The organism is Marinovum sp. 2_MG-2023 (genome assembly GCF_030548265.1).
In the GTDB taxonomy this organism is placed as follows: Bacteria; Pseudomonadota; Alphaproteobacteria; order Rhodobacterales; family Rhodobacteraceae; genus Marinovum.
The window spans coordinates 1-114,388 of the sequence record NZ_JAUOSD010000012.1; the positions used below are offsets into that span (position 1 = coordinate 1).

107 protein-coding genes are annotated in these 114,388 nt (G+C 59.3%); 40 read left to right on the plus strand and 67 right to left on the minus strand.

What is annotated here, in order from left to right; translation table 11 throughout:
- Positions 1-208 precede the first annotated feature (208 nt).
- Both Q4577_RS14145 and Q4577_RS14150 read right to left on the minus strand, forming a co-directional pair.
- A complete protein-coding gene (locus Q4577_RS14145) occupies positions 209-1,723 on the minus strand; it encodes a malonyl-CoA synthase (protein ID WP_303470311.1) in 1,515 nt (504 codons plus the stop codon).
- The gene (locus Q4577_RS14150) at positions 1,720-2,979 is read right to left on the minus strand and encodes a malonyl-CoA decarboxylase (protein ID WP_303470308.1); all 1,260 of its coding nucleotides are present in this window, start codon (positions 2,977-2,979) and stop codon (positions 1,720-1,722) included. Before Q4577_RS14150 ends, Q4577_RS14145 begins: the two co-directional genes overlap by 4 nt.
- Before the next feature lie 186 nt (positions 2,980-3,165).
- Between Q4577_RS14150 and Q4577_RS14155 the strand changes: the two genes are divergently transcribed.
- Positions 3,166-3,852, plus strand: a complete 687-nt coding sequence (locus Q4577_RS14155; protein WP_303470306.1) for a GntR family transcriptional regulator — start codon at positions 3,166-3,168, stop codon at positions 3,850-3,852.
- Positions 3,853-3,910: 58 nt separating this feature from the next.
- On the opposite strand, the gene Q4577_RS14160 is transcribed toward Q4577_RS14155, so the two are convergent.
- The 7 genes from Q4577_RS14160 to Q4577_RS14190 all read right to left on the minus strand — a co-directional run bounded on the left by Q4577_RS14160 (position 3,911) and on the right by Q4577_RS14190 (position 11,239).
- Positions 3,911-4,705: an SDR family oxidoreductase gene (locus tag Q4577_RS14160; RefSeq protein ID WP_303470304.1), complete on the minus strand. Its 795-nt coding sequence runs from the start codon at positions 4,703-4,705 to the stop codon at positions 3,911-3,913.
- Positions 4,706-5,986, minus strand: a complete 1,281-nt coding sequence (locus Q4577_RS14165; RefSeq protein ID WP_303470302.1) for an L-fuconate dehydratase — start codon at positions 5,984-5,986, stop codon at positions 4,706-4,708. It lies immediately after the preceding gene.
- Positions 5,983-6,843: a fumarylacetoacetate hydrolase family protein gene (locus Q4577_RS14170; RefSeq protein WP_303470299.1), complete on the minus strand. Its 861-nt coding sequence runs from the start codon at positions 6,841-6,843 to the stop codon at positions 5,983-5,985. The genes Q4577_RS14165 and Q4577_RS14170 overlap by 4 nt, the downstream gene beginning before the upstream one ends.
- Before the next feature lie 78 nt (positions 6,844-6,921).
- A complete protein-coding gene (locus Q4577_RS14175) occupies positions 6,922-7,869 on the minus strand; it encodes an ABC transporter substrate-binding protein (RefSeq protein ID WP_244691081.1) in 948 nt (315 codons plus the stop codon).
- Positions 7,870-7,937: 68 nt separating this feature from the next.
- Entirely contained in the window at positions 7,938-8,945 is a 1,008-nt protein-coding gene (locus Q4577_RS14180) for an ABC transporter permease (RefSeq protein WP_244691082.1), read from the minus strand.
- Positions 8,942-10,468, minus strand: a complete 1,527-nt coding sequence (locus Q4577_RS14185; RefSeq protein ID WP_303470292.1) for a sugar ABC transporter ATP-binding protein — start codon at positions 10,466-10,468, stop codon at positions 8,942-8,944. The genes Q4577_RS14180 and Q4577_RS14185 overlap by 4 nt, the downstream gene beginning before the upstream one ends.
- A 27-nt stretch (positions 10,469-10,495) precedes the next feature.
- The gene (locus tag Q4577_RS14190; RefSeq protein WP_303470290.1) at positions 10,496-11,239 is read right to left on the minus strand and encodes an SDR family oxidoreductase; all 744 of its coding nucleotides are present in this window, start codon (positions 11,237-11,239) and stop codon (positions 10,496-10,498) included.
- A gap of 132 nt (positions 11,240-11,371) precedes the next feature.
- Here Q4577_RS14190 and Q4577_RS14195 point away from each other — a divergent pair, with 132 nt between their 5' ends.
- On the plus strand, positions 11,372-12,142 hold the full coding sequence (locus Q4577_RS14195) for an IclR family transcriptional regulator (RefSeq protein ID WP_303470287.1): 771 nt from the start codon (positions 11,372-11,374) through the stop codon (positions 12,140-12,142).
- 18 nt (positions 12,143-12,160) lie between these two features.
- On the opposite strand, the gene Q4577_RS14200 is transcribed toward Q4577_RS14195, so the two are convergent.
- Entirely contained in the window at positions 12,161-13,540 is a 1,380-nt protein-coding gene (locus Q4577_RS14200) for an aspartate aminotransferase family protein (protein ID WP_303470284.1), read from the minus strand.
- 182 nt (positions 13,541-13,722) lie between these two features.
- On the opposite strand from Q4577_RS14200, the gene doeA reads away from it, so the two are divergent.
- Together doeA and doeB are read left to right on the plus strand one after the other, a co-directional pair.
- Entirely contained in the window at positions 13,723-14,907 is a 1,185-nt protein-coding gene (gene doeA / locus Q4577_RS14205; RefSeq protein WP_303470282.1) for an ectoine hydrolase DoeA, read from the plus strand.
- Complete coding sequence (gene doeB / locus Q4577_RS14210; RefSeq protein WP_303470280.1) at positions 14,904-15,893, plus strand: N(2)-acetyl-L-2,4-diaminobutanoate deacetylase DoeB; 990 nt, start codon at positions 14,904-14,906, stop codon at positions 15,891-15,893. The genes doeA and doeB overlap by 4 nt, the downstream gene beginning before the upstream one ends.
- Positions 15,894-15,931: 38 nt before the next feature.
- Here the strand turns inward: doeB and Q4577_RS14215 are convergent, their stop codons facing one another.
- The 4 genes from Q4577_RS14215 to ectA are packed head-to-tail and all read right to left on the minus strand — an operon-like array spanning position 15,932 to position 19,623.
- On the minus strand, positions 15,932-17,356 hold the full coding sequence (locus Q4577_RS14215; RefSeq protein ID WP_244691087.1) for an aspartate kinase: 1,425 nt from the start codon (positions 17,354-17,356) through the stop codon (positions 15,932-15,934).
- A 1-nt stretch (position 17,357) separates the two neighbouring features.
- A complete protein-coding gene (locus Q4577_RS14220) occupies positions 17,358-17,756 on the minus strand; it encodes an ectoine synthase (protein ID WP_244691088.1) in 399 nt (132 codons plus the stop codon).
- Positions 17,757-17,761: 5 nt separating this feature from the next.
- On the minus strand, positions 17,762-19,054 hold the full coding sequence (gene ectB / locus Q4577_RS14225) for a diaminobutyrate--2-oxoglutarate transaminase (RefSeq protein ID WP_303470277.1): 1,293 nt from the start codon (positions 19,052-19,054) through the stop codon (positions 17,762-17,764).
- 35 nt (positions 19,055-19,089) lie between these two features.
- Positions 19,090-19,623 (minus strand): diaminobutyrate acetyltransferase, encoded by a 534-nt coding sequence (gene ectA / locus Q4577_RS14230; RefSeq protein WP_303470274.1) that lies wholly within the window; start codon positions 19,621-19,623, stop codon positions 19,090-19,092.
- A gap of 238 nt (positions 19,624-19,861) precedes the next feature.
- On the opposite strand from ectA, the gene Q4577_RS14235 reads away from it, so the two are divergent.
- On the plus strand, positions 19,862-20,368 hold the full coding sequence (locus Q4577_RS14235; RefSeq protein ID WP_244691091.1) for a MarR family winged helix-turn-helix transcriptional regulator: 507 nt from the start codon (positions 19,862-19,864) through the stop codon (positions 20,366-20,368).
- On the opposite strand, the gene Q4577_RS14240 is transcribed toward Q4577_RS14235, so the two are convergent.
- Entirely contained in the window at positions 20,369-20,950 is a 582-nt protein-coding gene (locus Q4577_RS14240; RefSeq protein WP_244691092.1) for a DUF1190 domain-containing protein, read from the minus strand.
- A gap of 45 nt (positions 20,951-20,995) precedes the next feature.
- On the minus strand, positions 20,996-22,222 hold the full coding sequence (locus Q4577_RS14245; RefSeq protein WP_303470270.1) for a glutathionylspermidine synthase family protein: 1,227 nt from the start codon (positions 22,220-22,222) through the stop codon (positions 20,996-20,998).
- Positions 22,223-22,638: 416 nt separating this feature from the next.
- On the opposite strand from Q4577_RS14245, the gene Q4577_RS14250 reads away from it, so the two are divergent.
- The 3 genes from Q4577_RS14250 (at position 22,639) to Q4577_RS14260 (ending at position 26,190) form a co-directional block, all read left to right on the plus strand.
- Positions 22,639-23,856, plus strand: coding sequence for an AAA family ATPase (locus Q4577_RS14250; RefSeq protein ID WP_303470267.1), 1,218 nt, complete (start codon positions 22,639-22,641; stop codon positions 23,854-23,856).
- Positions 23,856-24,809: a plasmid partitioning protein RepB gene (gene repB / locus Q4577_RS14255; RefSeq protein WP_303470265.1), complete on the plus strand. Its 954-nt coding sequence runs from the start codon at positions 23,856-23,858 to the stop codon at positions 24,807-24,809. The genes Q4577_RS14250 and repB overlap by 1 nt, the downstream gene beginning before the upstream one ends.
- Before the next feature lie 241 nt (positions 24,810-25,050).
- A complete protein-coding gene (locus tag Q4577_RS14260; protein ID WP_303470263.1) occupies positions 25,051-26,190 on the plus strand; it encodes a helix-turn-helix domain-containing protein in 1,140 nt (379 codons plus the stop codon).
- Between the two features lie 437 nt (positions 26,191-26,627).
- On the opposite strand, the gene Q4577_RS14265 is transcribed toward Q4577_RS14260, so the two are convergent.
- From Q4577_RS14265 to Q4577_RS14280, 4 genes are all read right to left on the minus strand, one after another.
- Positions 26,628-27,368 (minus strand): sulfite exporter TauE/SafE family protein, encoded by a 741-nt coding sequence (locus Q4577_RS14265; RefSeq protein ID WP_303470262.1) that lies wholly within the window; start codon positions 27,366-27,368, stop codon positions 26,628-26,630.
- A gap of 152 nt (positions 27,369-27,520) precedes the next feature.
- Complete coding sequence (gene pcaF / locus Q4577_RS14270) at positions 27,521-28,714, minus strand: 3-oxoadipyl-CoA thiolase (protein ID WP_303470260.1); 1,194 nt, start codon at positions 28,712-28,714, stop codon at positions 27,521-27,523.
- Positions 28,711-29,400 carry a 3-oxoacid CoA-transferase subunit B gene (locus tag Q4577_RS14275; RefSeq protein ID WP_303470257.1) on the minus strand — a complete coding sequence of 230 codons (690 nt, stop codon included), beginning with the start codon at positions 29,398-29,400 and terminating at the stop codon, positions 28,711-28,713. Before Q4577_RS14275 ends, pcaF begins: the two co-directional genes overlap by 4 nt.
- Positions 29,397-30,104, minus strand: coding sequence for a 3-oxoacid CoA-transferase subunit A (locus Q4577_RS14280; RefSeq protein ID WP_303470254.1), 708 nt, complete (start codon positions 30,102-30,104; stop codon positions 29,397-29,399). Before Q4577_RS14280 ends, Q4577_RS14275 begins: the two co-directional genes overlap by 4 nt.
- 109 nt (positions 30,105-30,213) lie before the next feature.
- On the opposite strand from Q4577_RS14280, the gene Q4577_RS14285 reads away from it, so the two are divergent.
- The gene (locus tag Q4577_RS14285) at positions 30,214-30,981 is read left to right on the plus strand and encodes an IclR family transcriptional regulator C-terminal domain-containing protein (RefSeq protein ID WP_303470252.1); all 768 of its coding nucleotides are present in this window, start codon (positions 30,214-30,216) and stop codon (positions 30,979-30,981) included.
- A 100-nt stretch (positions 30,982-31,081) separates the two neighbouring features.
- On the opposite strand, the gene Q4577_RS14290 is transcribed toward Q4577_RS14285, so the two are convergent.
- A complete protein-coding gene (locus Q4577_RS14290) occupies positions 31,082-32,062 on the minus strand; it encodes a sugar-binding transcriptional regulator (RefSeq protein WP_244691102.1) in 981 nt (326 codons plus the stop codon).
- A gap of 217 nt (positions 32,063-32,279) precedes the next feature.
- On the opposite strand from Q4577_RS14290, the gene Q4577_RS14295 reads away from it, so the two are divergent.
- From Q4577_RS14295 to xylB, 8 genes are all read left to right on the plus strand, one after another.
- Positions 32,280-33,719: an extracellular solute-binding protein gene (locus Q4577_RS14295; RefSeq protein ID WP_303470247.1), complete on the plus strand. Its 1,440-nt coding sequence runs from the start codon at positions 32,280-32,282 to the stop codon at positions 33,717-33,719.
- Between the two features lie 130 nt (positions 33,720-33,849).
- Positions 33,850-34,725 (plus strand): carbohydrate ABC transporter permease, encoded by an 876-nt coding sequence (locus Q4577_RS14300; RefSeq protein ID WP_303470246.1) that lies wholly within the window; start codon positions 33,850-33,852, stop codon positions 34,723-34,725.
- Between the two features lie 4 nt (positions 34,726-34,729).
- The gene (locus tag Q4577_RS14305; protein ID WP_303470244.1) at positions 34,730-35,566 is read left to right on the plus strand and encodes a carbohydrate ABC transporter permease; all 837 of its coding nucleotides are present in this window, start codon (positions 34,730-34,732) and stop codon (positions 35,564-35,566) included.
- A 4-nt stretch (positions 35,567-35,570) separates the two neighbouring features.
- Positions 35,571-35,822 carry a DUF2160 family membrane protein gene (locus tag Q4577_RS14310; protein WP_303470242.1) on the plus strand — a complete coding sequence of 84 codons (252 nt, stop codon included), beginning with the start codon at positions 35,571-35,573 and terminating at the stop codon, positions 35,820-35,822.
- 3 nt (positions 35,823-35,825) lie between these two features.
- On the plus strand, positions 35,826-36,878 hold the full coding sequence (locus tag Q4577_RS14315; protein ID WP_303470240.1) for an NAD(P)-dependent alcohol dehydrogenase: 1,053 nt from the start codon (positions 35,826-35,828) through the stop codon (positions 36,876-36,878).
- A 12-nt stretch (positions 36,879-36,890) separates the two neighbouring features.
- Complete coding sequence (locus Q4577_RS14320; protein WP_303470238.1) at positions 36,891-37,952, plus strand: ABC transporter ATP-binding protein; 1,062 nt, start codon at positions 36,891-36,893, stop codon at positions 37,950-37,952.
- A 42-nt stretch (positions 37,953-37,994) separates the two neighbouring features.
- Positions 37,995-38,681 (plus strand): HAD family phosphatase, encoded by a 687-nt coding sequence (locus Q4577_RS14325; RefSeq protein ID WP_303470236.1) that lies wholly within the window; start codon positions 37,995-37,997, stop codon positions 38,679-38,681.
- A gap of 142 nt (positions 38,682-38,823) precedes the next feature.
- Entirely contained in the window at positions 38,824-40,275 is a 1,452-nt protein-coding gene (xylB, locus tag Q4577_RS14330) for a xylulokinase (RefSeq protein WP_303470234.1), read from the plus strand.
- Between the two features lie 23 nt (positions 40,276-40,298).
- On the opposite strand, the gene Q4577_RS14335 is transcribed toward xylB, so the two are convergent.
- Positions 40,299-41,318 (minus strand): GSU2403 family nucleotidyltransferase fold protein, encoded by a 1,020-nt coding sequence (locus Q4577_RS14335; RefSeq protein ID WP_303470232.1) that lies wholly within the window; start codon positions 41,316-41,318, stop codon positions 40,299-40,301.
- A gap of 195 nt (positions 41,319-41,513) precedes the next feature.
- Between Q4577_RS14335 and Q4577_RS14340 the strand changes: the two genes are divergently transcribed.
- The 6 genes from Q4577_RS14340 to Q4577_RS14365 all read left to right on the plus strand — a co-directional run bounded on the left by Q4577_RS14340 (position 41,514) and on the right by Q4577_RS14365 (position 47,674).
- Positions 41,514-42,473 (plus strand): TAXI family TRAP transporter solute-binding subunit, encoded by a 960-nt coding sequence (locus tag Q4577_RS14340; RefSeq protein ID WP_244691112.1) that lies wholly within the window; start codon positions 41,514-41,516, stop codon positions 42,471-42,473.
- Complete coding sequence (locus tag Q4577_RS14345) at positions 42,470-43,024, plus strand: DUF1850 domain-containing protein (RefSeq protein WP_303470229.1); 555 nt, start codon at positions 42,470-42,472, stop codon at positions 43,022-43,024. Before Q4577_RS14340 ends, Q4577_RS14345 begins: the two co-directional genes overlap by 4 nt.
- Positions 43,021-45,000, plus strand: coding sequence for a TRAP transporter permease (locus Q4577_RS14350; protein WP_303470227.1), 1,980 nt, complete (start codon positions 43,021-43,023; stop codon positions 44,998-45,000). Before Q4577_RS14345 ends, Q4577_RS14350 begins: the two co-directional genes overlap by 4 nt.
- Positions 45,001-45,110: 110 nt before the next feature.
- Positions 45,111-46,016 carry a DUF1403 family protein gene (locus Q4577_RS14355; protein ID WP_303470225.1) on the plus strand — a complete coding sequence of 302 codons (906 nt, stop codon included), beginning with the start codon at positions 45,111-45,113 and terminating at the stop codon, positions 46,014-46,016.
- 2 nt (positions 46,017-46,018) lie between these two features.
- Positions 46,019-46,609 carry an SMC-Scp complex subunit ScpB gene (locus Q4577_RS14360; RefSeq protein WP_303470223.1) on the plus strand — a complete coding sequence of 197 codons (591 nt, stop codon included), beginning with the start codon at positions 46,019-46,021 and terminating at the stop codon, positions 46,607-46,609.
- A 102-nt stretch (positions 46,610-46,711) separates the two neighbouring features.
- Complete coding sequence (locus Q4577_RS14365) at positions 46,712-47,674, plus strand: aldo/keto reductase (RefSeq protein WP_244691116.1); 963 nt, start codon at positions 46,712-46,714, stop codon at positions 47,672-47,674.
- 9 nt (positions 47,675-47,683) lie between these two features.
- On the opposite strand, the gene Q4577_RS14370 is transcribed toward Q4577_RS14365, so the two are convergent.
- The 3 genes from Q4577_RS14370 to Q4577_RS14380 all read right to left on the minus strand — a co-directional run bounded on the left by Q4577_RS14370 (position 47,684) and on the right by Q4577_RS14380 (position 49,888).
- Positions 47,684-48,124, minus strand: a complete 441-nt coding sequence (locus Q4577_RS14370) for a MarR family winged helix-turn-helix transcriptional regulator (protein ID WP_303470221.1) — start codon at positions 48,122-48,124, stop codon at positions 47,684-47,686.
- Between the two features lie 257 nt (positions 48,125-48,381).
- A complete protein-coding gene (locus Q4577_RS14375) occupies positions 48,382-48,804 on the minus strand; it encodes a helix-turn-helix domain-containing protein (protein ID WP_303470321.1) in 423 nt (140 codons plus the stop codon).
- A 97-nt stretch (positions 48,805-48,901) separates the two neighbouring features.
- The gene (locus Q4577_RS14380) at positions 48,902-49,888 is read right to left on the minus strand and encodes an acryloyl-CoA reductase (protein WP_303470220.1); all 987 of its coding nucleotides are present in this window, start codon (positions 49,886-49,888) and stop codon (positions 48,902-48,904) included.
- Between the two features lie 82 nt (positions 49,889-49,970).
- Here Q4577_RS14380 and Q4577_RS14385 point away from each other — a divergent pair, with 82 nt between their 5' ends.
- Positions 49,971-50,741 carry a FadR/GntR family transcriptional regulator gene (locus tag Q4577_RS14385; protein WP_303470218.1) on the plus strand — a complete coding sequence of 257 codons (771 nt, stop codon included), beginning with the start codon at positions 49,971-49,973 and terminating at the stop codon, positions 50,739-50,741.
- On the opposite strand, the gene Q4577_RS14390 is transcribed toward Q4577_RS14385, so the two are convergent.
- From Q4577_RS14390 to Q4577_RS14425, 8 genes are all read right to left on the minus strand, one after another.
- Positions 50,690-51,973, minus strand: coding sequence for a pectinesterase family protein (locus tag Q4577_RS14390; RefSeq protein WP_303470216.1), 1,284 nt, complete (start codon positions 51,971-51,973; stop codon positions 50,690-50,692). The two genes, Q4577_RS14385 and Q4577_RS14390, sit on opposite strands and share 52 nt — an antisense overlap.
- Positions 51,970-53,073, minus strand: coding sequence for a glycoside hydrolase family 105 protein (locus Q4577_RS14395; protein WP_303470214.1), 1,104 nt, complete (start codon positions 53,071-53,073; stop codon positions 51,970-51,972). Before Q4577_RS14395 ends, Q4577_RS14390 begins: the two co-directional genes overlap by 4 nt.
- Complete coding sequence (locus Q4577_RS14400) at positions 53,067-54,590, minus strand: glycoside hydrolase family 28 protein (RefSeq protein WP_303470212.1); 1,524 nt, start codon at positions 54,588-54,590, stop codon at positions 53,067-53,069. Before Q4577_RS14400 ends, Q4577_RS14395 begins: the two co-directional genes overlap by 7 nt.
- A gap of 68 nt (positions 54,591-54,658) precedes the next feature.
- Positions 54,659-55,921, minus strand: coding sequence for an ABC transporter substrate-binding protein (locus tag Q4577_RS14405; protein WP_303470210.1), 1,263 nt, complete (start codon positions 55,919-55,921; stop codon positions 54,659-54,661).
- Positions 55,922-55,941: 20 nt separating this feature from the next.
- Entirely contained in the window at positions 55,942-57,075 is a 1,134-nt protein-coding gene (locus Q4577_RS14410; RefSeq protein WP_303470208.1) for an ABC transporter ATP-binding protein, read from the minus strand.
- Entirely contained in the window at positions 57,075-57,977 is a 903-nt protein-coding gene (locus tag Q4577_RS14415; RefSeq protein WP_303470206.1) for a carbohydrate ABC transporter permease, read from the minus strand. Before Q4577_RS14415 ends, Q4577_RS14410 begins: the two co-directional genes overlap by 1 nt.
- Before the next feature lie 4 nt (positions 57,978-57,981).
- Positions 57,982-58,866 carry a carbohydrate ABC transporter permease gene (locus Q4577_RS14420; RefSeq protein ID WP_303470204.1) on the minus strand — a complete coding sequence of 295 codons (885 nt, stop codon included), beginning with the start codon at positions 58,864-58,866 and terminating at the stop codon, positions 57,982-57,984.
- Positions 58,866-60,266 (minus strand): alpha-galactosidase, encoded by a 1,401-nt coding sequence (locus Q4577_RS14425; RefSeq protein ID WP_303470202.1) that lies wholly within the window; start codon positions 60,264-60,266, stop codon positions 58,866-58,868. The genes Q4577_RS14420 and Q4577_RS14425 overlap by 1 nt, the downstream gene beginning before the upstream one ends.
- A 148-nt stretch (positions 60,267-60,414) precedes the next feature.
- Between Q4577_RS14425 and Q4577_RS14430 the strand changes: the two genes are divergently transcribed.
- The gene (locus Q4577_RS14430) at positions 60,415-61,302 is read left to right on the plus strand and encodes a helix-turn-helix domain-containing protein (RefSeq protein ID WP_303470200.1); all 888 of its coding nucleotides are present in this window, start codon (positions 60,415-60,417) and stop codon (positions 61,300-61,302) included.
- A 74-nt stretch (positions 61,303-61,376) separates the two neighbouring features.
- Here Q4577_RS14430 and Q4577_RS14435 read toward each other — a convergent pair whose 3' ends face one another.
- Positions 61,377-62,078 carry an ATP-binding protein gene (locus Q4577_RS14435; RefSeq protein ID WP_303470198.1) on the minus strand — a complete coding sequence of 234 codons (702 nt, stop codon included), beginning with the start codon at positions 62,076-62,078 and terminating at the stop codon, positions 61,377-61,379.
- On the minus strand, positions 62,068-63,507 hold the full coding sequence (locus Q4577_RS14440) for an extracellular solute-binding protein (protein ID WP_303470196.1): 1,440 nt from the start codon (positions 63,505-63,507) through the stop codon (positions 62,068-62,070). The genes Q4577_RS14435 and Q4577_RS14440 overlap by 11 nt, the downstream gene beginning before the upstream one ends.
- Positions 63,508-63,613: 106 nt before the next feature.
- Here Q4577_RS14440 and Q4577_RS14445 point away from each other — a divergent pair, with 106 nt between their 5' ends.
- Genes Q4577_RS14445 through Q4577_RS14455 form a run of 3 tightly spaced genes read left to right on the plus strand, consistent with a single transcriptional unit; the run spans position 63,614 to position 65,910 of the window.
- The gene (locus tag Q4577_RS14445) at positions 63,614-64,201 is read left to right on the plus strand and encodes a hypothetical protein (RefSeq protein ID WP_303470194.1); all 588 of its coding nucleotides are present in this window, start codon (positions 63,614-63,616) and stop codon (positions 64,199-64,201) included.
- A 3-nt stretch (positions 64,202-64,204) separates the two neighbouring features.
- A complete protein-coding gene (locus tag Q4577_RS14450; RefSeq protein WP_303470192.1) occupies positions 64,205-65,485 on the plus strand; it encodes an ATP-binding protein in 1,281 nt (426 codons plus the stop codon).
- On the plus strand, positions 65,482-65,910 hold the full coding sequence (locus Q4577_RS14455) for a response regulator (RefSeq protein WP_244691133.1): 429 nt from the start codon (positions 65,482-65,484) through the stop codon (positions 65,908-65,910). The genes Q4577_RS14450 and Q4577_RS14455 overlap by 4 nt, the downstream gene beginning before the upstream one ends.
- 141 nt (positions 65,911-66,051) lie before the next feature.
- On the opposite strand, the gene Q4577_RS14460 is transcribed toward Q4577_RS14455, so the two are convergent.
- From Q4577_RS14460 to Q4577_RS14475, 4 genes are all read right to left on the minus strand, one after another.
- On the minus strand, positions 66,052-66,729 hold the full coding sequence (locus Q4577_RS14460) for a response regulator (protein WP_303470189.1): 678 nt from the start codon (positions 66,727-66,729) through the stop codon (positions 66,052-66,054).
- Between the two features lie 143 nt (positions 66,730-66,872).
- Positions 66,873-68,120, minus strand: a complete 1,248-nt coding sequence (oiaX, locus tag Q4577_RS14465) for a 3-oxo-isoapionate-4-phosphate decarboxylase OiaX (protein ID WP_303470187.1) — start codon at positions 68,118-68,120, stop codon at positions 66,873-66,875.
- Positions 68,121-68,186: 66 nt separating this feature from the next.
- Positions 68,187-69,203, minus strand: a complete 1,017-nt coding sequence (locus Q4577_RS14470; protein WP_303470185.1) for a class 1 fructose-bisphosphatase — start codon at positions 69,201-69,203, stop codon at positions 68,187-68,189.
- Positions 69,204-69,287: 84 nt separating this feature from the next.
- The gene (locus tag Q4577_RS14475; protein ID WP_303470183.1) at positions 69,288-70,652 is read right to left on the minus strand and encodes a four-carbon acid sugar kinase family protein; all 1,365 of its coding nucleotides are present in this window, start codon (positions 70,650-70,652) and stop codon (positions 69,288-69,290) included.
- A 127-nt stretch (positions 70,653-70,779) separates the two neighbouring features.
- Between Q4577_RS14475 and Q4577_RS14480 the strand changes: the two genes are divergently transcribed.
- Positions 70,780-71,610: a phosphogluconate dehydrogenase C-terminal domain-containing protein gene (locus Q4577_RS14480; RefSeq protein WP_303470181.1), complete on the plus strand. Its 831-nt coding sequence runs from the start codon at positions 70,780-70,782 to the stop codon at positions 71,608-71,610.
- 80 nt (positions 71,611-71,690) lie between these two features.
- On the opposite strand, the gene Q4577_RS14485 is transcribed toward Q4577_RS14480, so the two are convergent.
- From Q4577_RS14485 to uxaC, 7 genes are all read right to left on the minus strand, one after another.
- Positions 71,691-72,971 carry a TRAP transporter large permease gene (locus tag Q4577_RS14485; protein WP_303470179.1) on the minus strand — a complete coding sequence of 427 codons (1,281 nt, stop codon included), beginning with the start codon at positions 72,969-72,971 and terminating at the stop codon, positions 71,691-71,693.
- 9 nt (positions 72,972-72,980) lie between these two features.
- Positions 72,981-73,499, minus strand: coding sequence for a TRAP transporter small permease (locus tag Q4577_RS14490; RefSeq protein WP_303470177.1), 519 nt, complete (start codon positions 73,497-73,499; stop codon positions 72,981-72,983).
- 65 nt (positions 73,500-73,564) lie between these two features.
- Positions 73,565-74,536, minus strand: coding sequence for a TRAP transporter substrate-binding protein (locus Q4577_RS14495; protein ID WP_303470319.1), 972 nt, complete (start codon positions 74,534-74,536; stop codon positions 73,565-73,567).
- 226 nt (positions 74,537-74,762) lie between these two features.
- The gene (locus Q4577_RS14500) at positions 74,763-76,226 is read right to left on the minus strand and encodes a mannitol dehydrogenase family protein (RefSeq protein ID WP_303470317.1); all 1,464 of its coding nucleotides are present in this window, start codon (positions 76,224-76,226) and stop codon (positions 74,763-74,765) included.
- Entirely contained in the window at positions 76,204-76,950 is a 747-nt protein-coding gene (kduD, locus tag Q4577_RS14505; RefSeq protein ID WP_303470175.1) for a 2-dehydro-3-deoxy-D-gluconate 5-dehydrogenase KduD, read from the minus strand. Before kduD ends, Q4577_RS14500 begins: the two co-directional genes overlap by 23 nt.
- Positions 76,947-77,771, minus strand: a complete 825-nt coding sequence (kduI, locus tag Q4577_RS14510) for a 5-dehydro-4-deoxy-D-glucuronate isomerase (RefSeq protein WP_303470173.1) — start codon at positions 77,769-77,771, stop codon at positions 76,947-76,949. Before kduI ends, kduD begins: the two co-directional genes overlap by 4 nt.
- Before the next feature lie 16 nt (positions 77,772-77,787).
- Positions 77,788-79,194, minus strand: coding sequence for a glucuronate isomerase (uxaC, locus tag Q4577_RS14515; protein ID WP_303470171.1), 1,407 nt, complete (start codon positions 79,192-79,194; stop codon positions 77,788-77,790).
- Between the two features lie 117 nt (positions 79,195-79,311).
- On the opposite strand from uxaC, the gene Q4577_RS14520 reads away from it, so the two are divergent.
- Positions 79,312-80,010, plus strand: a complete 699-nt coding sequence (locus tag Q4577_RS14520; protein WP_303470169.1) for a GntR family transcriptional regulator — start codon at positions 79,312-79,314, stop codon at positions 80,008-80,010.
- 52 nt (positions 80,011-80,062) lie between these two features.
- Here the strand turns inward: Q4577_RS14520 and Q4577_RS14525 are convergent, their stop codons facing one another.
- The 7 genes from Q4577_RS14525 to Q4577_RS14555 form a co-directional block, all read right to left on the minus strand.
- Complete coding sequence (locus Q4577_RS14525; RefSeq protein ID WP_303470167.1) at positions 80,063-81,472, minus strand: FGGY-family carbohydrate kinase; 1,410 nt, start codon at positions 81,470-81,472, stop codon at positions 80,063-80,065.
- Positions 81,469-81,783: an L-rhamnose mutarotase gene (gene rhaM, locus Q4577_RS14530; RefSeq protein ID WP_303470165.1), complete on the minus strand. Its 315-nt coding sequence runs from the start codon at positions 81,781-81,783 to the stop codon at positions 81,469-81,471. Before rhaM ends, Q4577_RS14525 begins: the two co-directional genes overlap by 4 nt.
- On the minus strand, positions 81,783-82,769 hold the full coding sequence (locus Q4577_RS14535) for an ABC transporter permease (protein WP_303470163.1): 987 nt from the start codon (positions 82,767-82,769) through the stop codon (positions 81,783-81,785). The genes rhaM and Q4577_RS14535 overlap by 1 nt, the downstream gene beginning before the upstream one ends.
- The gene (locus Q4577_RS14540) at positions 82,766-83,749 is read right to left on the minus strand and encodes an ABC transporter permease (protein ID WP_303470161.1); all 984 of its coding nucleotides are present in this window, start codon (positions 83,747-83,749) and stop codon (positions 82,766-82,768) included. Before Q4577_RS14540 ends, Q4577_RS14535 begins: the two co-directional genes overlap by 4 nt.
- A 9-nt stretch (positions 83,750-83,758) precedes the next feature.
- Positions 83,759-85,291, minus strand: coding sequence for a sugar ABC transporter ATP-binding protein (locus Q4577_RS14545; RefSeq protein WP_303470159.1), 1,533 nt, complete (start codon positions 85,289-85,291; stop codon positions 83,759-83,761).
- Positions 85,292-85,408: 117 nt separating this feature from the next.
- Positions 85,409-86,407, minus strand: coding sequence for a rhamnose ABC transporter substrate-binding protein (rhaS, locus tag Q4577_RS14550; protein ID WP_303470157.1), 999 nt, complete (start codon positions 86,405-86,407; stop codon positions 85,409-85,411).
- A 38-nt stretch (positions 86,408-86,445) separates the two neighbouring features.
- Positions 86,446-87,252 (minus strand): DeoR/GlpR family DNA-binding transcription regulator, encoded by an 807-nt coding sequence (locus Q4577_RS14555; protein WP_303470156.1) that lies wholly within the window; start codon positions 87,250-87,252, stop codon positions 86,446-86,448.
- A gap of 190 nt (positions 87,253-87,442) precedes the next feature.
- On the opposite strand from Q4577_RS14555, the gene Q4577_RS14560 reads away from it, so the two are divergent.
- The 9 genes from Q4577_RS14560 (at position 87,443) to Q4577_RS14600 (ending at position 98,349) form a co-directional block, all read left to right on the plus strand.
- A complete protein-coding gene (locus Q4577_RS14560) occupies positions 87,443-89,545 on the plus strand; it encodes a bifunctional rhamnulose-1-phosphate aldolase/short-chain dehydrogenase (RefSeq protein ID WP_303470154.1) in 2,103 nt (700 codons plus the stop codon).
- A 65-nt stretch (positions 89,546-89,610) separates the two neighbouring features.
- Complete coding sequence (locus Q4577_RS14565) at positions 89,611-90,855, plus strand: L-rhamnose isomerase (RefSeq protein ID WP_303470151.1); 1,245 nt, start codon at positions 89,611-89,613, stop codon at positions 90,853-90,855.
- A gap of 234 nt (positions 90,856-91,089) precedes the next feature.
- Positions 91,090-92,109 carry a tripartite tricarboxylate transporter substrate binding protein gene (locus Q4577_RS14570; protein ID WP_303470148.1) on the plus strand — a complete coding sequence of 340 codons (1,020 nt, stop codon included), beginning with the start codon at positions 91,090-91,092 and terminating at the stop codon, positions 92,107-92,109.
- Positions 92,110-92,196: 87 nt separating this feature from the next.
- The gene (locus Q4577_RS14575) at positions 92,197-92,664 is read left to right on the plus strand and encodes a tripartite tricarboxylate transporter TctB family protein (RefSeq protein ID WP_303470147.1); all 468 of its coding nucleotides are present in this window, start codon (positions 92,197-92,199) and stop codon (positions 92,662-92,664) included.
- The gene (locus Q4577_RS14580) at positions 92,661-94,184 is read left to right on the plus strand and encodes a tripartite tricarboxylate transporter permease (protein ID WP_303470145.1); all 1,524 of its coding nucleotides are present in this window, start codon (positions 92,661-92,663) and stop codon (positions 94,182-94,184) included. The genes Q4577_RS14575 and Q4577_RS14580 overlap by 4 nt, the downstream gene beginning before the upstream one ends.
- A 102-nt stretch (positions 94,185-94,286) precedes the next feature.
- Positions 94,287-94,940, plus strand: a complete 654-nt coding sequence (locus Q4577_RS14585; protein ID WP_244691030.1) for a TetR family transcriptional regulator — start codon at positions 94,287-94,289, stop codon at positions 94,938-94,940.
- A 267-nt stretch (positions 94,941-95,207) separates the two neighbouring features.
- On the plus strand, positions 95,208-96,359 hold the full coding sequence (locus Q4577_RS14590; RefSeq protein ID WP_303470142.1) for a Gfo/Idh/MocA family protein: 1,152 nt from the start codon (positions 95,208-95,210) through the stop codon (positions 96,357-96,359).
- Between the two features lie 14 nt (positions 96,360-96,373).
- A complete protein-coding gene (locus tag Q4577_RS14595) occupies positions 96,374-97,528 on the plus strand; it encodes a dihydrodipicolinate synthase family protein (protein WP_303470139.1) in 1,155 nt (384 codons plus the stop codon).
- On the plus strand, positions 97,525-98,349 hold the full coding sequence (locus Q4577_RS14600) for a sugar phosphate isomerase/epimerase (protein WP_303470136.1): 825 nt from the start codon (positions 97,525-97,527) through the stop codon (positions 98,347-98,349). The genes Q4577_RS14595 and Q4577_RS14600 overlap by 4 nt, the downstream gene beginning before the upstream one ends.
- Positions 98,350-98,490: 141 nt before the next feature.
- On the opposite strand, the gene Q4577_RS14605 is transcribed toward Q4577_RS14600, so the two are convergent.
- The 10 genes from Q4577_RS14605 to Q4577_RS14650 all read right to left on the minus strand — a co-directional run bounded on the left by Q4577_RS14605 (position 98,491) and on the right by Q4577_RS14650 (position 108,499).
- Complete coding sequence (locus tag Q4577_RS14605; RefSeq protein ID WP_303470134.1) at positions 98,491-99,057, minus strand: membrane integrity-associated transporter subunit PqiC; 567 nt, start codon at positions 99,055-99,057, stop codon at positions 98,491-98,493.
- Positions 99,058-99,062: 5 nt separating this feature from the next.
- A complete protein-coding gene (locus Q4577_RS14610; protein WP_303470132.1) occupies positions 99,063-101,156 on the minus strand; it encodes an intermembrane transport protein PqiB in 2,094 nt (697 codons plus the stop codon).
- Positions 101,153-101,818: a paraquat-inducible protein A gene (locus tag Q4577_RS14615; RefSeq protein ID WP_303470129.1), complete on the minus strand. Its 666-nt coding sequence runs from the start codon at positions 101,816-101,818 to the stop codon at positions 101,153-101,155. The genes Q4577_RS14610 and Q4577_RS14615 overlap by 4 nt, the downstream gene beginning before the upstream one ends.
- Entirely contained in the window at positions 101,815-102,435 is a 621-nt protein-coding gene (locus Q4577_RS14620; protein ID WP_303470127.1) for a paraquat-inducible protein A, read from the minus strand. Before Q4577_RS14620 ends, Q4577_RS14615 begins: the two co-directional genes overlap by 4 nt.
- A gap of 159 nt (positions 102,436-102,594) precedes the next feature.
- Positions 102,595-102,867 (minus strand): amphi-Trp domain-containing protein, encoded by a 273-nt coding sequence (locus tag Q4577_RS14625; RefSeq protein ID WP_244691039.1) that lies wholly within the window; start codon positions 102,865-102,867, stop codon positions 102,595-102,597.
- Positions 102,868-102,894: 27 nt separating this feature from the next.
- Positions 102,895-104,178, minus strand: coding sequence for a metallophosphoesterase family protein (locus tag Q4577_RS14630; protein ID WP_303470314.1), 1,284 nt, complete (start codon positions 104,176-104,178; stop codon positions 102,895-102,897).
- Between the two features lie 63 nt (positions 104,179-104,241).
- Complete coding sequence (locus tag Q4577_RS14635) at positions 104,242-104,928, minus strand: histidine phosphatase family protein (protein WP_303470123.1); 687 nt, start codon at positions 104,926-104,928, stop codon at positions 104,242-104,244.
- Positions 104,921-105,997, minus strand: coding sequence for an HprK-related kinase B (locus Q4577_RS14640; protein WP_303470122.1), 1,077 nt, complete (start codon positions 105,995-105,997; stop codon positions 104,921-104,923). The genes Q4577_RS14635 and Q4577_RS14640 overlap by 8 nt, the downstream gene beginning before the upstream one ends.
- Positions 105,994-106,875: a GAK system ATP-grasp enzyme gene (locus Q4577_RS14645; RefSeq protein ID WP_303470120.1), complete on the minus strand. Its 882-nt coding sequence runs from the start codon at positions 106,873-106,875 to the stop codon at positions 105,994-105,996. The genes Q4577_RS14640 and Q4577_RS14645 overlap by 4 nt, the downstream gene beginning before the upstream one ends.
- Positions 106,868-108,499 carry a phosphotransferase gene (locus Q4577_RS14650; protein ID WP_303470118.1) on the minus strand — a complete coding sequence of 544 codons (1,632 nt, stop codon included), beginning with the start codon at positions 108,497-108,499 and terminating at the stop codon, positions 106,868-106,870. Before Q4577_RS14650 ends, Q4577_RS14645 begins: the two co-directional genes overlap by 8 nt.
- 201 nt (positions 108,500-108,700) lie before the next feature.
- Here Q4577_RS14650 and Q4577_RS14655 point away from each other — a divergent pair, with 201 nt between their 5' ends.
- Positions 108,701-109,882, plus strand: a complete 1,182-nt coding sequence (locus Q4577_RS14655; protein WP_303470117.1) for a GAK system CofD-like protein — start codon at positions 108,701-108,703, stop codon at positions 109,880-109,882.
- 124 nt (positions 109,883-110,006) lie between these two features.
- Here the strand turns inward: Q4577_RS14655 and Q4577_RS14660 are convergent, their stop codons facing one another.
- From Q4577_RS14660 to Q4577_RS14675, 4 genes are all read right to left on the minus strand, one after another.
- Entirely contained in the window at positions 110,007-111,473 is a 1,467-nt protein-coding gene (locus Q4577_RS14660) for a mannitol dehydrogenase family protein (protein ID WP_303470115.1), read from the minus strand.
- Between the two features lie 172 nt (positions 111,474-111,645).
- Positions 111,646-112,650 carry an ABC transporter ATP-binding protein gene (locus tag Q4577_RS14665; protein ID WP_244691047.1) on the minus strand — a complete coding sequence of 335 codons (1,005 nt, stop codon included), beginning with the start codon at positions 112,648-112,650 and terminating at the stop codon, positions 111,646-111,648.
- A 12-nt stretch (positions 112,651-112,662) separates the two neighbouring features.
- The gene (locus Q4577_RS14670; protein WP_303470112.1) at positions 112,663-113,493 is read right to left on the minus strand and encodes a carbohydrate ABC transporter permease; all 831 of its coding nucleotides are present in this window, start codon (positions 113,491-113,493) and stop codon (positions 112,663-112,665) included.
- A gap of 13 nt (positions 113,494-113,506) precedes the next feature.
- A complete protein-coding gene (locus Q4577_RS14675; protein WP_244691049.1) occupies positions 113,507-114,373 on the minus strand; it encodes a carbohydrate ABC transporter permease in 867 nt (288 codons plus the stop codon).
- Positions 114,374-114,388 lie beyond the last annotated feature (15 nt).

Below are 114,388 nucleotides of genomic sequence, written 5' to 3' on the forward strand. Positions count from 1 at the left end.
GGCTTTGCTTCCAGGCCCCACGGTGACACTTCTGCTTTGCAAACCCGGTGACATTTCAACTTGGTTGCAACAGGGTGAAATCTGGAACACATTCCTTCACCGCTTTGAACAAGGGGGCGTCGCGCGGGCCATCGCCTGGGCGGAACCCAATCCACCACAGGCGATAAGCCCCGACACCCGTTTCACCCCGGCCTCAGGTCTGATCAGGTCAGCCCGCGATCTCACCGGTTCCAAAACGATCGCGAAGAATGTTCTTTTGCACCTTGCCCATCGTATTGCGCGGCAGCTCTGGACAGATCACCAGCTTGCGGGGGTGTTTGAACCGCGCGAGGCTTTGTTCACATGCGGTCTGGATTGCCGCCAGATCCGGCGTCTGCCCCGGTTCGGGCACGACAATGCCCACCACGCTTTCGCCAAAATCCGCATGTGGCACGCCGATCACTGCGCTTTCCAACACGCCGGGCTGGGCATCCAGCACCAATTCGATTTCCTTGGGGTAAATATTGTAGCCGCCGGCGATGATCAGATCCTTGTTGCGCCCGACAATGGTGACATAGCCATCCTGATCGACAATGCCCAAATCGCCGGTGATGAAAAACCCTGTGTCGCGCAGCTCTGCGGCGGTTTTCTCGGGCATTTGCCAATAGCCCTTGAACACATTTGGTCCACGCACCTCTATCTGGCCAACCTCGCCCCGCGGCAGGGCAACGCCGGTTTCGGGATCGGTGACCTGCAATTCAACCCCGGGCAAAGGCATGCCCACCGTCCCGGCCCGCCGGTCGCCGTCATAGGGGTTTGAGGTGTTCATATTGGTTTCGGTCATGCCGTACCGTTCCAGAATTCGGTGACCTGTGCGTGCCTCAAACCGTTGATGGGTTTCGGCCAGCAGGGGCGCGCTGCCGGAAATGAACAACCGCATATGCGCGCTGGCCGCCCCGGTGAAGCGCGGATCATCCAGCAACCGGGTATAGAAGGTCGGCACCCCCATCATCGTGGTGGCACGCGGCAATTCGGCCAGCATGACATCAAGATCAAATTTGGGCACAAAAATCATCTGCCCCCCGGCCAGTGCGGTGATGTTCGACGCCACAAAAAGCCCATGGGTGTGGAAAATTGGCAGGGCATGCAGCAACACATCATCCGCCGTGAACCGCCAGGCCGCGACCAGAGTTTGCGCATTGGACAGCAGATTGCCCTGCGTCAACATCGCGCCTTTGGACCGGCCGGTTGTGCCCGAAGTATAAAGCAGCCCGGCCAGATCATCTATATCACGGGCGACGGTGTCGAAATCACCGGGCTGGTCGGCGGCCGCGCTTGGCAGGCTGCCGCTGCCATCCCCATTCAGGGACAGGAATTGTGCACCGGTTTTCGCCGCCAATGGGGCTAGCCCCGCTTCGGCGGCACCATCGCCCACCACCAGCCGCGCGCCGGAATTTTCGATGAAATATCCCAGTTCGCTTTCGGTATAGGCGGTGTTGAGCGGCAGAAACACGATCCCCGCCTGCACACAGGCCGCATAAAGCGCCAGCGCCTCAGGGCTTTTCTGGACCTGGGCCGCAAGCCGATCGCCCGGCACAAGCCCGGCTTTTACCAGCGCATGGGCAAACCGTGCAGCGGTGATCAAAAAGCGGTCGTAGCTCCAACTCTCGCCGCCCGGCACCGTCAGAAATGGGGATGTCTTGCCTTTGTGGGCACCAAACAAGTGATCATATAGCGGGTTCAATGCAGAGCTTCCTTTTCAACTTTGGGCGTCGCCGCCGCTGCCAGAGTATGCACATCCGGCGTGGCGGCAATGGTGCGCGCGGTCGCAAAACTGTCGTGGTTCTGGGCCACACGCGTCAGATCGTAAAGATAATTGACCATCACCCCCGCCGATTGCCGCAGCCCCTTGTCCGAGGTATCCGCCGCCGCATGCAGCGCACAGATCTGCGCTCCATTGCCAAGATGGAACCGCGCGACCGGATCAATCGGCTGGCCGTCGGGGCGTTTTTCCAGGATCAGGTAACGCGCCGCCAATTGCCGCATCTGGAGATCATCATCCGGGTCATGCGGGATGTCCTGCGCCGCAAGCCAGTTTTGAAAGCCCGGCAAGGGCGACAGGGTGACAAAGGTCGCAAGCGTCGGAACCTCTGCTGAAAGGTCGGCGGCCACCTGTTTGATCAGGAAGTTGCCAAAGGAAATCCCCGCCAAGCCGGCCTGACAATTGGAAATCGAATAAAACACCGCCGTGTCGGCCTTGTCAGCCGCTAGAGCTTCGCCCTGGACCGCCAAAAGTGCCTGGATTGAATCGGGGGTGCCCTGGGTCAAGGCCACCTCGACAAAGATCAGCGGCTCATCCGGCATGGCCGGGTGGAAAAAGGCAAAACAGCGCCGGTCTGCCGGTTTCAATCGGCGGCGCAGGTCATCCCAACTGCCGATGGCGTGCACGGCCTCATAGGCAATGATTTTCTCCAGAACCGCCGCCGGACTTTGCCAATTGATCGAGCGCAGCACAAGGAACCCGCGGTTGAACCAACTGGCAAACAGATGGCGGAAATCCAGATCAAGCGCCATCAGGGCATCATCCCCGGCCCCAAGCCGCAACAGATCGGCCCGCATCTGCACCAAAACCCGCGTCGCCCCCGGCACCTGGTTCAAGCGGCGGATCAATTCCTGGCGCGGCGCTTCGGCCGAGGCAAGAAAACGCCGATAAGACGCTTTGCCCGGCTCGGCAACATAGCTGTCCAGCGCGGCCCTGACCGTTTCGGGGTGGATGTCCATATTGGCGGCCAGATGGTGAAAAAAGGCGCGCTTTTCCGCATCTGTCCATCGGCCATAGCGATCCAGCAGGGTATGCGCCATGGCCTGGCCAGACACCTCTCCGGTCGCCCCGATCAGATCTTTGGTCAAATCCTGCATGCTGCGGCCATCCGGCTCTAATGCACCCATGCGGTGGCGCCGTTCAAACAATGTGGAAAGCAGATCCACCAAAAGGGTCATGTCGCGCACTCCGTCCAAGGTTGGTCCGGGATTGGCCCCCTGCCGACCGCGCATCATTTGCGGAATCGGCGGCCCCACCGGGTTGGAATTGCCGGTAATCAAACATCAACGTTATTCAAAGTCAATCAGATTGTATGCAATCTGGTCGGGATTGCGTTCCACGCCAGCATATGCGACTTACAATCCATGGACCGAACCCGCCCCGATGTGATTGCTGCGGCGATCGAACAGCTGATATTTGACGGCACCTTTTGCGACGGTGACCGCATGGACGAGGTGCAATTGGCGGACCGGTTTCTGGTCTCGCGCACGCCGATCCGCGAGGCGTTGAACCGATTGGCGCATTCTGGATTGGTGGAACATGTGCCGCGCCGTGGGGTTTTCGTGCGCCAGCCGGGCCCGGTGGAACTGATGGAAATGTTCGAAGTCATGGCCGAGCTGGAGGCGATCTGCGCCCGCTATGCCGCAAGCCGAATGACTGACGCGGCGCTGGTAGATCTGCGCGAGGCCAATCAGCGCTGCACACAGGCGGCAGAGGCCAATGACCCAGACGCCTATTACAGCCACAATGAAGCATTTCATCAGTTGATTTATGCAGCGTCGTGCAATGGTTTTCTGGAGGGCGAGGCACGCAAGCTCCAGCGACGCTTGCAACCGTTTCGGCGGCTGCAATTGTCACTTCGTGGCCGTATGGCGCAATCTTTGTCTGAACATGATGCGGTGCTTGACGCCCTCAGCCGGGGCGACGCGGCAGAGGCAGGCCGCGCATTGCACAGCCATGTCGCGATCCAGGGTGAAAAATTTCACCATCTCAAAGCCATTCTGAGCGACAAGCGCCCGCCACGCTCCGGTACAGATCCACAGCGTGGCTGATCCCGGCGGATCTTAACCTCGGACAGCAAGTCCAGGGATCAAAAGACCCGCCGCTGGGTTATGTCCCATCCGGCGCACCATCCAGGGCCCGGTCCAGATGCGTGTAACCGCCATCGACAAACACCCATTGCCCGGTGGTGTGCCCCGCGCGGGGCGACAACAGGAACACAACCTGATCCGCCAATTCCGCCGGCAGGGTCATCCGATGGCCCAACGGAATCCGCCGGGTGATTTCCGCCAGCTGCGCCTGCGGCTCGTCAAAGGTTTTGATCCATCGCTCATATAGCGGCGTCATGCTTTCGGCCGGGATGACCGCGTTCACCCGAACGCCCTCTGCGGCCAGCGCCGCCGCCCATTCCCGCGTCAGGGCCAGCTGCGCGCCCTTGGCCGCGGCATAGGCCGAGGTATTGCCCTGCCCGGTGATCGCGGTCTTGGACGACACATTGACAATCGCGCCCTGCGTTTTGCGCAGATGCGGCACACAGAGATGCGCCATGGTGTAGTAATGCGTCAGGTTGTTGTCGATAGAGGCGCGAAACGCCTCTGGGCCCGCGTCCAGACCGATGCTGTCGTTGGCGCCGGCGTTGTTGACCAGACCGTCAATCCGGCCAAATTCTGCCAGAACCTGATCCACCGCCCGGCGGCATTGGGCATCCTCGGTCAATTCGGTCAGGATGATCATCGCCCTTGGGCTTTTGGCCCGGATCTCTGTGACAAAATCCGGGTCAGCGGGGCTGCGGCACAGGATGACCGGGATTGCCCCCTCCTGTGCCAGTGAGGTCGAAATCGCCGCACCAATGCCCGATGCCCCGCCGGTGACCAAAACCACCCTGCCCTGCAATCCCAGATCCATTCAAACGTTCCCTTTGAACGTATATTCCGCCAGCGACGCCGCCTTCATTTCGATCGAAAAGCCCGGCATTTCCGGCGGCATATAGGCCGCGTTCTGAATCCTGCAGGGGTCAAGGAAATGTTCGTGCAGATGGTCGACAAATTCGATCACCCGGCCCTCACGCGTGCCGGAAATGCAGAGATAGTCGATCATCGACATATGCTGCACATATTCACAAAGCCCGACGCCCCCGGCATGGGGACAGACCTTCAGATCGTATTTCGCCGCCATCAGCATGACCGCCAGAACCTCGTTCAGACCGCCCATGCGGCAGCTGTCGATCTGCACCACGTCAATGGCACCACGCATGATCAACTGTTTGAAAATAATGCGGTTCTGGCACATTTCGCCCGTGGCGACCTGTACCGGGGCTATGGCTTCGCGGATCTTGCGGTGGCCTTCGATATCATCCGGGCTGGTGGGTTCTTCGATGAACCACGGATTGACGAAAGACAATTTCTTGACCCAGTCAATGGCTTGATCGACTTCCCACACCTGATTGGCGTCGATCATCAGGTTGACGTCCGGCCCGCATTCATCACGCGCGATGGTCAGGCGGCGGATGTCATCTTCCAGATCGCGACCGACCTTCATTTTCACATGTTTGAACCCGGCATCCACCGCCTCGCGACAGAGACGGCGCAACTTGGCATCGTCATAGCCCAGCCACCCGGCAGAGGTGGTGTAACAGGGATATCCCTCGGCCTTGAGCGTGGCGATGCGATCGGCCTTGGTCGCGGCCTGTTTTGTCAGGAACTCCAACGCCCATTCCGGGGTGATGCAATCGGTCAGATAGCGGAAATCAATGCAGCGCACCAATTCCTCGGGCGTCATGTCCGCGACCAGTTGCCAAACCGGCTTGCCCGCCTCTTTGGCCCAGAGATCCCAGGCCGCATTGACCACCGCGCCGGTGGCAAGGTGGATCGCGCCCTTGTCCGGGCCGATCCAGCGCAGCTGGCTGTCAGAGGTCACATGCCGCCAAAACCGCCCCATATCGGCAGCGATCCAATCGGTCTCCAGCCCCACAACCAAGGGACGCAGCGCCGCAATCGCGGCGGTACAGATTTCGTTGCCGCGCCCAATGGTAAAGGTCAGCCCGTGACCTTCGTGGGCGCCGTCGGTTTCCAATACCACATAGGCGGCGGAATAATCCGGGTCGGGGTTCATCGCGTCAGAACCATCCAGCGATTCTGACGTAGGAAACCGCACGTCAATCGTGCGCAGACCGGTGATCGTGCTCATGACATCGCCCCGCGCACATTCTGTCGTTGCGTGCCCAGCTTTTCGATGCCCAGCTCCATCACTTCGCCGCCCTTCAGATACACAGGCGGTGTTTGCCCCATGCCAACGCCGGGCGGTGTGCCGGTCGAAATCACATCACCGGGCTGCAACGACATGAAGCGCGAGCAATAGGAAATCAGGAACGGCACCTTGTAGACCATCGTCGCGGTGGTGCCGTTTTGATAGCGCTTGCCATCGACATCGCACCACATGGCCAGATTGTCGAAATCGCCAACCTCGTCCGGGGTCACCAACCATGGCCCGGTCGGCCCAAAGGTGTCACAGCCCTTGCCCTTGTCCCAGGTGCCTTCGCGTTCGATCTGAAATTCGCGTTCGGACACATCGTTGACCACACAGAACCCGGCCACATGGCTCAGCGCGTCAGCCTCGTCGATATAGCTGCCGGCCTTGCCGATCACGACGCCCAGTTCGACCTCCCAATCGGTCTTGACCGATCCGCGCGGGATTTGCACATCGTCGTCCGGGCCGACAACCGCCGAGGTCCATTTGTTGAAAATCACCGGCTCTTTTGGAATGGCCAATCCGGTTTCGGCGGCATGGTCCGCGAAGTTCAGGCCAATGCAGATGAATTTTCCAATGCCCGCCACACAGGGCCCAAGCCGCAGATCCTGTTGCGGCACGCCGGTCACAACCGGCAAGGCCTGAATGTCCATCGCCGAAATCTCGGCCAGTTTTTCCGGCAACAGCGCCGCCCCGGCGAGATCGGGCAGAATGCCGCTCAGGTCGCGCACCGCACCGTCAGCGTCCAACAGGCCGGGTTTTTCTTGCCCTTTGGGGCCATAGCGTAAAAATTTCATCGGGCCTCGCGCTCCATCTGGGGGAAATCATAGAAAATGGGCGGCCACCGACCGGCCGCCGCCCTTGGTGTGTCTTGATCAATCGTAAAGGACGGCCGCGATTTCCGGGTCGTCGATGTTGCTGGCGTCGTAGTAATAGAAGCCAGTGTCGATGGTTGCCGGGACGGTTTCGCCCTTGGTCGCCATAAGCGCGGCCTTGACGGTTTCATACCCAATGCCAACCGGGTTCTGGGTGATCGCGCCCGCCATCAGACCAGAGCGGATTGCATCCTTTTGCGCCGCGCCGCTGTCGTAACCGATGATGGTGATGCCCTCGGCGCCGCTTTCGCGCACGCCATTGACCACGCCAATCGCCGAACCTTCGTTGGTGCCAAACATGCCTTTGAGATCGGGATTTGCGATCAGAATGGATTTGGCGATTTCGGTCGATTGAAGCTGATCCCCCGCGCCGTATTGAACGGTCACGATCTCGATATCAGGATAGGCTTCTTCGATCCGGTTGACGAACCCATCGCGACGGTCGATGCCGGTGCGGCTGGTCTGGTCATGGGCGATGACGGCAACCTTGCCCGCGCCGCCGATGAATTCGGCCATTTTGTCCGCCGCAAGTCCGGCCGCCGCAATGTTGTCGGTGGTGGCTGTGGCCACCGGAATGTCGCTGTCGACACCGCTGTCAAAGGCGACAATCGGAATGCCGGCGTTCTGGGCCTGACGCAACAGCGGGATTGCCGCCTGGCTGTCGAGCGCGGCAAAGCCGATGGCAGCCGGATTCTTGGCCAACGCGGCGGCCAGCATGTCGATCTGGCGATCAACCTGGGCTTCTGTATCCGGGCCTTCGAAGGTGACTTCGATGCCGAATTCCTCGGCTGCCTGATCGGCACCGGCCTTTACCGCCTGCCAGAATTGGTGCTGGAACCCTTTGGAAATCAGCGGGATATAGACCGTGTCCTGGGCCTGGGCCAGGCCCGTGGTCAGCACCAGCGCAGTGGCACTCAGCGTGCCCATCAATGTGCGTCTGTTCAGCATGTTGTTTCCTCCAATGAAATGTTGTCGTCTGTGTGATCGCAGGCGTTCATCGCCGTTCTTGTTTTTGATTATGCGGATTTGTTGCGTCGGACCTGATCGGCATAGACCGCCAGAATGATGATCGCGCCGGTCACCACGGTCTGCCATTCCTGTGCCACCGACAGAATGCGCAACCCGTTGGTCAACACCGCCATGATCAGCGCGCCGATCAGGGTGCCAAGGATGGTGCCGCGCCCGCCCGCCAGAGATGTGCCACCAATCACCACAGCGGCAATCGCCTCCAGCTCATAGCCAAGCCCCAGGGCCGGCTGGGCAGAATTCAACCGCGAGGCAATCAACAGGCCGCCTATGCCGACGATCGCGCCGGACAGGCTGTAGATCGCGATCTTCCACCAATCTGTGTTGACGCCCGAAAGCCGCACGGATTCCTCGTTGCTGCCAAGCGCAAAGCAATAGCGCCCCAGAACCGTCCTGCTCAGGACATAGGCCGCCGCCCCTGCCACCACGAACAGGATCAGCACGCCGTTGGGAATGGGCAAGCCGGGAAACACCGCGCCAATCAATGACCCGCGCGAGATCAGATCAAACCCCGGGGTGTCGTTGAAATAGATTGGCCGCGTGCCGGAAATCACCAGGCTCAACCCCTTGAGGATCAACATCATGCCAAGCGTGGCAATGAAGGGCGGGATTTTCATCTTGGCCACAAAGGTGCCCGAACAAAATCCACAGAAGGCCCCGGCGCCAATCGCCGTCACAACCCCAAGCGGCAGCGGCATTCCCAATTTGGTCAGCACCACCCCGGTCATCACTGCGGTAAAGGTCATCAATGTGCCAACCGACAGATCAATGCCGCCGGTGATGATCACCAATGTCGCCGCCACCGCCAACACGCCGTTGACCGAAGTCGCCTGCAAAATCGCAATGATATTCGCGGTTTGCATGAAGTTGGGTGAGGCCAGGCTGAACCCCAGAAGCAGGATCAGCAGGCTGGCAAAGGCCAGCAGTTTTTGATGCGCGCCGGATGCGGCAAGTTTGGCAAATGCGCCTTTTGGTGCGTCGGTATCGGTTGCGGTCATTGGACAGCCTCCCCTGTTGCGGATGGGTCTCGCATGGTTTGCGTCGCCAATTTCATGATGCTTTCCTGGGTCGCCTCGGACCGGTCGAGAATGCCGGTCAGCGTGCCTTCGCACATGACAGCAATCCGGTGGCTAAGGCGCAGAACCTCTGGAAGCTCGGATGAAATCACGATGATGGCGCGGCCCTGCGCCGCCAGATCCAGCAAAAGTTTGTAGATCTCCGCCTTGGCACCGACATCAATGCCACGCGTCGGTTCGTCAAAGATCAACACATCGCAATCGCGCAGCAGCCATTTGGCAATCACCACTTTTTGCTGATTGCCCCCTGACAACAGCCGCACTTCCTGACGATCGGACGGCGTGCGAATGCCCAATTGGGCGATGTAATCATTGGCGGTCGTGCGCATCGCCGCTTCGTCCAGCACCCCAACACCTGAGGTAAAGCGATCCAGACTGGCCATGGCCACATTGGCGCGCACATCCATGCCGGTCGCCAGACCAAAATGTTTCCGGTCCTCAGACAGATAGCCAATGCCGGCGGCAACGGCATCAGCCGGGCTTTTGATATCAACCCGATGGCCGTGCACCTTGATCGTGCCCGCAGCCCGGGGATCAGCACCAAAGATGACCCGCGCAACTTCCGTGCGGCCCGCGCCCATCAACCCGGCGAACCCCAGGATCTCGCCTTTGTGGACCTTGAACGAGACATCCTTGACCACCCGGCCACGGGTCAGGCCGGTGACCTCCAGCGCGATGTCGTTTTGATCGACCTGCGGAAGGTCAAGCGCGCCATCGCCCAGCTCACGCCCCACCATCATCGAAATGATCTCGGAAATCGGGGTTGTGGCGGCCTCGACCGTGCCAACCGTTTCGCCGTCGCGCATCACCGTCACCCGGTCGGCAATCTGCTTCAGCTCGTCCATCTTGTGGCTGATATAGATGATGCCCACGCCTTCGCTGCGCAGCTTGCGGATGATGGTGAACAGATCGGCAATCTCGGCATCGTTCAACGCGGCGGTCGGTTCATCCATCACCAGAATATGAGAGCGATAGCTCAGCGCCTTGGCGATCTCGACCATTTGCTGCATTGCAACGGTCATCTGATGGATCGGCGTGCGCGGATCGAGCGCGAGGTTAATTTGTGAAAATATTTCAGCGGCTTGTGCGTTCAACGCCGCCTCGTCCAGCCGCCCGAACCGCAAACGCGGCTCGCGACCGATAAAGATGTTTTGCGCTGCGGTCAGGTCGTTCATCAGGCTCAGTTCCTGATGAATGATCCCGACGCCCGCGTCCTGTGCCGCCCGTGGCCCATCGAATTCCACCAGCTTGCCGTCAACCTCGACCGTGCCGCCATTGCGGGAATAGACCCCGGACAGAATTTTCATCAGCGTTGATTTACCGGCGCCGTTTTCGCCCATCAACGCATGCACCTCGCCCGCGCGCAGATCGAAACGCACGTTTTTCAAGGCATGCACGCCGGGAAAGCGTTTTTCGATGCCTTCCATGGCTACAAGAGTTTTCATTTTGCGTATCCCCTCCCCGGTGCGCGATCAGATCGTGACACCACCGTCGACAAGAAAGGCCTGCCCGGTGACAAACTTGCTGGCATCCGACAGCAGATAGGTGATCATCGGTGTCAGATCGTCGACAGTCGCCAAGCGGCCCATTGGCTGGCGGGCGATGAAATCTCTTTCCGCCTGCACCGGGTCTGCGGCACTGTCGATACGTCCCCGCAGCGACGGCGTGTCGACCGTACCGGGGCAAAGCGCATTACAGCGAATGCCCTGGGTGACGAAATCTGCGGCGATGGATTTGGTCAGACCGATCACAGCGGCCTTGGTCGCGCCATAGGTGGCACGATTGGGGAAGCCTTTGATCGACGAAGCCATCGACGCCATGTTGAGGATGGATGTCGATCCGGTGACCTTCGCCCGCTCAATCAGACCCGGCAAAAACGCGCGGCTCATCCGCAGCGCCGATGTCACATTCACATCCAGACACAGCGCCCAGTCTTCGTCGGTCACATCCAGAATGGTCCCGTTCTGCACAATCCCGGCGCAATTGAACAAGCCGTCAATCGGGCCGACCCGCCCTGCCAGTTCCGCAATCGCCTGACCGTCACAGACATCCAGAACCTGGGTTTCGATTTCGGGATGGTGCTGGGCCAGATCGCGCAGGGCATCGGCATTGATGTCAGTGGCAATCACCTTGGCGCCAAGGGCCGAACAGGCAATCGCGCTGGCGCGCCCCATGCCCTGACCGGCGGCTGTCAGCAGAATGGTTTTGTCTTTCATCGTGGTTCCTCCCGAATCCTCGCATTCATATCTAAACCGGCTATTCATATTTGGTCAAACACAAATTGCGGCGCGTTGACTTTTGACCGGGATTGGCCCAATTCATTCGAAATCCAGGAAGATGAGGGCGCGGTGGCCGAAGACGCAAAAGACCAGAGATACAGGGCCCCTGCCCTTGATAAGGGTTTGGACATTCTTGAACTTCTGGCGTTGGAGCCGGGGGGAATGACGCGATCCGAAATCGTCAAGGCGATGGGCAAGAGCCCAAGCGAGATCTACCGCATGGTGGAACGGCTGGTGGCGCGGAACTATGTCACCCGCTCATTCGAAGGCGACCGATATGCGTTGAGCATCAAGCTGTTTCAGCTGGGATCGGCCTATCCACCACTGCGGCGGATGGTGACGCATGTCCAACCATTGATGGATAATTTCTCTGCCCAATGCCTGCAATCGGTTCATTTGGCGGTGCCGGAAATGGGTCAGGCGCATGTGGTCGCTCAGGCCTCCAGCCGCTCGCCTTGGGAATTTCGGCTGCGGGTCGGGGCGGTTCTGGATCTTTTGACCACCAGTTCCGGTCTGACCTTGCTGGCGTTTCAGAACGCGGACGAAATGGCGCAGATGCTGACCACGGCCGAGGGTGACACCCCCGAAGTGACGCCACAAGTCGCCAAGGAGCTGGCAGAAATCCGCAACACCGGCTACCGCACCGGGCCCAGCCAACAGCTTGTCGGGGTGACGGATATTTCCGTGCCGATCCGCACGGCAAACCAGCGGGTCATCGCGGTTTTGACCTGTCCGTTCCTGCCACACGCCGAAGCGGGCGGCCGGGACAACATGGCGCAGAACCTTGAAACTGCGCGGGATCTTCTGGTCGAGGCGGCAGAACGCGCCTCGACCACCTAGGGTATTTCAAACGGGAATTTAGCCCAGAATGTCGTCAATGGCCGCTTTGGTCACCGCAACCACCTGATCCGCCTCGTCGCGGTCCAGGCAGAAGGGCGGCGCAAAGCCGATGATGTCACCCTGCGGCATGGCGCGGGCAATCACGCCTTTGTCCAGCATTTTGGCCACGATCTGCGGCGCAATCTTTTGCGACGCATCAAAGAACTGGTGATCGTCGCGGTCCTTGACCAGCTCCACCGCGCAGAGCATGCCCTCGCCGCGAATATCGCCGATGTTTTTATGGTCGCCCAAGGCCGCGGCCATGCTGGCATTCAGATATGCGCCCACTTCGCCCGCGTTTGACACCAGATCAAGACTGTCGAGCAATTTCAGGTTCGCCACACCGGCGGCGGCCCCGATGGGATGCGCGGAATAGGTCCAGCCGTGGCCGATCGGGCCGAATTCATCCGTGCCACGTTCCAGCACCTCCCACATCCGATCAGACACAATCGAACCGGACAGCGGCGCATAGGCCGATGTCAGACCCTTGGCGATGGTGATCAGATCGGGTTTCAACCCATAATGATCAGATCCCATCATCGTGCCCAGACGGCCAAACCCGGTCACAACCTCATCGGCGATCAGCAGGATATCGTGCTTTTTCAGAACCTTCTGGATCGCCTCCCAATAGCCGGCGGGGGGCGGCACGATACCGCCGGTGCCCAGAACCGGTTCGCCGATGAATGCGGCAATGGTGTCAGGGCCTTCGGCCTCGATCAGCGCCTCCAGCTTTGCGGCGCAATCGGCAGAGAACGCAGCCTCGGACATCGACCGGTCTTCGCGGCGGAAATAATACGGCGCTTCGGTATGGATCACCTGGCTCAGCGGCAGATCGAATTTCTTGTGAAACAGCTCCAGCCCGGTCAGCGATCCGGTCATCAACCCGGACCCATGATAGCCGCGCCAGCGCGAGATGATCTTTTTCTTTTGCGGCCGGCCCAGCACGTTGTTGTAATACCAGACCAGTTTGATGTTGGTCTCGTTCGCATCAGAGCCGGACATGCCGTAATAGACGTGGTTCATGCCCTCCGGCGCGCGGTCCGCCACCATTTTGGACAGGGTGATCGACGCCTCGGTGCCATGCCCGACATAAGAATGGTAATAGGCCAGCTCCTTGGCCTGATCGGCAATTGCTTCGGCAATCTCGGGACGGCCATATCCGACGTTGACGCAATACAAACCGGCAAACGCATCCAGAGATTTGCGGCCTTCGCGGTCGGTGATATGCACCCCGCTGGCGGTTTGGATGATGCGGTTGCCCATTTCCTGGCGGGCAAATTGGCCCAGGTGCGTGGACGGATGGAAAAAGTGATCGTGATCCCATTGCGTCAATTGATCATTGGTCAGTTGTTTGTTCATCACGTTCTCCTAGCGTTGCGCGCGGCTTGGGGCCAAGCGGGATCTATATATTTGATTTTGCTTGCGGTCTCCAGTGCTGGGCGGGATTGTTTCGCGCAGCGAACCGGTTTGGCATGCGGGCACTGGCCTTCTGGTCGACACCGATGCAACATGCAGCCCTGCGGCTATCAGGGGGTCATCACATGACTACGTTTGAAAAGAATTTCACCACCGAAGAATACCGGCGCCGCATCACCAAGACCCGGCACGCAATGTCCGCCGCCGGGATCGAGGTTCTGGTGATCTGCGATCCGTCGAATATGTCCTGGCTGACCGGATATGACGGGTGGTCGTTTTATGTCTATCAGGCCGCGATCCTGACGTTGGACGGCGATCCGGTCTGGTGGGGGCGGGCCATGGATGCCCAGGGCGCACAGCGCACGGTCTTCATGGAACAAGACGACCATATTCGCGGCTATGACGACACCTTTGTGCAGAACCCCGACAAACATCCGATGCAGGAGCTTGGCAAACTGCTGGCCGAACTGGGCCAGGACAGCGCGCATATCGGTGTCGAGATGGACAATTACTATTACTCCGCCCGTGCCCATGACCGCCTGACCAAGGCGCTGCCCAATGCGACGTTCAAGGACGCCACCGGGCTGGTGAACTGGCAACGGGCGGTGAAATCGGAACGCGAGATCGAATATATGCGCCGCGCCGCGCGCATTGTCGAAGAAATGCACGCCCGCATTTACGAATTGGCCGAACCCGGCATGCGCAAGAATGACCTGATCGCCGAAATCTATGCCACCGGGATTCGCGGCGCGGATGGATTTTGGGGGGATTACCCGGCGATTGTGCCGATGGCCCCATCGGGGCTGGACGCGACCGCGCCGCATCTGACATGGGACGACCGGCCAATGGCATTGGGGGAATCGACGTTTTTCGAAATCGCCGGCGCGCACCGGCGGTATCAATGCCCACAGTCGCGCACGCTGTTCCTTGGGGAGGTGCCGCAGAAGTTTCGCGATGCCGAGGCCGCCGTACTTGAGGCGACAGAAGCCGGATTGGCACAGGCGAAGCCCGGAAATCAGGCGCAGGATATTGCCAATGCATTCAACGCCACGCTGAACAAAGCCGGGTTCGAAAAGGACAGCCGCTGTGGCTATGCCATTGGCATCAGCTATCCGCCCGACTGGGGCGAGCGCACGATTTCGTTTCGCCGGGGGGATACAACCGTGCTGGAACCCGGCATGACCTTTCATTTCATGCCAGCGCTGTGGCTGGACGATGGCGGTCTTGAAATCACGGAACCGATCCTGATCACCGAAGACGGCTTTGAATGCCTGTGTTCCACTGCCCGCGAACTCTGGGTGAAAGAATGACCGAAAACCCGATTTCACCCACCATTCCGCTGGACGCCGACGGCGTGCACCATGGATTTCTGAAATTGCCGCACAGCCGCGATGACAGCGCATGGGGGTCCGTGATGATCCCGATCACGGTGATTGCCAATGGCGATGGGCCCACGGCGCTTTTGACCGGGGCCAATCATGGCGACGAATACGAAGGCCCCATTGCGCTACAGGATCTGGCCGTGTCGCTGAAGCCAGACGACATCCGCGGGCGGGTGATCATCCTGCCGATGATGAACACGCCCGCCTTTGCCGCGGGTCTGCGCTGTTCGCCGGTGGATGGGCTGAACATGAACCGCAGCTTTCCGGGCCGTCCCGATGGCACGGTGACGCAAAAGATCTGCCATTACATTGTCACCGAACTGATGCCGCAATCCGATATTGTGCTGGACTTCCATTCCGGGGGCCGGACGTTGGACTTCCTGCCGTTTGCTGCCGCGCATATTCTGGACGCCAAGACCCAGGAAACCGCCTGTATGGCCGCAATGCAGGCCTTCAACGCGCCGTATTCGGTGCGGATGCTGGAAATCGACAATGTGGGCATGTTCGACACCGAGGTCGAGGCGCAAGGCAAGGTGTTTGTCACCACCGAACTCGGCGGGGCCGGCACGGCCACGGCGCGCAGCGTCGCAATTGCCCGCAAGGGTATTCGCAACCTGCTGATCCATGTCAATATTCTATCGGGTGACATCGAAATTGACGAAACGGTTCAATTGGACATGCCCGATGAAACCTGTTTCGTCTTTGCCGAAAGGGCCGGTTTGATCGAATATCTGGTCGATCTGGGGGATGCGGTCACGCAGGGGCAAACCATTGCCCGCATTTGGCCCAGCGACCGCACCGGCGAAGCGCCCGCATCCTGCAAAGCGGCCCGTAACGGCATCTTCACCGCCCGGCATATTCCGGGTCTGGTCAAGGTCGGCGATTTTGTCGGCCTGGTGGCCGTTCCGGTTTAAAACCATGGGCGCGCCGCCGGGGGCGCGCCCAAATTCCATCACGCTGCGCGCGACAGCTCTGGTTTGCGTTCTTCGATCATCTCGCCATGCAGTGCCTTGATCGCCGGCTTCAACGCATCGCGGTCAACCACGAATTGCACATCAACATTGCGCGGCCCCTGACAGGCGCCAATCACATCCAGACCCTGATCGGACAGGGCACGCAACCCGCGCGCCAATACCGAAAGCCCGGACAGATCGCGACCAATCACCGACACCATGCCCAAAGTGCGGGTGGTGATCACCGCGCTTGGATATGCACGGGCCAAATCGTCCTCGACCCGGCGCATCGTCTTGAGCGAGGTATCAAGGTAATGGGTGATTGTGTTGGCGTTCGACACCTTGGACACGATCCAGACCTTGTGACGCTTCAGCACCTCAAGGATCGTGGCATCATAGCCTTTGACCCCCACCATGTCCTGTTCGAAGACTTCCAGCGTAACCACATTCTGGCCGGTCACAATCTCGGCGGCTGGGGTATCGGCGGGGCGATCGTCGATCAGCGTGCCGGGATCACCGGGATCAAAGGCATTGGTCACCCGCAACGGCACATCCGCCTGACGCAGCATTTTCGCGGCCTTGGGGTGGATCGCCTCCATCCCCATGTTGGACAGCTGATCCGCCACATCGAAATTGGTACGGCCCAGTTTTCTGACCGCATCTTCGCCCACCAGCTTCGGATCACAGGACGACAGATGGAATTCCTTGTGAATGATCGCTTCGCGCGCGCCGGTCAGCGCGGCCAGACGCGAAAACGTCACTTCGGAATATCCCCGGTCATATTCCCCCATCAGCCCCTCGGCGCATTGGGCATAGCCGGTGATGATCGGCATTTCCGTGGCCGGATCAACGCCATCCAGCGCCTGGGTGATCCGTTCGTCCAGAGTGACATTGCCTTCGTCACGCCAGCCGGAAAGATCGACAAAACGCGCATTCACCCCGGCGCGGCACAGCATCAAAGTGGTGACAAAGGCGGAATGCGCCTCGCCCAGACCGGACAGCAATTCGCGCGTTTGCGACATGTGTTCATTCAGCCGGAAGTGGCCATAGGTACACAGCCGCTGCAAATCGACCAAACAATTGCGCGCGCCGTGCAAGCGTTCCTCGACAAAGGAATCTGCCTGTTGAATATCTGCCTGATGCTCCAGAACCTCGGCATGGGCGGCCTTCATCGCGATGGCAACACCGTCCAGCTTGTCATGCCAGCCATGGTTGGTGTCATCATTGGAAAACAGGGCAAAAACCCCCGGCTCACCCGACTTTTTATGTTCGAGCAACAGATTGGTGATGCCGCCAAAAGCCGACACCACAAAGAAGCGACCATAAAGATCCGCGCCGGTATTTTCGCCGATAAACAGCGTTTCGCGCAGCTCTTTGAGGCGGGACATGGATGTCCCACCGATTTTTTCCACAGTATGGCTCATCTCAGGCATCCTCGGTCACAAGCGCATATGACCCATCTTCGCGGTGCACCTCTGTGCCGGTCACCGGCGGGTTGAACACGCAGGCCATGACCAATTCTTCCTCGGCCCGCAGGATGTGGCGGTCATGTTCGTTCAAGGCATACATCACGCCGGGCACGATTTCATGGGTTTCCCCGGTCGCCAGATCGGTGATCGATCCTTTGCCCTTCATGCAATAGACGCTTTCGAAATGGTTCTTGTATTCAAACGTATGTTCCGACCCTTCCTCAAGAAAGGTGATATGGAACGAGAACCCCATGCCATCATCCGCCAGCAACATCCGCACCGAGGTCCAATTGGCATCGGCCACGACACGGTCGCGTTGGTCTTTGACGATCTTGTTGAAATCTCTGACAATCATATCGGTTACTCCGCCGCGAATTTTGTGGGTTGGTTGATCACGTCCCGCGCCGCATCCAAAAGAATGTCAAAGCCTTTGCGGAAGACGTCGACCGGCGTGGTCAGCGGGGCCAGAACCTTGACCACCTGATCCTCATTGCCGGAGGTTTCGATGATCAACCCGTTTTCATAGGCCCGTGCACAGATTGCCGAGGCCAATGCGCCGCTGCCGACGTCGACACCCTGCATCAATCCCCGGCCTTTCATACGGGCCCCGGGCACCATGGCCGCCAGATCGCTGAGGGCAATGTGCACCAATGTGGTTTTTTCAACCAGTTCGGCCTGAAACGCGTCATCCGCCCAGAATTTTTCAATCGCCACGCGCGCAGTGACAAAGGCATGGGTGTTGCCGCGGAAGGTGCCGTTGTGTTCCGCCGGGCCGAACACATCATATTCGGGACGCACCAGAAGCATCGCCATCGGCAGGCCGAAACCGGACAGCGATTTCGCCATGGTGATGATATCGGGGGTCACGCCCATGTCCTCGAACGAGAAGAACGTGCCGCAGCGGCCACAGCCTGCCTGAATGTCATCAATGATCAGCAAAGCGCCATGTTTCTTGGCAATCGCGGCGATGGATTTGACCCATTCCGGGCGGGCGGCGTTCAATCCCCCCTCGCCCTGCACAGTTTCCAGCATGATCGCGGCCGGCGCATCCACACCGCCGGATTTGTCCGACAGCATCTGGTCAAGCTGGGCGGCCGTATCGGTATCGGCACCGAAATAGCCGTCATAGGGCATCCGCGTCACGCCGTTGGTCGCCATCCCGGCCCCACCGCGATGATAGCCATTGCCGGTCGCGGCCAGCGCGCCCATGGTCACCCCGTGAAAGCCATTGGTGAAGGCGATGATATTGGTGCGGCCTGTGACCTTGCGGGCGATCTTCATCGCGGCTTCGACCGCATTGGCGCCGGTCGGCCCGGTGAACATCACCCGGTGATCCATGTCGCGCGGCGTCAGGATATGGTCTTCGAAAGCCGACAAGAAGGCCGCCTTGGTCCCGGTGTGCAGGTCCAGACCATGGGCAATGCCATCCCCGGCAATATGGTCGATCAACGCCGATTTCATATCCGGGTCGTTGTGACCATAGTTGAGCGACGAACACCCCGCCAGAAAGTCGATCCAGCTGCGCCCTTCGGCATCGGTCATCTCGGATCCGCTGGCGCGGTCAAACACCGCAGGCATGCCACGGCAATAGGACCGGGCGGCGCTTTCGCGGCGTTCAAAAATACGACGGGTCTCGTTCATGTCATGTGTCATGAAACGTCCTTTCAGAATAAATTTTGGATTTGGATTTACGCAGCGCGCACCAGTGTTCTGGGCTCGGCCAACGCAATCGTCACCATGTGTTCCGTGTCATGGTGGCCATCGAAATGCGCATCCCGTTCAAAATGCGGCTCATCCGCCAAGGCACCGCCAATCGCGCGGGCAAAGCCGCGAAACAGCGCCCAGGAGGCGTCATTGTCTTTGGTAATCGTGGTTTTCAGCTTGGTGGCATCATCGCATGCGTCGCGCTCGATCAGCTCAAGCAGCATCTTGCGACCAAGACCCATGCCGCGTGCGGCGGGGCTGACCGCCACCTGCCAGACAAACAGCTCGTTCTTGCCGGGGACCATATGCCCGGAAATCCAGCCGACAATCGCCCCGTCCAATTCAGCCACCACACAGGTGTCGCGGAAATGATCCGCCTGAATCAGGTTGCAATACATCGAATTCTCGTCGAGCGGCTTGCAGCTTTTTACAAGCGCCCAGATGGCCGCCCCATCCGTCGCAGAAGGTTTGCGCAGACGGGGCAAAGGTTTTCGAGGGGTGTCGCTGTCTTTCGGCATGTGTTCCAACCTCATAGTTCATTTGATTAGCTAAGTAGTCGAATGACGCGAAAACTTCAACTACCAAAGCAAAATAAGCTAAAACCGCGCGATTTCGGCGATTTATCGCCTTATTTCACGGGGAATGGCGACATAATTAATTTGAATCACGAACCATTTGCCGCAGCTGCGCGGCAAATTTCACCGCTCAAATGCTTCACAGATTGAAACACCGGGCCATTTCGTGCAAAACTACGCCATGACAACACGCGCCAATGACCGTACCGATGACAGCCTGATTGCCCTGCGCCGCATCTTGCGCGCGACAGAGTTGTTTGCGCGGGATCTTGCCCATGCGGTTGGTCTGACGCCAACGCAGCTGCGTGTCTTGCAAATTGTCGCGGAAAAAAGCAGCACCACCCCAAAGACGCTGGCCAATCAGATGGGGGTCAGCCAGGCGACCGTGACGGCGCTGGTCGACAAGCTGGTGCAAAGGGCGCTGGTAGAACGCATTCCATCAGAACAGGATCGCCGCCAGATCAATGTCGTGGCGACGGCCCAGGGGCATGAACGTCTGGCCGATGCGCCCGACGCCCTGCAACAACGCTATGTTCAGGCGTTTTCCCGCCTTGCGGATTGGGAACAGGCGCAATTGGTGTCATCGCTGGAACGCGTGGCCGATATGCTGGACGCGCAGGATCTGGATGCGTCCCCGGTACTGACGGTGGGCGATATCAGCACCGGGAAAAGCCTGGCCAAAAAGTAGTTAACCGCCGAAGCCTGCCCGACCGCCACCGGCCTTGCCAAAGCCACCGCGTGACGCGGCAGTGGCGCGGGTCATTGGCGGTTTACCGGCGGTCGCGGCGGGGCGATTAAATTGTGACGTGTTCATTTTTGCCGAACCTTTGTTCGACGAAAAATTGCTGGTGCCGGCCGCATTGGTGAAACCGCCACCCTTTTTGTTATAGAGCGGCTGTGCGGCTGCGGTGCCCGACCGTCCCCCCAGCATATTGCCGATCAGGTAACCCGCCAGCAACGGCATGAAGATACTGCCAGACCCGCCCTGGGTTGCGGCCGCTTCGGAACCACAGGCGCCTTCGCCGTGCTGTTCTTCGCAAACCGCCTGGCTGTCATAGCGCGGTGCGGCTTCGACATGCAGCGTCTCTGCGGCGGCAAAAGAGGTTTCGCAATCTTCGGGGGTAAAGCTTGAATCCGTAAACGCCGCGTCCTTGCAGCTTTGCAGATCGGGAAAGGCGTTGGCGTCCACCGTTTCCTCTTCGCAGCCCGCCAGCGTAAACGCGGCGGCCCCAAGGATCGCGATGGCAACTCGTTTTGAGCGTTTGGTCATGAGTGTCCTGCCTTTGGTCAAATTGGAACGTCCGGGTTTCGGGTGTTATACGCTGATATAATGCGGTTTGAACCGTGACAAATCCTGGGTGATGCGGGATCGGTCCTCGCGGACACCAATGCCGACACAGGTATCCCCCACCACCCAGGCACCGATCACGGGGCGGAAACCGTCGAACCGGGGCAGCGGAACATAGGCCTGAATGATGCGCGGGTGTTCGTCATAGTCAGTATTTTGTGCCGCTTCGATCACCTCGCCGGATTTGATGATCTCGACCGATGCCCCTTCTCGCGACAGGATCGGTTTGCGCACGTGCCCCGCCGCCAGTTGCGCCGCGGCCCGGTCAAAGGCCTCTGCCACATCCGGCGCAGCCGCCCCCCGCCCTGCCAATGCATCGCCGATGTCGGCCTCGAAAAACGCCGGCAAAAGATTGGGATGACCTTCGAACATTTGCCAGAGCACCGGCAAGAGCCCCTTGTTCGACAACAATGCCTTCCACGCGGGTTCCAGAAACAGACACCCGGACCCGGCAATATGCGCGGCATAATCGTCGCGCAGCAGATCCTCCCAGGGGTAGAGTTTGAACAACACCGCCATCACCCGGTCCTGATCGTCGAGGAATTGCCCCTCCTCGCTGATCGCTATCTTGTCGAGATCGCAATAATGCGCGCCAAGCCCGGCCTCGCGCGCGGCCCAGCCCATCGCTTCGACCGTGCCGTAATCTTCGGGATTGCCGCCGACGGCCGTAAAATGCAGGTCGCTGCCGCCCTCGAACACCGCGCCAAACCGCGCGACCAGCGCCTCGTGAATGCCATTGAACTGGTCACAGCCTTCGGCCAGCACGCCGGCGGCCAGCTGATCCTCCAGCCATTGCCATTGAAACGCCGCGCTTTCATAGAGCGACGTCGGCGTGTCGGCATTATATTCCAACAGCTTCGCCGGGGTCTTGCCATCATAGGCAAAATCAAACCGGCCATATATTTCCGGGTCCGCGCGCCGCCAGCTTTCTGCGACCAGATCGCGATGCGCTTCCGGGATTGCCAAACGCTCCATCAGCGCCTCGCTGTCGATGATCCTGGCAACGGCCTCGCGACACATGGCGTGCAATTCGGTCGCCGGATCTTCCAGATCATTTTCGATCTGTTCCAGCGTAAAAGCATAGGCCGAGGTTTCATCCCAATAGGGTTCGCCGTGCATGTCCGCAAAGGTAAAACCGACCTCCTCGGCATGGGCGCGCCAATTGGGCCGTTCCGGCAAAGTGACCTTCTGCATCTGACGCTCCCTGCTTGTCTGCGGCCAAAATCCAGTCGCTTTGGCCGTCCAGTACCCTGCCCCGCCCATTTAGGCGCTATTGAACAGGCTTACCAGACGTGCCCGATCCAGCGGACAGAACACAAGCCGATTCCATTGGAATCATTTGGCAATTTCGCCGCCTGCTTTGTGGTTTCGGCGCGACAAGGCGGAAAATTCCGCGCCCTGTGGATAAATCTTGTATAACCCAAGGTGCCGGGGTTTTGGGCAGTTTTACGTTCTATCCCGTTGAAATACATCAATTTAACAGCATGACGCCCGCCCATCACCCAAACCGGCCACCACCCGCATTCGCCCATCTCGTCAGCTTTTTGTAGACTTACGGGTGTTTGCTGATGTAGTCGTAAGAAAAACAATAACCGATGAGGACGGTGCAGATGAGAGAGCTTCTAGGCTCGGCGACGCTTGGCAACTTCAGCGAAGCGTTGGACGAAGCCCTGCGTCAGCAGGCCAGCAGGCTACATGCGCCCGATTCGCGCAAATCTGACAAGGGTTTGCGCCGATTCACCATCCGCGAAATGGCCGATATTGCCTTTCGTATGAACTATAATACCCTGCGCCATCATCTCAAGGCCATCGAAGGTTTGCCAGAGGGCGAAATGGAATCCGGCAATCGCCGGACCTTCTCGCTTGAAGAGATCCACGAAATCCAACAGCGGCTGTATGAGGCCGGCAAGATTTCCAATGACATGTACCCCGGTAAACACGAGGGCGACGAAACCACCAAGATCCTGTGTTACAACCTGAAAGGCGGGGTCTCCAAAACCACATGTTCGGCCAATCTGGCGCAATTTCTGGCCATGCGTGGCTTCAAGGTTCTGATTGTCGATCTCGACCCGCAGGCAAGCTGCTCTGACTTGTTTGATATTCAGGCCGACCTCGACAACATCGCGTCGATTTATGATGTGCTGCGCTATGAAGAGCAAAGCAGCGGTGATGCGCGTGTGCCAATCGCAGATGCGATTCAGGCCACCTATTTCCCCAATATCGACATCATTCCCGGTTCGATCTCCTTGACCGAATTCGAATATGAAACCGCCACCGCCGCCGCCCAGGGCATCCCGTTTTACTCGCGGATTTCCGATGCGCTGAGCGTCGTCGAAGACGCCTATGACGTGGTGATTTTTGACACGCCACCCCATATGTCGTTCTGCGTGATTGCCGCGCTTTATGCCTCAAACGCGATGCTGATCCCGCTTTCGGCGGGCATGCTGGATGTGGTCAGTCTGGTGAAATTTCTGGATCTTGCATCAAGCACCCTGGAAAGCATCGAAGGTGTCGACCCGGACAAACGGTTTGATTTTGTGCGGCTGTTGTTGACCCGGTATTCGCCCAATGATCCGGCGCAATTGCAACTCAGCTCGTTCCTGCGCAATACGCTGGGCAATTCGATGTTGAACACCGATTTCCTGAACTCGACCGCGATTGCCGACGCGGGCAACACGATGAACCCCCTGCTCGAGGTCGATCCGTCAAGCTTCACCCGCAAGACCTATGACCGCATTTTGGAAAGCCTGCATGGCATTGCCATGGAGATTGAGCGGGAAATCATGATTGGCCGCAACCGGATCGACGAGAATGAGGAGACCGCATAATGGCCCGTTCCGTTTTTGAAACCGGCCCCGGCCCGGCAAAGCCAGATGAGACCGCCCCGGACCGCCCGGCGCGCCCCAAACGCAAACCGATCATCAAGGGCGGCGCCGCCAGCGACAAATACATCCGTGCCGCCACCCAGGGCGGTGCCGACCGCACCTATCAGGAAATTGATGTCGACCAGATTCAGGACAGTCGTATTCGCGACCGGATCGACGTCAACGAAGATCTGGACAGCCTGGTCGAAAGCATCGAGGCCAATGGCCAACAGATCCCGATCCTTGTGCGCGTCGCCCAAGGTGGCGACAAAGCCTATGAGATTGTGGTTGGCCGTCGGCGGCTCGCCGCGACCCGGCGTCTGGGACGCACCCGGATCAAGGCCTTTGTCTCCAAGATGGATGACCGCGAGGCTTTTGTCGCGCAGGGGATCGAAAACTCTGCCCGGCTGGAAACCAGTTACATCGAACGCGCCCGCGCCGCGGCGCAGGGGATTGATGCCGGGTATGAGCAAAAAGACATTGCCGAATTCCTGAGCATTTCACGCACGCTGATCAACTTTATGGTCAAGAGCTATCAGGCCATCGGCGAGGATCTGGTGCTGGCCATTGGCCCCGCGCGGGGCGTTGGACGACGCAATTGGGACAAGCTGATCAGCGAAATGAGCCGCGCCGGGATCTCTCGCAAAGCGGCGCTGAAACTGGTGGACCGATCGCTGGACGACAGCGTCGACCGGTTCCATGCGGTGCTGAAGGCGGTGCAATCCGGTGGCAAGCGCCCTGCCCCACCACCCGCCGCAACCCAGAATGATTTTCTGAATGGGCGCGTGTCCATCAGTCAGAAATCGCGGCAATTGGTAATCAAGACCCGCAAAGACGCCCCACCAGAGATGTTGGAGCAAATCAGAGACCAAATCGAACAGGTCATCCGAAACTTTGAAGGTAAAGAGGAGGAGTAAAGCGTAAGCAACTGTAAAAAAACAACAAAACTGATTTACCCCGGTAAATCGCACAGGCATTAGCCAAATCAGGCAAGAACACAAAGAGGAGCAGGCACCCGCAAAAAAATAAAAGCCCCCCCGAAAACCAGTTCCGGGAGAGCTCATATAGGTCTTGTAGCAAAGCCTTCGTAGCTGTTTTCCCAACACTTTTCAACATCGGTTTTCGGTGAACGGGTAGATTTTGCCGTCTGACAACTGAATGAACACAATACTGCCCGCGGCATCGCCGCGCCGGCAAACGGTCGAGGTTTGCCAAAACTCTGGGTCCACTGCAAAATGCATGGACCGCTGGGAACTGCTATCACTTGTCACGGGCCTGCGCAAAGAGCTGGGCCTGGCGGACAGAGATGTGATGGTGTTGCGCGCCCATCTGTCGGTCATGCCGCACGGCCCGCTTGACCCTACGGGTCTGAACATTTCCTTCATGAGTATCACCAACATCCTGGAACGCGCCTGCGGCATGGATGAACGACGCTTTCGCCGCGGTGAAACCCGTTTGGAGCAGGCCGGATTGATCCGGCGTCGGCTGAGCGGCAATGGACGGCGTTTCCCGGAGCGCGACAAATCTGGTCGCGTTGTCAACGCCTATGGAATTGACCTTGCACCGTTGCTGGCCAGCTACGACGATCTGTTGGCGATGGCCGACTGGCGAGCGGAACAGGACCGCGTCGCACGTGCGCGCAGAAACAGCATCAGCGCCCGTCTTAGTGCCGCTGTGCGCGCTGTCATGGTCAGCAACGGCGCCCTGCCCGATTGGGTTGACGCCCTGCGTGACCGCCTTCGCAAAGCTGTTCGCAGAAAATCAACCGAGGCTCAGGAATTTGATGCAATCGAAACTGAGATTGCGCAACTGGAGACTCTCACTTCCGTGGATGCGAAGGCGCAAATTTACCCCGGCGACCGGGAACCAAGCGAAGTCGTGCCGGACAAATGTCCCGGGGATGACGGTCAAACTGTCCGGCACATAGAGTCGAAACCTAAAGATATAAAAAAAACGAACCCACATCGGTTTGATGAAAATCTATTGGCATCTCTCTGGGCGGACACAAAGACGCTGCAGCAATTCTACCCCGAATGTCCGCGACAGGAGCAAACAATGATAAAAGCGATAATCGACTTTTGTTCCTTCATGGCTTTGGAGCGGGATATCGTGATCCGAACGTTGTCTGCTCTCGGCTGGGAAAAAGCAATTGTCACCCTCGATTACCTTGCAGAGAAACTTCCATCGCTCAACCGACCGCATGGTTATTTGCAGTCGATGATTGACCGCTACGAAAAGGGTCAGGCCATCGCGGGTGGTCAGGTCACAGCAGACCACAGACCATTGGTTTTTGCATAGTAAAATGCGGCGCTCACCAACGGACAAAGGAATGCGGGGTTTTGGGAACCTCTGGGGCAGGGCGGTTTACCCCGGTAAATCCTGCGCGGATCAAACTACCAGAAGGCTTGAACAGATGCCTGAGATTTACCGCGGTAAACTGGATGAATGGACCAACGAAAAGGACGTTCTCAACCAACGGTATGGCACTGCGCGTCAGGGAGAATGTCAGGTATTATCGGACATACCAGCCCTCGAAAGGGCAGGGCGCTTATTGCGGAAAAATCAAATGAAAAGCGCCGCCGGTGGAATGCTCACGTTATCATTCCCAAGGTCCAAGCCGCTCAAGGCAACCGTAACAGTTACAACACCAAAGGTCACCTGACCTTTTCGCAATCTCCCCTGAACTATGGGCATTTTCCCACATACGGTGCAGCATTTTCCAGGGCACCGCGAATTCAACCGACAATCACCTCGTAAACCAGCTTTAGCGACACCGCCGCGAGGGCCAGCTCGACAAGGATAAAGAAAACCTTTTGCGGCAGGACACGCGCGATCCTTGCACCGCTCCACGCGCCAAGAAGTGTGCAGGGGGCAAGCCACATGGCATCCGGCAGGCTTTCCCAGGTGATTTGCCCTGCGACGATATAGGGCGGAAGTTTCATCAGGTTGACGACAGCAAAGAAAATCGTCGTCGTGCCCAGATACACCATTTTGTCCAGCTTCTGCGGCAGAACATAAGCTTGAAACGGCGGCCCGCCAGCGTGGGAAATATAGCTGGTGAAACCCGCCAACGTGCCCCAGAAAAGCCCCGGTCGCACACCGGCCTGTTTGGGCTGGCGTTCAACGCCTGACATGCGATTGCGCACTGAATTGATCAGGTAGTAAAATCCGATACCGGCCACCAGCAGCTTGATCGCATCGCCGGGCACGACCGAGACCGAAAAGAAGGCCGCCAAAACGCCAACCACCGCACCGGGCAACATGATCTTCAAATTTTTGACCGAGAACGCCTTGCGGAAAAGATAGATCGCATAGGTATCCGCCAGGATATAGAGCGGCAACAGCAATCCCGCCGCCATTGTCGGCGCCATGAAGATCGACATGAAAGGCACCGAAAGCATGGCGAGCATCGGCACGCCGCCCTTGGAAAGCCCCAACATAAAGGCCGCCAGCCCGGCAACGATCCAGAATTCCATAGGCCTATCCCTGCTGTGATCCAGCCCGAGACGCCGCTGGTTGCCTTGCCATATCAAGCTGGGGGCGAAAGGAAAATAGCTGTAAGGCCCGGCAAGGCCAAGATGCGCCACTGGTTGCGGCGCATCTCAATACTAGTAGCGTGCGGATAGGCTCACAGCCGCTCCAGGGCGATGGCAATACCCTGGCCGACACCGATGCACATGGTAGACAGGCTCTTTTCGCCGGGTTTCAGATCGTGCAGAACCGTGCCGGTGATGCGCGCGCCGGACATGCCCAGCGGATGACCCAGCGCAATTGCGCCGCCATTGGGGTTCACCCGTGGGTCATCGTCGGCAATGCCAAGGTCGCGCAGGGTCGCGAGGCCCTGACTTGCAAAAGCCTCGTTCAATTCGATGACGGCAAAATCATCCACCGTCAGCCCATAACGCTGCATCAGCTTTCCGGACGCAGGCGCAGGGCCAAAGCCCATGATGCGCGGCGCGACACCCGCCGTGGCCCCGCCCACGACCCGGGCCAGTGGTGTAAGACCATGCCGCTTCGCCGCCTCAGCTGAGGCAAGGACAAGCGCCGCCGCGCCGTCGTTCACCCCGGATGCATTGCCCGCCGTCACGCTGCCGCCGCTTCGAAACGGCGCGCGCAGAGCGGCGAGTTTGTCCAATGTCGTTGCGCGGGGATGTTCATCGGTGTCAACGACACGTGGATCGCCCTTGCGTTGGGGGATCGTGACCGGGGTGATTTCCCGCGATAGCCGCCCCGAGGATATCGCCGCCGCTGCCTTGGTCTGACTGCGCAGGGCAAAGGCATCCTGATCCTCGCGCGAGATTTTGAAATCCTCAGCGACATTTTCGGCGGTTTCCGGCATCGAGTCGACACCATATTGCGCCTCCATCAACGGATTGATGAACCGCCACCCGATTGTGGTGTCATGGATGGCGTTGGCGCGGGAAAAGGCGGTTTCGGCCTTGGGCATGACAAATGGCGCGCGGCTCATGCTTTCGACGCCCCCGGCAATCGCAAGGTCGATTTCCCCGGCACGAATGGCGCGGGCGGCGGTGATCACCGCATCCATGCCCGACCCGCACAGACGGTTCAGCGTGGTGCCGGGAACGGAATCCGGCAGACCAGCCAAAAGCGCCGACATGCGCGCGACATTCCGGTTGTCTTCGCCGGCCTGATTGGCGCAGCCGTAAAACACCTCGTCCACCGCGGCCCAATCCATGTCATTGCGCGCCATCAGGGCGCGGATCGGCACTGCGCCAAGATCGTCGGCGCGCACCGTGGCAAGGCTTCCGCCAAAGCGGCCGATCGGGGTGCGGATGTAGTCGCAGATATAAACCTCGGTCATGCCAGATCCTCCGGGCAGATCAGATCCTTGACCGGGCCGTCGTCGTGCAGCGGCGCGCCGGTCAGGGCCTGTAGGGCGTCGCGTGAAATCGCCGGGATCTTTTCGCGCAGGACAAAACGGCCTGCGTCGATGTCAATCACCGCAAGCGAGGTGTAGACCCGCGTGACACACTTGACCCCGGTCAGTGGCAGGCTGCATTTTTCGACCAGCTTCGGCGCGCCCTTTTTGGTGACATGATCCGTCAGAACCGCGATGCGCTTGGCGCTTTGCACCAGGTCCATCGCCCCGCCAACCGCCGGAACACCGCCGCGCCCGGTGGACCAATTTGCCAGATCACCGTTCTGCGCCACTTCATAGGCACCCAGGATGGCCACATCCAGATGGCCGCCGCGCACCATGGCAAAACTGTCGGCGTGATGGAAAAATGCCGTTCCCGGTTTCAGCGTGATGGCCTTTTTGCCGGCATTGATCAGGTCCCAATCCTCTTGCCCTTTTTCGGGGGCCTCCCCAAAGTTCAACACGCCGTTTTCGGTGTGAAAAATCGCCTGCCGCCCCTTGGGCTGGAAACCGGCAACCATCTCCGGAAAGCCGATGCCAAGGTTGACATAGGCCCCATCTTCGATGTCCTGCGCCGCGCGCCAAGCGATTTGGGCGTTCGACAGTTTGATTTCGGAAATATCGATCATGGGTATACAGCCTCCTGGCGGTTCAGGTCTTCTTCCTGGGCCGGGTTGGGCACATGGACGATGTGATTGACAAAAATGCCGGGGGTGATGACGTGATCCGGGTCGATCGCGCCCAAGGGCACGATATGTGATGCCTGAACCAATGTGGTTGTCGCGGCGGTTGCCATGATCGGGTTGAAATTGCGCGCCGCGCGCCGATAGGTCAGATTGCCATGTGGATCGGCGCATTCCGCTTTGATCAGGGCAAAATCGGCCTTAAGCCAACGCTCGCGCACATAGTGGCGACCGTCGAATTCTTCGATCTGCTTGCCCTCGGCCAGAGTGGTGCCAAAACCCGTTGGCGTGTAAAACGCGGGAATGCCGGCGCCGCCTGCGCGAATGCGTTCGGCGAGCGTGCCCTGGGGCACGATGTCCAGCGAGATCCGGCCATCCAGATAGCGTTCCGTGAACACACGCGGGTCCGCCGAACGTGGGAAAGAACAGATCAGCCTGTCAACCTGACCCTGTTCGATCAGCGCGGCCAGCCCGACATGGCCATTTCCGGCATTGTTGTTGATCACCGTCAGATGTTTCGCGCCGTGATCGATTAATGCGTGGATCAATTCGACCGGCGCACCCGATCCGCCGAACCCGCCAATCATGACTGTGGCACCATCGGGAATCTCTGCGACCGCCTGTTGAAGCGTGGCAATGGTCTTGTCCATATCTGTGTCCTCCAAAGAACTGGGGATCAGATAGACCGGGGCAGGGGACCGGGCCAGAGAATTTGTTCATACCTTGACATTTGTTCACTTACTGCACAACCTTGTGCGCATGACGAACAAATCCACAGATTTCATCGCCTCCTTTGCCAAGGGGCTTCGGGTGATTGAATGTTTTGGCGCGGAAACGCCCCGGCTTACCATTTCGGATGTGGCGGTGCGGACCGGGCTGGATCGGGCGACGGCGCGGCGATGTCTGTTGACGCTGCACCAACTGGGCTATGCGGATTATGACGGCAAATTCTTTACCGCCACGCCAAAAATCCTGCGGTTGGGCATGTCGGCACTGGCGGCTTTGCCGCTGCCACAATTGGTGCAGCCCTGGTTGGATCAATTGTCGGAACAGATCGGGCAATCGACATCAGTGTCGATTCTGGACGGGACTGAAATTGTCTATCTTGCCCGCGCGGTGCAGCGGCGGGTGATGTCGATTGGCCTGATGCCGGGGTCGCGTTTGCCTGCGCATTGCACGTCAATGGGGCGCGTTTTGTTGGCGGCTTTGCCCGAAGAAGAGGTGCGCGCCATTTTGGATCGCGCCGACCTTGTGCCGCGCACGGTCCACAGCCTGACTGAACCGGACGATATCATCGCGGAATTGGAAATGGTGCGCGCACGCGGCTATGCCATTATTGATCAGGAGGTCGAAATTGGCCTGCGGTCGATTGCCGTGCCTTTGCGCAACATTCGGGGCGATGTGGTGGCCGCGCTGAACACCGGCGTCGCCGCCAACCAAAGCGCCGCGACAGAGCTGGAAACGCTGTTCCTGCCGGATCTGATCAGAACGCAAACCGGGTTGAAGCGGGTGCTGGGATCGTATTGATCACAGCCGGGCTTGGCATGAGGGTGGGGAACGCCGAACGGCAGACACCCGGAAATGTCTTGCCGGGCAAGATCGCCACATTCCAAACCGGGCAGGGCGATTACCTTGCTTCGGTCCCATCTTTGCCGCCTGCGGCAATCAGCAATTTTGCGGTCTTGTCATCGGTGACCAGCGTATCGACAAAGCCACGACGACAGGCGGCGCGGATGATATCAACCTTGTGTGGTCCGGCGGCTGCCATGATTTTTTCCGGCACGCCCAGCACCTGATCCAACGGCATGCCGACGGTGCGGTTGTCGACCTCTTGTGACACCGAATGGCCGTTCCGGTCGAGAAACTGGCCCAGCACGTCGCCAATTGCGCCGTTCTGGATCAGAGATTGCGGGCTCATCCCATGTGGCAGACCGTTTTCGACAAGAAAGGATTTCTCTGACACGTTGGAGCAGGTCAGCAAGACCGCATCCAGCGACTGAAATTTGTCAAAATGCTCTTTGAGTGCGTATTGCGACAAGAACAGATCGCGGTCGATGCCTTCGGACAGATAGATTGGGGCGGTCAAAACCGAATATTGCGCCCCAAGCGCATTTGCGAACCCCGATGCAATGCCAAATGAATTCAGGGTCGACCCCTTGGCCGTCCCGCCCAGGATGGACACAACCTCCAGCTCCGGGTGCGATTGGCGCGACAGTTTCTTGATCGTCGCATCCAGCGTCAGCCCCCAGGACACCCCAAACGACCTCCAGTCGCCGGTTGCCAACCGTTCGGTCATCAACGCCGCCAGCGCCGCACCAACCGATTTGTGGTAGTCATATTGCGTTTCATTGGCCGGGCTGATGACGGCGCGCCGCAGTCCCAAAGATGTCTTGAGGGTTTCTTGCAGTTCGACCCGGGGCAAAAACGGCGATTCAATCTGAATTTTCACAAAGCCAAGTGATTTTGCCCGTTGGATTGCCTGATTGACCCGCAATCGCGTCACGTTGAGCTGGCGGGCGATTTCCGCCTGCGTCATCTCGTTCACGTAATAATGCCAGCAAACTTCTGTGACGAAGGCGTGGCTGTCTTCAATCTGTTCCCGTGCCAAATCGTTTTCCTCCCTGACGTGCCGCCACGATTCAAAAATTAGGCACAGTGCGCCCAAGATCGCACCGTTACAAATGCTTTGCAATCCATACATATGAAAATTTACAGTTGCATCATAAAGATTACAAATGCATCATCTGGCCGAGAGGTGGCGCGAATCGCAGGGAGAAACCGGCGGTGCCGCGCAAAAAGCCTCTGGGAAAATTGGGAGGAAAGCCGTGAAATCTGTATTCAAACTGGGCGCATCTGCGCTTGCTCTGACGGTCGCCGGGACATCGGCCTGGGCCGAAATTGATAACGCATGGTGGAAAGAAGCCGCCGCACCCTATCAGGGGGTGACCATTCGCGGCGTCACTGAATCCTCGCCGCCGTCGCTGTATATCCGCGAAGTGCTCGCGCCTGAATTCGAGGCCCTGACCGGCATTCGGGTTGATGTCGAAACCACGTCCTGGGACCAGATGTTTGACAAGGCGATCAAGGATATGGAGGCCGGCACCGGCATCTATGACATGGCCTATATCGAGCAGGACATTATCTATTCCTACCTCGCGCGGGATTTTCTGACCGATCTGACCACATTTCTGGGCGACAATCCCGGTCTGAAGGCCGCGACCTATGACGAGGCGAATTTCACCACCTTCGCTGATTACTTCAAGGACGATGGCGGCCATCTTTATGGTGTGCCGATGGAGGCCTTTCTGAAGGTCTATCTCTACCGCACGGATCTGTTCAACGATCCCGAGATTCAGGCCGCCTTCAAGGCAGAGACAGGCCGCGATCTGGCGCCCGCAACAACCCATGACGAATATGCGGAAATCGCCCGCTTCTTTACCGCTTATGGTGAAGAAAACGATATGGATCTCTGGGGAACCACGGCGCAGGCGCACACCGGGCATGTGGCATCCTGGTATGAATATTTTGAATCCGTGGCACCCACTTTCGGGGTCTACAACTGGGGGATCGACGCCGGGAACAATTACGCCGCTTCGGTTGCCAATGGCGGCGAAATGAACAGCCCGGATGCGGTCGAGGCATTGACCTGGTGGCTGAGCATGCGCGACATCGCCCCGCCTGAATCCCCGGCGTCGACATGGACCGAGGTTGGCACAACCTTTGGCGCGGGCCGCGCGGCACAGGGGTTGGTCTATGGCGAAAACGCCGGCTGGATCGCAGCGGATGACACCAAATCCCTGGTGGTTGGCAATGTCGGTGTGGCCCTGCCACCGCTCAAGGCGGGTGTGCTTGACGAAGTCGAAGGTGGCACAGGTTATATCGGCTATTATGACGGCGGGGCCTTTGGCATGCCGCATTCGTCCAAAAACAAAGAGGCCACCGCCCTGTTCCTGCAATATATCGGCCAGAACGAAGTTCAGCCGGATTGGGCCGTCGCCGCGCCGCGTGTGACCAACACCGCCACCTATGACGACCCCAAGGTGCAGGATATGAACGACCGGCTCAGCGGGTATTATGACCTGATCAAGGACAAGGGCTATCTCTTTGCCGGCGCTCCGGCCTATCCGTTCCACGCCCAGGTGCGCGAAGCGACGGCGCCGATCTTCTATCAGATCCTGACAGGGGATCTGACGCCCCAGGATGGTCTCGACCAGATGGCGGCCACTGCGGAAACAACGCTGAGCGAGCTTGGCTACCGCAAGTAACCGGTACTCCCTGTCGGTTACAAACGGGCCGCCGCATCTGTCGGCGGCCCACTTCCGAAAAAAATCTTATCCCGAACATGACGCAGTTACAGTGCCCGGACACGGGTTCTGAACAATGGGGAGGTGCAAAATGCAATCCAAGAGACTCGGCTGGTTCCTGCTGGCGCCGACGTTAACAATCCTGTTCTTTTTCGGTGTCTTACCGTTTTTCTACGTTGTCTATGTATCGTTTCACTCCTGGAACCCCTTTGCGGTTGATCCGAACATGGTGTTCAACGGTGCGGACAACTTCCGCAAGATTGTGTTCGATCCTGCCTTTCTGAATTCGGTGAGTGTGACGGTTCTGTTTGTGCTGTTTGCCGTAATCTCGGAATTGATTGTCGGCTATCTTCTGGCACAGGCCTTCATGCGGGATTTTCCCGGCAAGGCGATTTTCCGCACCATTCACACGCTTCCGCTGATCATGGCGCCGATCATTGTCGGCTCTGTCTGGAAGCTGATGACCACACCGTCGATCGGGATCATCCCGCATTATCTGGACGAATGGTTTGGCATCACCATGAACATCGGCACCTCCGCCCCGGCGGCGTTTGCCACCATCGTGATCATGGACATCTGGCATTGGACCCCGCTGGTCACACTGACATTGATTGCCGCGCTGGTGTCATTGCCGCCGGATCCGTTTGAACAGGCCCAAATTGACGGGGCGAACAAGCGCCAGATCTTTTGGCATATCACCCTGCCGATGATTGCGCCCGCCGTTGTTGCAACCGTCTTTATCCGCCTGATGGATGCATTGCGGACGGTGGACGAGGTCTGGATGCTGACCGGCGGCGGCCCCGGATCGGCCACACGGTTTGTCGGCGTCCATATCTTCAAGGAGGTATTCCCAAAAACGAACTATGGTTATGGATCAACCATTTCCGTGATCGTTCTCTACCTCACGATTGTGGTCTGCTGGTTGCTTTATGTGACCATGCTTGCCCCGCGCAGCAAGAAGGATTGAGACCATGAAAAAGCAAAACCCGATCATTGGCATTGTGTTCTGGACCCTGGTCAGTTTCCTGACATTGTTCCCGATTTACTGGCTGTTCGTGATTTCGGTGAAACCGGCGGTACAGCTGTTTTCCACCCCGGAATTGATCCTGTCCGATCCCTATTGGGGCAATTATGCCAAGGTCTGGGGCGACCGGTTGCTGCGCAGTTACATGTTGAATTCGGTCATCATCTCGACCGGCAACGCGGTGTTGTGCACGGTCCTGGGCTTTTTCGCCTGTTACGCGCTGTCGCGGTTCAACATGAGCGGCAAAGAGTCGATCTTTTTCTGGACCATCACCAACCGGATGGCGCCGCCGGCCGTCTTTCTGCTGCCATTGTTCCTGTTGATGACCCAGGTCTATTCAGTGGGGGAATGGCGGTTGCTGGACACACGGATCGGCATGATCCTGGTCTATTGCACCTTCAATCTGCCTTTTGCGATCTGGACGTTGCGCCCGACCGTGGATGGCATCCCGAAAGAGCTGGACGAAGCGGCATATGTCGATGGCGCAAGCTCCTGGAAGGTGATCACCGAGGTTGTCTTTCCCCTCTGCCGCCCCGGTCTGGCGGTGACCCTGATCCTGACATGGGTCTTTGCCTGGAATGAATACCTGTTGGCGGCGACGCTGACCAATTTCAATGCGCGCACCCTGACCACGGGCCTGAGCGAATATGTGACCACAACCGGCACCGAATGGGGCGTGATGGCGACGATCTCTGTGTTCACGCTGATCCCGGCGCTGATCGTTTTTGGCCTGGTACAGAAACATATTGTGGCCGGTCTGACCTTTGGCGCGGTGAAAGGATAACAAGATGGTTGATCAAAACGATGCCCCCCTCGCGGCGGCGCATTTCGAAGAGGAAAACGCACCGCCAATTGCCCAGAAGAAGGCCGGGTTCCTGCCGATCGAAACCAATTGGTTTGACCGTGTCTTCATCTCGGTGGTGATCTGGATTGCGCTGTCGCTGCTGTGGTTTCGGGTCTTTGAACCGCTGGGCCTGTCGATCTGGATTTCAAATGCAATCGCCGTCGCCTTGGCCGTGTTCATCGTAAGGAAAGGGTGAAACATGAAATCTCTGGTGCTTGAAAAGAAAGATGAAATCAATCTGCGGGATTTCCCGGCGATTGATCGTGAGGAAGAGGTTCTGGGCCCGCGTGATCTGCGTATCAAATTGCATACGGTCGGGATCTGCGGCTCTGATGTCCATTATTACACCCATGGCCGTATCGGGCCGTTTGTGGTGAACGAACCGATGATCCTCGGGCACGAGGCCGCGGGCACGGTGATCGAAACCGGCAGCGCCGTCACCACATTGAAGGTCGGCGACCGGGTTTGCATGGAACCGGGCATTCCCGACCCCAACAGCCGCGCAACCCAGCTTGGCATGTATAATATTGACCCGGCCGTCCGTTTTTGGGCGACCCCGCCGGTGCATGGCATCCTGCGCCCCACCTGTGTGCATCCAGAGGCCTTTACCTTCAAACTGCCCGACAACGTCAGCTTTGGCGAGGCGGCGATGGTCGAACCCCTTGCGGTGGGGGTGCATGCTGCTACCAAGGCGCGGGTGAAACCGGGGGACAATGCGGTTGTCATGGGGGCCGGGCCGATTGGGCTTGTCACCGCGCTGGCCGCTTTGGCGGCGGGATGCGCGCGGGTCTATGTGACCGATCTGGCCGAGCAAAAACTTGAAATCGCCAGATCCCTCAGCCCGGCGATCACCCCGGTGCATGTCACATCGGAAAACCTCGTCGATGTGGTCAGCCGCGACACCGATGGATGGGGGGTGGATATCGTATTCGAGGCCACCGGCAGCCCCCATGCCGCCAAAACGGTTTTCGAACCGCTTTGCCCCGGCGGCTGTGTCGTGATGATCGGCGGCCAGCCCGATCCCATCCAATATGACGCCGGGGCCGCGATGATCCGCGAAGCCCGGGTCGAGAACATCTTTCGCTATGCGCATGTGTTCCCGCGATGTGTCGGCATGCTCAGCACCGGGGCGATCGACGTCAAACCCCTGATCACCAGAACATTTGAATTCAAAGACAGCGTGCATGCGTTCGACATCGCCGCCTCTGCCCCCCCGGCAGACGTGAAAATACAGATCGAACTGCCGCAATAAGGAAACAGCGAAATGGCCAACGTAACAATCGACAATGTGATCAAACGCTATGGCTCGGTGCAGGTGATGCACGGCGTCAGCGTTGACATTGAAGACGGCGAATTCGTCGTGCTGGTCGGCCCGTCGGGCTGTGGGAAATCCACGCTGCTGCGCATGTTGGCAGGGCTGGAGGAAATCAGCGACGGCACGATTTCCATTGGCGACCGGGTGGTGAATGACGTGCCGCCAAAAGAGCGCGACATCGCCATGGTGTTCCAGAGCTACGCGCTTTACCCGCACAAGACGGTGTATGACAACATCGGGTTTCCGTTGAAAATGGCCAAGCGTCCAAAAGCGGAAATTGACGAACAGGTGACAAAAGCGGCCGGCATTCTCGACCTGACCAAATATCTGAAACGCTACCCCAAGGAACTGTCGGGCGGACAACGTCAACGGGTGGCCATGGGGCGGGCCATCGTGCGCGATCCGCAGGTCTTTTTGTTTGATGAACCGCTGTCCAATCTTGACGCAAAACTGCGGGTGACGATGCGGATCGAAATCAAGGAGTTGCACCAACGTCTGGGCACGACCATCGTCTATGTCACCCACGATCAGATCGAAGCGATGACCATGGCCGACAAGATTGTTGTCATGCGCGACGGCAAGGTCGAACAGATCGGCAGCCCGCTGGATCTTTATGACAATCCCAACAACACCTTTGTTGCCAGCTTTATCGGCTCGCCGTCGATGAATTTTGTCCATGGCAAGATCGCGACAGAGGCCGGACAGAAGATCTTCCTGTCCGACAGCGGCATGAAACTGCCGTTGCCCGCCACCGAGGCCCAGGAAGGCCGGGCCGTAACCTATGGCGTGCGCCCGGAGCATATCCAGATTGGTGACAGCGGCGTTCCGATGGAGGTGGTTGTGGTCGAACCCACCGGATCGGAAACCCAGATCTTTGCCAAATCCGGCAAGGATGTGATCGACGCATTGGTCAAGGAACGGATCAGCGCCCGGCCGCAGTCGACGTTGGGGTTTGTGATCAATCCGGATGATGTGCACCTGTTTGATCGCGCCAGTGAACAGCGCATTTGATCAACCGCTGCTGTGCCTGAAATGCCGGGGAAAGGATGTCGCATGTCGCCAATCAAGGCTGTAATTTTTGATCTCGACGGCTGCCTTGTCGATAGCGAACCCTTGTCGCTGGCGGCAATCGCCGCCGAAATGCGCCAGATTGGCATTGCCGATGCCACGGCGCAGGAGATCGGGGACCGCTTTCTGGGCGTCGCCATGCCGGTCATTTCCGATTACGTGACCCGGCGGCTGGGCCGGGCGATCCCGGCGGATTTCTCCCTGCGGGTCGAGCGACGGTTGCTGGCCGCATATGCCACCGATTTGCGGCAAATCGACGGGGCTGCCGCCCTGTTGGCGGATTTGCAGCAACTGGGGCTTGGCATGGCCATTGCCACCGGCGGATCGCTGCGGCGCATGTCGGTGACACTGGAGATTGCCGGTCTGGCGGATTGGTTCGCCGGCACGGCGTCCAGCGCCGAAGAGGTCCGCAATGGCAAGCCTGCGCCGGATTTGTTCCAACTGGGCTTGGATCGGCTGCAACTGGCCCCGTCTGACTGTCTTGTGCTCGAAGATTCGCCGCATGGGATCAGGGGCGCCTGTGCGGCGGGTATTCCGGCCATCGGCTTTGTCGGTGGCAGTCACCTTGATGATCGCAAGGCAGAGCACGCCGCGATCCTGCGGAATGCCGGCGCGGTGGATGTGTTTGAAACCCTTGCGGAGGTTGGGCAATTTGTCCGGTCTGCGGGATAAGGCTAGGGGCAGGGACGCGCGCCAGATCGACGGTGATCCCGCGCACCCCCCAGGGTATGCCGCGCCGTTTCCGGCCCGGCTGACAGAAATCGACCAGACCGGCGCGCATGGGATGCAGCGCCACTATGTGAAGGGGATTTGAATGACGTTTCTTGGCATCGACCTTGGGACTTCTGGCCTGCGCGTCCTGCTTGTGGATGAAAACGGCGCATCATTGGGATCGGTGGAACGCCATTATCAGGCGGCACATCCCCATCCCGGTTGGTCGGAACAGGACCCGGCGGATTGGATTGCCGCGTTGGAGGCTGCCATCGCAGAGCTGCGTGCCGGCTGTCCCGGTTTTGCAGAATTGCGCGGCATCGGCGTGGCCGGCCAGATGCACGGCGCGACGCTGCTGGACGACAGCGGGGCGGTTCTGCGGCCCTGCATTCTGTGGAATGGCCAACGGTCCCATAGCGAAGCGGCGGATCTGGATGCCACCGACGGCGTGCGCGCGATATCGGGAAACATCGTGTTCCCCGGATTTACCGCGCCAAAGCTGGAATGGGTGCGCAGACATGAACCTGCGATCTTTGCCAAAACGGCCAAGGTTCTGCTGCCGGCGGCCTATCTGAATTACTATCTGACGGGGGAATACGTCGGGGATATGTCGGACAGCGCCGGCACCTCCTGGCTGGATGTCAAGGAACGGCAATGGTCGGACCGTCTGTTGGAGGCAAGCCATATGCGCCGGGATCAGATGCCCCGGTTGGTCGAAGGCTCTGGTGCAGCCGGGCAATTGCGGCCGGCGCTCGCGGCGCAATGGGGGCTGTTCCAGGCGGTCACCGTCGCTGGCGGTGCGGCGGACAATGCGGCGGCGGCCTGTGGGATTGGCGCGCTGGACGAGGGGCAGGGATTTGTGTCGCTTGGCACCTCCGGGGTGCTGTTGGCGGCGCGCGACGGCTATCGGCCCGCGCCCGAAACTGCGGTGCATACTTTTTGCCACGCGGTGCCGGGGCGGTGGTATCAAATGGGCGTCATGTTGTCGGCCACGGACAGCATGAACTGGCTGGCGCGGATTGTCGGGCAAAATCCGTCTGATTTGACAGCGGCGCTTGGCGATACATTGGCCGGGCCGGGAAATGTGCGGTTTTTGCCCTATCTCTCGGGCGAACGCACACCCCATAATGATGCGGAAATTCGCGGCGGTCTGACCGGTCTGGCGACCTCGACCACGCGCAGCGATTTGGTGCGGGCGGTGCTTGAGGGGGTGGCCTTTGGCCTGCGCGACAGTTTCGATGCCCTGGCGGCGACGGATGTTCGGATGGACCGGATCATTGCCATTGGTGGCGGCAGCGCGTCACGTTACTGGCTGAAACTGATCGCGACGGTGTTGAACGTGCCCTTGCAATTGCCGGGGTCCGGCGAATTTGGCGCGGCGCTGGGGGCGGCCCGGCTGGGGATGATTGCCGCGACCGGGGGCACGCCGGAACAGATCATCACCCCGCCAGACATCCATGTCGAAATCCCGCCCGATCCGTCGCTTCAGGCGCAGTTTGAAGAGGCGTATCAGGCATTTCGCGCGGCGTATCCCGGACTGAAGGCGATCCAGTGATCTGCGGGCTTCGGCCCTGAAGGTCAGCCAAGCTGGCGCAGGATGTCTTGGGTTTGCGGCATCAGCGCCAGGCTGGCCTCTGTCCGGGTGCGCCAACGCGGCCCCCGGGATTGGGCATCTTGCCAGGCGGCGGCCAGATCGTCGGGTCGGTCCTCTGCCAGAATGGCAATCAAAAACGCCGCCTGACCGCGATCCTTGCGCGCCTTCATCTGATCGGGGCCGCCCCGGCGGCGATCAGCGACAATCAGCTTGTGAATGGCAAATCGTTCGGGGCGGGGGATCTGGACCAATACGCCGGACCGATACAGCGCGACCGCATGGATCGGATCGGCGATCAGATAGTTGAGATAGTTCAACGCCTGTGCGCTGACCCCAAGGGCGGGCAGGGGTTTCACCCGTTCGTCGCCAAAGGCCGGTGTCAGAAATTCCACCATGGCCGTGCCGTGGTTTTGTCGCCATTTCCAGATCTGGCGATCCTGAAGCCCCGGCACCGGGTCAAATTTGAGGCTTTGCAGAATGTCGCCCGGTGTCTCTTCGACCTGATCGCCAAGCGCGACAGAAAGCCGTTCGAAACTGGCGAAATCCATGTCACCGGTCTGGGCCAGCTCGTCTGAGCCGAACCGCACCCCCAATTCCCCCTGATACAATGCATATGCCCCGGTGCCGACCAGCGTCCCGCCCAACCGGAACAGGCCGGACCGGGCAAAGGCCAACAGCATCGACCCAGTGTCGCGATCGGTTGCAATAAACCCCTCTGCACGCAACAGCCGCGCCAAACGTGCCATCGCGGACCGGCGTTCCGCCGCCTCGGCCTTTAGGGCCGTTGCGCGGGCAAGACGCTGGCGCAGGGCAGGGGTGCCTTCGCCCAGATAGCGGCTTTTCATCTCTGTGCCGATGCGGAACTTGTCATAAAGGTAGCTGCGCCCGTTGCGTTGGCGTTCCTCTATGCTGCCAATAAGATCGGACGCCATTGCATCAAGATGCATCCGCAGCAGATCGTGATAGGCCACTTGGGCAATGCGGGAATGGGATTGGGCGGGCATGGGGCCTCTGACGTTTGTGTGCCGCGACCGTGTGCAGCGATTGTGTGCAGCAATTATATCTTTGATGCACACGTGCCGCAATGTGCAGCAAACATTTTTTTGCTGCACATGTCTGAGCGATGTCAACTTATCATTCCCCTTGCATCATCGGACCCACCCCATAGAGTTCCCCCATAAAAAGGGAGGACTAAAAAAATGAAAATTCTGGGAATCACCGCACTTCTGGCCGCGATGGCGGCCACGCCGGTTCTGGCACAGACACAGATCTCTGTGGCGACGGGCGGCACCGGTGGCGTTTATTATCCGATGGGTGGCGGCATTGCCGAAATCATCAACAAACATGTCGAAGGCTACGCCGCAACCGCCGAAGTGACCGGCGCATCGGTGGAAAACATGGGGTTGATTGCCACTGGCGACGCCGATCTGGCCATTGGTCTGGCCGACACGGTTCAGCAGGGCTATTCCGGCACGGGCCGGTTTGATGGCCAGCAATTGCCAATGATCCGCGCGGTTGGATCGCTTTATGCCAACATGATTCAGATCGCCACCATGGCCGATTCCGACATCATGTCAATTGACGATCTCAAGGGCAAACGCGTGTCGGTCGGTGCACCGGGTTCGGGCACCGAGGTCAATGTGCGCACCCTGCTGGAGGCCAATGGCATCTCGTTTGATGATTTCGACGCACAGCGCCTGAACTTCAACGAAACTGCGGATGCGCTGGCCAATGGCGACATCGACGTCGGGTTCTGGAGCGTTGGCGCGCCGACCTCGTCGATCCTGAACCTTGCCACCACCAATGACATCCGCATGATCGGATTGACTGCGGAACAGGCCGAAGCCGCAGATGCCGCAGACCCGACATTCGCGCCAACCGTTCTGGCCGGTGGTCTGTACCAAGGTGTGGCCGAAGATGTCGCGACGCTTGGTATCCCCAATGTGCTGGTCGTATCGTCGGAAATGGACGAAGACGCGGTGTATGAGATCACCAAGGCGATCTTTGAAAACATCGCCGAACTGCGCGCGGTGCATCCGGCGGCCAATGAAACCACCATCGAATTCACCCTGGCTGCGACACCTGTGCCGCTGCATCCCGGTGCAATTCGTTACTACGAAGAAACCGGCGCAACCATTTCGGATGATCTGCGGCCGTGACATCAAGGATCAGAGGGGGGCTTTTTGCCCTCCTCTTTCTTATGGCGTCGGCTCAGGTCGCTGTTCTGGCCGTTGTTCTGGCCAGTGTTCTACAGGCCAGCGAAGTTCGGGCCAGCGACCTTCGGGCCGACGTGGCCCAGACCCGCGTGCTGACGGCAACGCTTGCCAAGGATGGCACCGAAATCGTCCGCCTGCCGGTGGCCGACGGGGCAGGATGGTGCGTGCTTTGGCGTCATTCGGTGCAGGGTTTCGAAGTTACCGATTGCTATGAGAACCGCGGCGGCCATATGGTGCTTGTCCGCTCGCATCAGCCGGATTTTGCCGCCGGTCTTGGCCATTTGATTGGCCGGGGGCGGCAGCTGTCCGATGGCGAAGGCGGCTATTGGATCGAAGATCTGGATGAACCCGTGCCCGGTGACAGCTATATCCTGCGGCCTGGCGGCCCGGCGGTGGATCATCGCCTGCGCACCGATGATGCCGAAATATCCCTGTCTGCAGTTGCGGCGCGAAAACGTGTCCGGGTGGCACTGGAAAAAGGACCCCAGGAATGAGCGAACCAAACCTCGGTACAGCCGAAATCACGCCCAAACCGCAACAACCGGCGCTTGTCTTGCGGGTGATCACCGTGGTTGGCATCGCCCTGTCATTGTTTCAGCTTTATGCGGCCGGGCTACAGCCGCTGGGTCTGTTCTTTCAGCGCCCCATTCATCTTGGGTTCATTTTGGTGCTGTGTTTCCTGATCTATCCGGTGACCGGTGCAAAGCCGCGTGGGGTGTTGGGCTGGGCGATTGACGGCCCGCTGATCCTTTGTGGTATTTTGGTCGGCTATTGGGTGCCCGCCAATATCGACGCCATCGCCAACGCCATTGTGCCGCGCAGCCAGGATGTGACGGTCGGCATTATCACAACGCTGGTGGTGCTTGAGGCCGCCCGCCGCGCGATTGGCATGCCGATGACCATCATCGGCGCGGTGTTCATTGCATATGCTTTCGCGGGGGGGCGCGGGGAATTGCCCTGGCTGGCGGATCTGATGCCCGGCATCCTGAACCATCGCGGCTATTCTCTCGACCGGTTGGCCAGCCAGTTGACCCTGGGGGCCGAAGGCATTTTTGGTCTGCCATTGGGTGTCGCGGCGACATTCATCTATGTCTTTGTGCTGTTCGGTGCCTTTCTAGAGGTCACCGGCGCGGGAAAATTCTTTATTGATCTGGCCTATGCCGCCACGGGGCGCCAACGCGGCGGCCCGGCCAAGGCGGCGGTGCTGGCCTCGGCGGGCATGGGCTCGATCTCGGGCAGTGCCATTGCGAATGTGGTGACCACGGGTGCTTTTACCATCCCGCTGATGAAACGGTTGGGCTATCGCCCGGCCCAGGCCGGTGGGATCGAGGCTGCGGCCTCGACCGGTGGTCAGATCATGCCGCCCCTGATGGGGGCTGGCGCGTTCTTGATGAGCGAATTCACCCGCGTGCCATATATCGACATTGTTCTGGTCTCGATTTTCCCGGCCTTCTTGTATTTCGGCGCGGTCTATCTTCTGGTGCATATCGCGGCCTTGAAGCAGGGGCTTCAGGGTCTGCCGGCCTCTGATCTGCCACGGGTGCGGGACGTGTTGAAAGAGGGCTGGCATTTTCTGTTGCCGCTGGTGGCCCTGGTCTGGCTTTTGGTTGCGGGCTATTCACCGATGCGCGTCGGATATTACGCCATCCTGACGGTGATCGCGGCGGCGGTGCTGCGCGGTTTGCTAAAGTATTTCGCCGAAGACCGCAGCATCGAAGGTCTGATCGCCCTGGCCAAGGCCGGTGTGTCAAAAACGCTGGAGGCGTTGGAACTGGGCGCGCGCAATGCGGTGGCGGTGTCGATGGCCTGTGCGGTCGCCGGGATCATCGTGGGCGTTGTCGGCCTGACCGGGCTGGGGCTGAAATTCTCGGCGATGATGCTGGCCTTTTCCGGCGGCAACCTGTTCCTGGCGCTGATCCTTGTGGTGATTGCCAGCCTGATTGTCGGCATGGGCCTGCCGGTCACGGCGGCCTATATCGTGCTGATCATCCTTGTGGGGCCGGCCCTGCAGGAACAATTTGGCGTGCCGCTTCTGGTCGCGCATCTGGTGGTCTTCTGGTGGAGCCAGGATTCAAATGTCACGCCCCCCGTAGCGCTGGCCGGGTTTGCCGGGGCGGCAATTGCCGGGTCCAAACCGATGGAAACCTCTGTTCAGGCGTGGAAATACGCCAAGGGTCTCTACCTGATCCCGCTGTTCATGGTTTACAATGAATCGATCATCCTTGGCGGGCCGTTGCCATTGGTTCTGTGGAACGGCGCAATCGCAATATTGGTGATCGTCGCATTCGCCGCCCTGCTTGAGGGGTATCTCTTTGCCGAGATCCCGGTCTGGCAGCGGCTGGTCGGTGTTCCGGCGATTGTTGCTGTGTTCTGGCCGTCTTTCCCGGTCGAAGTGGTCGGTGCAGCCGTCCTCTTTGGGCTTTTGGCGTTGAACTGGCGCGCGTCAAAAGAACAAGGGGCACCGGCCTAGATCGGGGAACCATTGCGGATGATGCGCGCGGATTGAAAATGCGAAAATTCCGGCGGCGGTTCATTGGTAATCCTATGGTGAAATGCGCCGCGCTGCGCTAGACTTCGGGGATGAAAACCAAGACCCCGCAGAATGGCGAAGCCGAATTCACCGGACATCAGGTGCCGTCCTGGGCGCGCGCCTCGCGTGATTGCGTGCCAGAGGATCTGGCGTTTCTGTCGGGTGCGGCGCTGGCCAGTTTGCATTTGCAATTGGACAATGCTGCGGTGCCGCAGGCGCTGTTGCGCGACCGTCTGGCGCTACGCGCAGCCGAGGCGGGTGTGGCTTTTGCCGGACGCCCGGAAACCGTGGCGGCGCTGCGGGATGCGCTGCATTTGATGCGCCCCGGTGATTTGCCAGGCCCGGCGGGGGACATCTATTTGCAATGGAAACGGGCAACGGGCCGGCCCGCCACGCTGCGCCATCTGTGCCGGGCTTTGCCGCATCATTCCCCCGACCAGATCGGGATCTGGTTGAAATCGGGTCAGGGCGCGCCGATCCCACGGGCCGCCAAGGTGATCGAAACCGTCATCGCCGAGGCCCCGCGCGCCGAAACCACCGCCTTGATCCTTGGCGATGCGGTGCTGGCGGATGGTTTGGGCTGGGATCACGTGATCCCGCTGCTGGCCACGGGGCTGACGCGACGGGCGCTTGGGGCCACCGGGGCAGAGTTGCGCGACGCCTGTCACCGCGCGATCCTGCGATCCGCGCCTGACACGCTGGGGCTGGCCGCTGATCTGGCACGCCGCGCCGCGCGGCTGCGCGCAGTGACGCCAAAATTGCGGGCAAAACCGGCGGCGGCGGCGGTGGCACTGTTTCTCACACGTGACGCCATTGCGCCTTTGGCACTTTCGACCCCGCCGGATGGGGTGGGGCTTTCGGATCGTGCGGCGCGGCGGTTCTGTGATCGTTTGGTCGATCTCGGTGTGGTGCGCGAATTGACCGGCCGCGACAGCTTTCGCCTGTATGGGGTGTGACGATGGCCAAACCAACTTCCGAGCCTGACCTCGACCGAGAGCTGATTGATCTGCCGCCGGAACTGCGCTGGCGGGAATGGATGCGCCGCATCGAGGCGGTTTTGTTTGCCTCTGCCACATCGGTCCCGCGCGAGGATCTGGCGCGGGTGGTTGGGGCCGGCGCCTCGGTCGATCTGCTGGTTGACGATCTGGCCGCCGATCTGGAGGGGCGGGCCTTCGAGGTGGCCAAGGCTGGCGCCGGTTGGGTTCTGCGCACCCGACGCGCCTATGCCGCCACAATCCGGGCGGCGGCGGATGTCGGCGGGCAATTGCTTGATCTCAATGCCTTTGACATCGCGGTTCTGGCGGCGATTGCCTATAATCAGCCGGTGACGCGCGACGGGCTGAAAGACATCTTTGGCAAGGACATCAGCCGCGATCTGATCGGCCGACTTCAGGACCGCAAACTGATTGCCATGGGTCCGCGCAGCCCAAGGCGCGGCGCGCCATATACCTTTGTCACCACGGATCAATTCCTGATTGCCTTTGGGTTGGAAACCCTGCGCGATCTGCCGGATCGGGAACAATTGCAGGATGCCGGTTTGACCGGATAGGTTCGGGGGGCCGCCGCCGATAATCCACTCGACACCGGGGGTTCTATCCCTATCCTGTGCACAAAGCGCCGGTCATCGGCCCAATGAATAGAAAGGTGTCAGATGCAAAAACGCCCCCTCGGGTCCTCTGGGCTGATGGTGACCCCCCTGTGTTACGGCACATCCTCCTTGTCTGACATGCCCGACACCTATGGCTATTCGGTGTCCGAGGATCGCGCGCGCGCCACGCTGGAGGCGATTTTCGCCGGTCCGGTGAATTTCCTCGACACCTCGCGCAATTACGGCATGGGGCGATCGGAACAGCGCATCGGCGATGCCATCCGCGCGAACGGCGGCCTGCCAGAGGGGTTTGTCCTGTCGTCGAAATTGGATCGTGACATGGAAACGGGCCGGTTTGATGCCGCCCGCGTGCGCGAAAGCATCGCCGAAAGCATGGAAGCGCTTGGGCTGGATCATATTCCCTTGCTGCATTTGCACGACCCGGAACATGCCCGTGATCTGAGCGAAATCACCGGCGATGGCGGCGCGCTGGATGAATTGTTCAAGCTGAAGGAAGAAGGCATTGCCGGGGCGGTGGGGCTGGCGATGGGCCGGCTGGATGTGATGGATCCGATCCTGCGCGCCTATCCGTTTGATGCCTTGATCAGCCACAACCGGTATACGCTGCTCAACCGGTCGGCGTCGGACATGTTCGACTATGCCGTGGATCAGGGCATGGCGGTGCTGAATGCCGCGCCTTATGCCGGGGGTGTCTTGGCCAAGGGCAGCGCCGTGATGCCGCGCGTCACCTATCAAGAGGCTGATGATGCCGCCCTGGCCCCGGTGCGCCAGATCGAGGCGCTTTGCGCCGAACATGGCATTGCCCCCGGCGCCGCCGCGCTGCAATTTTCGCTGCAAGATCCGCGGATAACTTCGACAATCATCGGCGTGTCAAAGCCAGAGCGGCTTGCACAAACGCTGGATTGGGCCAATGCCCCGATCCCGGCAGAGGTCGCCACGGCGCTGGCCGCCGTGCCCTATTCCAGCGAAGATCCAGAGGCCAATCGCGTCTACAAACCCGGCTGATCCTCGGCGTCAGAAATCTTCGGCCAGCAATTTGTCAATTGCGGTGTTCAACCCGGCCAGATCCTCCGCCAGGAGGGTCTCCAGCCGTGTCTGATATTCGCTGGCGATCCGCTTCAACTCAATCATCAGATCCCGTCCGGCATCGGTCAGCATCAGCACCACCAACCGGCGATCGTCGGTGTTTGTCTCCTTGGTGACAAGCCCGCGCGCCTCAAGCTTGGTTGCGGCGCGACTGGCTTTGGATTTCTCCAGATGCACTTCACGTTCAATGTCGCGCACCGACACGGCGCCGCGATCGGCCACATTGACCAACACCCGCCATTCGGCAATCGAAATGTCGTAATCGGCGCGATATCGCCGCGACATGCCAAGGCTCAGATGCTCTGCCACCACCGCCAGACGATAGGGCAGAAACTCTGCCAATTGAAAATCCAAACTGCTGTTGTCCATGTCGCGACTTTAGGAGAGTTCATTTCATTTGCAATGAATAATGACCGCAAAAGACGATTTCATGGCCCAATACCGGATGCATTTGCGCGCCCCCTGTCCCCCAAACACAGGACACCGCCCGCAAATGACACCGATAGGCGTGCCAACGCGGGGCTTCTTCTGTTTAAAAATATCCCGGGGGGGCCAAAGGCCGGGGGCAGAGCCCCCTCTGACCCCTCAAAGCACCCCCCCCGCGCGCGCCGGTCAAGGGGCGGGCGCTATTCCGGGTTATGGTCGGTCAGACATTCGGAATGGTCGCGCAGGACTTCCAGCACCCGACAATCCGCGACCGATCCGCCCTCGCATTGCTGCACCATGCGGTCCAATTCAACTTTCAGCGCCTCCAGCCGGGCAATCCGGCGCTCCACCTCACGCAGATGCCGCTGGGCAATGCTGTCCACCGCAGCGCAATCCTGATGCGGGCGATCCGTCAGATCCAGCAGCCCACGGATCATGTCCAGTGGAAACCCCAGCTGGCGGCCGTGGCGAATAAAGGCCAGCCGGTCCAGCGTCGCGGTGTCATAGCGCCGTTGCCCGCCGGCGCTGCGCGCGGGCTCTGGCAACAGGCCGATTTCCTCGTAATACCGGATGGTCTGCACCTTGGTGCCGGTGCGTTTCGCCAATGTGCCGATTGCCAGCATGGTGCCGCCTTTCCCATCTGCCGCCGGATCCACGGCACTGGCACCGACTCTGTCGCGATCCATCCACAGTTTCAAGGGCCGGACCAAAAGCGCGGGATCAGGCGTTGACGTCGACGACCACCCGGCCCTTGACCTGCCCCTTCAGGATATCTCGCCCCAATTGCGGCAACTCGGCCAGCGTTGCCGGTTGCACCATGGTGTCCAGCTTGGCCGTCGGCAGATCACGGGCAATTCGCGCCCAGGCCCGTTGCCGGTTTTCAAAGGGCTGCATCACGCTATCAATGCCAAGAAGGTTCACCCCCCGCAGGATAAATGGCGTGATCAATGCACCATCAATCGCTGCCCCACCGGCCAGGCCAATCGCCGCAACCGACGATCCATATTGCATTTGTTTCAGCACCCGGCCCAGCATGACACCGGCCACCGCATCCACACAGCCGCCCCAGACCTCGGCCTCCAGCGGTTTGCGGCTGGTTTCGGCGTATTCGTCGCGGGCCACAATCTGGCTGGCGCCCAGCGATTTCAGGTAATCTTCCTGCTCCGGTCGGCCGGTCACGGCGGCCACCTGATGCCCAAGATTTGCAAGGATCGCGGTCGTAACCGACCCCACGCCGCCCGCCGCACCGGTGACCAGAACCGGCCCATCGGTGATGCCCTGATCTTCCAGCGCCATCACCGCCAGCATTGCGGTCAACCCGGCGGTCCCAACCGCCATCGCCTGATGCGTGGTCAAACCTTGGGGCAGGGGTACCAGCATATCGGCTTTGACCCGCGCTTTCTGGGCGTAGCCGCCCCAACGGTTTTCACCGACGCGCCAGCCGGTCAGCACAACCTTGTCACCGGGTTTGTAGCGGGCATCGTCGGAGGTTTCGACCGTGCCGGCAAAATCAATGCCGGGCACATGCGGATAATTGCGCACCAGACCGCCACCGGGGCCGATGCACAGCCCGTCTTTGTAATTCACCGTGGAATACTCCACCGCAACCGTCACTTCCCCCTCTGGCAATTGATCTTCGCTGACCTCGGCGACCTGCGCCGATGTTTTGCCGTCGGCGTCTTTTTCAACCAGCAGTGCCTTGAACATGGGGGGCTCCTTTTCTTGATGACCTGCGTTGCCTTGATCGGCGATTCCATTTATAATTGCCTTACAATTAAATGTAAGACAAATGAAAAAGCCAAAACCACAGAAAAAAGCCGATCTTCCGGCCCAGATCGCCAAGTCTTTGCGGGATGCCATCCTGTCCGGGGAATTGACGGTGGATGACCGTTTGCCTTCTGAGGCGGATCTGTCCGACACGTTTGACGTGTCGCGCCCCACGGTGCGCGAGGCGTTGAAACGTCTCGCGGCGCAATCGCTGATCCGAACCGAACGGGGCGCATTTGGCGGCGCGTTTGTGCGGCGGCTTTCCTATGAAGAGGCGCAGGTGCAACATGCGTCAAACGCGACTTTGTTGTTGTCTATCAACGGGATAAGCTTCTCGGTCGCCTGTGAGGCGCGGTATGCGTTGGAAAAATCGGTCACCGCGCTGGCCTGTGCGCGGCGCAGCGATGCCGATTTGGCGGCAATGCGGGCAGAAATCGCCCGTCAGGGCAGCGAGGGGCTGAGTGACGAAGATTTCTGTGCGTCGGATGTGGCCTTGCACCGGGCCTTGGTCGATGCGGCGGGCAATTCGATCCTGTCCTATCAACTGGCCGGCGCGGTCGAGGCGATGCAGCCGCTGATGAACATGATCACCTTTTCCGCCCGGTCGCGCGAACAGATCGTGGTGCTGCATACCGCGCTGGCGGACGCCATTGCCGCGCGCGATGTCACCGCCGCGGATGATGCATTGATGGCCCTGGAGCGATATACGCTTGAGCTGGGCGAAGGTGTGATTGCCGGGTTTCAGCGCAACAGAACCGCCAGCCAAGGCGGGTCCGGATCAAGGTCATCATAACCTGCGCCGTTGTCGGCCAACCAATCCCCCAGATACTTAAGGAAATCCGCCGCGTTTGCCTGTACCGGGCGATAGCGCGGGGACCATGCGGGGCCGCCCCAGTCATCCCAGGGGGCTGCGCGGTTGATGTGGTCCCCGAGATCGGAATTGACCAAAATACACTTTCCAACCGCTTCAAGCGTTGTCTGGCTGATCTGGCCCCGGGTTCCGTCCAGATGATTGCGATCCGTCAACCTGGTGCAATAGCCGGGCAGGGTGGGTCGGCCATAAGGTGAGGCGCGCACGCCTTCGAACCATTGCCGGGCAAGAAAGCTGCGCCCCTTCTGTCCGGTCTCGGCCCCGTCATGGGTGAAGCGACAGCCATCAAACACGAACCCATAGGGCCGGTGCAGCGCCGTAGAGGGCGCGACCGCCCAGCTTTGCGCGCCCCGCACGCCACGGGTCCGCAGGGTGCAATTCTGAAAATATCCGGTTGCGCCGCCAAAGATGAAATCCACATCGCCGGAAATGGTGCAATCCCGCAGCAATGTGCGGGACGGGCCAAGCCCGGCCTGAAGATACAGGGTGTCCTGAAAGCTCTCGAGGGTCAGATCACACAGGCTGACCCGGTCGGCCCCGGCGACATGCAACGCCACGGCCTGATGCTGGCCTTGTGAAAATCGGCCTTCGGCATCGGGCACCGCACCCTTCGGGGCGGCAGCCACCCGATCACAGGCATAGAGGTTTCGGATGGTCATCCCGGAAACAGAGGTATCGTCGCGTGCAATCCGCAACACCGATGTATTCCCGGTGGTCAGCACCTCTCGCGCGGCGAGGGTGGCAAAATGGTTTTGGGTATCGGGATGGGCGGTGTCAAAATCGGCGCCAAAGCGGTCTGCAAATTCGCGGCCCGGCATTTGGGCATCAATCCGCGCCGCGAGCAGGGTCTTGTCGGCCCCCGCCCCGACAAGACTGAGCGGCGGGGCGCTGGCGGGAACTATGGTCGGACCCTCATAAAACCCCGGCGCAATATGGATGACCCGCCGGGTTTTGGTGCCGCTGACAGTATCCTCTATGGCGCTGTCGTAAATCGCCCGGTCAATCGCGGCCTGAAGCGTCGGCAAAGCCCCCGCCGTGCCACGACAGACCAGATAGTCCGGCTTGGCGTGGACAAGCGGTCCCGGCAACCACGCCACACCGTCGGTGCCGTCCAGCACGTTGGGGCGTGAAAATTGCCGGGCTGTCTGGCTCATTGTCCGGCCAGCGCCAGCGCCTTGAGGTCGGATTGCGCAAGATCGGTCGCAATGGCCATCATCAAGGGCCCCACGCCCTTGGCATCATCGCTTTTTAACGGTTCCGTCAGGTAATATTCCGCACTGCCGTCGCGATAACGACCCTCAAACGGGCCAAGTCCGGCAACATGCACAATCCCGGTCATTTCATGACCGGTGCCATCGGTGCGCGGATTGAGCGCGAAATCGGTCAATGTGCGGCAGATGTGATCTGTCGACCCGGACCAGAGCCCCAGATCCCGCGCCTTCAACAGGGCATAGCTGAACATCGCCGAGGCCGAGGTTTCGGTATAATTGCCTTTCAGGTCGGGTTGTTCGATCACTTGCAGCCACAGGCCATTCGGCTGACGCAGATCGGCAACATCGGCCAAAAGCGTTTCGGTGCGTGCCTTGAGCGGGGCAAAACCTGCCGGTCCGACCAGATCCGCGATATCCACGAGGGCCATCGCCAGCCATCCCAATGCCCGCGCCCAATGGGCGGTGGGGGATCGGCCGCTGTCGGGGTCGGCCCATGGCTGTTTGCGCGCTTCGTCCATCGCATGGGCATAAAGCCCGGTTGCGGGAGCAAATGTCAGCTCCATCGCGCGCCCGATCTGGGTCAGGGAATCGGCAATCAGCGCCTCATCCCCGCGGCGCAGACCATAGCCGATCTGGAACGGCGGCCCCATGTAAAGACCATCCAGCCAGACCTGCCAAGGATAGCGCAGTTTGTGCCAATAGATGCCGGTTCTTGTGCGCGGATGGGTGGCGAGTTGATCCATCAACACCGCCGCATAGTCGAGATATCGCGCCTCTCCTGTCACTTCATGCAGGTACAGCAGCGTGCTGCCGGATTTGATATTGTCGATATTATAATCGCTGGCGGCATAACCGGCGAGCGTTGGACCATCGCGCAATTGTGGCGAAATCAGCCGAAGGATATGCGTCAACCAACGATCTTCGCCGGTCGCACGGTGCAGCAGTTCCAACCCACGATAGATCAACCCGTCTTCGTAACACCAGGCGCCTGTCTTGTACGGCTGATAGGTTTCGGCATAGCGGTCGAAATAATCCATCAGCATGCAACAGACTCCTTCTGATAGGGGATCTCGGTGATGGTGCCCGCCACATCGGCGAATTCCGACAGAATGCCGCCATGGCGCACCGGCGCGACCCCGAGGGCCATCAGCGGCACATCGGCCTGGGCGGCGGGGTCGTATGACAGTTGGACATTGAAAAGCTGCACGCCGGTGACAGGCGATTCTGGCAGCCCGAGGATCGCCGCCGCCGCCAGGGAGACACCCCGCGCCGTGACATCGCACAGGGTGATGTCGTGGATCACCGGGGTTGTGTCATCCACCACCGCAGGCATACGCGACTGCACCACCTCGGATTTTCCATCATGGTCGCAAAAGTAGAACATGTTGATCGCCAGCGGTGTCGGCACATTCACCATGTCAACACGGGTCAGGGTGACACCGCTCACGGTGCCCCCGCGCCCGCGCCGGGTTTTCAGCCGAAGTCCCCGGTCGGTCGCATGGAATTCACAGTCAGAGATGGTGATGTCATGGATGCCGCCGGACATTTCCGACCCTAGCACCACCGCACCATGGCCCCGCATCATCCGGCAATGGCTGATCGTGACATCGCGGGTTGGGGCAATATGGGCGATCTGATCTGCGTCGGGGCCCGTGCCACGCTTGCCGGCCTTGATGGCAATGCAATCATCCCCAACCGAAAAATCGACGCCGCAAATCGTGACGCGGGTGCAGCTTTCGGGGTTCAGCCCATCGGTATTGGGGCTGTCGGGTGGGTTTTCGATCCGCACGGAGGAAACATGAAGATCGGCGCAACGATAGGGATGTAATGTCCAGGACGGCGAATTTCGCAGCGTTACACCGGTCAGGCGGGCCTGATCGCAATAGGCCAGATGTACGGTGCGCGGGCGTCGTGCACCCTCACGCGTTTCTTTTGGCCAGGTCCACCAATCGCCCCGGTCGCCGCCGCCATCAATCACACCGCGCCCGGTGATCGTTACGCCGGTGCAATCCACCGCCGTGATCAGTGCGGCAAAGGCCGCTTCGGGCAGCCCTTCCCAGGTGCCCATCACGCGCCCGGTTGCATCATGGGCGGCCAATTGCGGCCAGCCGACGCGATCGGCAATTGCCGCAAGTTCCGCGCCTGCGTCCAGGAGCAACGTCATCTGTGGTTTCAGAAAGATCGGCCCGCTGAAATAGCGCCCGGATGCCAGCCGCAAGGTGCCCCCGGCGGGCACGGCGGCAATCGCGCGGGCCAGCGCATCCGAATTGTCGGCCAGTGCGGGATCAACCCCGAAATCCGCGGCATCTATCAGACCGGCACAGGGCAGGGTCTGTACGGAAACCGTGCCGAGATCACAGGTCATATGGTATCGGGTTGCCGGACACAGCCCGTCGATGAACACGGCCACCTGATCAGTTGTGCCATTGGCCACCAGAGTGCCGTTGTCATCGCACAGCGACCAGTCCAGCGGGCGGGGCAAGGCAAATCGCGCGCCGGGAGATGTGACAAGAAGGGACAGGGTCCTTGCGGTGGCCGCAAGAACGCGAACAGCGGTCATGGCATCTGCTTTCACTTGAGGGGAGGTGCCGGATCAGGTCCGGCACCCCGATTGGTGCAATCGAAGGGTCAGGAACCGATGTCTTCCAGCGCTTCCTCGATTGCATAGCTCATCTCATCGGCGGCGGTGGCCGCGTCGATTTCGCCATAGGCAAAAAGCTCCAGGTTGTCCTGCATGGCCGAGCGCACATCGGGGAATTCCATCATTGGATGGATGCCCGGGCCTTCTGCATTGATCACGCGGGCCTGTGCCTCGATCTGGATTGGTGCGATTGCCCCGGCCTTCAGCAATTGTTCACGCGCGGTTTTGGACGCCGGGACGCCGCGGGTCGAACCCAGCGCCGCGACGCCTTCGGGTTCGTTCAGCAAACAGTTCAGAACTTCGGCGGCCGCCTGTTGTTTGTCGGATTTGGCCGAGATCGAGAACACCATTGACGCTTTGCGATAAATGCCCGGTGTTTTCTGGCCGTCCTGTGACAGCAGATCGACATAAACAAGCTCTTCGCCGTCATTCATCGGATCAGAGATTTTGAAATAGGTTGAATCCCACTGATAGGTGCCGGCGATCTTGCCATTGGCCCAATCCGGGTTTTCATGCAGCGGGATGTTGCCCGCGCCGGCCACGGATTTCCAATCCAGAATGACGTGGTTGTCGACCAGTGTCTTGTAAAAGGAAATCGCCTCGGTCAGCTCTTCTTTGGTCCAGGCCAATTCATTGGTGGCCGGGTCGATCAGTGCCTTGCCGGTTTTCTGGGTGCCATAGAGCGTGATGATCAGCGCCGCGTCCAGCCGCGCCGCTTCGAACGGATAGTAATCATCGCCCAGTTTTTCGGCGAACACCGGGCCGGCGGCCACCAGATCATCCCAGGTTTTTGGCAGCTCAAGTCCGGCTTTGTCCCAGGTGGTCTTGTTGAACGCAAACAGCCGCCCCGTGGTCGAAATCGGCAGACCGTTCAGTTTGCCATTCATGGAACCGGCTTCGATCTGGGCGGCGTCCCAATTCGACAGATCAATGGTGTCGGACAGCGTGGTAAGGTCGGCAAGCCCGGTGCCATTCGCGGAATAGATCGACAACCAGGGCCAGTTGACCTGCATCAGATCGGCCTCGGTGCCGCCAGCGATCTGGGTTGTCAGTTTTTCGAAATGGCCGGACCAGCCGGTAAATTCCGGGCTGATGGTATGACCGTGTTTTTCGCCACAGATCTCAAGCGCGGTCTGGGTGGCCTGGTGACGGCTATCGCCGCCCCACCAGCTCATCCGCAGATCGGCGGCACCGGCGGTTCCCGCAAGGGCCGTCGTGGCGAGTGCAAGGCTCAGAACATTCAGTTTCATTTGATTTCCTCCCATGGAACTCAGGTTTTTTGATTGGCGGCGAGAGAGATATTCTCGCCGCTTTCGGCGTTGAACAGGTGGATGCGCGGCCCAAGTGGCAGAAGGCCGACGCGGTCGCCGCGTGCCAGCGTCCTGTCGAACCGCTCTGACGGGATCACAGCAACAAGAAGCGCATGGCCGACGCGGGCATGCAGATTGACCTCATGGCCCATGAATTCGAGATTGCTGATGGTCCCGGTCAATGCATCGGGGGTGTCGGGGGCAACAACCGACAGATGTTGCGGGCGCACACCCAGGGTGACCGGGCCATCAACGGCGGTCACACGGTCGGCCAACCCCTCGGCAACCTGTATCGTCTGGCCATCCGTGGTCAGGCTTGTCACGCCCTCGGCCCGCGACAAGACCGCAGGAAACAGGTTCATTTCCGGCATGCCGATAAAACCCGCGACAAAGGCATTGGCCGGGCGTTCATACAGCGTCACCGGATCGGCAACCTGCATGATATGGCCGTCCTTCATCACACAGATCCGGTCGCCCATGGTCATGGCCTCGACCTGATCATGGGTGACATACACCACGGTGGCGGGCCGGCCTTCGGCGCGCAGACGTTTGTGCAGATCGGTGATCCGCACCCGCATCGAGGCCCGCAGTTTGGCATCAAGGTTCGACAGAGGTTCGTCGAACAGAAACACCTCTGGCTGTTTGATCAGCGCCCGGCCCAGGGCGACACGTTGCGCCTGACCGCCCGAAAGCTGTTTCGGCAACCGATCCAGAAGCGCCTCGATTTCCAGAATGCCCGAAACGGTGTTGGTGGCTGCCGCAATTTCCTCGGCTGGTTTGCGCTTCAGCCGCAGACCAAAGGACAGATTGTTGCGCACCTTCATATGCGGATAAAGCGCATAGTTCTGGAACACCATGGCGATGCCGCGCTTGCCCGGCACCAGATCGTTCACGACATTGTCGCCGATCTGAATTTCCCCGCCGGTGATGGTTTCCAACCCGGCAATCATCCGCAAAGTGGTGGATTTGGCACAGCCCGACGGGCCGACCAGCACCATGAATTCCCCCTCTTTCACATGCAGGTTGATGCCGTGAACGGCCTTGAACCCGTTGCCATAGGTCTTTTCGATTGAATTCAGTCGTAGTTCGGCCATCAGCCTTTCACACCTCCCGAGGATATGCCCTGGATGAATGATTTCTGGGCGAGAAAGAAAACGATGAGCGACGGCGTCAGGGCCAGAACGGTCATGGCGAGGATCGAGTTCCAGTTGAAGGCTTCTGTGGCGTCGATCGACAGTTTCAGCGCCAGCGAGATGGGGTATTTTTCAACCGTCGAAATATAGATCAGCGGCCCTAGGAAATCGTTCATCGTCCACATGAATTGGAACAAACAGACCGACACCAGCGCAGGCGTCAACATGGGCACCACAATAAACACCAGCGTTTGCAGGGTGTTGGCCCCGTCGACGCGGGCGGCCTCCTCCATCTCGCGGGGGATGGCGCGCAGGAATTGGATCACCATAAAGACAAAGAACGCATCCCCCGCCAGCCAGGCCGGCGCAAACAGCGGCAGATAGGTATCCAGCCAGCCAAGTTCGCGAAACAACAGGTATTGCGGGATGCGGGTGACTACATCGGGCAACAGCAGCGTGGCGATCAGGATGGCAAACAGGATCTTTTTGCCGGGAAATTCGAACCGGGCAAAACCATAGGCCACCAGCGTGCAGGAAATCGCGGTGCCGATCACCTTGGGGATGACGATCTGCAACGAGTTGATGAAGAAATGCCCAAAGGTGTAAGGGGTCGAGGTTTTCCAACCGTCGATATAGCCCTGAATGGTGGCCTCTTTCGGCCAGAACCAGGCGGATGTGAACATCTCGGCGTTGGTCTTGAACGAGGCACCGACCAGCCAGATCAGCGGATAAATCATGATGAGGCCGACAACAATCAGCAGGGAATACCGCAACGTGGCAGAGATCCGGGCCTGTCGGCGCAGTTTCCGCTGTAATTGCGTTGGTGGCGCGGCGGTGGCGGGGATGTCGGGCAGCAATGACATGGGATCAGCTCCTCTTGTCGCCGGCGTAATAGACCCATTTTTTCGATGACCAGAAGGCCAGCAGGGTCAGCGCCATGATGATTGCGAACAGCACCCAGGCAATCGCCGAGGCATAGCCCATGTCAAAACTCTTGAACGCTTCGTCATAGATATAAAGCGGCAGCAGATAGGTGGATTTCAGCGGCCCGCCCTGGGTAATGATGTAAGGCCCGTTGAATTCCTGAAACGCCTGCACGGTCTGCATGATCAGGTTGAAAAAGATCACCGGCGTGATCAGCGGCAGGGTGATGTGACGAAAGATCCGCCAGGGGCCGGCACCGTCGATTGACGCGGCCTCATACAGGGATTTGTCGATGCTCTGCAAAGCGGCCAAGAATATCACCATCGCCGATCCGAACTGCCAGCAGCGCAACAACGTGATGGTAAACAACGCATTGCCGGGATCGCCAAACCAATTCACCGGTTCGCCGCCAAAGGCCACGATGATCATGTTGACTAGCCCGGTATTGGCGAAAATATAACGCCACAGAACCGCAATCGCGATCGACCCGCCCAGCACCGACGGCACATAATACGCGGTGCGAAACAGGTTGATGCCACGCAGCCGGTAATTCAGCACCACCGCGATGAACAACGCGAATGTCAGCTTGAGCGGCACGGTCAGGAACACATAGGTCAGCGTGACATTCAGCGATTTGTCAAAGGTCCGGTCGCGGGTGAACAGTTTTTCATAGTTCTTCAAACCCACCCATTCCGGGCTGGACAAAAGGTCATAGTCGGTAAAGCTGAGATAGAAAGAGGCCACAAACGGGAAGGCCGTGAACAAAAGCAGGCCGATGGCATAGGGGGCGACATACCACAGCCCCAGAAATTTACTGTCACCGCCCACTACGCGACTCCCTTCAATGTTTCGGGCAACCATTCTGCGGTGGCGGCCAGCATGGCGTTGAACATGGTTCGGACGTCATCCTCTGGCAGATGGCGCAGCAGGGGGTCTGATCGGAACAGCGGGAACAACGCGGCGTGATGGCCTCCCAGAACCGCCGACAACAATGCGCTTTGGCGTTCGGCGTGGTCGGTGACAATCGGCTCCAGCGCTGGTGGCAAACGTCCAGCATGAATGGCCTGTACCCCCAAGCCAGAGAATATCGCATTGGTCTCGACAATGGCCCCGGTCGGCAGGCCGGTGATCTGTCCCCGATTGGGCAGATTGGCGTTGCTGACAAAAGCGTCGCCCGTCATCAGGGCGGCGATTTGGTCTATCATTGCCTCGTCCGACCGCTGGGCGACCGGGGCAGCATCACCCCGGCGCAGCGCCTCGGCATGGGTCAGTTTCGCGGCGCGATCGCGGATGCGGTAGGCCACGGGCGTCAGGGCAAAGCCCCAGTCGCCGGGGTTATTCATGTATTCGCTCAAGGGGAGAAATTCCGCCAAATGTCGGTCACCCGCCGCAGCCGGAATCCCAAATCGGCGAAACAGATCAAAGGCCACCAGATTGCGGGTGCCGAAATACCCGGCGTGTTCCGCGTCTTCGCCGGGCTCTGTCTGCGCCCAGCCAGATGTCATATGCGCGGCAACAAAGGCGTCATAGGCCGGGCGCATATCCCGGCCAGCAAGTGAAATCCGGTCAACAAAAGTGAAATGGTTGATGCCGAGGACATTCACCTGCACATCGCGATGCGTGTAAATATCCTGTCCCGCGTGTTGATTGGCGATCCCGGCGACCTGACGGCGGATCTTGGTCACCTCGTGGCATTCACCCCAGGCGCGGATGCCGGGACAGGCCGCAAACAGCGCCCCGGTCAGGACCGACATCGGATTGGTCAGATTGCAGACATAGGCGTCTGGCGCATGTTGGCCGATGGCGGTGCCGATCTCTGCCAACATCGGAATGGCGCGCATGGCGCGGACGAAACCGCCGGGACCAACCGTATCACCCACCGCCTGGGCAATCCCGTGGCTGGCAGGGATGGCAATGTCCTGCGCCATATCTTCGAACCGACCGGGCAGGATGGAAATCACCACGATATCGGCGCCGTCTAAGGCCCCCGCCAGGGTGTCACAAGCGCGATATGTGGCGGGCGTGCCCCGGCTGACGGCACCATGGCGCTGGCCGATTTCGGCGTTGCGCTGTGCCGCAGCCGGATCAATATCATAGAGCCGCACATCAGCGGCAAGGCGGGTGTCAAAGGCCAGATCGGCCATCAACCCCATCGCCCAATTCAAAGATCCGCCGCCGACAAAGGCGATTCTGACAGAAGCGGGTGTTTGTTGATCGGATTCGTGCATTATGTCCCAGACGGGATTCCGCCATGGCGGCAAGATCCTGTCCTTTCCTCCCAATTTTGAACAGCTTTCGTAAAATTTCACGGGGCTGATCGGTTTACATCAGAGTAATATGCTAGTTTCACAACGGGAATGATGATAAATCGACAAAATGATGGATCAAATCGAACATTCAGCGCTCAGCCATATCCCGATGCGGTCCTTGTCGCTGCGGTTGGCGCGGTCGACGATCAAAATGAACCATGATCGCGGCTGGCGAATCGACAAGGTGAACCCGGTGAACGATCTGTTGATCTGTCTGTCGGGGCGCGGGCGCTATCAGGTTGGTGAGGACCGGGAGGTTGTGACGCTGGAGGCCGGCCATGCGATGTTGATCCCGGCCTATACCCGGTTTCGCGGCGTGCATGTGGGAGATGAAACCCTAGTGGGCATTGCGCAACACTTTTCGCTCGAACTGTTTGGCCGTGGCGATCTGATCAAGCAAATGACGTTGAAGCCCGTGGCGGCCCTGCCGGATTGGCCTGTGTTGGGCCCTGTTTTGCACCACTTTCGCGAAAGCGCTCCAACCGGCGGCACCACATTGGCCCAGCATCATCAGTTCATGGTGTTCCTTCTGGCCTATCTGGAGGCTGCGTTCCTGGATTGGTCCGCCCCAGACAAAACCCCGGACAGTCAGGACCATTTGTCGATTCAGATCATGTTGGTCGCGTCACGTCTGTCTGCTGATCCACTCGGGTCGGGATTGGAAGAGGCGCTGATCGGCGTGCCATATAATGGCGATTATTTCCGAAGGGCGTTCAAGGAGCGGCTCGGCCATACACCGCAGAAATTTCGCGAGTTGAAGCGGATGGAATTCGCGGCCAACCGATTGGGCATGGGTCTGTCGGTCAAGGCCGTGGCGGCAGAATTGGGTTATGGCGATCCCTATTTTTTCAGCCGCATGTTCAAACGCTATCTTGGCGCCAGCCCGTCGAAGTATCGCGAACGTCCGGCGCATGTCCGCCGCACCCTTGCAGCGGAAGGTCAGACAAGAATCTGACAGCAGATGCCCGTTGATGTCGCTGGCAGATGCCCAAGGGAATTGACTGTGTCGTGGTTCAAAGGCGTTCCGCATTACTGCGCAATGGGCAGCCGCAACCGCACGGCGGTTCCCCTGCGTCCGTGGGGCGGATCGAATATGTCGAAACTGCCGCCGTGTTTTCGCGCGATTTTGTCGACAATCGCCAAACCCATTCCGGGGCCGGGGCTGTCGTCCCGGGACTGCAATTTGACCATCGGCTTCAGGACATTCTCCCGTTGTGCCACGGGGATGCCAGGGCCGTTATCGCGCACCCAAACCTCGACCATGTCCCCGACCGCCCGACCAAGCACCGTTATATATGGGGTGGCCGGGTGATGGACGACCGCATTGGACAGCAAATGCCCGACAGCCATCACAAGATCGGTTTCATTGGAAAAGGCCCGGCTGGCGTCACAGCGTATCCGCAGCAAAACCCCCTTTGGCATTTCTACGGTGTCGCGTGCCAGTGACAGGCATCCTGCCAGGGGGACGGGTTTCTGATCCGCCATGCCCGCCCGCGACAGCGCCAACAAACCTTGGATCATGTCATCCAACCGCTGGGTGTGGACTTGCAAAAGGGCAAATGACTCTGCCGGGCCGTCTGGCAATTCGATGCCCGCGTCGGCCAGATCTTCGGATATCCAGGACGGAAGCTGTGCAATGGCCCGCGTCGATGCGCGCAGGTCATGCGAGAACCGGTAAATCAAGTCTTCAACGGGATCTTGTGGCGCCACCACGGGGCGATCAGATGGCATTATGTGGCCGGGACACACGTTTTGCCGAGGCTGGATAGCTGCTGTACAGGGCATTCCAACGCTGCAATTGTGCGGCGCGCCCGACCTGTTCCGTCGTCAACTCCCATGCCAGTTCGATACTCTTCAGGGCCGCGCGCGGCGGAACTTCCCCTGACAGGGCGTTCAACAGCCAGTAATTCAAGGCTTCGAAATAACTGCCGCGCCGGGCGACATAGAAATCCGGAATTGCGTTGCTCATTGCCTGACGGTGCACATTCAAGAAGTCTTTGCCGTATACTTTAACAATGCCGGGATCCTCGTAATGTTCGACACGATAGGGGTCAAAATAGCCGTCTATTTCGGCGATGGATCTGGCAGAGACCTCTGTATCGACCGCGGTCTGACAGAAGAGATAGGCCAATTCCGGCACCGGGCAGTGCCGCGCAATCACATAGCTCCACCCCCAATTGAAATATGCCAAGGGCACATGTTCGCCATCAATCACACCACCTGGCAGTGGCCCGTTGACCACATTGCCATACATGCCCGAACCCGGTGCATTCAGGCTTTTCTGGGTGCCGCCCCAGCCAATATTGGCAAAAACATCCCCGCGATTGTACCGTTTCCAATTGTCAAAAAGCCCAAGATTTGCACCGGTCAGGTGCTGGGCAGAGACAATCATCGCCTCCAGCGCAGCGAGGCCAACCTCGCTTGCCACGCCCGGTCGACAATCCGAATGGAATGGCAACCCGCCCGCAGCGTGAAACCGGGACCACCATTCCCAGGCGACATAATTTGCGGTCCGAAACAGACATCCACCGTATTGGCCGACCTCTGGTCGATGGAAAAATGCCATTTGCCGGTCCACTTCGTCCCAGGTGCGCGGAATCGCAAGCAGCGTGCCGGTCAAATCGGCATAGCGTGATTGTTCATCGGTGTTTTCCATCATTTTGCGGTTGTAAAACATCAAATAAACATCGCCGTCCGTTTGATACCCCCAATGTTGACCATCAAAAGTATCGCCCGATTGATAAAGCTGTGACCCCGCGAAATCCGACGGCTGATGTGCCTTGGCAAATTGATCAACCGGCAGAATGGCCCGGGATTCGACCAGATCCGGAATGCCAAAGGTCGCGGGAAGGGCGATATCAATTTGGCTTGCGGGGGTGATTGATTCCAGAATCAGGGCGGAATTGATATTGTCGACATCGGTGACAATCGTTTCCACCGGACAGTTACATTCGTGTTCGAAATGTGCCGTCACCGGCCCAAGGTTGGCCTGCGCACCATTCGGAACCAGCATCCGCAAAGGGCGACCAAGCCGCATCAGCAGAGCCTGCATCTGGCGCTCGCTGATCTGAGACCGATCAGCGGCGGCTTGCGCCAACCCGGCAAACGGCATCGCCGCGCTGGCCGCACCCGCAGCAAGTAAAAAACGCCTCGAAAACATGGCCCCTCCGCAAAGCTGAACAAATGCCATTTTGCAGGGTTGGATTTAAGAACCGGTAAAGACTTGTGGTTTATTCAAGATGGAATGGCATTGCGGGAAGGGATCAATGGGCCGACGGTCACTTTTATTCAGGTTGCGGGCGGGCGCAATTTTTCTGGTCTTTTCCGGTCTCTTTTCTCTTTGTGGTGTCTGGTATACATTGGATTGGCTTGGGGGAAAGGCAGAGGATCTGACAACAGAAACCTCGTCTCTATTGCAGGTCACCCGAAAGATTCCGGAGTTGAGCCTTAAAGTGGGGTCTTTTCCTGCGCGGCTTCTCGATTCAACGCAGACGGCGGAATTGGCGGAGATGCGTCGCGAAACCCAAATCACCTTTTCAGAAATCATTCCATTGGCAAGCCTAGTCGGTGAAAATGGGGGGCTGGATTTTAAATCCGGCCAATCGGCATTTCAGGATCTGCTTGCAGTGCAAGAGAAAATCATTGCCGAAAGTACCAAGATAGATGCGCTTGTGAATGCGGAAATTCTTCGGTTGAATCGGATGTCGCGTGCCATTCGGCAGGCGAGATCGTCGGTCATGTTGGATTTTGTCACCGCCGCTGCGGAGACGAGCGAGCGGCAAAGCTCGGTCAATGTTCTGTTTGAATTTTCCGAATTTGAAAGCAATGTGACGACATTGATTGTTTTGACGTAATCCATGCCGACCCTGCCCGCAGAGGCGGCATTGGCCCTTAGATCTAATGTCATTCGCCAGATTGATGCCATGACCACCACCCTTGGTCGGTTGCCCGAAAGCAGCGAACGCTCGGCCCTGGCCAAGGACATGAATAACTATCGTGCGGCCTTTCTTGGGCTGGGCGGCGGATTCGACATGGTCGTGACCCTTGTAACCCTTGAACAAAGCCGCCGCGCCCTTTTGGATCAGGCAATCGGGTTTGTCGGGACATTGGTCGATTGGAGTGAAAACGTCACCAGCAAGTCGACGGCTGACTTTGAAATGGCTTTGGTGAATATCCAAAACAGAATTGCCGCGGTGCGGTCAATTGGCGTCACAGTCACCTTGTTTTTCTGGATCGGCTGCGTTTTGTTATTTTGGTACCTTCTGGAAATGAGGTTGTTTCGCCGTTTGGCCAGAATTACCGGACATATCCGCGAGATGAACGATGGCCACCTTTCCACCGCGTTGAGAGTTTCCGGCAATGACGAGGTCGGCGAAGTTGAAGAGGCCGTGGATCGCGCCCGGATTCTGGCGCGGGATCTTACGGATCGGAACGAAGAATTGCATCGGTTTGCCTATGTGGCGGCGCATGATCTTCGTGCGCCGTTACGTGCGGTCAAATCGTTGATCTCCTGGACGATCGAAGACCACGGCGATGTTTTGCCCGACGAAGCGCGGGAGAACCTCGACACCATGGACGCGCGATTGACGCGGCTTTCCGAACTTTTGGCGGCGCTGCTGGATTATGCACGCGCCGGTCAGGTTGAGGAGGAAATCGGTGTTTTTGACCTGACTGAATTTGCCTCGGACCTGCGACAGGTCTATTTTCCGGACAAGAATTTTGAAATCCTGATTGCGGGGATCCCGCCGGTGATTGAGACCTATCCAACACCAATTCAGACCATTTTGCTGAACCTTGTCAGCAATGCCATCAAGCATCATGATCGGCCGGATGGACGTATCGTTCTGGATGCGGCTTTTACTCCAACCGGCATGCGATTTCGTGTCAGCGATGACGGTCCGGGGATTCCCAAGAAATACCAGGACCGAATATTTGTATTGTTCCAAACCTTGAAGTCCCGCGATGATGTCGAAGGATCGGGTCTTGGGCTGGCATTGATTCAAAAGCTCGCCATTTCTTTTGGCGGCAGTGTTTTTGTGCTGTCAAACCCGGAGGTTGCCCGGGGCTGCGTATTTGAAGTTCACCTGCCGTTTGGCGCCGCTGTCAAACCCTTTACACCCAAGGAGATTGCCGCATGACAGACAAGAGCCGCGTGACGTTTCTCATTGTAGACGACGATTCCGTCGCCGTTATGGCGATAAAGAGAACGTTAAGGAAACTGAGGCTGACCAACCCTGTCGAAGTGGCCAGAGATGGGCAGGAGGCGCTTGATTTGTTGCAAGGCAACGGAATTTCGCCAATCAAGAAACCCTATATCATCTTGCTTGACCTCAACATGCCACGCATGTCCGGATTGGAATTTCTGGCCGTGGTTCGGGAAGATAAGGAGCTTGCGAATTCAGTGGTGTTTGTGCTGACGACATCGGATGCGCCGTCGGACATCGCCGCGGCCTATCGCCATAAAATTGCCGGGTATATTGTAAAAGAAAACGCCAGTGAAACAATCAGCACCGCAATTTCGATGCTGGACAGCTATACGGAAATTGTTTCATTTGATAAATAGGCTGGCGGTTTTGCCCAAAGGCCGGTCTGCGCCCGCAGGCCGTTCGGATTAATCAATTATTTGTATCGGAGTTGGGCCGCAGTGGGCCTGTCGCCCGGCGGAACGCGGTATGTCGCGCCCAACCGGGAAGGGTATTCGGGGTCAATTGTAGGGCTTCAAAAAGCCCTGACTGTATTGTTCAACCTCGTCGAAGTAGCGCCAGATGCTCAGGCAATGCTCTTCGATTTCGTCAAGCGCCTCTGGCGAGGGTCGCAGGTTTTGCGCGTGGCAGGATCGGATAAAGTTTGTCTTCTTATAGATCTGTTTTAGGCGCGGTTGAATTTCGGTCACCAATTCGGCGGCAATGCCCTGGATCACGCAATCGGTGGCAATCCGCATTTCCTCAACCGCCATCTTGTCCAGAAGACCGGCCGACAGGGCGGATTGAATCGTGTCGCGCAGACGGGTCACCGTCAGACTTTCCTTGGGCAGGAAGTTCGCACAGCCCAGCCGCATGGATTGGACAATCGTTTCCGCATCATCATGTCCGGAAACCATGATGACCGGTGAATGCGCATTGATCCGGTTGCTGCGCACCAATTCCAAAGCATCATGGCCCGTCATCTCGCCCAGCTCATGGTCGAGCAGGAAGAGATCAATGTCCTTGGAATCGACAATCCATGAAAATTCTTCAAGCGTGGCACAGGTCGATACACCAACCGGCGCGCCGATTTTTCCAATCATCCTTTTCAGGTTTTGACGATCAAAGGTATTGTCGTCCAGAATTGCGATTTCGATTTGCTGATCTGCGGCTTTGTCCGCACCGGGCATATCCAGCATGACGTTACTCCATTCGTTGCCTGAACAACTTTTTCAGAAGTTGGCCTATAAATATTTAACGCCGAAAATTTAAACGCCTAAATTTTAAGGAGAAATCTCAATGCCGCAGGGCGCGCCCGGGCGGGGCGGTTTGCCGCCGCCGGTCAGCCCCATGTTGCCAGCGCCGCCGCCAGCTCCCGGTGGTCGCGGGCATAGTCGGCCAGCTCCACATCCGCCGCCGCCGCATCCCATGCCTGGCGAATGGCGCGCACGCCGGCCGCCGCCCCCATCGGGTGGCCATGAATGCCGCCGCCGCCAAGGTACATAAGGTCCAACGTGCGCCCGGTTTGGCGATAGGTGTCCACGGCCTGGCCGCCCCATTGCCCGGAACAGACCACGGGCAGCGCGCGGTCGCTTTGGTCAAAAATCGGCTCGGCCATCGCGTGAAAGGACCGCACAAAGCTTTCGTCTGGTTCCCAGTATTTGGCGCGGATGCCGTTGATCTGAAACTGATCCACCCCCAACAGACGCCAGATTTTCTGATAGGCGCGGAATTCCATGCCGAAACCGGGGTGCCGGGTCAGCACATCCCAGCCGTTGCGATGGGCATGCAGACACAACCCGGAGCGCTTGCGCAAAAACGCCATGCCGCCGTAGCCGATGGAATTGATATTGATGACGGCGGCATTACCGCCCGCCGCGACCACCATGTCATGGTTGCGCATCATCACATCCGGGTCGGCGGACGAGATGCCAAAGGCATACATCACCCGTTTGCCGGTTTTCTGTTCATGCGCGTCGATCACCGGCATGATGGCCTTGATCCGGTCAGACAGCGGCGAATAGCCGGGGTTCATCAGCTTTTCATCATCCTTGATGAAATCAACCCCTGCGTCGCAAAGCTGGGCCACGACGGCGGCGGTTTCATCCGGCAAAAGCCCGAGCGACGGTTTGATGATCGAGGCGATCATCGGCCCCGTGGTCACGCCCATCAGCCGCCGGGATCCTGCGATGCCGAATTGCGGCCCCGGATGACAGGACCAGGCCGCAGGCAAATCAATATCCATCACCCGAATACCGCTGAGCCCACGCACCGCAAAGACACCGCCAACCGTGATGGTCATCAAGGCGGCAATATCCGTGCCAACCGCCTCTAGCGGATAGGCGATCACCACATCGGCCCGATTGTACGGCCCCTGGCCACCGGGGTCGGGCAGGGTGGGCACATCTGTCGGGGCCAGCGGTGTGATTGCTTCGACGCGCGCGGCGCAACGGGCCTGAACAGCGGCGGTTTCACCAGGCAATTCGGTAAAGGTGCCGGTCGATTGATCCGAGGCTATCTTTGCCGCCAGGGCCGCAATGTCGCCTGCGGTTTCAAGACGATAGGTGACTCTGATCCATGCATTGCCCATTGCGGAATTCTTGCCTTTGCTAAGGCGCCCGCCATGGTCGGCGGGCGCATCCTGTGATTTGGCCGCTCAGGTTTGCGCGGCCTCCTGGTGGTATTGGGTCAGGATCTCGACCTCTTGTTTCGAGCCGAGGATGACCGGCACCCGCATGTGGTGGCTGGTGGGGGTCACATCCATGATCCGTTCGGTCCCGGTCGAGGCCGCGCCGCCCGCCTGTTCGACGATCATCGCCATTGGGTTGGCTTCGTACATCAGGCGCAGCTTGCCGCCCATTTCGCGGTTGCCATCATCGCAAGGATAGATGAACACACCGCCACGGGTCAGAATACGGTGAACATCGGCCACCATGGCCGCAACCCAGCGCATGTTGAACTTCTTTTGCCGCGGGCCGGTTTTGCCCTGAATACATTCGTCATAGTAACGTTTGATCGGCTGGTCCCACATCTGATACCGCGAGGTGTTGATCGCAAATTCGGCCGCGGCCTCGGGGATTGTCATATCTGGATGGGTGACGCGGAATTCGCCGGTGCCGGTCTGGTGGGTCAGACAATGCACGCCATTTCCGGTGGTCAACACCAGGGATGTCGCCGGGCCATAGACCGAATAGCCGGCGCAAACCTGTTTCGAACCGGGCCGCAACACCGAACGGTCGTCGCCAGCGTCCAGTTCCGCGTCGATGACCGCCACCGAAAAGATCGAGCCAACCACCATGTTCAGCGCCAGATTGGAAGAGCCGTCCAGCGGGTCGAAATAGACGATGTAATCGCCGGGCTGGGGGTCTTTCTTCAGCCAGTAAACTTCTTCAACCTCTTCCGACACCAGAGCCGCAACCCGGTCATTGCCAGAGCAGTGCCGCACAAAGACATCATTGGCCAGCACATCCAATTGTTGCTGCGTTTCGCCCTGAACATTGGTGTCCTCGGTGGCGCCCAGAACGCCGGTGAACGCGCCGTTGTGCACCAGGTGCGACACAATCCGGCAAGAGGTGGCAATGTCTTCCAGCAAGGAAACCAGGCTGGGGTCCAACCCGTTTTCGCGGTGCTCTTTGGTCAGGAATTCGCGCAGGGTGGCGTGGTGGATGCTCATGGCAGGTCTCTCCGATTCATCTGTCGTGGTTTGAATACCACGGGACTTCGCCCAGCACATTACCCAAGGTTACATCCGGCCATCTTATCGCAGGCCCCCGCCATCCCGCACCCATCCGAAATAGTCCGGGCTGCCCATTTGCCCGCCCTTCAGCGCCAGTTCCAGACCGTCCATCGCGCCCCTGGCATGGGCGCGGAAAATGGAGGCACCGGGAATGGTCGGGGCCAAGGCGGACAGGGCAAAAATCCCCAGCTCCTGCGTGGCAAAGCCGGATGTATCGCCGCCGGAAACCACGGCGCGGCGCAGGCCGTTTTGCGCCAGCACCCGCGCCAACAACCGGCCCAGTGTCGCGCCGATGTGATGGTTGGCGGTGGGCATGTCGATGGCGCTGGCCGAAACCGCAGCGCGCAACCGGGCCACCGCCGGATCATCCGGGCCAGAGGCGGTGTAGATCAACGGGTCGCGGCCATCCGACAGGGCGGCGCGGGCCGCATCACAGCAGCGGTCGATTTCGGCTTCGATGGCCTTTGCGCCGTGACAGACGGCAGTGGCGTCGAACTCAATACAGGCAAAGCCGTTGTTGCGTGACCAATTGATCTGATCTGCCGTTGTGGGCGAGACGGAGCCGGAGACCGACACCATGCCATCGGAGCGCCCAATTCCCGGCGGCGGCGGGATCACATCCAATGCGCCGGTGTCCTGCCAATGGGCAACAAGGGCGAATTCCACCCCCTGCGAGCCGACAACAAACCGGCTTTTGTCGCGGGCGGTCCAAATGACCCGCCCGGCAGCAGTGTCGGAGGCGTGATCCATTGAATCCAGCGAGACAAGTTTGATGCGGTCCGGGGCGGCGGTGTCGGGCAATGCAGCCCCGCTGGCCAGCTGTTCCAGCGACAGCAGCGCCGGGTCAATCCGGTCCGATTGCCGCGAAATATGCAAGGCCACATCGGATTCATCCATCGGCGTGACCGGATGGCGCGACATCACCGGGTGTCGGTCCAGCCGATGCACTTCCGCGCCCATACCGGCAAAGAGATGGCCGAAACATTGATACCGCCGCATCTGCGGCGCGGCGACCATCACCGGCACAACGGGGCTGTTCATCACTTTGGCACCAATCTCGGTTGCGCGCCCGATCGAGCCGACCTCGGGGCTGGAATCCAGTGTCGAGCACACTTTATAATGCAGCAATTGCGGGTTCATTGCCCTGAGCCGGGCAAACACATCCGGTAAATGGCGGTCCATCCAATCCGGGTTTTGCGCCCGCGCGGTCGAGGCCACCCCAATCGCGCGCAGATCCGGGAAGCGGGCCAATTGCTCTGGCGTTGGCACGTCCAGGAACAGCATCGAGGGCACTCCGGCAAAGGTCAGAACTTCCATTACTGCAGAGGCGCCGGTAAAGTCATCGCCATACCAAGCGAGCCATAAGTCCTGGTTTTGAGGTGCCATTCATTCGCCAATCTGTTCGGAGCGCGCGGGGAGCCTTGCGGCTTGACTTGCATATCTAATTAGTATGTGGTTATACCAGTTGTCAATTCCATTTCCGGCAACGACCGAGACTTCGAGGAGAGAGATCATGACGAAACTGGCACTGTTCGGAGCCGGTGGCAAAATGGGGATGCGCCTGGGCGCGAACCTGGCCAAGAACGACGAATTCGAAACCATGCATGTCGAAGTATCCGAAGCCGGTCAGGCGGCGGTGCGCGATGCCTATGGTGTGGAGTGCGTGGATATGGACACGGCGTTGGATGGCGCGGACATCATTGTGCTGGCGGTGCCGGATACGGTGATCGGCAAGGTGTCGCATGGTATCATCACCAAGGTAAAATCCGGCGCCATGTTGTTCATTCTCGATGGGGCCGCGCCTTTTGCCGGACATCTGCCGGAACGGGATGACGTTACCTATTTCGTGTCGCACCCCTGTCATCCGCCGATCTGGAACGATGAAACCGAGGTCGAGGCCCGGCGCGACTATTTCGGTGGCATTGCCGCCGCCCAGGGTATCGTCAACGTCTTGGTGCAAGGCCCGGAAGAGGATTATGCCCTTGGCGAACGGGTCGGCAAGGCGATCTATGCGCCGGTGGCGCGGTCACATCGGGTGACATTGAAACAATTCGCGCTGCTTGAGCCGGGCCTGTCCGAAACCGTCAACGGATCGCTGATGAAGGTCCTGCGGATGGCGATGGACGAAGTGGTGCGCAAGGGCGTGCCGCATGAGTGTGCCCGCGATTTCCTTCTGGGTCATATGAACATCATGGGAGCGGTGATGTTTGATCAGCATAAGGGGGTGTTTTCCGACGCCGCCAACAAGGCGATCGAATTCGGCATTCCCGTGTTGATGAAGGATGACTGGCTGCGCTGTTTCGATGACGATGAAATCGCGGCCAGCGTTGATCGGATCACCTGAAATCACGACCCCTGAAATGATACGGCGCGCGTAGGGCATTCCCGACGCGCGCCGTTTTCTTTTGGCTTATGGTGTCGCGATCAATCCAGCAGTCCCGGTAAGGTCAGAGAGACCGCCGGCACAAAGGTCGTCAGCACCAGCGCCACCAGAATGGCAAGGTAGAACGGCCAGATCGTGCGCACCGCGACCTCCATCGGCAATTTGCCAACCGCACAGCCCACAAACAGGCAGGACCCAACCGGAGGAGTACACAGGCCAAGGCCAAGGTTCATCATCATCATCATGCCGAATTGCAGCGGATCAATCCCCAGCGTATTGGCGACCGGCAAAAAGATCGGCGTACAGATCAGGATCAGCGCCGCCATGTCCATGATCATGCCCAACACCAGCAGGGCAAAGTTGATCATCAACAGGATCAGGATCCAGTTGTCTGTGATGCTGGTCAGAAACTCGACCGTCAGCGCAGGCACCCGGAAGAACGTCAGCATATAGGCAAAGGCCCCGGCACAGGCGATCAGGATCATCACCATCGCAGTTGTGCGCACCGATTGCAGCACCGCGATTTTGAAATTCTGCCATGTGATGCCGCGATAGACGATCAATGTGACGACAAAGGCATAGATCGCGCCAAATGCACCGGATTCCGTGACGGTAAAGATGCCGGACAACACGCCGCCGACAATGATCACCGCCGTGAACAGACCGGGCAGGGCGTAGACAAAGCTCAGGAACAGGGCGGTCCAGCCGGGAAACTTTTCGGCCTTGTAGCCGCGTTTGACCGCAACCAGATAGGCCGCTGTAGCCAGGCAGACGCACATCAACATTCCCGGAACAACCCCGGCCAGGAACAGTTTCGAAATCGAAATGCCCCCCCCGGCCGCCACGGCAAAGATGATCATGTTGTGGCTGGGCGGGATCATGATCCCCGCAATCGACGAGGTCACGGTGACATTCACCGCATAATCGGGATCATAGCCTTTTTCCTTCATCACCGGGATCAGGATCGACCCCAATGCGGAAATATCGGCCACGGCCGAGCCGGAAATCCCGCCGAACAACATCGACGAAAACACATTGACGATGCCCAGGCCGCCACGCACGGCGCCAACGGCGGATGAGGCGAATTTCACCAATCGCATGGCGATACCGCCATGGAACATCATTTCACCGGCAAAGATGAAAAACGGGATCGCCATCAGCGAAAAGACGTTGATCCCGGAAATGATCCGCTGAAAGCCGATCATCAGCGGCAGACCTTCCCACCAGAAGGCCGAGACCGCAGAAATGCCCAAGGCAAATGCCACTGGCACGCCCGCAACAACACAGAGCGCAAAAACGCCCAGCAATAGAGCCAAACCCATGATGTCCGCCTATTCGATAATATCGGTGCGGAGATCGGTGTCGCGCAGGATGCGTACCAAATGTCCAACCGAAAAAAGGAAAATCAAACCACCCGCCAGCGCCAAAGGCAAAGACCGCAGGCCTTCGGGCAGGTGAAGCAATGGGATTTCGGAGCCCCATTTGAAGATCGTCAACTGGGTTCCGTACCATGCCATAAGCAGGCCAAAACCGCCCATCACCACATCGGTGAACATCATCAGCAGCCGGCGCAAATGCGGCATGACCGAGGTGCGCAGGATCGACACCGACAGATGTGTATGTTCATGCACCCCGACCGCAGAGCCAAGAAACGCAATGACCATAACCAGAAGGAAAGCCACCTGTTCCACCCATGTCGGTGTCGCATTCAGCACATATCGGCCATAAACCAGCCAGCCAAAAATCACTGTCAGCACAACCAGGGAAATGCCGGTGATCAGCTTGCACACAAAAGCAATGGAATCGAGCGTACCATCAAAGGCCCGCCAAAAGCGGTGCGTATCTTGCATAAAATCTCTCCCAGAGAGGTCACCGCCCGGCCCATCATGTGGACCGGGCGGCTGACTTTGCTATATTATTCGGTGGTCTGGATCAGTTCGACCAAATCCCGCAGGTCGGGGTTGGCCTCCAGATATGCCTCATAGACCGGGGCCATAGCTTCCTGGAATGCGGTCTTGTTCGGGATCTCGTTGAAGTTGACGCCAGCTTCCATCACTTTGGTCTGGCTTGCCGCTTCACGCTCTTTCCACAGTTCCCGTTGCAGAACGGCCGATTCCTGGGCTGCTTCCTTGACCGCGACCTTCATGTCGTCGGACAGACCTGCCCAAGTGTCGGCATTGATGCACAGGCACTCAGGAATGATCAGGTGTTGGCTCAGCGAATAATAGCCCGCCACTTCGTAGTGACCGGTCGATTCATAGGACGGCCAGTTGTTTTCCGCACCGTCGACAACGCCGGTTTTCAGCGATTGATAGACCTCGGAAAACGCCATCGGCGAGGGGTTGCCACCCAAGGCAGAGATCATGCCGGTGAACAGATCGTTGTTCATCACCCGCACTTTCAGGCCAATAACATCCGCCGGGGTTTCGATCGGCTTCTGGCTATAGAAAGACCGCGCACCGGCGTCATACCATGCCAGCGGGTAAAGACCCTTTTCCGCCATGCCGGCGGCAATGGCTTCGCCGCCTTCGCTCTCCAGAACCCGGAACATGTGATCCACATTCTTGAAGATGAACGGCAGCGACACAACGTTGGCCGCCGGTGCAATCGGGCCAATCGGGCCAAGGTTGAAGTTGCCGATTGCCAGACCGCCAAGGCGCACTTGCTCGATGCCATCAGGTTGCGAGCCAAGCGTGCCGCCGTGGAACATTTGCAGGGAAATTTCGCCGCCGGTCTTTTCGTCCAGCAGTTCGGCGAATTTATCCATTGCGACGGTGTTGGGGTAACCTTCGGTGTGGATGTTCCACCCACGCCAGTTGTCGGCCACGGCCGCAGTGGCCAAAAGACCGGCAACACCGGCAGTGAAAATCGTTTTTGAAAGGCGCATGAACATTTGTGTCCTCCTCCGTTGCGCTTGAATGACTTCTTGTTCGGTCGTTCAAATCGTGTGGCGGCCGCACCCGCAGGGCCGGCCATCCTGATTGTGGCAGTGCCCCGGTCCGGGAACCCGCCGAGTTGTTCTGTTTATGGCCATTTACCCGGACAATGGCCGTGGCCGGTCCGGAGGCTTCTTACAGCTGTTGATGAACTGGTATACTAGTAATTTCTGGAAATCAAACTTTTTGTGAACTCCCGACCAAGCCAGTCACCATTGACCGCGCGCCCCGGTTTGTCAGGCCAACAAACGCATCGGTGACAGCACCGTTAAATGCTTGATTTTCAGCGAGTTGTGCGGGAAACACGTCGCGAATTTCGAGCAGGGCCGCGACCTTGTCAGCAGGGGTTTCGCCCTGATCCGACGCGGCCCGAAGCCGGTCTGCGAGTGGATCGCGCACATCAATTTTTGCGCCATTTTCGTCCACACCGCCGATATACCGCATCCATCCCGCCACCGCGAGGCAGAGTCCAAGCGGCACACGCCCGGCCGCCAGATTGTCGGAAATGGTCCCCAAAAGCCGCTGCGGAAGTTTCTGACTGCCGTCCATGGCGATCTGCCAGGTGCGATGCCGGATCGCGGTATCCCGGTAACGCGCAAGCAAGGCCTTGGCATAGGCGGGCAGGTCCTCCCCCTCTGGCTGCGGCACGGTTGGCAGGATCTCGTCCCGCCAAAGCATGTCGCACAAGGCGGCATAGGCTGGGTCCGCCACGGTGTCCGAAATGGTGTCATATCCGCCAAGGTAGCCAAGATAGGCCAGTGTCGAATGCGTGCCATTCAAACAGCGCAGTTTCATGGTTTCATGCGCGTCGACATTTTCGACAAATTGCACCCCGGCCACGGCCCAATCCGGGCGGCCATCGGCAAAATTATCCTCGATCACCCATTGGCGAAACGCCTCATGCACGACACAGGCGGGGTCGTAATATCCCGCATCCGCCGCCAGCGTTTCGACATCCGCATCGGTGGTGGCCGGGGTGATCCGGTCCACCATGGTGGCGGGGAAGGGCACATTGGCCTCGATCCACTCTGCAAGATCGCCATCGACCAGACGGGCAAAATCCAGCACCACGCCACGTGCCAGATGACCGTTGGACGGCAGGTTGTCACAGGACAATACGGTAAAGGGCGTGTCACCCGCCGCCCGCCGCTTGGCCAGGGCCGAAACCAGAAAGCCGGGCGCAGATTTCGGTTGGTCTGGGTGGGCCAGATCATGGGTGATGTCCGGGTGATCGGCGTTCAAACGTCCGGTGGCAGGCGCGTGGCAATAGCCCTTTTCCGTGACCGTCAGTGACACGATCTTGACCGCGGGGTCGGCCATGGCCGCAAGCACCGCGTCGGGGTCTTCCGGGGCCACAAGAACATCCGTGATCGCATGGATCACCTTGGCCGTATTGCCATCCGCCCCCAGCGTGACCGAGGTATAGGCCCCGCCCTGTGGTTGCATCTGGTCGCGGGCGGTGGGGCTGCGCAGCGACACCGCCACGATGCCCCAATCCCCGCCTTTGGCGGCCATGGCTTCATCCGTGTAGACCGCATTGAAGGCGCGGAAAAACGCGCCGGGGCCCAGATGGACAATCCCGGTTTTGGGCGTAGCGCCAGTGCGGGTCAGACGGGGTCTATCGGGCAAGCCAACCTCCATCGACATTCAACACCGCGCCGGTGACATAGCCGGATGCAGGCATGCACAGGAACGACACCGCCCCGGCAATATCCGCCGGATCACCCCAGCGCCCCGCCGGAATACGGCCAAGGATTTCCGCAGACCGTTTCGGATCTTCGCGCAGGGCGGTGGTGTTGTTGGTGGCAATATAGCCCGGCGCCACAGCATTGACGTTGATGCCCGCGCCCGCCCATTCGTTGGCCAGCGCCTTGGTCAGACCGGCAACCCCGTGTTTCGACGCGGTATAGGCCGGCACGCGAATGCCGCCCTGAAAGCTGAGCAGCGAGGCAATATTGACAATCCGACCGCCGTTGCCGCGTGCAATTGCCTGTTTGGCAAAGGCCTGACACAGCAGGAAAACCGCCTTGAGATTGACCTCAAGCACATCATCCCAATCGGATTCAGCGAAATCCACCGCATCTTCGCGCCGGATGATGCCGGCGTTGTTGACCAGAATGTCGAGATCGCCAACCCCGGACAGAACCGCCGCGCCCGCCGCTGGATCTGCAAGATCCAACGTCAGCGCCTCAGCCGTGCCACCCGCCGCTTCGATCAAGCCCACAGTTTCCGCACAAGACGACCGCCCGGCGGCAATCACATGCGCGCCCTCGGCGGCCAGCCCGACGGTAACCGCCTGACCGATGCCGGTGTTGGCGCCTGTCACCAACGCCCGCTGGCCTGTCAGTGAAAAGGCGCTGCTCATCGCAGATCCCCCATGTCGACCATGTCCATATCGGTGAAATCAACATTGTCACCGGCCATCGCCCAGCAGAAGGTGTAAGATCCCGTTCCCGCACCACAATGCACAGACCAAGGCGGGGAAATCACCGCTTCTTCGTTCGCCATCACCAGGTGGCGGGTCTCATCCGGTTTGCCCATGATGTGGAAGACACGCGCGTCGTCGGGCAGATCGAAATACAGGTATGCCTCCATCCGGCGATCATGGGTATGGGCCGGCATGGTGTTCCAGACCGAGCCTTCGGCGAATTGCGTGTAGCCCATCAACAGCTGGCAGCTTTCGCAAACGTCGGGGTGCAGCACTTGAATGATCACCCGTTCATTGGCGGTTTCGCGCGATCCCATTTCGACCCGGCGGGCGTCTGCCACCCGGATCAGTTTTGTCGGGCAGCTGCGATGCGCCGGGGCCGACAGCACATAGAAGCGCCCGGATGCAAACGTCACCGGACCGGCCCCCATGCCGATATAAAGAACCTCGCCACGCGTCATTTCATGGGTGTCGCCGCCCACGGAAATCGCGCCTGTGTCGCCCATGCACAGGGCCGCCATTTCGCGCCGTTCAAGAAAGGTTGCGGTGCCGGTTTCCGGCACGTGGTCCAGCACCAGCGGCGCGCCATCGGTCACGGCAGAGCCGAGGATCAGGCGGTCGTAATGCGAATAGACCAGCTTGATCTCGCCCGCGTTGAAAAGGCCGCTGACATGAAAATGGTCGCGCAGGCCCTGGGTGTCCAGGGTCTTGGCTGTGGCGGGGTCGATGGCATAGCGGGTTTCGGCAGTCAGGGTCATTCTTGGTCCTTTGGTATCAAAGCTTGTAGGCCGCTTTCGCGAGGCCATATGTCAGGTCATGTGCCACTTCATAGGCATCTGCTTCGCGCAGACGTCCGGTGGCGACAAGTTGGGCGAGATAGGCGCAATCCGACCGGCGGGCGACGTCGTGACGTGCCGGGATCGAACAGAATGCGCGGGTGTCGTCGTTGAAACCCGCAGTGTTATAGAACCCACAGGTTTCGGTGGTGGTTTCGCGGAAACGGCGAATGCCCTCGTAGCTGTCAAAGAACCACCATGGCGGCCCCAGACGCAGCGCCGGATAGACGCCCGCCAGCGGCGCAAGTTCGCGACCATAGGCGGTTTCATCCAGCGTAAACAGGATGATGGTCAGGTCCGGCTCCATCCCCACCGCATCCAGCAGCGGTTTCAACGCGGCAACGTAATCGGTGCGACCGGGAATATCGAAGCCCTTGTCGCGGCCAAAAGTGGCAAAGACATTGGCCGAATGATTGCGCCGCGATCCCGGGTGAATTTGCAGGGTCAGCCCGTCATCAAGGCTCATCCGTGCCATTTCGGTCAACATCTGCCCCCGGAACAGATCGGCCTCGTCAGCGGTGAAATCGCCGCTGCGCACCTTGTCATAAAGCGCCGCCGCCTGATCCTGCGGCAGATCGGCGGTGCGCGCCGTGGGGTGGCCGTGGTCCGATGCGGTTGCGCCGAAGCTTTTGAAAAACGCCCGCCGTGTGCGATGCGCGGCCAGATAACCGGCCCAGGTGGCCGTGTCCTCGCCGGTCAATGCGCCCAGTTGAACGAGGTTGTCGGCAAAGCCTTCGAATTCCGGGTCAACCACGGCGTCGGGCCGGTATGTCGTGACCACACGCCCCTGCCAGCCGCTGTCGCGGATTGCCGCGTGATGGCGCAGATCGTCAAGCGCGCCTTCGGTGGTGGCCAAAAGCTCCAGGTTGAAACTCTCAAACAGGGCGCGGGGGCGAAAGGCATCGGTCGCCAGTTTCGCCTCGATATGATCATAACAGGCATCGGCGGTGTCGGCAGACAGCACGGTGTTCAACCCGAAGACATGTTCAAACGAATGTTCCAGCCACATCGCCGACGGCGTGCCGCGAAACAGGTGATAGCGCTCTGCAAACCGACGCCAGATCGCGCGCGGGTCGCTTTCGACCGGGCCGCCATCGACGCGGGGAACACCCAGTTCGGCCAGCGTCACACCTTGGCTGACCAACATGCGAAATACATAATGATCCGGGATGACAAACAGTTCCGCCGGATTCGGAAACCGCGCGTTTTCGGCAAACCAGCTGGGGTCGCAATGTCCGTGCGGTGACAGGATCGGCAGATCGCAAACGCTCTGATACATGGCGCGGGCCATGTCGCGCAAACGCGGCTCAATCGGAAACAGACGATCGGGATCTGTAAGTGTCATTGGCCGTGGTTCCCCCCGTATTTGGCAAGCTGATCTTCTAATATGCTAGTTTGCCAGTTGTGTCAAAATGTATCTTGGGGTAACAACACGTCACCTTATTTCAAGACCGGAGAGAGCATGTCAGACCTTGCCATTGCCCCGCTTGCCGATGCGCCGGTAAAATCGGCCACGGAACAGGTGTTTGACGCCCTCTATGAAGCGGTGATTTCATTGCAATTGACGCCGGGCACCAAAGTGTCCGAAATCGAGGTCGCCAAACAGCTGGGTGTGTCTCGTCAACCTGTGCGGGATGCGTTTTTCCGCCTGTCAAACCTTGGGTTTTTGGCGATCCGCCCCCAACGCGCCACGTTGATCACCCGGATTTCGGAAAAAGCGGTGTTGGATGCGATGTTTGTTCGGACGGCGCTGGAATTGGAATGTCTGCGCGCGGCGAGCGTGCGGCTGACACCAGAGTATTCTGCCCGGCTGCACGCCAATCTGGACCAGCAAACCGCGGAGCTGGACGGACCGGATCATGCGGAATTTCACGCTTTGGATGACGCATTCCATGCGCTTCTCTGCGAGATTGCCGGCCAGCCCCAGGTTTGGCGGCTGATCCAGGAACAAAAGGCCCATATGGACCGGGTCCGCTATTTGACGTTGTCACATATGCGCAAGGCCGAGGTGCTGGCGGATCACATCGCAATTGTCGACGCGCTAGAGGCCGGGGACAGCGCAATGGTTGACGCCCGGTTGCGGATGCATCTGGGCGATATTCGCACGGCCTTGGTCGGAATTCGCAAAGATAATCCGGATTATTTCGAAATCGACGGTTAGGTGGCTTCTGGGCGGGCGGGGCGAATGGCCACACCGGCGGGGGCGGACGGCCCTATGCCGTGCCGCTTTCCGCGCCTTCGTCTGCCATACGATACCAATCCGCCGCATATTGCGCCAGATCTTCGGCCAGCGTGCGGCCAAGCCGGGGTTCGAAATCCAGTGGGCCAGACACATCTGGCTTGGCGCTGATGGTGTCGGTCCGGGCCAAAAGTGCCGCGCCCTGGCTTGTGCCTGTCGCGCTTTGCATCGCGGCGACATCGCAGCCGGTAATCTCTGCCAAACTCTGGCAATATAATCTGTTGCGGGCAAACGGACCTTCTACAATCACCGGCCCGCTGTGCCCGATGTTAGACAGGCACCTGCCGGTGATCAGGGCCAGATAAAGCGCCACCGCCGCGCCGCGCCGCGCGCTGCCGATTGCCGGTTCCGGCCCGATCCAACGTGCGGTTTGGCCGCGAAATGGCCCCGTGTCCGGCACCACCGCCGGCAACAGATGGATGCCAAGCTGCACCACATCCGCTAGATCAGCCTCGGTTGGCGTGGCATAGGCCCCGCCGGTGGCCAGATCATGCTCGCGTCCGCCCATGAAGCGGGCCGACGGCACCGGCGCGCCCAGGGCGTTGACGTTGATCAACACATCCTGCGTCGGGTCAAGCGGCACGGGTTGCGCACCAATGGCCATGGCAATGGTCCAGGTGCCGCTGGAAATCACTGAAAACGGCGCGGTGTTGCCCAGAATATGCGGCAAGAGCGACGCGTTGCTGTCATGCACGCCGCAATAGACCGGGGTCATCGGCGACAATCCGGTGCGACGGGCCACATCGGGGCGCAGCGGCCCCAGAACATCGCCGGACTGGCGCGCCGGTGCGATCTTGTCCGCAATCCCCAACCGGTCAACCAACGACGAAAACTGCCCGGTATGCGGGTTCCACAGGTCTGTGTGACAGCCAAGGGATGTCACATCCGTTGCCACACATCCCGTCAGCCGATGGCCCCAGAATTGCGGATAGGTCACAATGTCCTGCGTGCGCGCCCGCAGATCCGGGTCTTTGGTAAATTGCCAAAACAGCTGCGCCCCGACATTCAGACCCGCCGCCAATCGCGGCGCGCCGGTTTCGGAAAACTCCGGGCGTATGGTATCATAGGCCGCCACCGTTTCGTCCGGGCCGTTGTGTTCATAGTCCAGGATCGGCGCCGCCAGATTGCCATCCGCATCCAGCAGCGCAACACAGGCACCATGCGTGGTGATGGAAATCGCATCCACACCATGATCGGCATGAAACGCCGTCAGCGCAGCAAGCAGAAACTCCGAATGCCCGTCGATGTCGAAATGTGGCCAGGGGGCGCCGGGCAAAACCTGATTTGGCCGTGTGACCACAGCGATTTCGGTCAGGCCCTCAAGCGCGACCAGCGCCAGTTTGGCATTGGTCTTGCCGATATCAATTACCGCAACATGGGTCATGGCATGTGAAACACTGGCACCAGATCGGCCACCAACGGCGCGTTGTCCGGGCCGGTTTCCATGATGTCGGCCATATGGGCCCACCATTTCTGCATGATGTCGGTCGTGGGCAATGCATCCATTCCGTGATCGTCCTTGCGCCACAACACACCAAAAAGAATATCGGTCTCTGGATCGAGATGGATTGAATAATCCGACACCCCCGCCGCGCGCAGCAAAGTCACCAGCTCTGGCCAGATCTCGTCATGACGTTTGCGGTATTCCGCTGCGCAACCCGGATTCAGCCGCATCTTGAAAGCATATTTTTCCATCAGCGCGCCCGCCACATCGCCCAGAGCCGGGGCAGGGCAATCACCCCGATCAACAGCGCACCAATCACGATCGACATCACAATGCCCGGCACGTTCAACAGACCCAGACCAAAGGTCACCAGCCCCATGACAAAGGCGGCGATCACCACACCGGGAATGGTGCCGGATCCGCCAAGAATATTGATCCCGCCCAGCACAACCATGGTCACGACCTCCAATTCCCAACCGAACCCGATAGAGGGCCGGGTGGAGCCAAGCCGCGATGTCAGGCAGATCGCTGCAATCCCGGCCATCAAGCCGGTCAGCATGAACAGAATGAACTTGATCCGTGCCACGCGGATCCCGGAAAACAACGCCCCGGTCGGGTTGTTGCCGATGGCATAGATGGCGCGGCCGAAATTGGTCTTGTGCAGGACAACCGCATAGATCACCGCCAACAGCGCAAACAGGACCAGCTCGAACGAAATGACCCAGAACACGTAACCCTGGCCAAAATAGGCGAAATCGGTCGGATAGTTGTTATAGACCTGATCACCCAGCACAATGTAGCTGATGCCGCGAAACAGGCTCATCGTGCCGATGGTGACAACGATGGATGGCAAGCCCAGGCGCGTCACCAGAACGCCGTTGAACGCCCCGCACAGCACACCGGTGGCAAGTCCGACAAGGATCAGACCCGGCGTTCCGGCACCTGCTTCGGCGGCGGCGCCCATCGCGGTCGACGCCAGCGCAATGATCGACGCCACCGACAGATCAATTTCACCCGAAATGATCAACAGCGCCATGGCAAAGGCGATCATCGCCTTTTCGGTGAAGTTGAACGTCGCGTCCGAGAGGTTCCAGGCGTTGAGGAAATACGGCGAGGCAAAGCTGTTGGCGATGAATATCGCCACGGCCACCGCCAGCAACAGGGTTTCCCAGCTTTTCAATCGCCGCTCCAGCGGTGATTTCAGCCGGTCGGGAATATGGCGTTCCATCGTGCTCATGTCGCATGCTCCGCTGATTTCAGGATGATCCGGCCCTTTTCGCGATTGGCGCGTGCGTTCAGGGCGACCGCAATGATGATGGCGCTGCCGGAAATTGCCAGCTGCCAGAAGGGCGAGATATTGACCACCGGCAGCGCGTTCTTGATCACGCCAAGGAACAAGGCCCCCAGCACCGCACCGCCCACCGATCCAATGCCGCCGGCAATCGAAATGCCGCCGATCACACAGGCCGCAACCACATCCAATTCAAACCCGCCGGCAATATCGACATAGGCCACCGCATAGCGCGACACCCAAAGATATCCGGTCAATCCCGCCAGCGCCCCCGACAGGGTAAAGGCCCAGAATTGCGTGCGCCCGACATTGATCCCGGTATAGGTCGCAGCATGGGGATTGCCGCCCACCGCATAGGCCGCCCGGCCCAGCGTTGTGCGTGACATCACCACGGTGAACACAATCACCGCAAGGATCGCACACCAGCTCAGCATCGGCAGGCCAAGGATTTCGGCGCGCGGAAATGCCTTGAACGCGGCGCTCATCTCGTGGCTGTTGACCCATTTGCCGTCGGAAATCAAAAAGATGATCCCGCGAAAGATGGTCATCGTGCCCAATGTCACCACAATCGGCGGGATATCCAGTTTCCACACCAAAACCCCGTTCACCATACCCAGGGCGGTTCCCAGTGCGATGGCAATCACCACGATCAACACAACCGGCAGCCCCGGCGCGGCGACATTGATCATCGCCACCACCATGCCGGTCAGTGCCAGATTGGCCGCAACCGACAGGTCGATGCATTTGGTCAGGATCACGATCATCTGGCCAATCGCCAAAAGGATCAGTGGCGATGTATCGTTGAACACCGAGGCCAGATTGGCAGGGGCGACAAAGCCGGGAAACCGCAGTGCGATCAATCCCAGAAGTACCGCAATCGCCCCCAGCAACAGCGCTTCGCGCGAGGTCAGTAATCGTTGCAACATGGCTCTACCTCATATTCCCGCCGCATGGCGGACAAGCGTTTCCGGGCTCAGGTCTTCGCGGTTCAGTTCCGCCGCCATGCGGCCTTCGCGCATGACGATCACCCGGTCCGACATCCCCAGGATCTCTGGAATTTCCGAGCTAACCATAATGACGGCCAGCCCCTCGGCCGCCAATTCCGCCATGAATTCATGCACAGCGGCCTTCGATCCGATATCAATGCCCTTGGTGGGTTCATCCAGAATGATCACCTTGGGCTTGGTGGCCAACCACTTGGCAATCACCACCTTTTGCTGATTGCCCCCCGACAGGTTGCCAACATTGGTGTCCAGTGACGCCGCCCGCAGATCCAGCCGCCGGGTATATTCCCGCGCTAGGGCAAATTCTTCTGCCAATTGCAGGAACCCGTTCCGCGACGTGCGCCCCAGCGAGGGCAATGTGACATTCTGAAAGATCGGCAGGGCGGTAATCGCCCCCTGTTTGCCGCGATCTTCCGGCACATAGACAATGCCATTGGCAACCGCATCCGCAGGCGAGCGGATCTCAACCGCGGTGCCGTCAATCTTGACCTGTCCGGCAGACGGTTTGGTGATGCCAAACAACGCCTGCATGAACTCTGATCGACCCGCGCCGACCAACCCGTAAAACCCAAGGATTTCCCCCTGCTTCAGGGTAAAGCCAATATCGGCAAATTCGGTTGGGTGGCTCATGCCCGCGACATCCAGCACCTCGCGGCCCATCGCATTGTCCCGCGTCGGGAAAATCTGTGCCACATCACGCCCGACCATCATCTTGACCAGATCGGCTTCGCTGACATCGGCAATCTTGCCATCGCTGATGAACTGGCCATCGCGAAACACCGTGTAGCGGTCGGCAATCCGAAAGATTTCGTCAAACTTGTGGCTGATGAACAGGATCGCCTTGCCCTGCGCCTTCAGCTTGTCGACCAGCTCATACAGCTCCTGGATCTCTTTGTGCGACAGGGCGGCGGTGGGTTCATCCATGATGACCACACGCGCATCAATCGACAGCGCACGGGCAATGGCCACCAGATGTTTGTTGGCAATGCCCAGATCGCGCAGCTTGTGACGGGGGTCAATTTCGGCGCCAATCCCGCTCAGGATCTCCGCTGCGCGCCCTTCGATCGTCTGCCAGTCAATCAATCCGAACGCGCCACGCGGCGCATGCCCAAGAAAGATGTTCTCGGCAACCGACAATTCATCAAACAGCACGGTTTCCTGATGGATGGCGGTGATCCCGGCCCGTGCCGCATCTTGTGGCGTGGCAAAGCGGGTCGCCACACCATCGACCAGGATGTCGCCGCCGTCGGGCTGATAGATCCCGGTCAGGGTCTTGACCACGGTGGATTTGCCCGCGCCATTTTCCCCGATAAGGGCGGTGACCTCACCGGGATAAAGCGCCAGTGACACACCATCCAGGGCCTTGACCCCGGGAAAGGTCTTTGTGATCCGATCAAGTGCAAGAACGGGATTATCTGTGCCACCTGCCAGGGCAGGTGACCGCGCCACTGCGTTGCTGGACATACCTGTCTCTTCTTCTGTTTGGAAATATCCTGGGGTGTCTGAGGGGCTAGCCCCTCAGCTCTTTCTGCGCCGGGGGCATCGCCCCCGGCCTGTCGACGCGCGCAAGCGCGGCGAAACTCAGAAGATCGACTTGAAGTCGTCGATGTTCGAGCTGTCGTAGACAAAGGGGTCGGCCATCGCGGCGGAATTTGTCTCGTCCAAGGTGATGGTGCCCATGCGGCCAATCTCGATTTCCGCACCCGGTTCCGCCGTGGCGCCAGACGCCAGGGCATGTGCGATCATTGCCGCCGAATAACCCAGATCAATCGGGTTCCAGATGGCAAAGCTCTTGGATGCGCCGCTCTCGATGGCGCCCGCCATTTCCGACGGCAGGCCCAGACCGGTCACATTGACCTGACCGATTTTGCCCGCGTCTTCAACCGCTTGTGCTGCGGCCACAATCCCGACCGACGTGGGCGCAATGATTGCATCCAGATCGGGATAGGATTGCATAAGGCCCTGAGCCTCGCGATAGGATTTGTCCGCAAGATCATCGCCATAGACCGTGGCAACAACCTCGATACCGGGGTAGTCGCCCATCACCTTGTTCATTTCTTCGATCCAGATGTTCTGGTTCGTCGATGTGGTGGTCGCCGACAGCAGCGCAACTTCACCACCCTCGGGCAGGTGATCCGCCGCCAGTTTGATGATCATATTGCCGATCAGCGGGTTGGACGAGGGGTTCAGGTGAACCTGGCGGCCTGCTTCGGCGACGCCGGAATCCCAAGAGATCACTGTGATGCCGCGCTGCATCGCCTTCTTCAGCGTTGGCACCAGCGCGTCGGTGTCATTGGCCGAAACGGCAATTGCATCAACGCCTTGCGCGATCAACGAATTGATGACCTCGATCTGGCCTTCGGCGGTGGTGTCTGTCGGGCCGGTATAGATGATTTCGACATTGCCCAGCTCGCCTGCGGCCTCTTCTGCACCTTTTGCTGCGGCTTCAAAGAAGCCGATGCCAAGTGCCTTGACCACCAGCGCGATGCGCATGTTGTCCTGCGCCATGGCCGATGTGCCCATAAGCGATGCACCAAGGCTGAGGCCGACGGCCAGTTTGGTAAAGTTACGACGTTTCATGATGGTTTCCTCCCAAAGAACATGAAGTATGAGGCGGTTTACGAGGCCGCTTCGTCCTCTTCCTGCGCCGCGCCCGATTGCGCGACGATCAGTTTGATGTCGGCGGCCTCCAGCATGGCGGCGGCCTTGTCGGTGATGCCTTCATCGGTGATCACCGTGTCGATCCGGGCCAGTGGGCAAAGCACCAGGCTGGAACGGTTCGCGAATTTAGTGCTGTCGACCAAAACCACCAGCTCATCCGCCTGACCGATCAGCTTTTGCTCGGCTTGAATAAGCAGCGGGTCGGCCTCCATCAGCCCGATGGGCCCAAGGCCCTGCGCGCCCATGAACATCCGCTTGGCATAGAAATTGCGGGTCACGTCATTGTCGAAGGGCGACAGAATGATGTTCTGTTCGCGGTAAATCGCACCGCCCGACAGCATGATGGTGTTTTTGGAATGCTTGAGCAGATGCTCGGCAATCGGAAAGCTGTTGGTGAAGATCTGGCAGCGTCGCGAGGCCAGCGGATGCACCATCTGGAACGTCGTGGTGCCACCGTTGATGATGATCGACTCGCCGTCCTGGCACAGGTCTACCGCCGCACGGGCAATCGCCTGTTTCTGCTTGCTTTGCATCGTCTGATTGACGGAAAACGGCCGCCCGGCGAGGCCGACGAATTGTGGCGGGCTGATCGCCTCGGCGCCACCGCGCACACGGCGCAGTTTCTTCTGCATATGCAGGGCGGCGATGTCGCGGCGGATCGTGGCCTCGGAGGCCTCGGTCAGGTTGCACAGGTCCACCACCGTCACCATCGGCCGGTCTTGTACTGCGGATAGAATGATCCTGTGGCGTTCCGTTTCGTGCATGTCGTCCTCCCTTGGTTTCACAACATTGTTCAGAATCGCCAGCTGTGTCAATCATAAATCGTCAAAAACAATCATGCTGCACTGCAATATGATTGAATATGATCGTTTATGATTGACAATTGCGCGCACCAAGGGCAGTGTCCAGCGCAAGTCAACATGCAGGACGCACCGCGTCATATGGGAGGACACCATGCTGAAAACCGTTGAAACTCAGTTGCTTGAAAACCGCTGGAGCGAGGCCGAAGCCGCAGGCATGAGCGAGTCGGAGCTGCTGCTCTATCGTTCGAACATTCTGGGCGCTGACAAGCGCGTGACCAATTATGGCGGCGGCAATACCTCGGCCAAGGTGATGGAGGTTGATCCGCTCACCGGTAAAGAGGTCGAGGTGCTATGGGTCAAGGGTTCGGGCGGTGATATCGGCTCGATCAAGATGGATGGTTTCGCCACGCTGTATATGGAGAAGCTCGAAGCGCTGAAGGGGCTGTACCGTGGTGTAGACTTTGAGGATGAAATGGTCGGTTATCTGCCGCATTGCACCTACAAGCTGAACCCGCGCGCGGCCTCGATCGACACGCCTTTGCACGCCTATGTGCCGCGCAAACATGTTGACCACGTGCATGCCGACGCGATCATCGCCATTGCGGCGTCGAAAAATTCCAAGGAACTGACGCAAGAGATCTTCGGCGACAGCATCGGTTGGTTGCCGTGGAAAAAGCCGGGCTATGAATTGGGTTTGTGGCTGGGCAAATTCTGTGAGGACAACCCCGAGGCCGATGGCGTCGTGCTGGAAAGCCACGGGTTGTTCACCTGGGGCGACACCGCGAAATCCTGCTATGACAAGACAATCGAGGTGATCAATACCGCCACCAAATGGCTGGGCGAAAAGACCGACGGTGTCGCGGCCTTTGGCGGTGCGCAACATCAGAGCCTGTCCGAGGGTGAGCGCCGTGCCGTGGCCGCCCGGTTGATGCCCGCCATTCGCGGATTTGTTTCCGGCAACCAACATATGGTCGGCCATTTCAACGACAGCGACGCGGTGCTGGAATTCGTCAACGCCAAAGGGATGGCACCGCTGGCCGCACTTGGCACATCCTGCCCCGATCACTTCCTGCGCACCAAGATTCGCCCGCTGGTGGTGAATTTCGACCCGGCAAAAGGCAATATTGATGAGGTGATGGCCGGTCTGCCCGACCAGATCGCCGCCTATCGCGACGATTACAAAGCCTATTATGATCGCTGCAAAAAAGACGACAGCCCCGCCCTGCGTGACCCCAATGCGGTGGTCTATCTGGTGCCTGGCGTCGGCATGATCACCTTCGCCAAGGACAAGGCGACGGCGCGGATCTCGGGCGAGTTTTATGTCAACGCGATCAACGTGATGCGCGGCGCGTCTTCGGTCAGCGAATATGTCGGCTTGCCGGAACAAGAGGCGTTTGACATCGAATACTGGCTTCTGGAAGAGGCCAAGCTGCAACGGATGCCGAAACCGAAATCTCTGGCCGGACGGGTGGCGCTTGTCACCGGCGGCGCAGGCGGGATTGGCGCGGCCACGGCGGAACGGTACTTGCGCGAAGGCGCCTGTGTCATGCTGGCCGACATCAATGACGACGCGCTGGCCGCCACCGAAAAGAACCTGACCGGGCGCTTTGGGGCGGATGTCGTGCGCACCGTCAATATGAATGTGACCGACGAAACCGCAGTGGCACAGGCCTATGCCGAGGTGTCGGTGGAATTCGGCGGCGTTGATATCCTTGTGTCCAATGCCGGCATCGCTTCTTCCGCGCCGGTGGAAGACACCACATTGGCGCTGTGGAACAAGAACATGGAAATCCTGTCCACCGGTTATTTCCTGGTCTCGCGCGAGGCGTTCAAGCTGATGCGGGTGCAGGACATGGGGGGCGCGATTGTGTTCGTCGCGTCGAAAAACGGTCTGGCGGCATCGCCCAACGCCAGCGCCTATTGCACGGCCAAGGCATCGGAAATCCATCTGGCGCGTTGTTTGGCGCTGGAAGGGGCCGAGGCCGGTATCCGGGTCAATGTGGTCAATCCTGATGCGGTGTTGCGCGGATCGAAGATCTGGGAAGGTGAATGGCTGGAACAACGGGCCGGCACCTATGGCACCGACAAGGAAGGGCTGGAGGAAATGTATCGCAATCGGTCGATGCTGAAACGCTCTGTCTTGCCGGAAGATATTGCCGAGGCGGCCTATTTCCTGGCGTCGGATCTGTCGGCGAAATCGACCGGCAATATCCTGAACGTCGATGCCGGCAATGTGCAGGCCTTCACGCGTTAAGACGACACTTTCGAAAAGTTATGGCCCGGTCACAGATACCGGGCCACACGCCAAGGGAGGACACCATGGCAGATACCTATACCCCCGCAAAACAAGCCTTTGCCGATTGGGGCGTTGATACGGAAGCCGCGCTTGACCGTCTGAAAACCATCCCGATTTCAATGCATTGCTGGCAGGGTGATGATGTGGTCGGATTTGAACAGCAAACCGGATCTTCTGGCGGTGGCATTCAGGCGACGGGCAACCACCCCGGTCGGGCCCGCACGCCGGACGAGCTGCGCGCAGATCTGGATTTTGCCTATTCGATGATCCCCGGATCGCATCGGCTTAACCTGCATGCCATGTATCTGGATACCGACGAGACCCCGGATCGGGACGAAATCGAATACAAACATTTCGCATCCTGGGTCGATTGGGCCAAAAGCGGCGGCATCGGGCTGGATTTCAATCCAACCTTCTTTGCCCATGAAAAAGCCGACGACAATCTGACATTGGCCCATCCCGATGCCGGTATTCGCGCGTTTTGGATCGAACATGGCAAACGGTCGCGTGATATTGCGGCGCGCTTTGGTCAGGAGCTGGGGACCGCGTCGGTCAACAATATCTGGGTGCCTGATGGCTATAAGGATACGCCAATTGACCGGATGGCGGCGCGGGCGCGGCTTGAATCCTCGCTTGATACCATGTTCGCCCCGGCACAGGACCGCGCCCAGATGCTGGACGCCGTTGAAAGCAAGCTGTTCGGTATCGGGGTCGAAGCCTGTACCGTGGGCAGCCATGAATTCTACATGGGTTATGCGATCCGTAAGGGCACGTTGCTTTGTCTGGATATGGGGCATTTCCATCCGACCGAAAACATCGCGGACAAGCTTTCGTCGGTCGCTTTGTCGCTGGATGAGATCCTGTTGCATGTGTCGCGCCCGATGCGGTGGGACAGCGATCATGTGATTTTGCTGAATGACGACATTCAGGCGATGGCCAACGAATTGGTCAGTGCCGATCTGTTGGCGCGCACCCATATCGGGCTGGATTTCTTTGACGCCACCATCAGCCGCACGGCGGCCTGGGTGATTGGCACGCGCAATATGCAGCGGGCTTTGCTGCGGGCGTTGTTGATGCCGATGGATCGGCTGAAGACCGCAGAAGCGGCGATGGACAATACCGCGCGTTTCACCCTGACAGAAGAGTTCAAAGACCTGCCGTTTGGCGCGGTCTGGGCGGAATTCTGTGCCCGTGCCGACATGCCGGTTGGTCTGGATCTGATCCGGGAGCTGGACAGCTATCAGGCAGGGGTTGCCGGTCGCGGATAAGCGCGCCGCGCTGTTGTAAACCGGCGGCCCACGTCGGTTGAGAAAAGGAATCTTGGCCCGTTTGCAAAGCGCAATTGGGCCAGATTCACGCATGGTATCAGGTGCTTGGCTTTGGATGTTGCCGGTCCTGCCAGTGCCGCAGGTCAAAATGCCCAGACCCTAGCCGTCAAAATGTTTGACAGCTGTGGATCGCCCCCATAACCTACTAATTGGTAGCTAATGGAGGAGGAGACCATGACAGCACTGACCAAATTCGCGTGTCTTGCGGCGATTGCCGCACTTGCCACGCCGGCCATTGCAGAAGATTACAGCTGGAAACCGGATCGCCCGATCAACATCATCGTTCCATGGTCGGCGGGGGGGTCGACCGATCAGGTGACCCGCGTTGTTGCACCCATTCTGGAAGAGGCGCTTGGGACCGAAGTTGTGGTCGTGAACCAGCCGGGCGCATCCGGCTCAACCGGCACCAAGGCCGCGCTGGATGCGCCGCGTGACGGGTATACCTGGACCGCGAACGCCATTGCCAATAATGCCACCTATGCCGTGACTGGTCTGGTGGAAAACACATCAATCGACGATTACGCCATCTATCTGCACGTGGCCAATGTGCCGCTTGTCAGCGTGAACGCCGATGCGCCCTATCAAAGCTTTCCCGAACTGCTGGAGGCCATGGAAAGTGGCTCTGTGACGGTGGGCACCGCTGGCATCAACTCTTCCGGTGGGATGGCGCTTGCCGCGATCAAGGAAAGCGCCGAAGGCGAATTGTCGGGCGCACGGATGATCACCTATGACGGTGGCAACCCCGCCGTGATCGCCGCCGCCAGCGGCGAGGTGCAGGTGACCACGCAATTGGCTGTGGAACAGACCGAAATGATCCGCGCAGGTCGTCTGCGGGCGCTGACCGTCTTGTCCGATACCGCCCTTGTGGTCGAAGGCATCGACCCGGTGCCGCCAATCACCGAATTCCTGCCGGATTTCAAAGTTGCGGCAGATTATTTTGGTGTGTTCATCCCCACCGGCGCCCCGCAAGAGGTCTATGACACCGTCGATCAGGTTTGGCAGGATCATGTCATGTCGTCCGACGCGTTGCAGACCTATGCAAATGACCGTGGTGCGGTCTTTGCCCCCAGCTATGGCAAGGCCGCCTATGACAAGGCGATGCCGGTTGTCATCGCCGAGGCCTGTGCACGGGTCACCCGTGGCGAGGCCGTGATGGATCCGTCCGAAATCGGCATCGACTGCCCGGCGGAATAAACGCATTCTTCGGGCGGGGCGGCATGTCCCGCCCGAAGCGCGTAACCAGAGGTAAATAACATGCAAATGGCTTTGGCGGATCGTCTTATGGCGATCGTATTCCTGGCGCTTGGGCTGGCCTTGTTGGTTGGCGGTTACACGATGGAGCGGTTGGAAATCCGCCAGATCCATCCGGCGTCGATCCCCGGATTGGTGCCAATGATCCTTGGGGTGCTGCTCAGCATCTGTGCGGCGCTGTTGTTGATGACATCCTTTCGAAGCGCGGATGCAGACGGGGTCGACACCGACCTCGTGCTTTCCGGCGGCTCCTGGACCCGGCTTGGCCTGACGGTCGTGGTCTGTACGGTCTATGCGCTGGGGCTTGTTGGGTGGCTGCCGTATTTCTGGGCGACGTTTCTGTTTACATTGACGTTTTCGCTGATCTTTTCCTTTCCGGTCACCGGTGACATCCGGGCGCAGGTGATCTCTGCCGCTGGCAGTCTGGCGCTTGCGGTCGCGGTGGCCCTGGGCACCATGTTGCTGTTCCGGGATCTCTTCTTGGTGAGGTTGCCATGAGCGGGCTTTTCGATCTTTTCAACGGCTTCGCGACGCTGCTGACGCCAACGATGTTGTTTCATGCCGCCTGGGCGACCTTGCTGGGCATTGTTGTGGGCTCCTTGCCGGGGTTGACCGCGACGATGGGCGTGGCGTTGATGACGACGTTGACCTATTCGCTCGACTCGACCACCGCGATCCTTGTGTTGATTTGCATGTATGTCGGGGCGATTTATGGCGGGTCGCGCAGCGCAATCCTGTTGAATATTCCCGGCACCCCCGCCAGCGCGGCCACCGCTTTGGACGGCTATCCCTTGGCCAAGGCCGGACGCGCCGGATATGCCATGGGCCTGGCCACCGCCGGGTCGGCGCTGGGAACGCTTGCCGGTGTGGTGATGCTGGTGCTGATCGCGCCGCCACTGGCCGAAGCGGCGTTGAACTTTGGCAGTTTTGAATTCTTTTGGCTGGCGGTGTTCGGCATTCTGATTTCCGGCCAGCTGACGGCAGATACCACACCGCTCAAAGGTTACATTGCCGGGATTCTGGGTCTGGCGGTCGCCATGATCGGGTCCGAAGGCATCCACGCCCATGTGCGGTTCAACATGGGCATTTCCGATCTGAATGCCGGTATCGCGCTGATCCCCGCCATGGTCGGGGCCTTTGGGTTTGCCGAGGTGCTGACCGCGATGTGGAACAAGGCCGGCGAACTGGCCACCAAGAAGGACAAAAGCGACCGCACCATTCCGCATATGGTGGATCTGTGGCGGTATAAATTTACCATCGCCAAATCCGGGTTGATCGGCACCATGGTCGGCATCATTCCCGGCGTGGGCGAGGATATTGGCGCCTGGGCCAGCTATGCGACCGCGCGCAAATCCTCGAAAGAAAAGGAAAAGTTCGGCCATGGCAGTTACGAAGGTCTGATTGCTGCGGAAACCGGCAATTCGGCTGTGGTGCCCGGATCTCTGATCCCGGCGATTACGCTGGCGGTGCCGGGTTCGGCCAGTTCTGCGGTGCTGATCGCCGCGCTCTTTATCCATGGTATCCGGCCCGGTCCGCTGATCATGATTGAACAGCCGCATTTTGTCGGGTTGATCAGCGCCATGGTGGTGATTGCCACCGTGTTCATGGCGATTTACGGCCTGACCCTGACCAAGGCCTTTGTCCAGGTGTTGCGCGTGCCCTATTCCTATCTGATGCCGGTGGTCTTTGTGCTTTGTGTGATTGGCACCTATGCCCTCAGCCAGCGGATTTTTGACATCTGGATCATGGTGGCCTTTGGCGTGATCGGCTTTGTCCTGCGGCAGATGAAATACCCGATGGCGCCGCTGGTGCTGGGCATTATTCTGGGGGATCTTCTGGACAAAAGCCTGCGGCGCGGATTGACGCTGAGCGATGGCGAGCTGGCACCGTTTTTCGCCCGGCCTGTGTCCGCCGGATTTGTGGCGCTGATTGTGTTGTCGATTGCGATGAATATCCCGGTTGTGCGGCGCGGCGTTCTGGCGCCATTCCGATGGATCGGGTCGCGGTTCAATGCCTGATATGGTGTGCGGTATCATGGTCGCCACCACCACTCTGGCAGCACGCGACAGGGGCTGATAGGATTGCCGGATCTCAGCACGCCGGATGCGCAAAGAGGATAGATGGCCAAAAACGTTTCCCCGATCCGCAAGAACAAGAAGCGTAACCCGCAAGTGACCCGCGCCGCGATTCTTCAGGCCGCTCTGGAAGAATTCAGCACCGTCGGCCATTCCGGCGCGCGGGTTGATCGCATCGCCGAGCGGGCGGGTGTCAGCAAGCCGATGATCTATGATTACTTTGGCGACAAGAACGCGGTCTACGCCGCCGCCCTGCGCGAGGCCTATGTCCAGATTCGCCACGGTGAAACCGCCCTCGACCTCGACAGGCTTGCGCCCGACGAAGCAATTGGCGCTCTGGTGCATTTCACCATGAACCATTTCTGGAACAACCCCTGGTTCCTGCGGATGTTGAACACCGAAAACATGATGGGCGGCGAAACGATCCGTCAGGTCGATGACCTGGCAGAGATTCAATCGGTGCTGTTGCGCCGGGTCGAGGAAATCCTGCGCCGTGGCCATGCGGCGGGCCTGTTCCAAAAGCAGATTACACCGGTCGAACTCTATATATTCATCGCCTCGGTGTGCTGGTTTCCGATCTCCAACATGCACACTTTGCGCGTGGTGTTTCGCGCGCCAATTGCCGAAGATTGGCTGGAAACCCATGCTAACAAAGCCGCAGACATGATCGTTAGCTATCTGAAAACCAACGATATTTAATCTATTCGGCATGCCCCCGCAGTAGGGCAGTTGCCCCCGCGCCGGGGGCGGAAAATCCTCTGTCTTCATCAGACCCACCCGTCAAAATCACTGATCTTTGGCTTGCGTCGCTTGACAGAAAAATCATAACCTACTAATTAGTAGTTTATGGATCGTCGGGAGGAGGACCACCATGTCGCACGCATTTGCCGACGCCCCACCACGGGGGACATCCCCCGAGGGCAATCACCACTTCAGCCAGACCGCAGGAATAAGGAACCACAGACAATGACCACACAGCGTATTGGCATCATCATGCACGGCGTCACCGGACGGATGGGCATGAATCAGCATTTGATCCGTTCGGTTCTGGCGATCCGGGATCAGGGTGGCATGCTGTTGAAAAACGGCGACCGGTTGGTGCCGGATGTGATCATCGTTGGCCGCAACGAAAAGAAGATCGCCGAACTGGCCGCCAAACATGGCGTTGATCGCTACACCACCGATCTGGATGCGGCGTTGGCCAATCCCGACGACACGATTTTTTTCGATGCCGCCAGCACCCAGATGCGCCCCGGCCTTCTGCGCAAGGCGATTGATGCCGGTAAACATGTCTATTCGGAAAAACCCGTTTCCGAAGGTCTGGAAGAGGCGATTGCCATCGCCAAACACGCCAAGGCCGCAGGTGTGAAAAACGGCATCGTGCATGACAAGCTTGACCTGCCCGGATTGTTGAAGCTGAAGCGCCTGCGCGACAGCGGCTTTTTCGGCAAGATCCTCTCTGTGCGCGGCGAATTCGGCTATTGGGTGTTCGAAGGCGATTGGATGCCGGCCCAGCGCCCATCGTGGAACTATCGCAAGCAGGACGGCGGCGGCATGGTGTCGGATATGCTCTGCCACTGGCGCTATGTGCTTGATAATGTTGTTGCTCCGGTCAAATCGGTGTCCTGCAACGCCGTTACCCATATCCCCGAACGCTGGGACGAAAACGGCGAACGGTATGACGCCACCGCCGATGATGCGGCTTATGCGACCTTTGAGCTGGAAGGCGACATCATTGCCCAGCTCAACAGCTCGTGGTGTACTCGCGTGCGTCGCGATGACCTTGTGACCTTCCACATCGACGGCACCCATGGCAGCGCCGTGGCCGGTCTGCACACCTGCTATTCCCAGGCGCGCGCAAACACGCCCAAGCCGGTCTGGAACCCCGATCAAAAGCAGACAATGAATTTCTTCGATGATTGGGTCGAAGTGCCGGACAACGCCGAATTCGACAATGGTTTCAAGGTGCAATGGGAACAATTCCTGCGCCACGTGGTCGAAGATGCGCCGTGGTCCTACACGCTGGAAGAAGGCGCCAAAGGCGTGCAGCTGGCAGAACTGGGCTATCAAAGCTCGCAAGAGCGTCGCTGGCTCGACGTTCCGGCGCTGGACATCTGAGGGGGGGGAGCGACATGGCACAATTGATCCTTCCCACCCCCGGCGGGGGCACCGCCCCGCTTGATCTGACCGCAGGCCCGGTTCCCGCACCGGGCGGCGGCTGGACCCGCACGGCCTATGCCGCGGCGCATGTGGTCGCCGATCCGCTGGCGGATCTGGACCCCGGCGATGGTGTGGCCGTCGATTGGGACCGCACGCTGGCCTTCCGGCAGCACCTCTGGTCGCTGGGTCTTGGCGTGGCCGAGGCGATGGACACCGCTCAGCGCGGCATGGGCCTTGACTGGGCCACGTCGCTGGAGCTGATCCAGCGCAGCATGGACGTCGCCCCCGACGGCGCGTTGATCGCCAGCGGCGCCGGGACCGACCATCTGGTCCCCGGCCCGGATGTCACCATCGACGACGTGATCGCCGCCTATGAAATGCAGTGCGAGGCGGTCGAAGCCACCGGCAGCCGCGTCATCCTGATGGCCAGCCGCGCGCTGGTGCAGGCTGCGAAATCGCCCGACGATTATGCCCGCGTCTATGGCCGCGTGCTGTCGGGCCTGAAGCAACCGGCGATCCTGCACTGGCTGGGCGAGATGTTCGACCCGGCGCTGGCGGGATATTGGGGCAATGCCGATCATATGACCGCGATGGAGACCTGTCTTTCGGTCATTGCTGATAATGCCGACAAGGTCGACGGCATCAAGATTTCACTGCTTTCAGCGGAAAAGGAAATCGCCATGCGCCGCGGCCTTCCGGCGGGTGTGGTGATGTATACCGGCGACGATTTCAACTATCCTGAGCTGATCAAAGGCGACGAACAAGGGTTTTCCCATGCGCTGCTGGGGATTTTTGATCCCATCGCCGGGGCGGCCTGTCGCGCGTTGAACGCCCTCGCCGAAGGCGACAATACGGCCTATCACGCCGCCTTTGACACCACGGTGCCGCTCAGCCGCCATATCTTCAAGGCGCCAACGCGGTTCTATAAGACCGGGGTGGTGTTCATGGCCTATCTGATGGGGCATCAGGACCATTTCACCATGGTCGGCGGTCAGGAAAGTGCCCGCTCGACCCTGCATCTGGCCGAGGCGATCCGCCTTGCCAATGCTGCGCAATTGTTCACCGACCCGGACGAAGTGGTCCGCCGCGCAACGCCGGTCTTTCAGGCACGCGGGGTATCGGTATGAGAACGCTTTCCGCCGCAGATCTGTCGCTGAACACCGCAACGGTGTCAAAGCAATGGACCCTCGAAGAATGTATCGAGGGCTGTGTCCGCCATGGCATCGGCGGCATTTCCCCCTGGCGGGACAAGCTACAGGAATGTGGCGTTGACCGTGCCGCCAAGCTGATCCGCGACGCGGGGCTGGGGGTTTCCGGCCTGTGTCGTGGCGGGTGGTACACGGCTGAGGGCGCTTTGACGCAAAAGGTCATCGACGACAACAAACGCGCTGTGGATGAGGCCGCCGCAATTGGCGCCGAATGCCTCGTCATGGTGGTGGGTGGTCTGCCCGAAGGGTCCAAGGATATCGTCGCCGCGCGCGATATTGTCACCGAAGGGCTGGGCAAAACGTTGGATTATGCCCGCACCGTTGGGGTGAAGATCGGCATCGAGCCGCTGCACCCGATGTATGCCGCTGACCGTGCCTGCGTGAACACCACTGGGCAGGCGCTGGATATCTGCGACCAATTGGGCGACGGTATCGGCGTGGCGTTGGACGTCTATCACATCTGGTGGGATCCGGCGATTGCGGCCCAGATAAAACGCGCGGGCAAGGACCGGTTGTTGGCCTTTCACGTCTGCGACTGGATGAACCCGACCCAGGACATGCTGACCGATCGCGGCATGATGGGGGACGGCGTGATCGACATCCCCGCCTTTCGCCAAATGGTCGAAGCCGAAGGTTTCGACGGCTTGGTCGAGGTCGAGATCTTTTCAGCGGAAAACTGGTGGACCAAACCCGCCGATGATGTGCTGAGCGCGATGAAATCCGCTCTTCCGGTGATCTAGGGGCTGATTTGCGAATATTGGCGGCACTGGACCATGTTGTTGGGTCCGGTGCCGCCCTTTGTTTTTCAAGATCTGGCAGGATCTGATCGCCACACAACGCTATTTCCGGCCATTGGCCGTGTCGGGCGCGCGGTGCGGACCCTAGCGCAACCCGTTGCGCGCGATTTCATAGGCCAGATCCTGAACCGCACGCGCCAGCGCAGCGGCGATGCTGGCCGCGCCCAATTCGCCCTGAATCGGCACCTCAAGATCGAACAGTTTCGCCCGGTTGCGACCGTTTTCGGAGGTCACGAAATACTGGCCGGACAGACGGAACACGCCATCGGTGCCTGCCAGCATATCCTCAACCCGCAGCTCGACTGTCGCCTGTGGCGAGTCTTCGAACGGCCAAGGTTCCGAGGCGACGCGCGCGCCGCTGATTTGCGTCAGATGCCGGGTCATTTCCAGCGTGATCGCGCGGGTGGGATCATCGGCCCAGAATATGCCTTCGCTTTTGCTGAGCAGGCCGAATTCATTGACAATGAACACCTCCTCTGCGCCGCCATAGGTCGGCAACGACACTTCGCGCAGCGCCACAGAGCCAAAAGCAATGCGCTGTTTCTGCTGCACTTCTGCCACCGGGATCGTGACCCGCTGTTCGACTGTGGATGCACATGCGGCCAGAACCGCAAGCAGGCTAAGGGCAGCAATGGGTCGGATTTTCAACATGGGCTTCATCGTCCTGTGAGCAGAGAATTCGGATTGCGTTCAATCGCTTTGGCCAGCGATGCAACGGCTTTGGCAGCTTTTTGTATTTCGGCCAGCGCCAGTCGGGCTTCGCGGCCCAGACCGCCATTGGCCTCATACCCTTCCAATGTGGTCAGGGCCTGTGCGACGACACCCTGCATCTGTTTGATCAATGCCGGCAATGCCTTGCCGCTTTCGGCAAAAGTATCCGCGGCCTTGCTGGCGGACACAAGTGTCGTTTCGGCGTTCTCGATGATCTTGCTGTTGCCCAGCTTGGTCAACAACGCGCTCAGATCGGCCAATGCGACATTCAATTGACCGGGCAGGGCCTTGGTTTCATCCGATGCCAGCAGGGTTTCGGTGGTCGCCAGAAGTGCGCTCAGATCGTTGCCGATCGCCTCGATCCCCAGCTTTTCGACATTGGCGGCAATGGCATTCATCCGGGTGATCAGATCGGGCACGCCGGCCACGGAACTGTTTACGGATTGCGCGGCGGTGGTCGCCTCGGCCAGGGCGGCGGTCAGCTGCGCGGCGACGGCGGCCTCGTTGAATTGCGTGATCAGCTTGTCCAGTTCGGTTACGGTGGCCCCCAACTGGGCCGGCAATGCCCGCAGATCTTCGGAATTGACCAGACCACGGGCATCGCTGAGCAGATTGTTCACATTGCCCGGCACCGCGCGGGTGTCATCACTGCTGATCAAGGCGCTGGCATTGGCCATCAGGTTTATGGCCTGTTGCATCACCTCTTCCACCGGCAGGGCGTTGATGCGTTCGAACACGCCTTCGGCGGTGGCCGACACATCGGCGATTTCATTTTCGGTGGTCGGAATGATCGGATAGCCTTCTTCGTTGTCCGACAATTCGGCGGCGGTGCCATCCGCCACTTCGACCAGCTCGACCTTCAATCCACCGGTGAGGATGGATGCGGTGGCAAGCCGTGCCCGCAACCCATTGCTGACCCGTGTGCGGAAATAGTCAAGAACCGCATCGTCGCCCGCGCCATCAGCCAGCCCAAGCCGCCCCTGACGGATGGCCAAAGAGACCGCCAACCGCACGCGATGATCGCCGAACCGTTCGTCATCAATCAGACCATTGATTGCCGAAACCCGCCCAATGCGAAACCCGTTCAGTTCCACCGGCGCATCCACCGCCAGACCTGCGATATTGTCATCAAACACCGCTGACAGGCTGAAGATGTCGCCATCCTCTGGCGCAAACAGGCTGGCCCGCGCCGAGGCTTCTTCGGAAAAGACGGTAAAGACATCGCCCGAAGCGGCCGGATCACCGCCGGAAATCATGGTTTCGAAGGTGACGCCACCAGACACCAGCGATGCAACCGAGGAAAAATCCAAAGCCGCGCCACCGGGCCCGAAAGAGAAAGAGAACCCCGACGCATCCCAAAACCGGGTGGCGGAATTGATAAGCTTGTCATGCGGGGCAAAAATCACCGCCTGAACCTCGGCGGTGGACCCATCGGCGGAAATGGTCGGGCTTCCCAGCCGCCCGACGGAAATGCCGCGAAACAGGATTGGCGCATTGGCGGTCAACGTCGCATCCCCGGTGGCCCGCAACAAAAGCCGCAAACCGCCTACGCCGCTGCGATCCAGCGGGGCATCGGCGAGGCCGGCGAACTCTTCGGTCAGCCCCTCTGCCGTATTGTCCCAGAACCCTTCGATATAGACACCGGACAACACCGTGCTGAGCCCCGAGACCCCCTGCGCGGTCACCTGCGGGCGCACGACCCAGAACTGGGCGCCGGCGTCGACGTAATCCGCCACTTCCTTGTCCAGCCGCACCGTGACCTCGACCCGGCCAAGACCGTCGGTAAATCCGACATCTTCGACCACGCCAACCGTCACGTCGCGATAGCGCAATTCGGTTGCGCCTTTTTGCACGCCGGACGCATTTTCAAAGCTGATGTGAATCACCGGACCCTTGTCCAGGTAATTCTGCACGGCAATGCCCACCACCGCAGCCAAGGCAATGACCGGGACAAACCAGATAAAGGAAATGCCCTTGAACACTCCCTTGCGCGCGGCCTTGATCGGCGCTTTGGGCGGTTGGGTGTCGGAATTCGTCACGCAGAGCGTTCCTTTTCTAAGCTGGTTTGTGATGGGCCGGTTGCGGCCGGGCTGTCGGTATCATGGTTGTTTTCGCTGTCCCAGATCAGTCTAGGATCAAGACTTTGGGCTGACAGCATCGTAAAGACGACCGAAAGCGCAAAAAACAGGCTCGCCCGTCCCGGTGTCATCGAGGCAAGGGTCTGAAATTGGACCAATGCCGAAAGAATGGCCACCACAAAGACGTCGATCATCGACCAGCGGCCAATATATTCGACGATTTCGAACAGGATCAGACGGTAATGCGCGCTGATGCTGCTTTTGCGCTGAATGCCGAGGGCCAGCACCGCGATGATCATGAATTTCGACACCGGAATCAGCACGCTGGCGATCAGGATGATCGCGGCCACGCCAAATGCGCCGTGATGGGCCAATTCCACCGCCCCTTCGACAATTGTCGCGTTCGACACATTGCCCAGCGTGCGGGTTTCCAACATCGGATAAAGATTGGCCGGGATATAACAGATCAGACCGACAAACCACCAGGCCCAGACCTTTTGCAGCGAAGCTGTATCGCGCGAGGCAAGCGTGCTGCCGCATCGGTCGCAGATCGTGCTGCCCATCGGGGACACCCGAGTGCAGCGGGTACAGGCCACCAGCCCCATGTCACGCGCGCTTGTCATTGGTCCAGCGACCGCCAGATCGAATAACGGCACATCAGACTTTCGGCGAAAACCACCAAAAGGACCATGGCGGCGAACATCCAGGCCGCCGGCCCAAAAGCGACATCCGCCAGATCAGCCAGTTTGACCAGGGCCACCGCACATCCCAGCGCAAAGATTTCCGCCATCGCCCAGGGCGTCAGCGCCTCGGCCATGCGAAAGGCGGGTTTGGCATATCGTGCCGGCGCCAGATCGCGGATCACCGGCAACAGCACATAGATCAACAACACCAGCCGCACCGCCGGAATGATGACGATGAACATCAACACCGCCACCGCCAATGCGGTCAACGCCCCGGAAAAGGCAAATGCGGTTTCCAGAATAGAGGCGCTGTGGGTCTGGCCACCGACAGAGATCGACAGAAACGGATAGACGGTTGCCCCGGCGATCAGGATAAGAACGCTGGCGGCAAGAGCAATGATCTGCTTGCCAGCCTTGCGCCGCGGCGCAATCAGCACCGTATGACAGCGATGGCAATAGGCCCGTTCATTCGATGTCACTTCCGGCACGGAATAGACGAAATCGCATTTCGGGCAGGCCATCCATTTATCCAGATCAGATTGATCCAAACGCTTCATCCTTTCATCGGACCATATGTCCGGGCATCATGTTGCATCTAGCGGAAAACCGCCGTCATGCAATGCCTGTGCAAGAGTTTAAAGCGTCAGGAAAAATCGGCAATGGCCGGGGTTAAGCGGTCAAGCGCCGATCGGAGCCGGAAATTGTCGCAATATGTTTCAAGAGTCGATGCGCGGCGTGCCCTTGCGCGGCGCGGTCTCTGACGGGTCGGTCCACGTCACCCGCAGGCTGACCTGTGATTTGCCGTCTTCGACCTCGCCTTTGATGCGGACATTCATCAGATCGGCAGTCTTCAGAACCAGGGTGTCATCGTCGTCACCCAGCACCATTTCGCCTTTGGAAAACCCCTTGGCCAAGGCGGTGAGCAGGGCCTTGATTGTTTTCGCATTCTGAAGGGATTCATGCGAAAATCGCTTGTTCGAACTGCCCATGTGATGTCTCCCGGCCCTGTCTGGTGCTCAGATCATGCGTTCAGGCGCAAAATGTTTGGCCCGCGGATAATCCCGGCTTAACCCGATCACATCTCCGGTCGGAAAGATCAAGGTTGCACCGGCGCCGATCCCCTCCAGCCCTTCCAGCCTGCGCGAGGTCCGGTCGAGGGTGATATCGCCCTCAAGATGCAGCACACCGCGTTTGGCCAACAGGCGCTGACCACGGTGATTGTTGACATGGCCCTGCACAACCATGTGGATGCCCGCCTGTGTCAGGGCGCTGACCCCGGTGTCGGTCAATTGGCAATCCGATTTGCGGTATTTGGTGCGCACAAGATTGGCCAAGGGCCCGAAATAGAACCCAAGCGAGGCCTGTTCCGCCTCTGCGCGATACCGGGCGTTAACCGCATCGGTGCCTTCGCTCGCCAACAAGGCGCACATGCTGTCACACAGGCCGGCATGCACAAACAGCAAGGAGCCGCTGCGCGTCACCACATCCATGGCGTCAAAAAACCAGGCATAGGCGCCAGCGGGTTCGAAAAATACCTCGTGGCATTTCAATGCCGCTGCCAGGATCTCGCGATAGCTCATGCCGGTGGCGGCGCAATGGGTGTCGAATTTTTTCAGCTTTTCCAAAAGCTTGCTTGTCTCTTTGCGGATCACCTTCGGGCGCACCTGACCTTTGGCCGCCACCGCAAAACGGTCCGGCCAATCCGCGCGCGGCGTCAATCGGGCCTTGCAGGCGGCCTCATCCGGCAATTGTGCCAGATCGGAGGTTGTCACGAACCGGTCCAGCACCTCGCGCAGGATTGGCAGGATCTTGCGCCCCATCCGCACAAAAAGATGTTCGCGCAGGGCATCGCGGGGCCCGCGCAGCGCCGCCACCGCCATGCGCATTCGCAGATCGTGATTGCCCGCCAGAATATGCACATCCGCGCCAGTGTGGCGCAGCGCATTCAACGCATCCAGAAGCGCCAGATTGCTTGGCCCCTTGTCGAGACTGTCCCCGCCCAGAATGATCCGGGCCTGGGTGCCGAATTCGGTCAGAACGATCCGCCCCATGTCCCGCCGGATGACGCCCGCCGCGATCAGGGACCGCAGGAATCCTTCGGCATCGGCATGCGGGTCAGAGACAAACACCACCGGACGGTCCGGCCAATGCCAGCCGCCGTTATGCCCCACACGGGCCAGACAATCGGCGATCTGGCGCTGCGCGCGACGATCCAGCCAGGGCTCTGTGTCGCGCGGCAGATCGGCAAGACAAGAATCGGTGTCAAAAACGGACGGCAAAAGATGCGCCGCAGGGTGCATGGGCAAGGGAGGGGATTCCAAGGTCGGCCTTTCCGTCAGTCGTCACCAGAGATGTCGCTGCGGTCAGTCCATCGCCTCTTCCTTGGGCGCGCGCACTTTCCACTCTCCGGTCAAGTGACGCCAGTTACCATGCGGCCCATGACAGAATAGTAACGGTTGGGCATGAAACATCGACAAACGGGCAATATCTTCGCGCGCCAGCACCCCAAGGTGATGAAAGGCATGGCGAAAGGACGCCCCATGGCCGACGTGGATTGTCAGCTGGCCGGGTGTCACCGTCGATTGCAAGTGCCCGGCGACCCGCGCCCCGGCCTGCATCAGGGATTCCGCGCCTTCCAGCGGCAGACAATAGTCGCTGTCGGATTTCCACCCGGCGGGCGGCGGCCCATATCGGGGATCATCGCGCAGCACGGCTTCGATCTCGGCCAGGGTTAGATTGGCCGCCGACCCGACCCCGCGTTCGGCAAGATCAGAGGTTTCCGTGATCCGTTCCACCCCGATGCCGCAATCCTGCAACGTGATCAGGATTTCCGACGCGGTTTGCCAGGCCCGCAATTGGCGCGACGCATGGATGACGGGGCCAACGGCCAGGTTATGGGCCGCGATCATCTCTGCCAGGGCAAGCGCCGCGGCGCGGGCCTGGGCCTTGCCCTGGCTGGTCAGGGCAAAGGGTTGCCGCGCGGACGGCGCGCCGCTGCGTTGTTCATAAGCGCCATGCCGCAGGATCGCGACAAATCCGGTGTCAGCCATCAAAAATCTGCCGTCCAAATTGCGCCAGCGCATCGAAATCGACCCGGCCCGACACTTCGCAGACCCGGACACCGCGCAGCGCGGACAAATAGGGTTCCGGCACCGGCATCGCGCCGTTGGGCTCAAACCTGCCATCCGGGTGCTGATAAAACGATCCGGGGCTTTTGACGATCGCGCCAAGCAGATCCGGCCGCCGCGTCAGATCCACTTCGGCGACATTGGTTGGCGCATCGCTGTCGCGGCTCCAGTTCAACACCCAGAAATCCGTCAGAGGCGTATCATATTGGATACGGTTCGGGCCATAGATGTCCGGGATTACCAGATCATGTTTCTGCTCCAGATCCCACAGCGCATCGGCGGGCAGCGCAAGCACCTGGGCGCGTTCCTCATCCGACAACATCCCGGACAGACGCGGATTGCCCAGAATGGTGCCGGGGTTGATGCGCGGATGTTTCGGGATGCCAAGGGCTTGGGGGGGATGTCCGGCCTTTACCAGAAGCCGGTCGTTGGACACAAACCGGGTGCTGTCGAAATCCAGCATGCGCAGGATCGAGGTCGATTTGCCGCCCCCCGACAGACCCGAGATTGCCAGGGTGCCCGCGCCGTCCGTCACCGCCGCCGCATGGCACAATTGCCACCCATCGCGAAGACAATGGCTTAGGATCTGGGTGTTGATGAAATTGATCACTGTGCTGGAATTTTCGGCCAGCGGCCCCATCGCGATGGCCCAATCCGCGTTTTGCACAAAGGTCACACCGCTGCGGACCTTTTTGATCAATCGACCGTCCGGCAAGTCGCAAACTGCATCCTTGCGGCCGGATTTTCCGGCCTCCCGCTGCCAATCGTTCCACTCTGGTTCCGGGGTCAACATTTGATCGGGCAGCAAATGCACCACGATTTCCCCCGGTTCCGGCGTCAGCGCATCCGCGTAATAGGCAACCAGTTCACTGCGCAATGCGCCGGGGCAAAACACGGTGATGCCAACCGGCCCAACCCGAAGTGAAAACGGCTCTGCGCCTTGGGCAGGGGAGAGGTCCAGCTGCGCGACGATGTCCTGTATCGTGGTCATTGGCTGACCTCTTGGATTACATGGTCCGCGACCAGCGCCGCCGCGTCGATGCCACAGCCCTTTTGCGCGCCGCTATAGCCGCCAAAGGCCGAGACCTCGAATACAATTGGCCCGTCCGGGGTCAGGGCGATATCAACGGTGGTAAAGGTCAAACCAAACGGCGCCTGCGCCTTGCGGCCCAATTCGATCAGCTCGGGCGTCGGATCAAACGCCGCATATTTGCCGCCGGAATGGATTGTCGTGTTCCAACTGTCCGTCTGGCTGACACGGGCATAGGTGCAGACATATTCGTTGTTCAGAAACACCATGCCCAGATCATGCCCCGACAGATCGGCCTTTTGCTGGATATACATCACCGGATTGGCGGCTTTGAACGTCGCGATCTGTTCTACCGCATCCGGGGCGTCATGATCCAGCAGGATCATACCGCGGGCCTTGGTCGAAAACAGTGGTTTGAACACCGCCGAGCCGTAGCGCAGCAATGCCGCCTGCGCGGCCTCGACATCTTCGGTGATGGTTGTGGCGGGCATTGGCACATCGGCATTGGTCAGGGTCACCGTACAGGCCAGCCGATCCATCAGCCGCAGTACGCTTTCAGCGGAGCTGAAAATACGCACACCGCGCGCCTCGGCCACGCGCAACATTTCCAGCCGATCCAGCGCGTCGGGGCTGTAGTCTTCGGAAATCTTTTTCAGGATCAGCCCGTCAAGACCACAGAGATCCACGCCATCGCAAAACAATGTGCCTGCCGCCAGATCCAGCGTCACAGATCCCATGTCGATCACACAGCGAAACCCGGTGCGCGCCTCCAGCGCGTCGGCCAGGGCTTCGGTTGACCATTTTCCGGGGGTCCCGATGACCCCGATTTTCTTAGTCACTAAACAGCATCCTTATCGGCAGTTTGAAGCGCGCCTCGCGGCCCACGGGCACGGCCAACGCACAGTCAAGAATATAGCGGGCGCGCAGCATCATGCGTTTGGCATGGCCGCGATCCACCACAAAGCGGGTCGAACTGGCAAAGGACCGCGCAAGCCCCAGCGCCAGACGATATTCAAATGTCGGGTCCTTGTGGCGGCGGGCGAATTTGGCCGCCATGTCATGCATGTCTGCGGCCACATTTGCAATCCGCGCACGCGTGCCCGCATCCAGCACCTGAAGCCGGTAGTTCGACACCATGAACACCGACACGTCCTGAACGTAGTCCATATAACGCGACCGGTGCAGGTCGATAAAACGGATCTTTTTGTCCGCCCCGTCATAAATCACATTGTCGAGGTTGAAATCGCCATGAATATAGACCGAAAACGGCGCTTTGACCGTCTTTTCCCGGGCGGCGGCGGCGGTGATCAGGGCATCGAAACTTTCGATCGCCAGACCATTGATGCCAAGCCGCCCATGGCCGTATTTCGGGTGCAGACGATAGACATCCTGCATCCGCTTGGCCAGTTGCTCCATCGCGGCCATTTCGGCCGGCTCGTCTGTCCGGGTCTGCCGCCAAATGTCGCGCACGGTCTTGTACAGGGCATTCTGTGCTTCTGCCAGACCCGCATCACTGCCGCCCAGCACGATATCCTCAAAGGTTTCGCCCTGGAGATGTTCGATCAAAAGCGCCGCCGAATTGCCGCGTTTTTCATAGGAAAATATCTCGGGCGCCAGACCGGGGTAGACCGAATTCCAGCTTTTCACGCCAACGCGCTCTTCCTTGACCTTGCGCCGATCCCCGTCCTTGAACACCACAGCGACAGAGTCGCCCTTGGCGTTGCGCATGGTGGCGCTGGAAATTGCGCTGCCGGACCGGGTTTCGGCCAGCGGCTGCAATTTGACCTCTTCGTCTTTGCCAGCCCCGGCCAGAACGCTGCGCAGGGTGAAATAACGTTCAAATTGAACCGGTTGACCGATGTTGATCGACAGGATCGCCTCGCTGATCGCCTGAACCGCTTCGCCCATGCGATAGATTTCGTTCAGAACCAAAAGACCATGCGCCAGGTCGGCGGCATGTTTGGTGCCCTGCATGTCGCGGGTATAGGTGCGGAACAATTGGTCATGCAGCACGACAAGTTCGGCCCGTGCGGTGCCGATCTTGACCGCCAGTTTGCTATCCCGGGTGTCAAGCGCATCAGGGACCAGCGCCACCGAGGCCCGGACCAGTTTCACCGGCGCAACATAGGCATCGGCGCGCAGAAGTTTCTGGCGCTCGACGCCTTCGGCATGTTCGACGGCGCGCCGGCCCAGCCGGGAAATCAGGTCCAGATTGCGGGCGATGGTATCCACCGCCTGAAGCTGCATTTGCCGCGCGCTGCCCTCTTTGGTGCGCATCATGCCGGCCAAACAGCCCTTGCGCACCCGCGACGACAAATTGTGGGAATACCCGGCGCGCCCGATCAAGTGATGGGCGGTCTCGCTGCGCGGCGCATCGAAATAGGCGGTCAACCGCGACAGTTGACCATCCATTTCTGCCAGCAGAAACGACATGTTTTCTTCGACGACATCGGGCATCTTCATGACAAAGCCCCAAGGGCACCGGAAAAGTGTTGCCAAACAGGCCCGGATCGCGCCGTAAATTGATCAGATCTGGCCCTGCAAAAGACAAGATGCAGCGGCAGACATATGTGGTAATCGGATTTCATGCGGCCTTATGGCTGCGAAGTATAACAATTCAAAGACAGAAATTGCCGTGCCTCAATCAGTCGGAACATAACTGCCATGACGTCTATTCGGATTACGCGTGACCTGCGACTGCCTGATGATCTGCGGGTGGCCCGGGCGCGCAGTGCGCCACATTTGGGGCCGCGTGTGCTTTTCTTTAGCGGCGGCAGCGCGCTGAATGACATTTCCCGCCAGTTGAAACGGCTGACGTTCAATTCGATGCATCTGATCACACCCTTTGACAGCGGCGGCAGTTCCCAGGCGCTGCGGCTGGCGTTTGACATGCCTGCGGTCGGGGATCTGCGCAGTCGGCTGATGGCGCTGGCGGATGAAACCGTATTGGGCCAACCGGATGTGTTTGCGCTGTTCAGCCACCGTCTGTCCAAAACCGCGCCGCAGGCCGAATTGCGCCAGCAGATCGACCAGATGACCTCGGGCAAACATCCGATGATCGCCGCTGTCGCAAAACCGATGCGGCAATTGATCCAGACGCATTTGCGTAGTTTCTGCGATCATGTGCCCGCCGATTTCGATTATCGCAACGCCAGCATAGGCAATCTGATCCTTGCGGGCGGGTATCTCGACAATGGCCGCGCGTTAGAGCCGGTTCTGTTCCTGATGTCGAAAATGGTGGATGTGCGCGGTCTTGTGCGCGCGGTGGTGGATGAAAACCTGCAACTGGGCGTCGATCTGGCGGATGGTCGTCGCATTCTCAGCCAGCGATTGATCAGCGGCAAGGAAGTTGCGGCGCTCAAAAGTCCGATCATGCGTATTTTTCTGAACGATGGCCGTGAAGAGATTGCGCCGAACAAAGTGCCGCTGCCCAAGCGCAATCGCAGGCTGATCGAGCGGGCCGATGTGATCTGCTATCCGCCCGGCAGTCTCTATTCCAGTGTGATTGTCAACTTGCTGCCCGCCGGGGTGGGCCGTGCGGTTGCGCAGCGCCGGGTGCCCAAGGTCTATCTGCCAAGCCTGGGCCCCGATCCCGAGGCAATTGGCCATTCCCTGGCTGAACAGGTCGATGCCATCCTGACGCCCCTGCGCGCCGATGCCGGGGATGACACCCCGGCCAATCACCTGATGACCCATGTGCTCTGCGATACGTCCTGGTCGGAAAAAGCATGCGCCACCGTCACCAAACGCCATGGCATTGCCTGTCACCGCATGGACCTGCGACAGGGCAAAAGCGACCGTTATGATCCGGAAAAGATTGCGGAAATGCTGGTGTCACTGGACTAAATGGGCTGTGCCACCGGCGACATGCCTCTTTGCAAGGTCATGCCGCCGATGGTGTGCGGGATCGGAACCCGTGCCCTTGAAAACCGGGCAGGGTGCGGATTGCTCCGCCCCGACCCGTCACTCGTTACAACTCTTGATAGGCTTGCAAGGCGGCTTCGACGCCTTTTGACCAAATCAGGGTCAACCATTTACGAAAATCACTGCGGAACTGCGCGTTGTCAGCCAAAGCACCATATAGTTCGCGCTGTGCCAGCCAATGATCCGGGTCTGATTTGGCCAGTTTGGCCGTCGCGGTCAAACGTGCCCAGATCGGATCATTTGGTTCGATCACGCTGCCATTTTCGCGGGTGCCCGCGCACATCCGTGCCCAAAGCGCCTGTGACAATGCCAGCCCGGAAACCGGCGTGCCCGCCGCCAATGCATCGCGGATACCCGGCAACACCGCCCCGGTGTGGCGCGACGATCCGTCAAAGGCGACCCGGCGCACGGTGTCATAGATCTTGGGGTTAGCAAATCGCCCGCTGATCAGATCGACATAGGCCGCCGGCGTCATGCCCGGCACGTCATGCACATGCGGCGCGATTTCGGTCAATGCGACCTTTTCCAGATAGGCCCGGATGCCGTCATGCGCCATGGTGTCGGCGATGGTTTCAATCCCGAGGATCTCTGCCGGGGCGGCGATAAGCTGATGACCGCCGTTCAGCATCCGCAGCTTCATCGCCTCGTAGTCGTGCACCTTGTCAGACAGGGTGGCGCCAACCGTTTCCCAGGCCGGGCGACCATTGCAGAAATCATCTTCGATCACCCATTGGCGGAAATTTTCGTGGGTGACCGGCGCGGCGTCCTCGACCCCGATGCTGCGCGCCAGCTCCAGCTCCTTTGGGCCGGTCGCGGGCACGATGCAATCGACCATGGAATTGGGAAAGCTGGAGTTTTCTTCGATCCAGGAAGCCAGATCGGCATCCATCAATCGGGCCAGCCCGATCACGGTTTCCCGCAGCTTGACGCCATTGCCCGGCAGGTTGTCACAGCTTTGACAGGTAAAGGCTGCATGACCCGCGTCGCGCCGCGCGCGCAGGGCGGCAATCATCGCGCCAAACGCGGTCCGCGGCGTGCCGGGATTGGCGACATCATGTTGAATATCGTCCTGGCTGGCGTCGAATTTCTTGGTTGCGGGATCAAGATAATAGCCGCCTTCGGTCACGGTCAGCGCCACAATGCGAATGGCCGGATCGGACATCTGCGCTATCAGCGGGCCATTTCCGTCGACAATTGGCACATAGTCGATCATCGACCCGACAACCTCGGCCGAGGTGCCTTTGGGATCAAGTTCGATCAATGTGGTCAGGTAATCCTGGGCTGCAAGGCGCGCGCGCTGGGCTTCGTCAAAGCTGCGCACACCGGCGCCAATGATGGCCCAATCCTGCGCTTTTCCGGCCTGCATCAGCCGATGCAAATACCACGCCTGGTGCGCGCGGTGGAAATTTCCAAGACCAATATGCACAATGCCCGGCGTCAGCTTGGACCGGTCATACGTCGGGCGCGCAATGGCTGCGGGCAGGTCATTCAGGGTCGCGTCGGACAATTTCATCTCTGGTCCCTTTCCGGTCAGCTCTGCACGCTGGCCGCCATCGACATGGGGCAAATAGGAAACAACACTTGCTCTGGTCCGGCGGGGCCGGACAGAGGGTGCCGTGGATTTCATGGCGGATGGGATGCACCCTGGCCGTCAGGGCCGGGGCGCATCCCCTGCAAAGGTTGGATCAGCTAATCCGAAGCCCATCGGCCCCGAATTTATGCAAATGCTGCATCTGCGGTGTCAGATAGACGGTATCCCCATGTTTTACCGCCACTTCCCCCCCGGCCCGCACAGTCAGCGGATCGCAACCTTCGATGCCATGGATGTGGATGAACGTGTCGCTGCCCAGATGTTCGGCCACACCAACCGTGCCTTGCCACTGGCCTTCGGTTGTCGAGACATCCAGATGCTCCGGGCGAATGCCGATGGTATGGGCATTGTGTTTCGCCGCTTCGCTGCCTTCGATCAGGTTCATCTTGGGCGATCCGATAAAGCCAGCCACGAATTTGTTGCGCGGCTCGCGATACAGTTCCAGTGGAGAGCCGACCTGTTCGATCACACCGGCCTGAAGCACCACAATCTTGTCGGCCATGGTCATCGCTTCGACCTGGTCATGGGTGACATAGATCATCGTGGTTTTCAGACGCTTGTGCATCTCCGAAATCTCTAGCCGCATCCCGACCCGCAAAGCCGCGTCGAGGTTTGACAGAGGTTCGTCGAACAGGAACGCCGAAGGTTCACGCACAATCGCACGGCCAATTGCCACACGCTGACGTTGCCCACCCGAAAGCTGACCCGGGCGCCGATCAAGATAATCGGTCAGGTTCAGCGCCTTGGCGGCGGCGTCGATCCGGCGGGTCTGCTCGGCTTCGTCCATGCCGGCCATCTTCATCGGGAATGCGATGTTCTTGCGCACCGACATATGCGGATAAAGCGCATAGGATTGGAACACCATCGCAAGACCGCGTTTGGCCGGGGGCAGGTTGGTCGCATCCTGGCCGTCGATGTCGATCTGACCGGATGTGATATCCTCCAGCCCGGCAATCAGACGCAGAAGGGTGGATTTACCACAACCCGAAGGGCCGACGAAAACCGTGAACTCGCCTTCGTGGATGGTCAGATCAAGCGGCGGGATGACGTTGACATCGCCAAAGCTCTTGGTGACTTGGTTCAGTTGAATTTGTCCCATAATCTCTGGTCCTTATTTCACAGCGCCGAAGGTCAGGCCGCTGACGAGTTGTTTCTGGCTGAACCAGCCAAGAATGAGGATCGGCGCAATTGCCATGGTGGATGCCGCGCTGAGTTTGGCGTAGAACAGGCCCTCGGGGCTGGAGTAGCTGGCGATGAACGCGGTCAGGGGGGCCGCTTTGGCCGCTGTCAGGTTCAGGGTCCAGAAAGCTTCATTCCAGGCGAGGATAAAGTTCAGCAACATGGTCGAGGCGATGCCCGGGATGGCCATTGGCGTCAGAATGAACAGGATCTCATCCTTCAGACCGGCACCGTCCATCCGACCCGCTTCGAGGATTTCACCGGGGATTTCCTTGAAGTAGGTGTAAAGCATCCAGACAATGATCGGCAGGTTCATCAACATCAGCACGATGATCAGACCGGTGCGGCTGTCCAACAGGCCAAGTTTGATGAAGATCAGGTAGATCGGGTAAAGCACCCCCACCGCCGGCAACATCTTGGTCGACAACATCCAAAGCAGGATGTCCTTGGTTTTCTTTGATGGCACAAAGGCCATGGACCAGGCGGCGGGGATCGCAATGATCAGCCCCAGGATGGTTGATCCGCCCGCGATGATGATCGAGTTCATCAGAAACCGACCATAGTTCGACCGGTCCAGAACATCGCTGTAGTTTTGCAACGTCCAGTCAAAGGCAAACAGGACGGGTGGATCGGAAATTGCCTGTGCTTCGGTTTTGAAGCTGGTCAGGATGGTCCACAGGATCGGAAAGAAGATCAGCAGACCCACAGCCCAGGCAGCGGCGGTATTGATCGCTTTGCGTTGATTGGTAACGGCACGTGCCATGATTAATATCTCCTCACGCGTCCAGGTTCTTGCCGACGATGCGCATCAGGAAGATGGCAACGATATTGGCCAGAATGATTGCATAGACACCACCCGCAGACCCAAGTCCGACGTTCTGGCTTTCCAACACGCGCTGGAAGATCAGATATGTCAGCGTCCGAGATCCAAATGCACCACCTGTGGTCACGAAGATTTCGGCAAAGATCGACAGCAGGAAGATCGTCTCGATCAGGATCACAATGGTGATCGCGCGGCTGAGGTGCGGCAGAATAATGTAGTAAAACCGTTTCAGAACCGGTGCGCCGTCCATTTCCGAGGCTTCAAGCTGTTCACCGTCCAGCGATTGGATCGCGGTCAACAGGATAAGCGTGGCAAACGGCAACCATTGCCAGCTGACAATTGTAATGATCGAAAACATCGACGCATCGCTAAGCCATTCGACCGGTTGAGCCCCAAAGAATTTCCAAAGATGCGCGAAAAGCCCGTTCACAGGATCCATGAACATGTTCTTCCACACCAGCGCCGACACGGTCGGCATGACAAAGAAGGGTGCAATCACCAGGATACGGACAACGCCCTGGCCCCACATCGGTTGGTTGAGCAGGATGCCCAGAAGCACACCGAACACGACGGTGATCAACAATGTGCCGCCAACGATGACAAGGGTGGCCTGGACACTCGGCCAGAAGGCCGAAGAGGTGACGAACCGGACATAGTTGTCAAATCCGGCCCATCCAAGATCGCCACCGCGCAGGGGCAGGTATTTCTTGAATGAGAAATAGAGCGTCATGATAAGGGGAACGAGCATCCATCCAAGGAGTAGAATGACTGCGGGTGCCATCATCATGCGTGCTGCGGATCGGGAGTGTTGGGTCGCCATGACGCGATTCCTCTC

What these genes read in the sequence shown, in the direction of transcription:
- Q4577_RS14625 (WP_244691039.1), bottom strand. Translation starts at nt 102,867, where the DNA reads ATGGGCAGTTCGAACAAGCGATTTTCGCATGAATCCCTTCAGAATGCG.
- Q4577_RS14440 (WP_303470196.1), bottom strand. Translation starts at nt 63,507, where the DNA reads ATGTTTTCGAGGCGTTTTTTACTTGCTGCGGGTGCGGCCAGCGCGGCG.
- Q4577_RS14520 (WP_303470169.1), top strand. Translation starts at nt 79,312, where the DNA reads ATGTCAGACCTTGCCATTGCCCCGCTTGCCGATGCGCCGGTAAAATCG.
- doeB (WP_303470280.1), top strand. Translation starts at nt 14,904, where the DNA reads ATGACCGAAAACCCGATTTCACCCACCATTCCGCTGGACGCCGACGGC.
- Q4577_RS14400 (WP_303470212.1), bottom strand. Translation starts at nt 54,590, where the DNA reads ATGACCGCTGTTCGCGTTCTTGCGGCCACCGCAAGGACCCTGTCCCTT.
- kduI (WP_303470173.1), bottom strand. Translation starts at nt 77,771, where the DNA reads ATGACCCTGACTGCCGAAACCCGCTATGCCATCGACCCCGCCACAGCC.
- Q4577_RS14665 (WP_244691047.1), bottom strand. Translation starts at nt 112,650, where the DNA reads ATGGGACAAATTCAACTGAACCAAGTCACCAAGAGCTTTGGCGATGTC.
- Q4577_RS14470 (WP_303470185.1), bottom strand. Translation starts at nt 69,203, where the DNA reads ATGAGCATCCACCACGCCACCCTGCGCGAATTCCTGACCAAAGAGCAC.
- Q4577_RS14455 (WP_244691133.1), top strand. Translation starts at nt 65,482, where the DNA reads ATGACAGACAAGAGCCGCGTGACGTTTCTCATTGTAGACGACGATTCC.
- Q4577_RS14435 (WP_303470198.1), bottom strand. Translation starts at nt 62,078, where the DNA reads ATGCCATCTGATCGCCCCGTGGTGGCGCCACAAGATCCCGTTGAAGAC.
- Q4577_RS14180 (WP_244691082.1), bottom strand. Translation starts at nt 8,945, where the DNA reads ATGACCGCAACCGATACCGACGCACCAAAAGGCGCATTTGCCAAACTT.
- Q4577_RS14425 (WP_303470202.1), bottom strand. Translation starts at nt 60,266, where the DNA reads ATGCACGAATCCGATCAACAAACACCCGCTTCTGTCAGAATCGCCTTT.
- pcaF (WP_303470260.1), bottom strand. Translation starts at nt 28,714, where the DNA reads ATGACCGAGGTTTATATCTGCGACTACATCCGCACCCCGATCGGCCGC.
- Q4577_RS14620 (WP_303470127.1), bottom strand. Translation starts at nt 102,435, where the DNA reads ATGAAGCGTTTGGATCAATCTGATCTGGATAAATGGATGGCCTGCCCG.
- Q4577_RS14170 (WP_303470299.1), bottom strand. Translation starts at nt 6,843, where the DNA reads ATGAAATTTTTACGCTATGGCCCCAAAGGGCAAGAAAAACCCGGCCTG.
- Q4577_RS14375 (WP_303470321.1), bottom strand. Translation starts at nt 48,804, where the DNA reads ATGCTGGCAATCGGCACATTGGCGAAACGCACCGGCACCAAGGTGCAG.
- Q4577_RS14415 (WP_303470206.1), bottom strand. Translation starts at nt 57,977, where the DNA reads ATGTCATTGCTGCCCGACATCCCCGCCACCGCCGCGCCACCAACGCAA.
- Q4577_RS14215 (WP_244691087.1), bottom strand. Translation starts at nt 17,356, where the DNA reads ATGAGCCATACTGTGGAAAAAATCGGTGGGACATCCATGTCCCGCCTC.
- Q4577_RS14660 (WP_303470115.1), bottom strand. Translation starts at nt 111,473, where the DNA reads ATGAAATTGTCCGACGCGACCCTGAATGACCTGCCCGCAGCCATTGCG.
- Q4577_RS14565 (WP_303470151.1), top strand. Translation starts at nt 89,611, where the DNA reads ATGGCAGATACCTATACCCCCGCAAAACAAGCCTTTGCCGATTGGGGC.
- Q4577_RS14335 (WP_303470232.1), bottom strand. Translation starts at nt 41,318, where the DNA reads ATGCCCGCCCAATCCCATTCCCGCATTGCCCAAGTGGCCTATCACGAT.
- Q4577_RS14560 (WP_303470154.1), top strand. Translation starts at nt 87,443, where the DNA reads ATGCTGAAAACCGTTGAAACTCAGTTGCTTGAAAACCGCTGGAGCGAG.
- Q4577_RS14300 (WP_303470246.1), top strand. Translation starts at nt 33,850, where the DNA reads ATGCAATCCAAGAGACTCGGCTGGTTCCTGCTGGCGCCGACGTTAACA.
- Q4577_RS14160 (WP_303470304.1), bottom strand. Translation starts at nt 4,705, where the DNA reads ATGGATCTGGGATTGCAGGGCAGGGTGGTTTTGGTCACCGGCGGGGCA.
- Q4577_RS14350 (WP_303470227.1), top strand. Translation starts at nt 43,021, where the DNA reads ATGAGCGAACCAAACCTCGGTACAGCCGAAATCACGCCCAAACCGCAA.
- Q4577_RS14490 (WP_303470177.1), bottom strand. Translation starts at nt 73,499, where the DNA reads ATGCAAGATACGCACCGCTTTTGGCGGGCCTTTGATGGTACGCTCGAT.
- Q4577_RS14325 (WP_303470236.1), top strand. Translation starts at nt 37,995, where the DNA reads ATGTCGCCAATCAAGGCTGTAATTTTTGATCTCGACGGCTGCCTTGTC.
- Q4577_RS14240 (WP_244691092.1), bottom strand. Translation starts at nt 20,950, where the DNA reads ATGACCAAACGCTCAAAACGAGTTGCCATCGCGATCCTTGGGGCCGCC.
- Q4577_RS14615 (WP_303470129.1), bottom strand. Translation starts at nt 101,818, where the DNA reads ATGACAAGCGCGCGTGACATGGGGCTGGTGGCCTGTACCCGCTGCACT.
- Q4577_RS14675 (WP_244691049.1), bottom strand. Translation starts at nt 114,373, where the DNA reads ATGGCGACCCAACACTCCCGATCCGCAGCACGCATGATGATGGCACCC.
- Q4577_RS14650 (WP_303470118.1), bottom strand. Translation starts at nt 108,499, where the DNA reads ATGAAGATGCCCGATGTCGTCGAAGAAAACATGTCGTTTCTGCTGGCA.
- Q4577_RS14190 (WP_303470290.1), bottom strand. Translation starts at nt 11,239, where the DNA reads ATGAAAGACAAAACCATTCTGCTGACAGCCGCCGGTCAGGGCATGGGG.
- Q4577_RS14480 (WP_303470181.1), top strand. Translation starts at nt 70,780, where the DNA reads ATGACGAAACTGGCACTGTTCGGAGCCGGTGGCAAAATGGGGATGCGC.
- Q4577_RS14305 (WP_303470244.1), top strand. Translation starts at nt 34,730, where the DNA reads ATGAAAAAGCAAAACCCGATCATTGGCATTGTGTTCTGGACCCTGGTC.
- Q4577_RS14150 (WP_303470308.1), bottom strand. Translation starts at nt 2,979, where the DNA reads ATGACCCTTTTGGTGGATCTGCTTTCCACATTGTTTGAACGGCGCCAC.
- Q4577_RS14365 (WP_244691116.1), top strand. Translation starts at nt 46,712, where the DNA reads ATGCAAAAACGCCCCCTCGGGTCCTCTGGGCTGATGGTGACCCCCCTG.
- Q4577_RS14590 (WP_303470142.1), top strand. Translation starts at nt 95,208, where the DNA reads ATGACCACACAGCGTATTGGCATCATCATGCACGGCGTCACCGGACGG.
- Q4577_RS14380 (WP_303470220.1), bottom strand. Translation starts at nt 49,888, where the DNA reads ATGTTCAAGGCACTGCTGGTTGAAAAAGACGCCGACGGCAAAACATCG.
- rhaS (WP_303470157.1), bottom strand. Translation starts at nt 86,407, where the DNA reads ATGAAACGTCGTAACTTTACCAAACTGGCCGTCGGCCTCAGCCTTGGT.
- Q4577_RS14575 (WP_303470147.1), top strand. Translation starts at nt 92,197, where the DNA reads ATGGCGATCGTATTCCTGGCGCTTGGGCTGGCCTTGTTGGTTGGCGGT.
- ectA (WP_303470274.1), bottom strand. Translation starts at nt 19,623, where the DNA reads ATGCCGAAAGACAGCGACACCCCTCGAAAACCTTTGCCCCGTCTGCGC.
- Q4577_RS14165 (WP_303470302.1), bottom strand. Translation starts at nt 5,986, where the DNA reads ATGAGCACGATCACCGGTCTGCGCACGATTGACGTGCGGTTTCCTACG.
- Q4577_RS14500 (WP_303470317.1), bottom strand. Translation starts at nt 76,226, where the DNA reads ATGGAGGTTGGCTTGCCCGATAGACCCCGTCTGACCCGCACTGGCGCT.
- Q4577_RS14635 (WP_303470123.1), bottom strand. Translation starts at nt 104,928, where the DNA reads ATGGCTGACACCGGATTTGTCGCGATCCTGCGGCATGGCGCTTATGAA.
- Q4577_RS14450 (WP_303470192.1), top strand. Translation starts at nt 64,205, where the DNA reads ATGCCGACCCTGCCCGCAGAGGCGGCATTGGCCCTTAGATCTAATGTC.
- Q4577_RS14670 (WP_303470112.1), bottom strand. Translation starts at nt 113,493, where the DNA reads ATGGCACGTGCCGTTACCAATCAACGCAAAGCGATCAATACCGCCGCT.
- Q4577_RS14555 (WP_303470156.1), bottom strand. Translation starts at nt 87,252, where the DNA reads ATGCACGAAACGGAACGCCACAGGATCATTCTATCCGCAGTACAAGAC.
- oiaX (WP_303470187.1), bottom strand. Translation starts at nt 68,120, where the DNA reads ATGGGCAATGCATGGATCAGAGTCACCTATCGTCTTGAAACCGCAGGC.
- Q4577_RS14260 (WP_303470263.1), top strand. Translation starts at nt 25,051, where the DNA reads ATGAACACAATACTGCCCGCGGCATCGCCGCGCCGGCAAACGGTCGAG.
- Q4577_RS14175 (WP_244691081.1), bottom strand. Translation starts at nt 7,869, where the DNA reads ATGCTGAACAGACGCACATTGATGGGCACGCTGAGTGCCACTGCGCTG.
- repB (WP_303470265.1), top strand. Translation starts at nt 23,856, where the DNA reads ATGGCCCGTTCCGTTTTTGAAACCGGCCCCGGCCCGGCAAAGCCAGAT.
- Q4577_RS14410 (WP_303470208.1), bottom strand. Translation starts at nt 57,075, where the DNA reads ATGGCCGAACTACGACTGAATTCAATCGAAAAGACCTATGGCAACGGG.
- Q4577_RS14535 (WP_303470163.1), bottom strand. Translation starts at nt 82,769, where the DNA reads ATGAGCACGATGGAACGCCATATTCCCGACCGGCTGAAATCACCGCTG.
- Q4577_RS14155 (WP_303470306.1), top strand. Translation starts at nt 3,166, where the DNA reads ATGGACCGAACCCGCCCCGATGTGATTGCTGCGGCGATCGAACAGCTG.
- Q4577_RS14655 (WP_303470117.1), top strand. Translation starts at nt 108,701, where the DNA reads ATGACGTCTATTCGGATTACGCGTGACCTGCGACTGCCTGATGATCTG.
- Q4577_RS14545 (WP_303470159.1), bottom strand. Translation starts at nt 85,291, where the DNA reads ATGTCCAGCAACGCAGTGGCGCGGTCACCTGCCCTGGCAGGTGGCACA.
- Q4577_RS14475 (WP_303470183.1), bottom strand. Translation starts at nt 70,652, where the DNA reads ATGGCACCTCAAAACCAGGACTTATGGCTCGCTTGGTATGGCGATGAC.
- Q4577_RS14630 (WP_303470314.1), bottom strand. Translation starts at nt 104,178, where the DNA reads ATGCACCCTGCGGCGCATCTTTTGCCGTCCGTTTTTGACACCGATTCT.
- Q4577_RS14250 (WP_303470267.1), top strand. Translation starts at nt 22,639, where the DNA reads ATGAGAGAGCTTCTAGGCTCGGCGACGCTTGGCAACTTCAGCGAAGCG.
- Q4577_RS14285 (WP_303470252.1), top strand. Translation starts at nt 30,214, where the DNA reads ATGACGAACAAATCCACAGATTTCATCGCCTCCTTTGCCAAGGGGCTT.
- Q4577_RS14485 (WP_303470179.1), bottom strand. Translation starts at nt 72,971, where the DNA reads ATGGGTTTGGCTCTATTGCTGGGCGTTTTTGCGCTCTGTGTTGTTGCG.
- Q4577_RS14220 (WP_244691088.1), bottom strand. Translation starts at nt 17,756, where the DNA reads ATGATTGTCAGAGATTTCAACAAGATCGTCAAAGACCAACGCGACCGT.
- Q4577_RS14600 (WP_303470136.1), top strand. Translation starts at nt 97,525, where the DNA reads ATGAGAACGCTTTCCGCCGCAGATCTGTCGCTGAACACCGCAACGGTG.
- Q4577_RS14595 (WP_303470139.1), top strand. Translation starts at nt 96,374, where the DNA reads ATGGCACAATTGATCCTTCCCACCCCCGGCGGGGGCACCGCCCCGCTT.
- Q4577_RS14460 (WP_303470189.1), bottom strand. Translation starts at nt 66,729, where the DNA reads ATGCTGGATATGCCCGGTGCGGACAAAGCCGCAGATCAGCAAATCGAA.
- Q4577_RS14570 (WP_303470148.1), top strand. Translation starts at nt 91,090, where the DNA reads ATGACAGCACTGACCAAATTCGCGTGTCTTGCGGCGATTGCCGCACTT.
- Q4577_RS14340 (WP_244691112.1), top strand. Translation starts at nt 41,514, where the DNA reads ATGAAAATTCTGGGAATCACCGCACTTCTGGCCGCGATGGCGGCCACG.
- Q4577_RS14280 (WP_303470254.1), bottom strand. Translation starts at nt 30,104, where the DNA reads ATGGACAAGACCATTGCCACGCTTCAACAGGCGGTCGCAGAGATTCCC.
- Q4577_RS14265 (WP_303470262.1), bottom strand. Translation starts at nt 27,368, where the DNA reads ATGGAATTCTGGATCGTTGCCGGGCTGGCGGCCTTTATGTTGGGGCTT.
- Q4577_RS14525 (WP_303470167.1), bottom strand. Translation starts at nt 81,472, where the DNA reads ATGACCCATGTTGCGGTAATTGATATCGGCAAGACCAATGCCAAACTG.
- Q4577_RS14355 (WP_303470225.1), top strand. Translation starts at nt 45,111, where the DNA reads ATGAAAACCAAGACCCCGCAGAATGGCGAAGCCGAATTCACCGGACAT.
- Q4577_RS14605 (WP_303470134.1), bottom strand. Translation starts at nt 99,057, where the DNA reads ATGTTGAAAATCCGACCCATTGCTGCCCTTAGCCTGCTTGCGGTTCTG.
- Q4577_RS14275 (WP_303470257.1), bottom strand. Translation starts at nt 29,400, where the DNA reads ATGATCGATATTTCCGAAATCAAACTGTCGAACGCCCAAATCGCTTGG.
- Q4577_RS14310 (WP_303470242.1), top strand. Translation starts at nt 35,571, where the DNA reads ATGGTTGATCAAAACGATGCCCCCCTCGCGGCGGCGCATTTCGAAGAG.
- doeA (WP_303470282.1), top strand. Translation starts at nt 13,723, where the DNA reads ATGACTACGTTTGAAAAGAATTTCACCACCGAAGAATACCGGCGCCGC.
- Q4577_RS14405 (WP_303470210.1), bottom strand. Translation starts at nt 55,921, where the DNA reads ATGAAACTGAATGTTCTGAGCCTTGCACTCGCCACGACGGCCCTTGCG.
- Q4577_RS14395 (WP_303470214.1), bottom strand. Translation starts at nt 53,073, where the DNA reads ATGCTGATGGATTATTTCGACCGCTATGCCGAAACCTATCAGCCGTAC.
- Q4577_RS14585 (WP_244691030.1), top strand. Translation starts at nt 94,287, where the DNA reads ATGGCCAAAAACGTTTCCCCGATCCGCAAGAACAAGAAGCGTAACCCG.
- Q4577_RS14315 (WP_303470240.1), top strand. Translation starts at nt 35,826, where the DNA reads ATGAAATCTCTGGTGCTTGAAAAGAAAGATGAAATCAATCTGCGGGAT.
- Q4577_RS14360 (WP_303470223.1), top strand. Translation starts at nt 46,019, where the DNA reads ATGGCCAAACCAACTTCCGAGCCTGACCTCGACCGAGAGCTGATTGAT.
- Q4577_RS14540 (WP_303470161.1), bottom strand. Translation starts at nt 83,749, where the DNA reads ATGTTGCAACGATTACTGACCTCGCGCGAAGCGCTGTTGCTGGGGGCG.
- Q4577_RS14640 (WP_303470122.1), bottom strand. Translation starts at nt 105,997, where the DNA reads ATGACCACGATACAGGACATCGTCGCGCAGCTGGACCTCTCCCCTGCC.
- xylB (WP_303470234.1), top strand. Translation starts at nt 38,824, where the DNA reads ATGACGTTTCTTGGCATCGACCTTGGGACTTCTGGCCTGCGCGTCCTG.
- Q4577_RS14200 (WP_303470284.1), bottom strand. Translation starts at nt 13,540, where the DNA reads ATGAACAAACAACTGACCAATGATCAATTGACGCAATGGGATCACGAT.
- Q4577_RS14430 (WP_303470200.1), top strand. Translation starts at nt 60,415, where the DNA reads ATGATGGATCAAATCGAACATTCAGCGCTCAGCCATATCCCGATGCGG.
- Q4577_RS14580 (WP_303470145.1), top strand. Translation starts at nt 92,661, where the DNA reads ATGAGCGGGCTTTTCGATCTTTTCAACGGCTTCGCGACGCTGCTGACG.
- Q4577_RS14245 (WP_303470270.1), bottom strand. Translation starts at nt 22,222, where the DNA reads ATGCAGAAGGTCACTTTGCCGGAACGGCCCAATTGGCGCGCCCATGCC.
- kduD (WP_303470175.1), bottom strand. Translation starts at nt 76,950, where the DNA reads ATGAGCAGCGCCTTTTCACTGACAGGCCAGCGGGCGTTGGTGACAGGC.
- Q4577_RS14385 (WP_303470218.1), top strand. Translation starts at nt 49,971, where the DNA reads ATGAAAAAGCCAAAACCACAGAAAAAAGCCGATCTTCCGGCCCAGATC.
- Q4577_RS14390 (WP_303470216.1), bottom strand. Translation starts at nt 51,973, where the DNA reads ATGAGCCAGACAGCCCGGCAATTTTCACGCCCCAACGTGCTGGACGGC.
- Q4577_RS14370 (WP_303470221.1), bottom strand. Translation starts at nt 48,124, where the DNA reads ATGGACAACAGCAGTTTGGATTTTCAATTGGCAGAGTTTCTGCCCTAT.
- Q4577_RS14235 (WP_244691091.1), top strand. Translation starts at nt 19,862, where the DNA reads ATGACAACACGCGCCAATGACCGTACCGATGACAGCCTGATTGCCCTG.
- ectB (WP_303470277.1), bottom strand. Translation starts at nt 19,054, where the DNA reads ATGACACATGACATGAACGAGACCCGTCGTATTTTTGAACGCCGCGAA.
- Q4577_RS14320 (WP_303470238.1), top strand. Translation starts at nt 36,891, where the DNA reads ATGGCCAACGTAACAATCGACAATGTGATCAAACGCTATGGCTCGGTG.
- uxaC (WP_303470171.1), bottom strand. Translation starts at nt 79,194, where the DNA reads ATGACACTTACAGATCCCGATCGTCTGTTTCCGATTGAGCCGCGTTTG.
- Q4577_RS14445 (WP_303470194.1), top strand. Translation starts at nt 63,614, where the DNA reads ATGGGCCGACGGTCACTTTTATTCAGGTTGCGGGCGGGCGCAATTTTT.
- rhaM (WP_303470165.1), bottom strand. Translation starts at nt 81,783, where the DNA reads ATGGAAAAATATGCTTTCAAGATGCGGCTGAATCCGGGTTGCGCAGCG.
- Q4577_RS14495 (WP_303470319.1), bottom strand. Translation starts at nt 74,536, where the DNA reads ATGCGCCTTTCAAAAACGATTTTCACTGCCGGTGTTGCCGGTCTTTTG.
- Q4577_RS14185 (WP_303470292.1), bottom strand. Translation starts at nt 10,468, where the DNA reads ATGAAAACTCTTGTAGCCATGGAAGGCATCGAAAAACGCTTTCCCGGC.